General features: G+C 32.3%; 100 protein-coding genes, 1 tRNA gene and 1 other RNA gene (2 of these 102 running past the window's edge). 62 read left to right on the top strand and 40 right to left on the bottom strand.

The window, feature by feature from the left end; all coding sequences use genetic code 11:
* The 5 genes from FH779_RS16665 to FH779_RS16645 form a co-directional block, all read left to right on the top strand.
* Window positions 1-225, top strand: the final stretch of a protein-coding gene (locus FH779_RS16665; protein WP_180905501.1) for a TonB-dependent receptor domain-containing protein. The gene continues 2,595 nt to the left of window position 1, outside the view; only the last 225 of its 2,820 coding nucleotides appear in the window; its start codon lies beyond the left edge, outside the window; its stop codon occupies window positions 223-225.
* 36 nt (window positions 226-261) lie between these two features.
* Complete coding sequence (locus tag FH779_RS16660; RefSeq protein ID WP_180905500.1) at window positions 262-1,428, top strand: hypothetical protein; 1,167 nt, start codon at window positions 262-264, stop codon at window positions 1,426-1,428.
* A gap of 196 nt (window positions 1,429-1,624) precedes the next feature.
* Window positions 1,625-1,951: an iron-sulfur cluster assembly protein gene (locus FH779_RS16655; protein ID WP_038336809.1), complete on the top strand. Its 327-nt coding sequence runs from the start codon at window positions 1,625-1,627 to the stop codon at window positions 1,949-1,951.
* 58 nt (window positions 1,952-2,009) lie between these two features.
* Entirely contained in the window at window positions 2,010-2,981 is a 972-nt protein-coding gene (locus FH779_RS16650; protein WP_180905499.1) for an SPFH domain-containing protein, read from the top strand.
* A 12-nt stretch (window positions 2,982-2,993) separates the two neighbouring features.
* The gene (locus FH779_RS16645; protein WP_180905498.1) at window positions 2,994-3,521 is read left to right on the top strand and encodes a hypothetical protein; all 528 of its coding nucleotides are present in this window, start codon (window positions 2,994-2,996) and stop codon (window positions 3,519-3,521) included.
* Between the two features lie 66 nt (window positions 3,522-3,587).
* Here the strand turns inward: FH779_RS16645 and metG are convergent, their stop codons facing one another.
* A complete protein-coding gene (gene metG / locus FH779_RS16640; RefSeq protein ID WP_180905497.1) occupies window positions 3,588-5,624 on the bottom strand; it encodes a methionine--tRNA ligase in 2,037 nt (678 codons plus the stop codon).
* A gap of 95 nt (window positions 5,625-5,719) precedes the next feature.
* Here metG and FH779_RS16635 point away from each other — a divergent pair, with 95 nt between their 5' ends.
* Window positions 5,720-6,244 carry a GNAT family N-acetyltransferase gene (locus FH779_RS16635; protein ID WP_180905496.1) on the top strand — a complete coding sequence of 175 codons (525 nt, stop codon included), beginning with the start codon at window positions 5,720-5,722 and terminating at the stop codon, window positions 6,242-6,244.
* A 14-nt stretch (window positions 6,245-6,258) separates the two neighbouring features.
* A complete protein-coding gene (locus FH779_RS16630; RefSeq protein WP_180905495.1) occupies window positions 6,259-6,480 on the top strand; it encodes a hypothetical protein in 222 nt (73 codons plus the stop codon).
* 54 nt (window positions 6,481-6,534) lie between these two features.
* On the opposite strand, the gene FH779_RS16625 is transcribed toward FH779_RS16630, so the two are convergent.
* From FH779_RS16625 to FH779_RS16610, 4 genes are all read right to left on the bottom strand, one after another.
* On the bottom strand, window positions 6,535-8,871 hold the full coding sequence (locus tag FH779_RS16625; protein ID WP_180905494.1) for a penicillin-binding protein 1A: 2,337 nt from the start codon (window positions 8,869-8,871) through the stop codon (window positions 6,535-6,537).
* Between the two features lie 6 nt (window positions 8,872-8,877).
* The gene (locus tag FH779_RS16620) at window positions 8,878-9,339 is read right to left on the bottom strand and encodes a gliding motility lipoprotein GldH (protein WP_084106949.1); all 462 of its coding nucleotides are present in this window, start codon (window positions 9,337-9,339) and stop codon (window positions 8,878-8,880) included.
* The gene (locus FH779_RS16615) at window positions 9,323-10,996 is read right to left on the bottom strand and encodes a PSP1 domain-containing protein (protein WP_180905493.1); all 1,674 of its coding nucleotides are present in this window, start codon (window positions 10,994-10,996) and stop codon (window positions 9,323-9,325) included. Before FH779_RS16615 ends, FH779_RS16620 begins: the two co-directional genes overlap by 17 nt.
* An 86-nt stretch (window positions 10,997-11,082) precedes the next feature.
* Window positions 11,083-11,952, bottom strand: a complete 870-nt coding sequence (locus FH779_RS16610; protein WP_180905492.1) for an MBL fold metallo-hydrolase — start codon at window positions 11,950-11,952, stop codon at window positions 11,083-11,085.
* Between the two features lie 118 nt (window positions 11,953-12,070).
* Between FH779_RS16610 and gltX the strand changes: the two genes are divergently transcribed.
* Window positions 12,071-13,579, top strand: a complete 1,509-nt coding sequence (gene gltX, locus FH779_RS16605; protein WP_180905491.1) for a glutamate--tRNA ligase — start codon at window positions 12,071-12,073, stop codon at window positions 13,577-13,579.
* 53 nt (window positions 13,580-13,632) lie between these two features.
* On the opposite strand, the gene FH779_RS16600 is transcribed toward gltX, so the two are convergent.
* Both FH779_RS16600 and FH779_RS16595 read right to left on the bottom strand, forming a co-directional pair.
* Window positions 13,633-14,004 (bottom strand): DUF779 domain-containing protein, encoded by a 372-nt coding sequence (locus FH779_RS16600; RefSeq protein ID WP_180905490.1) that lies wholly within the window; start codon window positions 14,002-14,004, stop codon window positions 13,633-13,635.
* A 28-nt stretch (window positions 14,005-14,032) separates the two neighbouring features.
* A complete protein-coding gene (locus FH779_RS16595) occupies window positions 14,033-15,538 on the bottom strand; it encodes an aldehyde dehydrogenase family protein (RefSeq protein ID WP_180905489.1) in 1,506 nt (501 codons plus the stop codon).
* 141 nt (window positions 15,539-15,679) lie between these two features.
* On the opposite strand from FH779_RS16595, the gene ssrA reads away from it, so the two are divergent.
* The 7 genes from ssrA (at window position 15,680) to FH779_RS16560 (ending at window position 22,052) form a co-directional block, all read left to right on the top strand.
* Window positions 15,680-16,077: a transfer-messenger RNA gene (gene ssrA, locus FH779_RS16590) on the top strand.
* A gap of 192 nt (window positions 16,078-16,269) precedes the next feature.
* The gene (locus FH779_RS16585) at window positions 16,270-17,484 is read left to right on the top strand and encodes a site-specific integrase (RefSeq protein WP_180905488.1); all 1,215 of its coding nucleotides are present in this window, start codon (window positions 16,270-16,272) and stop codon (window positions 17,482-17,484) included.
* A 197-nt stretch (window positions 17,485-17,681) separates the two neighbouring features.
* A complete protein-coding gene (locus FH779_RS16580; protein WP_180905487.1) occupies window positions 17,682-18,449 on the top strand; it encodes a hypothetical protein in 768 nt (255 codons plus the stop codon).
* Between the two features lie 99 nt (window positions 18,450-18,548).
* A complete protein-coding gene (locus FH779_RS16575; protein ID WP_180905486.1) occupies window positions 18,549-18,866 on the top strand; it encodes a hypothetical protein in 318 nt (105 codons plus the stop codon).
* Window positions 18,790-19,935 (top strand): DUF3987 domain-containing protein, encoded by a 1,146-nt coding sequence (locus FH779_RS16570; protein ID WP_180905485.1) that lies wholly within the window; start codon window positions 18,790-18,792, stop codon window positions 19,933-19,935. Before FH779_RS16575 ends, FH779_RS16570 begins: the two co-directional genes overlap by 77 nt.
* 329 nt (window positions 19,936-20,264) lie before the next feature.
* Window positions 20,265-21,446: a hypothetical protein gene (locus FH779_RS16565; RefSeq protein ID WP_180905484.1), complete on the top strand. Its 1,182-nt coding sequence runs from the start codon at window positions 20,265-20,267 to the stop codon at window positions 21,444-21,446.
* A gap of 21 nt (window positions 21,447-21,467) precedes the next feature.
* On the top strand, window positions 21,468-22,052 hold the full coding sequence (locus FH779_RS16560; protein ID WP_180905483.1) for a hypothetical protein: 585 nt from the start codon (window positions 21,468-21,470) through the stop codon (window positions 22,050-22,052).
* A gap of 461 nt (window positions 22,053-22,513) precedes the next feature.
* Here FH779_RS16560 and FH779_RS16555 read toward each other — a convergent pair whose 3' ends face one another.
* The 3 genes from FH779_RS16555 to FH779_RS16545 form a co-directional block, all read right to left on the bottom strand.
* Entirely contained in the window at window positions 22,514-23,557 is a 1,044-nt protein-coding gene (locus FH779_RS16555) for a hypothetical protein (protein ID WP_180905482.1), read from the bottom strand.
* A 122-nt stretch (window positions 23,558-23,679) separates the two neighbouring features.
* Window positions 23,680-24,381, bottom strand: coding sequence for a PDDEXK family nuclease (locus FH779_RS16550; protein ID WP_180905481.1), 702 nt, complete (start codon window positions 24,379-24,381; stop codon window positions 23,680-23,682).
* 524 nt (window positions 24,382-24,905) lie between these two features.
* The gene (locus FH779_RS16545) at window positions 24,906-25,856 is read right to left on the bottom strand and encodes a hypothetical protein (protein WP_180905480.1); all 951 of its coding nucleotides are present in this window, start codon (window positions 25,854-25,856) and stop codon (window positions 24,906-24,908) included.
* A gap of 371 nt (window positions 25,857-26,227) precedes the next feature.
* Between FH779_RS16545 and FH779_RS16540 the strand changes: the two genes are divergently transcribed.
* Entirely contained in the window at window positions 26,228-26,632 is a 405-nt protein-coding gene (locus FH779_RS16540) for a JAB domain-containing protein (protein WP_244957982.1), read from the top strand.
* A gap of 178 nt (window positions 26,633-26,810) precedes the next feature.
* Here the strand turns inward: FH779_RS16540 and FH779_RS16535 are convergent, their stop codons facing one another.
* Window positions 26,811-27,650 (bottom strand): HAEPLYID family protein, encoded by an 840-nt coding sequence (locus FH779_RS16535; protein WP_115002244.1) that lies wholly within the window; start codon window positions 27,648-27,650, stop codon window positions 26,811-26,813.
* A gap of 186 nt (window positions 27,651-27,836) precedes the next feature.
* Here FH779_RS16535 and FH779_RS16530 point away from each other — a divergent pair, with 186 nt between their 5' ends.
* Window positions 27,837-28,538 carry a hypothetical protein gene (locus FH779_RS16530; RefSeq protein ID WP_038336268.1) on the top strand — a complete coding sequence of 234 codons (702 nt, stop codon included), beginning with the start codon at window positions 27,837-27,839 and terminating at the stop codon, window positions 28,536-28,538.
* A 71-nt stretch (window positions 28,539-28,609) separates the two neighbouring features.
* On the opposite strand, the gene FH779_RS16525 is transcribed toward FH779_RS16530, so the two are convergent.
* Both FH779_RS16525 and FH779_RS16520 read right to left on the bottom strand, forming a co-directional pair.
* Window positions 28,610-28,840, bottom strand: a complete 231-nt coding sequence (locus FH779_RS16525) for a ferredoxin (RefSeq protein ID WP_038336269.1) — start codon at window positions 28,838-28,840, stop codon at window positions 28,610-28,612.
* Window positions 28,841-28,853: 13 nt separating this feature from the next.
* Window positions 28,854-30,146 (bottom strand): peptidase U32 family protein, encoded by a 1,293-nt coding sequence (locus FH779_RS16520; protein ID WP_038336270.1) that lies wholly within the window; start codon window positions 30,144-30,146, stop codon window positions 28,854-28,856.
* 154 nt (window positions 30,147-30,300) lie between these two features.
* Between FH779_RS16520 and FH779_RS16515 the strand changes: the two genes are divergently transcribed.
* Entirely contained in the window at window positions 30,301-31,074 is a 774-nt protein-coding gene (locus FH779_RS16515; protein WP_115002246.1) for a TrmH family RNA methyltransferase, read from the top strand.
* Window positions 31,075-31,125: 51 nt separating this feature from the next.
* On the opposite strand, the gene FH779_RS16510 is transcribed toward FH779_RS16515, so the two are convergent.
* The 4 genes from FH779_RS16510 to FH779_RS16495 all read right to left on the bottom strand — a co-directional run bounded on the left by FH779_RS16510 (window position 31,126) and on the right by FH779_RS16495 (window position 37,582).
* Complete coding sequence (locus FH779_RS16510; RefSeq protein ID WP_180905478.1) at window positions 31,126-33,519, bottom strand: GumC family protein; 2,394 nt, start codon at window positions 33,517-33,519, stop codon at window positions 31,126-31,128.
* Window positions 33,520-33,521: 2 nt separating this feature from the next.
* Window positions 33,522-34,283 (bottom strand): polysaccharide biosynthesis/export family protein, encoded by a 762-nt coding sequence (locus FH779_RS16505; protein WP_180905477.1) that lies wholly within the window; start codon window positions 34,281-34,283, stop codon window positions 33,522-33,524.
* Entirely contained in the window at window positions 34,273-36,213 is a 1,941-nt protein-coding gene (locus FH779_RS16500) for a polysaccharide biosynthesis protein (RefSeq protein WP_221627922.1), read from the bottom strand. Before FH779_RS16500 ends, FH779_RS16505 begins: the two co-directional genes overlap by 11 nt.
* 106 nt (window positions 36,214-36,319) lie before the next feature.
* Window positions 36,320-37,582 (bottom strand): OmpA family protein, encoded by a 1,263-nt coding sequence (locus FH779_RS16495; RefSeq protein ID WP_180905476.1) that lies wholly within the window; start codon window positions 37,580-37,582, stop codon window positions 36,320-36,322.
* A gap of 222 nt (window positions 37,583-37,804) precedes the next feature.
* Here FH779_RS16495 and FH779_RS16490 point away from each other — a divergent pair, with 222 nt between their 5' ends.
* The 4 genes from FH779_RS16490 (at window position 37,805) to FH779_RS16475 (ending at window position 40,502) form a co-directional block, all read left to right on the top strand.
* Window positions 37,805-38,740 (top strand): ribose-phosphate pyrophosphokinase, encoded by a 936-nt coding sequence (locus tag FH779_RS16490; RefSeq protein WP_038336277.1) that lies wholly within the window; start codon window positions 37,805-37,807, stop codon window positions 38,738-38,740.
* A 45-nt stretch (window positions 38,741-38,785) separates the two neighbouring features.
* Window positions 38,786-39,370 carry a 50S ribosomal protein L25/general stress protein Ctc gene (locus tag FH779_RS16485; RefSeq protein ID WP_038336278.1) on the top strand — a complete coding sequence of 195 codons (585 nt, stop codon included), beginning with the start codon at window positions 38,786-38,788 and terminating at the stop codon, window positions 39,368-39,370.
* A 139-nt stretch (window positions 39,371-39,509) separates the two neighbouring features.
* Window positions 39,510-39,944, top strand: coding sequence for an RrF2 family transcriptional regulator (locus FH779_RS16480; protein WP_038336279.1), 435 nt, complete (start codon window positions 39,510-39,512; stop codon window positions 39,942-39,944).
* A gap of 60 nt (window positions 39,945-40,004) precedes the next feature.
* Window positions 40,005-40,502, top strand: coding sequence for a hemerythrin domain-containing protein (locus tag FH779_RS16475; RefSeq protein WP_115002254.1), 498 nt, complete (start codon window positions 40,005-40,007; stop codon window positions 40,500-40,502).
* Window positions 40,503-40,592: 90 nt separating this feature from the next.
* Here FH779_RS16475 and FH779_RS16470 read toward each other — a convergent pair whose 3' ends face one another.
* Genes FH779_RS16470 through FH779_RS16455 form a run of 4 tightly spaced genes read right to left on the bottom strand, consistent with a single transcriptional unit; the run spans window position 40,593 to window position 45,251 of the window.
* Window positions 40,593-41,084 carry a hypothetical protein gene (locus FH779_RS16470; protein WP_115002256.1) on the bottom strand — a complete coding sequence of 164 codons (492 nt, stop codon included), beginning with the start codon at window positions 41,082-41,084 and terminating at the stop codon, window positions 40,593-40,595.
* Window positions 41,085-41,087: 3 nt separating this feature from the next.
* On the bottom strand, window positions 41,088-42,146 hold the full coding sequence (locus FH779_RS16465; RefSeq protein ID WP_115002258.1) for a glutaminyl-peptide cyclotransferase: 1,059 nt from the start codon (window positions 42,144-42,146) through the stop codon (window positions 41,088-41,090).
* A 54-nt stretch (window positions 42,147-42,200) separates the two neighbouring features.
* Entirely contained in the window at window positions 42,201-42,749 is a 549-nt protein-coding gene (ruvC, locus tag FH779_RS16460) for a crossover junction endodeoxyribonuclease RuvC (RefSeq protein ID WP_038336282.1), read from the bottom strand.
* Window positions 42,750-42,779: 30 nt separating this feature from the next.
* Complete coding sequence (locus FH779_RS16455; protein ID WP_244957981.1) at window positions 42,780-45,251, bottom strand: phosphoenolpyruvate carboxylase; 2,472 nt, start codon at window positions 45,249-45,251, stop codon at window positions 42,780-42,782.
* 215 nt (window positions 45,252-45,466) lie between these two features.
* Here FH779_RS16455 and FH779_RS16450 point away from each other — a divergent pair, with 215 nt between their 5' ends.
* A complete protein-coding gene (locus tag FH779_RS16450; RefSeq protein ID WP_180905474.1) occupies window positions 45,467-46,177 on the top strand; it encodes a hypothetical protein in 711 nt (236 codons plus the stop codon).
* Window positions 46,178-46,199: 22 nt separating this feature from the next.
* Window positions 46,200-49,868, top strand: coding sequence for a hypothetical protein (locus FH779_RS16445; RefSeq protein WP_180905473.1), 3,669 nt, complete (start codon window positions 46,200-46,202; stop codon window positions 49,866-49,868).
* Window positions 49,869-49,905: 37 nt separating this feature from the next.
* Here FH779_RS16445 and FH779_RS16440 read toward each other — a convergent pair whose 3' ends face one another.
* A complete protein-coding gene (locus tag FH779_RS16440; RefSeq protein WP_180905472.1) occupies window positions 49,906-51,417 on the bottom strand; it encodes a GH3 auxin-responsive promoter family protein in 1,512 nt (503 codons plus the stop codon).
* Window positions 51,418-51,469: 52 nt separating this feature from the next.
* Here FH779_RS16440 and FH779_RS16435 point away from each other — a divergent pair, with 52 nt between their 5' ends.
* The 5 genes from FH779_RS16435 (at window position 51,470) to thrC (ending at window position 57,809) form a co-directional block, all read left to right on the top strand.
* Window positions 51,470-52,261, top strand: coding sequence for a DUF2797 domain-containing protein (locus tag FH779_RS16435; RefSeq protein ID WP_180905471.1), 792 nt, complete (start codon window positions 51,470-51,472; stop codon window positions 52,259-52,261).
* A 151-nt stretch (window positions 52,262-52,412) separates the two neighbouring features.
* Entirely contained in the window at window positions 52,413-52,841 is a 429-nt protein-coding gene (locus FH779_RS16430; RefSeq protein ID WP_180905470.1) for a hypothetical protein, read from the top strand.
* A 217-nt stretch (window positions 52,842-53,058) separates the two neighbouring features.
* Entirely contained in the window at window positions 53,059-55,512 is a 2,454-nt protein-coding gene (gene thrA / locus FH779_RS16425) for a bifunctional aspartate kinase/homoserine dehydrogenase I (protein WP_180905469.1), read from the top strand.
* Between the two features lie 3 nt (window positions 55,513-55,515).
* Entirely contained in the window at window positions 55,516-56,499 is a 984-nt protein-coding gene (locus FH779_RS16420) for a homoserine kinase (RefSeq protein ID WP_180905468.1), read from the top strand.
* Window positions 56,500-56,501: 2 nt separating this feature from the next.
* Window positions 56,502-57,809 carry a threonine synthase gene (thrC, locus tag FH779_RS16415; protein ID WP_180905467.1) on the top strand — a complete coding sequence of 436 codons (1,308 nt, stop codon included), beginning with the start codon at window positions 56,502-56,504 and terminating at the stop codon, window positions 57,807-57,809.
* A gap of 73 nt (window positions 57,810-57,882) precedes the next feature.
* Here the strand turns inward: thrC and ilvA are convergent, their stop codons facing one another.
* The 5 genes from ilvA to ilvD all read right to left on the bottom strand — a co-directional run bounded on the left by ilvA (window position 57,883) and on the right by ilvD (window position 64,901).
* Window positions 57,883-59,166, bottom strand: coding sequence for a threonine ammonia-lyase IlvA (gene ilvA / locus FH779_RS16410; RefSeq protein WP_180905466.1), 1,284 nt, complete (start codon window positions 59,164-59,166; stop codon window positions 57,883-57,885).
* A gap of 225 nt (window positions 59,167-59,391) precedes the next feature.
* Window positions 59,392-60,873 carry a ketol-acid reductoisomerase gene (ilvC, locus tag FH779_RS16405; RefSeq protein ID WP_180905465.1) on the bottom strand — a complete coding sequence of 494 codons (1,482 nt, stop codon included), beginning with the start codon at window positions 60,871-60,873 and terminating at the stop codon, window positions 59,392-59,394.
* Between the two features lie 43 nt (window positions 60,874-60,916).
* Entirely contained in the window at window positions 60,917-61,510 is a 594-nt protein-coding gene (gene ilvN / locus FH779_RS16400) for an acetolactate synthase small subunit (protein ID WP_180905464.1), read from the bottom strand.
* A gap of 6 nt (window positions 61,511-61,516) precedes the next feature.
* Window positions 61,517-63,277 (bottom strand): biosynthetic-type acetolactate synthase large subunit, encoded by a 1,761-nt coding sequence (gene ilvB, locus FH779_RS16395; protein WP_180905463.1) that lies wholly within the window; start codon window positions 63,275-63,277, stop codon window positions 61,517-61,519.
* Window positions 63,210-64,901, bottom strand: coding sequence for a dihydroxy-acid dehydratase (gene ilvD, locus FH779_RS16390; RefSeq protein WP_180905462.1), 1,692 nt, complete (start codon window positions 64,899-64,901; stop codon window positions 63,210-63,212). Before ilvD ends, ilvB begins: the two co-directional genes overlap by 68 nt.
* Window positions 64,902-65,383: 482 nt before the next feature.
* On the opposite strand from ilvD, the gene mfd reads away from it, so the two are divergent.
* From mfd to FH779_RS16280, 22 genes are all read left to right on the top strand, one after another.
* Window positions 65,384-68,752 carry a transcription-repair coupling factor gene (mfd, locus tag FH779_RS16385; protein ID WP_180905461.1) on the top strand — a complete coding sequence of 1,123 codons (3,369 nt, stop codon included), beginning with the start codon at window positions 65,384-65,386 and terminating at the stop codon, window positions 68,750-68,752.
* Window positions 68,753-68,979: 227 nt separating this feature from the next.
* Window positions 68,980-69,345 carry an NADH-quinone oxidoreductase subunit A gene (locus FH779_RS16380; protein WP_038333379.1) on the top strand — a complete coding sequence of 122 codons (366 nt, stop codon included), beginning with the start codon at window positions 68,980-68,982 and terminating at the stop codon, window positions 69,343-69,345.
* A 29-nt stretch (window positions 69,346-69,374) separates the two neighbouring features.
* Entirely contained in the window at window positions 69,375-69,947 is a 573-nt protein-coding gene (locus FH779_RS16375) for an NADH-quinone oxidoreductase subunit B (RefSeq protein ID WP_038333376.1), read from the top strand.
* 9 nt (window positions 69,948-69,956) lie between these two features.
* Window positions 69,957-70,496: an NADH-quinone oxidoreductase subunit C gene (locus FH779_RS16370; RefSeq protein WP_180905460.1), complete on the top strand. Its 540-nt coding sequence runs from the start codon at window positions 69,957-69,959 to the stop codon at window positions 70,494-70,496.
* A 2-nt stretch (window positions 70,497-70,498) separates the two neighbouring features.
* Window positions 70,499-71,740, top strand: a complete 1,242-nt coding sequence (locus FH779_RS16365) for an NADH-quinone oxidoreductase subunit D (protein ID WP_038333370.1) — start codon at window positions 70,499-70,501, stop codon at window positions 71,738-71,740.
* Window positions 71,741-71,755: 15 nt separating this feature from the next.
* Entirely contained in the window at window positions 71,756-72,247 is a 492-nt protein-coding gene (locus FH779_RS16360) for an NADH-quinone oxidoreductase subunit NuoE family protein (protein ID WP_038333366.1), read from the top strand.
* Window positions 72,247-73,605: an NADH-quinone oxidoreductase subunit NuoF gene (nuoF, locus tag FH779_RS16355; protein WP_180905459.1), complete on the top strand. Its 1,359-nt coding sequence runs from the start codon at window positions 72,247-72,249 to the stop codon at window positions 73,603-73,605. Before FH779_RS16360 ends, nuoF begins: the two co-directional genes overlap by 1 nt.
* Window positions 73,606-73,612: 7 nt before the next feature.
* The gene (locus FH779_RS16350) at window positions 73,613-74,695 is read left to right on the top strand and encodes a 2Fe-2S iron-sulfur cluster-binding protein (protein ID WP_038333449.1); all 1,083 of its coding nucleotides are present in this window, start codon (window positions 73,613-73,615) and stop codon (window positions 74,693-74,695) included.
* A gap of 24 nt (window positions 74,696-74,719) precedes the next feature.
* Window positions 74,720-75,769: an NADH-quinone oxidoreductase subunit NuoH gene (gene nuoH / locus FH779_RS16345; protein ID WP_038333358.1), complete on the top strand. Its 1,050-nt coding sequence runs from the start codon at window positions 74,720-74,722 to the stop codon at window positions 75,767-75,769.
* Between the two features lie 22 nt (window positions 75,770-75,791).
* On the top strand, window positions 75,792-76,292 hold the full coding sequence (nuoI, locus tag FH779_RS16340; RefSeq protein ID WP_038333352.1) for an NADH-quinone oxidoreductase subunit NuoI: 501 nt from the start codon (window positions 75,792-75,794) through the stop codon (window positions 76,290-76,292).
* Entirely contained in the window at window positions 76,292-76,810 is a 519-nt protein-coding gene (locus FH779_RS16335) for an NADH-quinone oxidoreductase subunit J family protein (protein WP_180905458.1), read from the top strand. The genes nuoI and FH779_RS16335 overlap by 1 nt, the downstream gene beginning before the upstream one ends.
* A gap of 16 nt (window positions 76,811-76,826) precedes the next feature.
* A complete protein-coding gene (nuoK, locus tag FH779_RS16330; RefSeq protein ID WP_026357457.1) occupies window positions 76,827-77,153 on the top strand; it encodes an NADH-quinone oxidoreductase subunit NuoK in 327 nt (108 codons plus the stop codon).
* A 2-nt stretch (window positions 77,154-77,155) separates the two neighbouring features.
* Entirely contained in the window at window positions 77,156-79,048 is a 1,893-nt protein-coding gene (gene nuoL, locus FH779_RS16325) for an NADH-quinone oxidoreductase subunit L (protein WP_180905457.1), read from the top strand.
* Between the two features lie 7 nt (window positions 79,049-79,055).
* Window positions 79,056-80,474: a complex I subunit 4 family protein gene (locus tag FH779_RS16320; protein ID WP_038333343.1), complete on the top strand. Its 1,419-nt coding sequence runs from the start codon at window positions 79,056-79,058 to the stop codon at window positions 80,472-80,474.
* A gap of 20 nt (window positions 80,475-80,494) precedes the next feature.
* Window positions 80,495-81,883, top strand: coding sequence for an NADH-quinone oxidoreductase subunit N (locus FH779_RS16315; protein ID WP_180905456.1), 1,389 nt, complete (start codon window positions 80,495-80,497; stop codon window positions 81,881-81,883).
* A 113-nt stretch (window positions 81,884-81,996) separates the two neighbouring features.
* Complete coding sequence (locus tag FH779_RS16310; protein WP_180905455.1) at window positions 81,997-82,596, top strand: hypothetical protein; 600 nt, start codon at window positions 81,997-81,999, stop codon at window positions 82,594-82,596.
* A 79-nt stretch (window positions 82,597-82,675) separates the two neighbouring features.
* The gene (locus tag FH779_RS16305; protein WP_180905454.1) at window positions 82,676-84,529 is read left to right on the top strand and encodes a M1 family metallopeptidase; all 1,854 of its coding nucleotides are present in this window, start codon (window positions 82,676-82,678) and stop codon (window positions 84,527-84,529) included.
* Complete coding sequence (locus tag FH779_RS16300) at window positions 84,529-85,302, top strand: type III pantothenate kinase (protein WP_180905453.1); 774 nt, start codon at window positions 84,529-84,531, stop codon at window positions 85,300-85,302. The genes FH779_RS16305 and FH779_RS16300 overlap by 1 nt, the downstream gene beginning before the upstream one ends.
* A 144-nt stretch (window positions 85,303-85,446) precedes the next feature.
* Entirely contained in the window at window positions 85,447-86,022 is a 576-nt protein-coding gene (locus FH779_RS16295) for an RNA polymerase sigma factor (RefSeq protein WP_180905452.1), read from the top strand.
* The gene (locus FH779_RS16290) at window positions 86,006-86,668 is read left to right on the top strand and encodes a hypothetical protein (protein ID WP_115002304.1); all 663 of its coding nucleotides are present in this window, start codon (window positions 86,006-86,008) and stop codon (window positions 86,666-86,668) included. Before FH779_RS16295 ends, FH779_RS16290 begins: the two co-directional genes overlap by 17 nt.
* Before the next feature lie 29 nt (window positions 86,669-86,697).
* Window positions 86,698-87,738 (top strand): PorT family protein, encoded by a 1,041-nt coding sequence (locus FH779_RS16285; RefSeq protein WP_115002306.1) that lies wholly within the window; start codon window positions 86,698-86,700, stop codon window positions 87,736-87,738.
* Between the two features lie 154 nt (window positions 87,739-87,892).
* The gene (locus FH779_RS16280) at window positions 87,893-88,342 is read left to right on the top strand and encodes a hypothetical protein (RefSeq protein ID WP_147280029.1); all 450 of its coding nucleotides are present in this window, start codon (window positions 87,893-87,895) and stop codon (window positions 88,340-88,342) included.
* Window positions 88,343-88,376: 34 nt separating this feature from the next.
* Here FH779_RS16280 and FH779_RS16275 read toward each other — a convergent pair whose 3' ends face one another.
* Genes FH779_RS16275 through FH779_RS16260 form a run of 4 tightly spaced genes read right to left on the bottom strand, consistent with a single transcriptional unit; the run spans window position 88,377 to window position 90,939 of the window.
* Window positions 88,377-88,664: a hypothetical protein gene (locus FH779_RS16275; protein ID WP_125348911.1), complete on the bottom strand. Its 288-nt coding sequence runs from the start codon at window positions 88,662-88,664 to the stop codon at window positions 88,377-88,379.
* Entirely contained in the window at window positions 88,665-89,162 is a 498-nt protein-coding gene (locus tag FH779_RS16270; RefSeq protein ID WP_180905451.1) for a YkgJ family cysteine cluster protein, read from the bottom strand. It lies immediately after the preceding gene.
* Window positions 89,144-89,575: a pyrimidine dimer DNA glycosylase/endonuclease V gene (locus tag FH779_RS16265; RefSeq protein WP_180905450.1), complete on the bottom strand. Its 432-nt coding sequence runs from the start codon at window positions 89,573-89,575 to the stop codon at window positions 89,144-89,146. The genes FH779_RS16270 and FH779_RS16265 overlap by 19 nt, the downstream gene beginning before the upstream one ends.
* An 8-nt stretch (window positions 89,576-89,583) precedes the next feature.
* Window positions 89,584-90,939, bottom strand: coding sequence for a hydroxymethylglutaryl-CoA reductase (locus FH779_RS16260; protein ID WP_180905449.1), 1,356 nt, complete (start codon window positions 90,937-90,939; stop codon window positions 89,584-89,586).
* 177 nt (window positions 90,940-91,116) lie between these two features.
* On the opposite strand from FH779_RS16260, the gene FH779_RS16255 reads away from it, so the two are divergent.
* From FH779_RS16255 to FH779_RS16240, 4 genes are all read left to right on the top strand, one after another.
* On the top strand, window positions 91,117-93,276 hold the full coding sequence (locus FH779_RS16255) for a S9 family peptidase (protein WP_180905448.1): 2,160 nt from the start codon (window positions 91,117-91,119) through the stop codon (window positions 93,274-93,276).
* Between the two features lie 171 nt (window positions 93,277-93,447).
* Window positions 93,448-94,932, top strand: a complete 1,485-nt coding sequence (locus FH779_RS16250) for a peptide MFS transporter (RefSeq protein ID WP_180905447.1) — start codon at window positions 93,448-93,450, stop codon at window positions 94,930-94,932.
* Window positions 94,933-94,961: 29 nt separating this feature from the next.
* Entirely contained in the window at window positions 94,962-97,046 is a 2,085-nt protein-coding gene (locus FH779_RS16245; protein ID WP_180905446.1) for a peptide MFS transporter, read from the top strand.
* 15 nt (window positions 97,047-97,061) lie between these two features.
* Window positions 97,062-97,505: a thioredoxin family protein gene (locus tag FH779_RS16240; protein ID WP_125348917.1), complete on the top strand. Its 444-nt coding sequence runs from the start codon at window positions 97,062-97,064 to the stop codon at window positions 97,503-97,505.
* Here the strand turns inward: FH779_RS16240 and FH779_RS16235 are convergent.
* Window positions 97,495-99,459 carry a ComEC/Rec2 family competence protein gene (locus FH779_RS16235; protein WP_180905445.1) on the bottom strand — a complete coding sequence of 655 codons (1,965 nt, stop codon included), beginning with the start codon at window positions 99,457-99,459 and terminating at the stop codon, window positions 97,495-97,497. The two genes, FH779_RS16240 and FH779_RS16235, sit on opposite strands and share 11 nt — an antisense overlap.
* 77 nt (window positions 99,460-99,536) lie before the next feature.
* On the opposite strand from FH779_RS16235, the gene FH779_RS16230 reads away from it, so the two are divergent.
* Window positions 99,537-99,974: a DUF2141 domain-containing protein gene (locus FH779_RS16230; RefSeq protein ID WP_244957980.1), complete on the top strand. Its 438-nt coding sequence runs from the start codon at window positions 99,537-99,539 to the stop codon at window positions 99,972-99,974.
* Window positions 99,975-99,989: 15 nt separating this feature from the next.
* On the opposite strand, the gene FH779_RS16225 is transcribed toward FH779_RS16230, so the two are convergent.
* The 4 genes from FH779_RS16225 to lpxB form a co-directional block, all read right to left on the bottom strand.
* Complete coding sequence (locus FH779_RS16225) at window positions 99,990-101,348, bottom strand: outer membrane beta-barrel protein (RefSeq protein WP_180905444.1); 1,359 nt, start codon at window positions 101,346-101,348, stop codon at window positions 99,990-99,992.
* Window positions 101,335-101,892, bottom strand: a complete 558-nt coding sequence (locus FH779_RS16220) for an RNA polymerase sigma factor (RefSeq protein WP_038333274.1) — start codon at window positions 101,890-101,892, stop codon at window positions 101,335-101,337. The genes FH779_RS16225 and FH779_RS16220 overlap by 14 nt, the downstream gene beginning before the upstream one ends.
* A 13-nt stretch (window positions 101,893-101,905) precedes the next feature.
* Window positions 101,906-102,346 carry a hypothetical protein gene (locus FH779_RS16215; protein ID WP_180905443.1) on the bottom strand — a complete coding sequence of 147 codons (441 nt, stop codon included), beginning with the start codon at window positions 102,344-102,346 and terminating at the stop codon, window positions 101,906-101,908.
* A 246-nt stretch (window positions 102,347-102,592) separates the two neighbouring features.
* On the bottom strand, window positions 102,593-103,705 hold the full coding sequence (lpxB, locus tag FH779_RS16210) for a lipid-A-disaccharide synthase (RefSeq protein WP_180905442.1): 1,113 nt from the start codon (window positions 103,703-103,705) through the stop codon (window positions 102,593-102,595).
* Window positions 103,706-103,805: 100 nt separating this feature from the next.
* Between lpxB and FH779_RS16205 the strand changes: the two genes are divergently transcribed.
* Window positions 103,806-104,315: a DUF2480 family protein gene (locus FH779_RS16205; RefSeq protein ID WP_038333255.1), complete on the top strand. Its 510-nt coding sequence runs from the start codon at window positions 103,806-103,808 to the stop codon at window positions 104,313-104,315.
* Between the two features lie 55 nt (window positions 104,316-104,370).
* On the opposite strand, the gene clpB is transcribed toward FH779_RS16205, so the two are convergent.
* The 3 genes from clpB to epsC form a co-directional block, all read right to left on the bottom strand.
* Window positions 104,371-106,983 carry an ATP-dependent chaperone ClpB gene (clpB, locus tag FH779_RS16200; protein ID WP_180905441.1) on the bottom strand — a complete coding sequence of 871 codons (2,613 nt, stop codon included), beginning with the start codon at window positions 106,981-106,983 and terminating at the stop codon, window positions 104,371-104,373.
* A gap of 157 nt (window positions 106,984-107,140) precedes the next feature.
* The gene (gene cysK / locus FH779_RS16195) at window positions 107,141-108,049 is read right to left on the bottom strand and encodes a cysteine synthase A (protein WP_038333247.1); all 909 of its coding nucleotides are present in this window, start codon (window positions 108,047-108,049) and stop codon (window positions 107,141-107,143) included.
* Between the two features lie 12 nt (window positions 108,050-108,061).
* Window positions 108,062-108,835: a serine O-acetyltransferase EpsC gene (gene epsC, locus FH779_RS16190; RefSeq protein ID WP_125348924.1), complete on the bottom strand. Its 774-nt coding sequence runs from the start codon at window positions 108,833-108,835 to the stop codon at window positions 108,062-108,064.
* A 332-nt stretch (window positions 108,836-109,167) separates the two neighbouring features.
* Between epsC and FH779_RS16185 the strand changes: the two genes are divergently transcribed.
* Together FH779_RS16185 and FH779_RS16180 are read left to right on the top strand one after the other, a co-directional pair.
* Window positions 109,168-109,593 (top strand): DUF2147 domain-containing protein, encoded by a 426-nt coding sequence (locus tag FH779_RS16185; RefSeq protein WP_038333244.1) that lies wholly within the window; start codon window positions 109,168-109,170, stop codon window positions 109,591-109,593.
* A gap of 149 nt (window positions 109,594-109,742) precedes the next feature.
* Complete coding sequence (locus tag FH779_RS16180) at window positions 109,743-111,575, top strand: ABC transporter ATP-binding protein (protein ID WP_180905440.1); 1,833 nt, start codon at window positions 109,743-109,745, stop codon at window positions 111,573-111,575.
* 134 nt (window positions 111,576-111,709) lie between these two features.
* On the opposite strand, the gene FH779_RS16175 is transcribed toward FH779_RS16180, so the two are convergent.
* A tRNA-Phe gene (locus FH779_RS16175) sits at window positions 111,710-111,782 on the bottom strand.
* A 247-nt stretch (window positions 111,783-112,029) separates the two neighbouring features.
* Here FH779_RS16175 and FH779_RS16170 point away from each other — a divergent pair.
* From FH779_RS16170 to FH779_RS16160, 3 genes are all read left to right on the top strand, one after another.
* Entirely contained in the window at window positions 112,030-113,313 is a 1,284-nt protein-coding gene (locus FH779_RS16170; protein ID WP_221627921.1) for an OmpP1/FadL family transporter, read from the top strand.
* 2 nt (window positions 113,314-113,315) lie between these two features.
* The gene (lptC, locus tag FH779_RS16165; protein ID WP_180905439.1) at window positions 113,316-113,915 is read left to right on the top strand and encodes an LPS export ABC transporter periplasmic protein LptC; all 600 of its coding nucleotides are present in this window, start codon (window positions 113,316-113,318) and stop codon (window positions 113,913-113,915) included.
* Between the two features lie 114 nt (window positions 113,916-114,029).
* On the top strand, window positions 114,030-115,343 hold the 5' portion of the coding sequence (locus FH779_RS16160; RefSeq protein ID WP_180905438.1) for a SurA N-terminal domain-containing protein. It continues 846 nt past the right edge of the window; the window shows 1,314 of its 2,160 coding nt (coding positions 1-1,314); it begins with the start codon at window positions 114,030-114,032; the stop codon falls past the right edge of the window.

Genomic DNA, 115,343 nt, shown 5'->3' with positions numbered 1-115,343 from the left:
GCGCTTGGAACTGAAACAAGAGGAAATCAAGTAGATAAAGGATTTGGCACATTAGATTTCATTTTACGTTCAAAATTGAATAAAAATATTGGAATCAATTTCTCTGCTAAAAACTTATTAAACCCTACAATAGACCGTGTACAAGAGAATTTGAATGGAGATGTAAAAACATTAAGTTATAAAAAAGGAATGAACTTCGGTTTATCTGTTAACTATCAATTTTAAAAACAAAATAAAACAAACAAAATAAAACATTTAATTATGAAAAAATCAATTTTAAAACTATTTTTAGTAGGTGCATTTTCTACATTAGCATTAACAAGCTGTAGTAATAACGACGATAATGGAGTAGAAGAAACAAATCCTTCTGGCTTTGTTGCGAATCCTGCTGATTTTAAAGGTCAGTTGAAAAGTGGAGATAAAATTACATTAGATGCATCTAAAACATATTATCTAACAGGAGCTTTACAAGTAAATGAAGGAGCAACACTTACAATTCCTGCTGGAACTAAAATTATTGCCAATGGAGGTACTTCATCATACATAGCTGTAGCACAAGGAGGACAAATATTCTCTAACGGAACTTCCTCTAAACCTGTTGTATTTACATCAGAAAAAGGAACTCCAGGATCTTGGGGAGGGATTGTTTTATGTGGTAAAGCACCAATCAACAAAGCAAAATCAGCAACAGCAGAAGTTTCTGAGTTAACATATGGTGGTGATGTAGCAACAGATAATTCTGGTACAATCACATATACTCGTATCGAGTATGCAGGTGCAATTTTTAATAACAAAAAAGAATTTAATGGACTTTCTTTATTTGGTGTTGGTAATGGAACTAAAATAGAATATGTTCAATTATATGCAGGTTCTGATGATGGAATCGAATTTTTTGGTGGAACTGTTAATACAAAATATATCGTATCAAATGAAAACGAAGATGATCAATTTGACTGGACAGAAGGTTGGGTTGGTACAAACGAATATTGGTACGGAAAAGAAGGTCGTAACAAAGGAAATAGAGGTATAGAGGCTGATAATAATGATAGTAACAATAATTTAACACCATTCTCAAATCCAATTATTAAGAATGTAACTTTAATTGGTTTAGGTAAAGATTATGTAGGAGAAGGTGAAAATCAAGCGATTAAATTACGTCAAGGAACAAAAGGACAATTAGAAAATTTTGTTTTAGCAAACTGGGCAAAAGGTATCGATATTGAGCATGATGTTACTTTAGGTTGGACTTCAAAAGATTTATTAGTTAAAAATGTTCAATTTATTAATGTTAATACAGAATCAAGTGGAAAAACTTCTGCAGGTGCTGCTGTGGATGTAACCAAATTCTATTCAAAAGCTAACAATACTGGAGCTGGAAATGGTGTAGACACACCAACTTGGGCAAAAGGATGGACAGTAGGTCTATAATTAAATCCATATAAAGAAAAAACTTTTCTTATAAAAAAGTTCTTCGTGTTTGTAAATCGCTTTTTTGGGTTCTCCAAAGAAGCGATTTTCTTCTATTATAACTATTTTATTTTAAGTCATTAAAAATAGTTATTTAGAAAAATTCCACGTAAGCTAAACTATTCGTACATTTGCAGAACAATAACAGTTGATAACAATGGCATTAACAGAACAACAATTAGATTCGATTGGTGAAAAATTGGTTGAAAAATTCAAAACAGTTTACGATCCAGAGATTCCAGTTGATATATATGAATTGGGATTGGTTTACGATGCACAGGTGAATGCAGATGGTGAAGTAAAAGTTACCATGACCCTTACATCTCCAAACTGTCCCGTGGCTGAAAGTTTACCTCTAGAAGTAGAACAGCGCGTTGAAGAGATAGAATATGTAACGAAATGTTACGTAGAAATTACGTTCGATCCTCCTTGGGATAGAGATATGATGAGCGAAGAAGCAAAATTCGAATTAGGAATGTTATAACTTAACATTCCTAATTTTTTTTGTATCTTAATCCAACAAATTCAAAACACTAAAACTTATGGGATATTTAGGCGTGATCGTTTTTCTTGGAATTATTTTCCTTTTTTTATTCGTCTTTACAGTAAAACAACAAACGGCGGTTGTAATCGAGCGTTTCGGGAAATTTAATAGTATTCGTAATCCAGGATTACAATTCAAAATTCCGATTGTAGACAGAATTGCTGGAAAAATGTCTCTTAAAATTCAACAATTAGACGTTGTTGTCGAAACGAAGACAAAAGATGATGTATTTGTTCGATTGAAAGTTTCTGTTCAATATCAAGTCATCAAAACTCAAGTTTATGATGCATTTTACAAATTAGATAATCCTTATACGCAAATAACTTCTTTCGTTTTTGACGTTGTCCGAGCTGAAGTTCCAAAACTTCGTTTAGATGATGTTTTCGAGAAGAAAGATGATATTGCGGTTGCTGTAAAAAGTGAATTGCAGGAAGCAATGAATTCATATGGTTACGAAATTGTCAAAACTTTGGTAACCGATATTGATCCAGATGAGCAAGTAAAGCATGCGATGAATCGTATTAATGCAGCTGAACGTGAAAAATTAGCAGCGCAATATGAAGGTGATGCTGCACGTATTTTGATTGTAGAAAAAGCAAGAGCCGAAGCAGAATCGAAGCGTTTGCAAGGACAAGGTATTGCGGATCAACGTCGTGAAATTGCAAAAGGTTTATTGGAATCTGTAGATGTTTTGAATGGAGCAGGAATTACGTCACAAGAAGCTTCTGCGCTAATTGTGGTGACGCAACATTATGATACATTGCAAGCGATTGGAGAAAAATCTGGAAGTAAATTAGTTTTGTTGCCAAATTCACCAACTGCCGCTTCGGAAATGCTGAATACAATGGTTACTTCGTTTACCGCAGCACATGAACTGAATGAGCATCAAATAACAAAAGAAGACAATCCAACTCAACGAAAAAATAAACCAAATCAAGGCGATTCATTTACTTTTCCAGAGCATCCTTAGAAAATTTTTTTAATGATAATTATCGATTTAAATAATCAAGTCGTAAGAATTAACGATTTTAATACGAATTATATCACTTTAAATTTTGAGAATATTAATTATCGTTTTGATTTTCTTGGTAAAAAGGAAGCTTTCTTAAAAGAAAAAAATGAATGTAAGTTATTGTTGTTTTCTGATCATCCATTATTAATTGATTACAATGAAAGTTTTTTAGAAATTTTCTTAAATTCAAAACCACAAAACATAGATTTTTTTCTAGAAAATATAGAGAGGATTATTCATAATAGAGTTCTAGGCTTTCGAAAATTAAAAGATTATTTAAACAAATCAAATTTAGATTTTGAAACTTTTTTAAAGAATATAAATGAAGGAAATGGAAAATTTCTGAATGCTCCATTTTCAATAATTAATGAGATAGAGAAATTTTTTATTGAAAATAACATCAAATTTAAAACTTTTGGAGAGCCGAAAAAGTTTGAAAATCAGCTATTAATTTTAGATAATCAATATGTTATTGCAACTGAATTTAAATTAAAATAAAAACAAAAGCCACTTCATCGAAGTGGCTTTTTATACTTAGTACATTTTACTTTTTATAATAAAAAACTATCCAACCTGAACACCGTTTGGCGTTTCTTCTTCTGGATTTACAAACGTTAATTTTCCGTCTGCTTTATCAGCGAATAATAACATTCCGTTCGATTCGATTCCACGAATTTTACGAGGCGCTAAATTTGCTAAAACCATTGCTTGTTTTCCAACGATTTCTTCTAACGTAAAATGTTCTGCAATACCAGAAACAATTGTGCGAACGTCCATTCCTGTATCCACTTTTAGTTCGAATAATTTGTCTGCTTTTTCAACTTTCTTCGCTTCTAAAATAGTTCCGATACGGATATCCATTTTTTGGAAATCGTCAAAAGAAATCAATTCTTTTTGAGGTTCTGCGTTTGGATTTGTCATATTATTTTTGACTTTACTTTCGTTTAATTTATTGATTTGTGCTTCGATTGCTTCGTCTTCAATTTTCGCAAAGATTAGTTCAGATTGACCTAATTGATGTCCAGCTTTTACAAATTCGTCTGTTGATTCTAAATCATCCCAACTCATTTTTTCTACATTCATCATAGCCAACATTTTTTCAGAAGCGAATGGAATAAATGGTTCTCCCAATTGTCCTAATGCCACAGCAATTTGCGTCGCAGCATACATAATTCCTTTTACAGCTTCTGGATCATCACCTTTTTTCCAAGGTTCTTGCGCTTGTAAAAATTGATTTCCAAGACGGGCTAAATTCATATATTCTGTCAACGCAGCACGGAATTCATATTTCTCTAAATGATCACCAATGCGCTTTGCAAAATATTTGATTTCAGTTAATTCTTCAAATTCAATTGTTTTTGCAGGAACAATTCCTTCGTAATATTTGTGAGAAAGCACCATTACACGGTTAATAAAGTTTCCTAAAATTCCAACTAATTCAGAATTATTCTTCGTTTGGAAATCTTTCCACGTAAAGTTATTGTCTTTATTTTCAGGCATATTTGCCGTCAACACATAACGCAATGTATCTTGTTGATTCGGGAAATCTTCTAAATATTCGTGTGCCCAAACTGCCCAATTACGAGAAGTTGAGATTTTATCATCTTCTAAATTCAAGAATTCATTTGCAGGAACATTGTCTGGCATAATGTAATCGCCATGCGCTTTCATCATTGTTGGGAAAATGATACAGTGGAAAACGATATTGTCCTTTCCGATGAAATGAACCAATTTCGTTTCTTCATTTTGCCAATAATCTTTCCAGTTTTTACCGTTTTTCTCTGCCCATTCTTGCGTGAAAGAAATATAACCAATTGGCGCATCGAACCAAACATACATTACTTTTCCTTCAGCTCCATCAACAGGAACAGGAATTCCCCAGTTCAAATCGCGTGTCATTGCACGAGGTTTTAAACCATCATCTAACCAAGATTTTACTTGACCATAAACACTCGATTTCCAATCATTTTTGTGACCTTCTAAAATCCACTTTGATAAGAAATCTTGATATTGATCCAATGGTAAATACCAGTTTTTTGTTTCTTTTCTGATTGGAGTATTTCCAGATAAAGCAGAACGAGGATTAATCAATTCTTCTGGGCTTAATGTAGAGCCACATTTTTCACATTGATCGCCGTAAGCATCAGGATTACCACATTTCGGACATTCACCACGAATGTATCGATCCGCTAAAAATTCGTGCGCATCTTCATCGTAAAATTGTTCCGTAACATCTTCTGTAAACTTGTTGTTATCATACAACGTTTTGAAGAAATCTTGAGCAACTTCTCTGTGTTTATCTGATGTTGTACGAGAATAAATATCGAACGTCACACCAAAATTAGCCAATGTATTTTTGATGTTTTCGTGGTAACGATCAACAATGTCTTGAGGCGTAACGCCTTCTTTTTTGGCACGAATTGTAATTGGAATACCATGTTCGTCAGAACCTCCAATAAATGCTACATCTTTTCCTTTTCTTCGTAAAAAACGCGCATAAATATCAGAAGGAACGTAAACACCTGCCATGTGACCAATGTGCAATGGTCCGTTAGCATAAGGTAAAGCCGCTGTAATTGTATATCTTTTTGGTTGACTCATTTGCTTAAAATCTATAAGCTACAAAGATACGATTTGTTGTTTGTTTTGTTAAAACCTTTTTCTAATTTTATAAGGTTAATCAATTGATAGTTGGAATGTTTGTTAGAAAAGAGGAGGAAAAAGATTATAATCAGGTTTTTGAATTGATTGAAAAAGCTTTTGAAAATGAAGAATATAGTGATCATCGTGAACAATTTTTAGTTGAACGATTACGAAATTCTGATGGTTTTGTTCCTGATTTGTCTATTGTTTTTGAAATGAACGGACTTATTGTTGGTTACGTATTATTGACAAAGATTAAAATTAATCATTCTAATTCTTCGTATGATTCTTTAGCGCTTGCGCCAGTAGCGGTTCTGCCTAATTATCAAGGAAATGGAATTGGTGGCCATTTAATAGAATTTGCGCATAAGAAAGCGAGAGAATTAGGTTTTGAATCGATTATTTTATTAGGACATCCAACTTATTATCCTAAATTTGGTTACAGAAAAGCATCTGATTTTGATATTAAGTTACCTTTTGATGTTCCAGTTGAAAATTGTATGGCAATTGAGTTGGTGGAAGATGCGCTGAAAAATGTAAATGGAATGGTAGAATATCCGAAAGAATTCTATCAATAATTAAAATATTTCCTATGGAAGAAAAAGCTGTTGTAACTCCAGATGAGGTGGTAACGGATACAATTACGAACTTATTTACGTATGCTAATTATTTTTTGGTTGCAGCGCTTGTAGTGTTGTTAACGTATATGACGATTCGAGATTTTAAGAAAAAACAACGTGAAAAGAAATTGGCACAAGAACGTGAAGCATACAACAATCAGTTTGATAACGAAGAGGAAAAAGCAGAATTATAAATCATAAAAATAGCCACTCAATTTTGAGTGGCTATTTTGTTTATATCAATTTAATTATTGACCTTCTTCATCAGGAACTTCATAGTTTTCACCTACGCTTTCACTACCACTTCCTTCGATAATTGGACCTGGATCATACATTTCATCATATTGATGGAATCCGTATGTATTCGAACAATCCCAGTGTTTTTCAATGTCCTTAGGTTTGTCAAATTTATCTCCAGCTGTTACGCCAAATTTTCCTCCTTCTTTGTAAACTCCTTGCATATAATAAGCCCAAATAGGTAAAGCTGTATTGGCTCCTTGTCCTGTGGCTGTACTTGCAAAGTGAGCAAATCGATCTTCTGCACCAACCCAAACTCCAGTAACTAAATTTGGTGTTAATCCCATAAACCAACCATCAGAGTTTTCGTTTGTTGTACCTGTTTTACCAGCAACTTCTGCTGTGATGTTATATCTATTTCTAAGACGCGAACCAGAACCTCTTTCTACAACACCTTTCATCAAATCAATCATAGTGTACGCTACGTTTTCATTAACAACTTCTCGTGTTTGAGGTGTATAATCTTTGATAACTTTTCCTTGCTTATCTTCTATTCTTAAGATTAATTGCGGTTTAATGTAAATACCACCATTTGCAAAAGCACTCATCGCACCAACCATTTCATACAATGATAAATCGGCAGAACCTAATGCAATTGTAGGGTCTTTTACGATTGGAGATTCAACTCCAAGGTCACGAGCCATTTGAATTACAGGTTCTGTACCTGTTTGCATAATCAAACGAGCAGCGACAATATTTGTTGAATAAGCTAATGCAGTTCTTAAATCTTGAGATCCACCATATTTACCATTAGCATTTCGAGGAGACCAATTCCCTGGAATTCTCTCATTAGAAACAGTATGACAAGGTGTTAATCCTAATTGATTAATCGCTGTTGCATAAACAAACGGTTTGAAAGTAGAACCTACTTGACGACGCGCTTGTTTTACGTGGTCAAATTTGAAATAATTCCAATCGATTCCTCCAACCCAAGCTTTGATTGTTCCATCTTTTGGATCCATTGACATCAAACCAGCTTGTAAAATATGTTTGTGATATTCGATTGAATCCATCAATGTTTTCCCTTTTTTGTACTGAATTCCGTTCCATGTAAAGAACTGAACAGAGTCGCGAGGTGTATTGAAAACAGTTTCGATTTCAGCTTCAGATTTTCCTTCGGCTTTCATCTTTTTGTACAAATCTGTACGAGCCATTGCTTGCTTAAAGATTTGCGTTCTTTTTGCAGCAGAAATATTATAAAATGGAGCTAAACTACGTCCACGTTGCTCTCCAAAGAATTGATCTTGTAAAACTTTTAATTGTTTTTTAACCGCTTCTTCAGCTAAATTCTGCATTCTTGAGTCTAACGTTACATAAATTTTTAAACCATCTTTTTCAAGGTTATAAGATTTTCCTGTTTCTTTCTCATAATCAACCATCCATTGTTGAATTTCCTTTCTCAAAGCAGATTTGAAATATGCTGAATGTGATTCATCATGTTTCATAATATCTTGCTTATCTGTAACCAAAGGCGCATTTTGCGCAGCTTCTCCTTCAGCTTGAGAAATCTTGTTGTATTTCATCATTTGCTTTAAGACAAGATTTCTTTGCTTTTTAGAAACTTCAGGATATTTTACAGGATTATACGCTACCGGATTTTGAAACATCGAAACTAATGTTGCTGATTCATCTAAATTTAATTCTTTCGTTGTTTTGTTGAAATAAACTTTAGAAGCAGATTCAATTCCTTTTGCATTATAAATAAAGTCGAACTTATTGAAATACATTGCAATAATTTCTTCTTTTGTGTACAATTTTTCTAACTGAACAGAAGTTACCCATTCTTTTAATTTCTGTAAAACACGTTTTACTTTATTAGAAGAAGGATCTTTTGTGTACAATTGTTTTGCTAACTGCTGTGTAATAGTAGAACCACCTCCAGATTCTCCTCCAGAAGTAATTGCACGAGCTGCTGCTTTAATGTCTACACCTGAGTGATCAAAGAAACGAACATCCTCTTTTGCTAACAATGCGTCAACCAAATGTGGTGGTAAATCTTTGTAATCGACTGGTGTTCTGCGTTCTGCTTCGAAACGATCTAACAAAACACCATCAGAAGAAATAATTTCTGATGAAACATAAATATCAGGATTTTCTAAATCACGTACATTGGGAATTTCACCTAACCATCCGTTAGATGTCGCCCAAAAGATTCCGAAAATTCCTAATACGGCACAAAAAAACAGTACCCAAATGGTAACGATTATTTTTTTGGCTAATGAAAAGCTATTGAACTTCTTTTTTGCTTTAGAAGTTGCGCTTGTTTTAGGATTTTTATTGTTTTCCATTCTGTATTATTCAGCTTTATCAACAATCAAACTAATGTCTTCGATTCCTTTCAAATTCTTTGTTCGCATACCTTGCCAAACTTTTAGTTGATAGCGACCAGAGTCTTTTATTGGTAAATTTTCGCGATAAACCAACATCATTTCTTTTGTTGTCATTCCTTTACCAATCCAGCTTCCATCAGGATTTGCAATGTAATACTGTAAGGTATCAATCATTTCATTTCCTTTAGGATCGATGAATTTCGTGAACAAATATAAGTTACTATATTCATACGACGTATTATTTCTTAACACAAATCCAATGTTAACAGCCGAAGGTTTAGGATCTTTTACATCAAACGTAAAGGTTTGAGGCTGATTACTCTTCCATTCGTCTTTCACATCTTTTGTGTCTTGATAATAATGTTTAGCCTCGCAACTAAACAATAAAAAGACTAAAATAAAAAGCAAACTACTGTTGCGTATCATCTGGTTTTGGCCCACGATTAAATCTTTTTTTATTTCGATTCTTCGATTTATTTGGATTCGGTTGAGAATTATTTGCTTTATTCTCGTCCTTAGTTTTCGGTTTTTGCTCAGCATTTTGATTATTTTGCTGAGGTTGTTTTTTTGGTTGTTGAGTTGACTGATTAGCCTGATTTGTTTGATTATTTTGTTGGCTATTATTGCTCGGATTATTTGGTTTTCGCTTTTGTTGATTGCGATTGCGATTATTTCCTTGCGGCTTTTGCTGATCAGTATTTGGTTGAGCTTGTTGCTCTTTCGCCTGAGTTGGCTGTTGCTTCTCTTTTGGCTGATTTTGTTGTTGCTGATTCTGATTAGGATTCGAATTTTTGTTCGGTCTATTTTGATTATTCTTTTTAGACTGATTTGGATTCTTTCCCTGTTTATTTTCAGGACGATTTACTTTTTCTTTCGCTTCGTTAGGCTGTTTTTGTTTTGCCTTCTGAGGTTTCAGATTATTAGCATTCGCCGCAACTTTTTCGTTTCCAGAATTTTGATTATTCTTAATTCTTTTACGTTTTTTATTCTGTTTCTCTTTACGTTCAAAACGTTCTAAAGAATCTTCACCAATTACATCTGTAAAATCTGGTTTCGATTCTTCTACATTTTTAGCTAAATCTTCTAAAGGTTCAGTTTTTTGACCTTTTGCAGTAATTGCTAAAAACTCTTGAATATCGTCTACCGAAAATTTGTACCAAACAATCCCTCCTTTATCATAAGCAAACCACATTTCTTTCTTGAAAACGTCTATTTTAACACAATGTGCCCAACCTTTTTCAGTCTCGAAACGGCTTTCCATTGACGGAAAACTATTTAATGCATCTAAATAAGAATCTAATTCAAAATTTAAACAACATTTTAATTTACCACATTGTCCAGCTAACTTTTGCGAGTTAATTGACAATTGTTGATAACGTGCCGCAGCAGTACTCACAGAGCGGAAATCTGTTAACCAAGTTGAACAACATAATTCGCGTCCACAAGATCCAATTCCTCCAACTTTTGCTGCTTCTTGACGATATCCGATTTGTTTCATCTCAATTCTTACGCCAAATTTACCTGCGTATTCTTTGATTAATTGACGGAAATCGACACGTCCTTCTGCTGTATAATAAAATGTAACTTTCGCTCCATCTCCTTGGTACTCAACATCACAAATTTTCATTTCCAAATTAAGGTTTTTCGCCATAATTCGAGAATCAACCATTGTTTGTTTTTCTCTATCACGAAACTCTACCCAAGTTTCTATATCTTTTTGATTCGCTTTGCGATAAACCTTCTTGACATCTTCCGTAGTCCACGAAAGATTCTTCTTTTTCATCTGGATTCTAACAAGCTCACCCGTAAGTGTAACAACCCCAATATCATGACCGGGTGTTCCTTCAACAGCGATTACATCGCCAATATTTAGAGATATGTTGTTTTCGTTTTTATAATAAAACTTTCGATCGTTTTTGAAACGAACTTCCACAAAATTGAACTTTTCTTGTCCATTTGGAAGTTGCATATTCGATAACCAATCAAAAACTGATAATTTTCCACAACCATCAGTGCCACAAGCACCATTATTGTTACATCCTTTCGGAAGGCCATTAGAAGTTCCACAAGATCCACATCCCATGCTTCTATAATTTTTTTAAATGACAACACAAAGGTATGAAAATATTTTTCTGAATTTGTGAAATCATTTCGGTTATGAAATTGATTTTAAATTGAATCAAAAACTTCTGAAAATGAATAGGTTTTATCTAATCTAACCCCTTTTTCTGTTAATTTTAACGTAGCTAATTCGTTGACATGGTCATGTTCAAAAAACAAAATATATTCATTTTCGACTGCTTTTTGTAAAAACGTTCCTTTTTCTTCAACTGTTATTAAAGGTCGTGTATCAAACCCAATTACATAAATTAATGGAATATGCCCTACAGTTGGGATTAAATCTGCGATATAAACTATTTTTTTGCTTTTATATGTAATGATTGGTAACATTTGCTTTTCGGTATGTCCATCCACAAATAAAATATCAAAACCAAGTGGAGAATTTTCTAAAATAGATCCATTTTGAGGCAAATCAATCAAATTAAGTTGTCCACTTTCTTGTAGAGGTAAAATATTTTCTTTCAGGAAAGACGCTTTTTCACGTGGATTTGGATTTACTGCCCAATCCCAATGATTCGCATTCGACCAAAATTTTGCGTTTTTGAATGAAGCTTCTAAATAATCTTTCTCTTTGTTGTATTGAATTGCGCCACCACAATGATCAAAATGTAAATGCGTCAAGAAAACATCTGTAATATCATCGCGATGAAATCCATGTTTGGCTAGAGAATTATCCAAAGTAGCATCGCCCCACAAATAATAAAACCCAAAGAATTTTGCATCTTGTTTAGTTCCGATTCCGGTATCAATTAATATTAATCGTTCGCCATCTTCGATTAATAGACATCTCATTGCAAGATCGATTAAATTTCTATCATCAGCAGGATTGGTTTTATTCCAAATCGATTTTGGTACAATACCGAACATTGCGCCGCCATCTAATTTAAAATTTCCTGTTTCTATTGAATATAATTTCATTTTTATGTGGTTTTATTTTGTTGAATTTTGCTTTCACGAAGATAAAAAATAGAATATTATTTAAAATAAATATCTATTATAGAATTGAACGACTTAAATTTGCAAAAATTTTGATACAATGGCAAAAGAAGTTCGTGTAAGATTTGCGCCAAGTCCAACAGGTGCGTTACACATCGGAGGAGTCCGTACTGCGTTATACAATTATCTTTTCGCAAAACATAATAACGGAAAATTCTTATTAAGAATAGAGGATACAGACCAAACACGTTATGTGGAAGGTGCTGAACAATATATTATCGATTCGTTGAAATGGTTAGGCTTAACTCCTGATGAAGGTGTTGGTTTTGGTGGAGACTTAGGTTCTTACCGTCAATCAGAGCGTAAAGAAATCTACAAACAATATGTAGACGAATTATTAGCTTCAGGAAATGCATATTATGCGTTTGATACGGCAGAAGAATTAGACGCTGCACGTGCAAAAGCAGAAGAAAATAAAGAAACATTTATTTATAACTGGTCGACAAGAGGAAATTTGAAAAACTCTTTATCGTTGACGGAAGATGAAACAAAAGCTTTAATTGAGAATGGAACACCTTATGTGATTCGTTTCAAAATTGATGATTCGCGTACAGTTTTATTGGATGATATGATTCGTGGAAAAATCACGATTGATGCAGCAACTTTAGATGATAAAGTTTTGTTTAAATCTGATGGAATGCCAACGTATCACTTAGCTAATATTGTGGACGATCATTTGATGGGAATTTCTCACGTAATTCGTGGAGAAGAATGGTTACCATCAATGGCTTTACACGAATTATTGTATGATGCATTTGGTTGGGAAGCGCCTCGTTTCGCACATTTACCATTAATCTTGAAACCAGAAGGAAAAGGAAAATTAAGCAAACGTGATGGAGACAAACACGGATTTCCAGTTTTCCCAATGGAATGGAAAACAGAAGAAGGAATTGCAAAAGGATACAAACAAGAAGGTTATTTTCCAGATGCAGTGTTGAATATGTTAGCTTTATTGGGGTGGAATTCTGGAACTGATCAAGAGATTTTTACAATGGAAGAATTGATTCAATTATTTTCATTAGAAAAAGTTTCGAAATCAGGTGCACGTTTTTCTCCAGAAAAAGCAACTTGGTTTAATCACCAATATTTACAACAAAAATCTGTTGAAGAATTATTGCCATCTTTCGAAGAAGTTTTAAAAGAAAACGGAATCGAACCGAATCCAGTTTTAGATGCAAAAGTGGTTGAATTGTTAAAAGAAAGAGCAAACTTTGTAAAAGATATTTTCGAGCAAGGTCAATTCTTTTATATAGCTCCTTCTACTTACGACGAAAAAGCAGCTAAAAAAGCATGGAAAGATGATTCGAAAGAGATTTTAGGAAAATTTGTTGAAGTTTTAAATTCATCAGAATTTACTTCAGAAATTTTACACGATGCAATGGCAGAATTTGTTACAGCTCAAGAAATTGGATTTGGAAAAATCGGAATGCCTTTACGTCTTAGTTTAGTTGGTGCGTTACAAGGACCAGATGTTCCTGTGATTATGGCAATTTTAGGAAAAGAGGAAACGATTGCACGTATCAACAAAGCGATTGAAGTTTTAGGATAAAATTATTTCTATCATAAATAAAAAAGCCATTTGCATTGCAAATGGCTTTTCTGTTATAAATTGATTTTAACTTCGTCTAATTGATTAAGTTCTTCTTGAGAGAATATTCGATAATTGACTTTAAATGTTTTGCCAAGCGGAACTTCTAACGAAAAACCTCCTGCGCCAATCGCATCAATTACATCTAATTCGAAATGTGCATGTTTCCAATATTCGAACAGATCTTTGTCAATCCAAAATTCAACTCCATCAATTTCTCCAATGCAAACATCTTTGTATCGAAGGTAAAATTCTCCTTTTCTGAAACATTGTGGTTGCGTTCCTTCACAGCAACCTCCCGCTTGATAAAGCATTAAATCGCCATGTTTTGCTTTTAATTCATTCAATAAATTAATTGCTTTTTCTGTTGCATCAACACGTTTCATTTTTTGAGATTTTTAATTAATTATTGATTTAGAAGAAACCTAATTTCTTTTTGCTATAAGAAACTAACATATTTTTAGTTTGACGATAATGGTCTAACATCATTTTGTGGTTCTCACGTCCGATTCCAGATTGTTTATAACCTCCGAAAGGCGCTCCAGCAGGATAACTATGATATTGATTAACCCAAACACGACCAGCCTGAATAGCGCGTGGAACTTGATACAATTGATGTGCATCACGCGTCCAAACTCCAGCTCCTAAACCATAAATTGTATCATTAGCAAGTTCAATCGCTTCTGCTTCATCTTTGAAAGTTGTTACAGCTAATACAGGTCCAAAAATCTCTTCTTGGAAAATACGCATCTTGTTATTTCCTTTAAATAATGTTGGTTTGATGTAATAACCATTTTCGATATCTCCTTGTAAATGATTAGCATCTCCACCAGTTAAAACTTCTGCACCTTCTTCTTTTCCTAATTTAATATAACTTAAAATTTTGTCATATTGAATTTGAGAAGCTTGCGCACCAATCATTGTTTCAGGATCAAGAGGATTTCCTGCTTTAATCATATTTACACGCTCTACAACTCGTGCAATAAACTTATCATAAATAGATTCTTGAATCAATAATCGAGAAGGACATGTACAAATTTCACCTTGATTAAGTGCAAATAATACTGCACCTTCAATTGCTTTGTCTAAGAAATCATCATCATGATCCATTACAGATTCGAAGAATACATTTGGCGATTTTCCACCTAATTCTAACGTAACTGGAATAATATTTTCTGTTGCATATTGCATCACGAAACGCCCTGTAGCTGTAGATCCTGTAAATGCAGCTTTCGATACTTTAGGATTTGTCACCAATGCGCGACCTAATTCTCCACCGAAACCATTTACAATGTTAACAACTCCTGGAGGTAATAAATCTCCAATTAATTCGAATAAATATAAAATCGAGATAGGAGTAGATTCAGCAGGTTTTAAAACCACACAGTTTCCAGCAGCCAAAGCAGGAGCTAATTTCCAAACCGCCATCAAAATTGGGAAGTTCCAAGGAATAATTTGCGCAACAACACCAATTGGCTCGTGGATAATAATTGAAACTGTATCTTTATCTAATTCGTTGATAGAACCTTCCTCAGCACGAATTACCGAAGCAAAATATCTGAAATGATCGATTGCCAAAGGAATATCAGCATTCAACGTTTCACGAACTGGTTTTCCATTATCGTAAGTTTCTACAGCCGCAACATTTTGTAGATTTTCTTCGATTCGATCTGCAATTTTATTCAAAATAATGCTTCGTTGCGTTGGCGAAGTTTGACTCCAACTTTTGAAAGCTTCGTGAGCAGCATCTACCGCCTTTACTAAGTCTTCTTCTGAAGAATGCGCAGCTTTTGTAAAAACTTTTCCAGTAAGTGGCGTTACAACATCAAAGTATTTTCCATTTGTAGGTGGCGTAAATTGACCATTGATGTAATTGTCATAATGATCTTTGAATGTAGGTACATTAACTAAGTTTCCCATTTTATTAAAATTTTTTGTGAATTAAATTTTTTCTAATTTATTCAAATTTGTTCAATAATTATGTTTAGAAAAAGTTAATTCTATTTGGTATAAAATTTGTACATTTGGCATCCGTCAATTATTTATTGACAATTTATTTATGGGGCTGACTGGTTTTGACAGCAAGGCCAATGGGTAAGTAAGCATGCAGTGATAGGTTGTGTACTCACTTTAATCAGGCACTTCAACTTTTTAACTGGCAACGAAGAGTACGCTTTAGCTGCATAATTCTGAATTTTAGTAAGAATACGCCACGTCTATACTAGGTATAGAAGCTGAATGTCCCTCAAAAGCCTTGACTTACGGCGTTTGATACAGGGACACGGGAAAGTAAGAATAGAAACCTTAGTGCATCGGATAGGTTTCGAGATTTTAGATGATAAGCGGATGACAGAGTGTTTATTCTCAGGATTTCGTCGAAAATTAATAATAAACTAAGCATGTAGAAAGCTTATTTGTTGCTTGTTTGGACGCGGGTTCGAATCCCGCCAGCTCCACACAAACAACTTTTATAAACACTAAAAGTTATTAAACCCTCTAAAATAGAGGGTTTTTTTGTGTCCATACTTTTTGGAATTATATAAAAATCGGTGAAAAATCGCTATTTCATCCCCTAATTCATCCCCTAATTCATCCCCTCGTATATCAGCTTGAATCCCTCTCATAGAAAGGAATTTTAAAAAAAATGATATATGATAAAGACAACATTTGTATTGAAAGAGCCAAAGAGTAGCTCAGAAACGATTATTTATTTGGTCATGCGTTGGGATGGTCTACAGATGAAAATCTCAACCAAACAGAAGGTTAATCCGAAGTTTTGGAATAAAGACAGGTTGAAGGTCAAGGAAACCATTTCAGAAAAGAATCATCAACATATAAACAAAGAATTGGTTGAAATTGAAAAAGTGGCTTATAAGATGTTTAACAGTTTTACAGATACTTTCAAAAGAAAACCAAATTCGGAAGAGTTAAAGAATTTGATTGAACAAGAATATTTTCAGAATAATCCAATGTTTAAGAAAGTCGATAAGAAAACAATTTTAGATTATTTTGATGACTACATTGAGACTATAAAATCTACAACAGCTCATACCACAGTTCAAAAGTATAAACAAGCCAAAGAAAACTTCAAAGATTTTCAGAAGGATAAGAAGCGTATTTATAATACTGAGATGATTGATTTGAAGTTTAGAAATGAATATGTAGAGTATTTAATCGAGACTAAGAAGTATGCTCCGACTACTGTTTATCGTAAAATGAAATTTTTGAGAACTGTTTTATATTTTATTGAGAATTTAGGTATCAAGGTTAATCCATTTTTGCATAATAGTAGATTTTTAACAAAGGATATTGAAGTAGATAACATTGCTTTGAGTGAAAATGAAATAGATGAAATGGAAAGATTAAACTTATCTAATAACAAAAGATTGGAACAAGTAAGAGACTTATTTTTAGTTGCATGTTATACAGGTCAACGATTTTCAGACCTCAACAAGATAAATCAATCAAACATTATTGATGATGAATATATAGCAATACGACAGCAGAAAACAAATGAGCAATTAACTCTTCCATTGTTGAAGGTTGTAAAAACAATTCTTGTAAAGTATAGTTACAAACTTCCGAAGATTTCTAATGTCAAGTTCAATGAGTACATCAAAGATGTTGCTAAACTATGCGAAACACTCAATAAGCAGTACAACGGTGACAATAAAAAAGTGAGATGGCAGATGATAAGTAGCCATACAGCAAGAAGAACGTTTGTAACGCTTAATTATGGAAAAGGAGTTGATTTAGATACGTTGAAACTTGGTACAGGACACAAACAAACTAAAACCCTACAAACATATATTAAGATGAATGATAAGCAGAAAGCAGATTTGTTGAGGTCGAAACTTGAACCATAAGGTGTCCTACAACAGCAAAAGTTATTGATATTAAGAAACTTGTAAACTTGTAATTTTTGTAAGAAGCTACTATGGTAGATTACAGGCTCAGGAGATAAAGAAGAGGTTTTATATAGTAAAACAGTCTTGAGCCTTTCTATAATAATATTTAAACTACTATTTTTACAATAATACAAAAGTTACAAAAAATACATAATATGGAAAAACCAACTGTTTATAATTTTCAAATTGTTACTGAAGAAGGTTATACAGATTTAGAAAGAGAGAATTTATCTAGGAAAGTTCGTTTTAATAAAAGCTATAGTAAAGGTTTCTTACATAATTTAGAATTCCCTTTTAAGGAATTTAGAATCTCTAAAAAAGCAGAATTTTTGCTTGATGATTTGTTTAAATCATATGATTTAGTTGAGCTAAAAGGTAAGTTTTTACAATTAGGGATTCAATACCAATATAATTTTATAAAAAAGTATAACACTATTAGTACTGAAGAAGAGAAAAAGATGCTTCAAGAATTTATTGACGTTCAATCAGAATTGAAACGAATCAAAAATATCCTTAATGATGATATTAATTCTACAGAAGATCTTGTAAAAATTGTTTTTACTCCAAAATTAGCATCCCAAGAAGCTGTTAGAATTACTAATTTTTTCGCATTACTTTCAATAACTCAGAATTTAAAAGAATTATTAACCGATGAATATATCGAATCCTATATGACAAAAGTAGAAATTGATAAAGTAACTCATATAATTCTAAAACATAGACTCTATTCAGAAGTTGAAAAATTGCTCTCTGAAGTAGATGAAAAAATAAAATTTATTGTAATTTTTTGTCACATCTTCCAAATTCCATGTGTTAAAGGTGTTTTTTCAAATTGTAATTTAAACGAAACTACTCTTTCTTCATTCTATAACAAAAGATATTATGATGCTGTAACAAAGGCTATGAGTGGAGAGTCAAAGTAGAAATAATTAAAAAATTAGTCTCCGTTCAATTCTTCAGCTTTCGCTCTAAACTTGCAATGAAGAAAGAATGAATTTTCTTCACTAAAAAAAATTAGTAATATGTTAAAAGAAAATTTAGAGAACGTAGAGTTCGTAAGAAATCCATTCTTAAATGGAAATTTCAGCAAGTTAGAGATAGATTCTAACGTTGATTTGAAGGCAATTTTGAAAGAAGAAGTAGAAATTTCACAGGGAGAGTTAGAGGGTTCACAAGAAAAGGAGGAAATAACAACAGAGGAGGTTACATTTGAAATACCTGATGATGGAAAATTTCCACAGGAGGTGTTTGACTTGGCTCCTGATGTTAAAACCTTTATTAGAAACCTTTACAGGGCGAGAGAAGGATATCGTTCTCCTCTCAAGTTTAACACATCTTAGTGCAATTTTCCCAAAAGTATTTGGCTATTATAGAGATGAGTTGTTCTTTCCAAATCTCTACTTATTTGTTATTGGGCAAGCAGCTACAGGTAAATCGAAGTTATCGATTGGAGAGAAAATTATTCAAAAAGTAAAAGAAGAAATTCTAACAAAAAATTCTAACTTCTTTATTCCAGCGAATAGCAGTAGTGCAAAATTACAAGAAAAATTGTCAAATTCGTTCTCGGATGGGAGTTATATCCATGACAACGAAGCTGATACTTTATCTTTTGTATTAAAGAAGGAGTGGGGGGACTATTCAGAGATATTACGTAAAGCATTCCAACACGAACGCATAAGTATTTCTCGTAAATCTTATCCAGAAATTATATGTGATACTCCGAAGTTAACGGTGGCTATTTCAGGAACAGGAGAACAAGTAAAACCATTGATACAATCAAGAGAAAATGGGTTGTTCAGCAGAATCATGTTCTACACCTATTCAGAAAGATCAAAATGGAATGATGGGTCATACGTGGGTAATCGTAGGCAAGAAATTCATATTCTGAACGATTACTTATTCAAGGTGTACGAGGTTGTTAATTCTTTAGAGCGTGAATTTTATTTAAACGAGGAACAACTCTCAGATTTTAATAATTTCTTTGAAGGTTATTTTAATGCAGTACAAGACATTGATGAAAATCTAGTAGATATTGTGTTGCGACAAGCAATAATGATGTATCGTTTGTTGATGATTTATACTGTTTTGGAGAATACCGAAGAATTTTCTGATGAAATGGATAGATTTGAATGTTCTGACAGAGCTATTGATTTTATAAAAGTTATTCTGCCTTACTTACTAAGAAATTCTTTAGATACGGCTAGTTTATATGATAAATCAATTGATTTGAAGGAATCTGAGTCTGAAATTTTACAATTGCTACCTCAAAATTTTAAAAGAGGAGAAGCGGTGAAAATTGTTGTTGAGAAGCTTTCGGTTAGTATTAAGACTGTAGATAATGCATTAAAAAGGTTATTAAATAAAAAGGCATTGACTAAAATTGGTGCCACTTATTCAATAGTTAATTAGAAAATAAGGAGGTTTTTTACCTCCTTATTTTTTACAAATAAAAAAAACAACATGGGTTAGAAAAGCAAATTTTGTTTTATATTTGTCTCAATAACATATCGTAAAACTAACGTGAAGCGTTAACTAATATTCTACTGTAGGAATCTGGTAAATTCAAAATTAAGATGTAGAATGAGTTGATTCTCGCGTCCTTATAATATAGGGGCGTGGGTTTCGCTTATTTATATCTTAAGGCTTACCAGAGCCCCTACAATTAAATAAGAGTCCGAGCCTACGCCTTCTTTTCTAATCAAAATCATCTATTTAGGCTCATTAGATACCACATTTATATGAGTGAAGTTTTATTAATTATTTCTGGTTTAATTTATTCTATTTGCTTTGGAATATTCATGATTTCTTGGGCTCAAAAGGATTTATACTATACTAATTCAGTATTTTCTTACATTCCTTTTATTTCAGGCATTATCCTTCCTGTTGTTTCTTATTCAATAGTATTGGAATGGAATTGGGTTATAATATTTTTAATTCATATAGGTTTTTTATTTTTTCTAGCTAAGCGACTTACAGATGAATATTTAGTTAGGTTTGCGAGTGGGAAAGGTCTTGGATACGATTATATTTTATCTTTTATTATAGCTACATTTTTCATGTCTTTTGGGCTATTTACTAAGTATGATTTAGGAGTAGGAGAAATTATTATGGCTTCTTTGGCTATATTAGGATTCATCTCCATAACTATTATTGCAGGTGGAAATAAAGAAGTATCAAAAATAGGTGTACCAAATACAGAATATAAAGGAGAAAAAATCATTAGAAGATATAATGACTTAATTTGTTATTTGGATGGTATTTTTGATTTAAAAATTATTGAAAACTTACCAGATTTAGTAAAAATAATATCTATTTCAGAAAACAATTTTGAAAAAATTGAAATTATTATTTGTATAAAGGATGAAATGTTAATAATTATTTATGATTCTAAAAATGAATATTATGGGAATAGACATTTTATAAGAAAGTATAGTTTAAATCAAAACCAATTTAGTATTTATAAAGATATAGCAAAGCTAATCATAAATAATGATATTAAAATCAATATTCAACACTCAGAAGACCCTCTAAAGAATTTTCTAAAAACTGATCTACAACATCATATTCAAACAATAATTCTAGGAATAAACCTATTTGCTTTTGGAGGTAAAGCCAGACTTGTTCATATAAATGAAAATGAATTTAATTTGAATTCAGAAGGGAAATATTTTGCTAATATTAAATTTATTAATAATGATTTAATTGTTCATTGGACATTTATTTTTAATGGTGAAGTTTATGATTTTGATATTTCTCTTGGGAATGTTTTAGCTTTAGATGAAGAACAGCTATTAACACAATTTTCTTATTTATTTATTATGACGAAAGAACAATTTTTTAAAATTATCGATGAAGCTGATGACGGATCTGCTTATGGAATCTCTGTCATCGAAGATGCGGCTGAAAGAGATTTTTTGTAAAACATAATTATATATTTTAACATGAGAACAATACAAATAGCAAGCAAATTGGCAAAAATTTGGTTTTATATTTTATTAATTTTAGGTAACCTTTTTATTATTTTCTCAGTACTTAAAGGTATTGTTGAGACGAATGAAAAATATAATACTCCAAGAATTATTTTTAATAGTGAAAATGATTTATCCTCTATTGTTGTAGATCCAAATAACGATATTAGCCCTCTTGTTTTAGAGGATATGTATATAAGACAAAGAGCTTTCGAAATGAAATATAATAGAAAGTTAAAAGTCGATGAGTATAACGAATTTGATGAGAATGGAAAAAAGGGAGAAATTTTAGGAGCAGTTACAGGAGCAGTAATGATGATTTTAGCTTATTCAATACCTATTTATTTATTATTTATTTCACTAATGCGAAACAATAAACGATATTTAGATTATCTAAATGGAAATAATGTTGAAAAATATTCTAAAAATAGAACTTGGGTAATGGTTTGTACGGTTATAATAACAGTATTATTCATTTTTCCTACCTTCGGATTGATACTATCTTTAACTATATCACAATTTATGTCTCTGTCTAAACAGAAAAGTATTATAGTATAAATATAAACCTCAGCTAATTTTTAGCTGAGGTTTTTTGTATTTGTAAAAATTGTAAACTTTGTAACTCTGTAATAGTTAATCAATATATCTTCTATTTATATGTAAGCACAGGAGGGTTAAAAAAGGTAACGTAAAATATAATTAACTAAAAATCAAAATACATATATAAAATAATAAACTTACAAGGTTTACAATGTTACAAAAAGTACAAAAACTGCAAATTCAACAGATATCTCTTTTACATCTCCTGAGCTTGAAAGCTATCTTGAAACTTAAATAGAAACAGCGGACAAAATCTATATTAACATAACTTGTTGTTATAGTCGCCTACGGGCTATCGGGGACAAGCCCACTATAACCAAATTATGTTAAATATATTTTGAGAGAAAAAGTACTAGATACTTTTATTATATTATGACAACTTCGGAATTTTTTCCAAGTAGGTACTAATTGTAGATCTTTTATTTTTTTCTTTTTAGAAATACATCATTGACTTTTAGAAGTTGTTTGTGTAAAATTTCGGATATCGCTAATGGTTTTAAAAATGTTTTATCAATATACTTTTTAAAACTCTGGATTTCATACTCATAAATTTCGGCTTTAATTTCTGTCATAGATTCGGAAATAGTTAGTATTTTAAAATATTCAACCCATTTCTTTTCAATAACTTCATCTTCGTATTCAGCAAGAATAGAGCATCCTTTTGATATATTTCCAAACGCCCAAGTAAGGAAATTTAAACAATTAAAAAGTCTTAGATAATTTTTGAAACTATAATCAATTGTATCTAATGCATGTATTAAATTATGACGATTAAAATCGTCTGTTATTGAATCAGAAATTCTAGTATCAAGGTAAAGATTGTTATTTAAGTATTCATTTAGTTGATTAATCCAAAGAGTGAAGTATTCTTTGTGCTTTTTTAATAATTGTTTTTTTTGGTTTATGTCTAAAGATGTATTGCGATATTTTAATTCTTGGCTACCTTCAGAATAGTAATATTCCCTTAAGTTGACATAATCATTTGTCATTTCATTAAATGTCTTTGCACTTAAGTCTGACATTTTGATAATTGTTTTAGCTTTATCACCTCGCTTAGAAATTAAATAATTTCTAAGTGAACCTTCAATTACTGGTAATAATAAATTGATAGCACCAGAAAAATCTTTTTGAAGACAAAGAATAACTGACTCTTCAATTTGAACTTTAAAATCTTTTAAAAAAGGTCTTTTTTTGTAATAACCTTCTATCATCACTATAGTGTCAGTTAAAGTTAGAAACTTTTTGGCATAATACTCAAATATTTTCTCTTCAGCTATTTCTTTTTCATGTTCATTAATAATCTTTTCAAAATTTTCAATTACAATACCTTGGTTGTAAGGATGTATAAATAACCAATTATAATCACGTAGTTTTGAATTTAAATTATTTATTCGTTTAATGACTTCAATTTCTTCGTTGATATGTTTTATTTCTTTTTGGAAATAGTACTTGGATGAATCCATTTAAATAGTTTAAGATACCTTTCTATATAACAATTGACTTTTCTAAAACTAATTTAATTTAAAATTTTAGATAGAAAATTTTGTTAATAGAATGTTAGTTTTATAATTTGAATATTTATAATTTATTTTTTAGTTGTTTTGAAACAATTTATATCTTCAATATTAATTTCGGGATATTTCTGTTTGATTAATAAAACTAATTCATCTACACTAAATTTTTTTTCAATCATAATTTCAATTAACTCTTTAATGTTTTTAAGAGGAAAATTTATAGAATATAATACATATTTAAACCAAAATATATCAAAATCAAATTTAGTATCCTTGCGTTTAACAGTAATAGTTGATTGGATATTTTCACCGTTATCACTAGTGTATGAATAATTAATAAGTTTCTTTATTCTATCATTAACAATTTCTTTTTTAGGAAGTTTACTAGAATATTCTGAGTTAAAAAAAATTGGTTCAAAATTGTAAATTAAATATATTAAAGAATTAATATTATTAAAAATATCTTTTCCACTAATTCTATAAATTGTATCTGCTTCTTGATGGAATAATATTAATGTATCACGCCATTCATCATACCAATCATTTATTTCTTTAGTGTGATATTCTACACCATCGCACTCGATAATAATATTTCTATTATTGTTTTTTAGGAATATATCTGCTCTAAAGTTTCCACTTAAGGTTTTTATTGGATGCTGAAGTATTAATTCAGTCTCACTAGATAAATATTTACAAAAATGATTAAGAAAAAATTCTTCAATGGGTGATTCAATTTTATTTAAATCAAAATCAATATTATTTTCTTCTTTCATAAAATGAAATTTAATTTTCTTTATCAATTAAAATATAAATTCGATTAAGAATCATGAATAATGTTAATATAAAATGTATTAAAAGTGATATACAAATAAAATTAAATATTGTATTAAAAATACAAAAACAAAAAAAGTTTTTAATAGTTATATCAAAAGCAAAAATTACTAGAAATATTATAAGAAACAATGCAATTATGATATTGTAAGAAATATTAGTATGGATCTCATTAGCAAATATGAATTTTAATGATTTTTCATCTGTGATCTTATTCTTAATCTTATCAAGAGATGAATGTATAATAGCTAAAAGATTAAATAAAAATCCTGCAAGAATTGACAATGCCGTAATAAGATTACCAACTTGTTTTTTAATTGATACATCAAAAAAGTAAATTAATGAAAATGAAATAACAATAGGTGCTATAATAAATATTATTATGTCTCTCCATGAAACACCTTTAGAATTGAGACTGTAAAGAGTTTTATAATGAGCTGTAATAATTTTTCCTATGTTAATTCTGCTAAACATTTTTAGGTTTAATTTCTATTATATCATTTATTATTTCTTCTGCATTTTGTATTAAAGATTCTGTTGTTGGAACATCATCTTTAAAATCAATATTATTAGTAACATCAATATCAGGCTGTACTCTATGTTGATTTTTTATATAAAATGTTTTCTGTTTACCATTTAACTCAAGTTGAAATTCGAGATCAGTGAAGTTATCATCTAAACCATCTATTTCTACAGTTTCATTTTTTTCTTTTAAGCTTAGTTTATGGATTATATTTTTCCATTTTTCAGGTAAAGAATTCCCACTTGAAAATGAAGACTTAAAAGTTCCTTTTGTTGTTTTATAATTTTCATCATTATTTAAAAAATCTTCTAAGTTATCAGGAATTTTATTTCTTACTAACTCAACCTTTTTAAGTTTTCCATTTAACATCATATTTTCATATACTGAGCTATGTAAAATATTATTTAATCTTAGATTATTTTGTGTATAACCTTCTTTAGCGAGGAAGCCATTTAAAGCGGGTACTAATTTCGTCTTGATTCCAAACTGTGTTTTTCTTTGTAAAATTAAATATCCTTGTGTTTTACCTGAAGGAATCTTAAAGTAAAAAAAAACATCTCTATAAGATGCATGATCGTTTTTATCAACGTCCATAAGAACAGTATTTGTCGCAATTTCTTTTACTTTATATCGTTCACCTGTTATTCCACTTGAAAAGTAACCATAGCAAATTCTTTTGCTATCATTAAAAATTGCAGGTTCATCCAAAGTTAAAAATATTGTTTTTTTACCTGATCGATCTTTTAATTGATTAACATTTTTATGGATATATTTTAGAAAATTTTTTAAAACAACATAAAAATCATCTACTGTATTAAACTGATTTAAAATTGCATCTTCTCTTTTGAATTTTATTCTAACTGAATATGAGGCTAATAGAATTTTTTCATTCATTATATAAACTATTAATTTGTAATTCTATAAATATAACATTTTTCTTAAAATGACTTATTGTTTATGTAGATTAATAGTTTTACAAACCTTACAATTTCTACAAAAATTTTTTATAAAATTTTCGAACACGTAAACTACCCTCGAATAACCCCCGCCTATTTTTGGGAGATTTGGAATCCCCCTCACCACTTTTTAAGAAAGTGGTTTTTTCTGGTGGATTTATTCATCCTCCTGTGATTCTAAATTAATGTTTAACAAACGTAGAGGTAAACAAACTAGCTTGTTTTTGATACTAAATCATCAACAAAATTTATCTCTACTCTAAAATCTTATAGCCAAAAATGAAGGTGTCAGAAATTAAAATCTCATATATGAATGAAGTAGATGAGAAAATCAAAGTAATGGGAAGTAGTGAAGTTTATCAAGTTCTTAAAGCGAATTGGGATTTGGATACAATTGAACTTCAAGAAGAGTTCAAAATATTATTACTAAATCAAGGGAATCAAGTTTTAGGAATTAAAAGCATGTTTAAAGGTGGAATAAATACTTGTAGCATTGATGTAAGGTTGATTATGGGAATGGCATTAAAAGCTAACGCATCTGCTCTTGTAATAACTCACAACCACCCAAGTGGAAACCTAAATGCGAGTGAATCAGATAAACGAATAACTTCTAAAATCAAAGAGTGTTGCGAGTTATTTGATATTCGATTGTTAGACCATATTATTATGGCTAAAAATTCATACCTTAGTTTTGCAGACGAGGGAATTCTTTGATTTTAATAAAATATACGAGTAGGGTTGAAAATGATAATTAGTGGAAATCATCCCCGATTTCATCCCCTTTAGAAGGTTTTTAGAGCTAAGATGTTGATATGTAATACATATCCTTAATCCCGCCAGCTCCACAAACCTCCTTTAAAAAGTTTTAAAGGAGGTTTTTTTATTAAGAAAACTAAGGTTCCCAAATAATACGTGTCATCACATCAAGGTTGGTTCCGGTATGTTTGGTGATAGGAACTCCAGTAACCAAACCAATCATTAAATTGTGTTGAATAGCCAATCTAATTTGAGGTCTTAAAGTATAATGAAATCCATCGCGATCAATATCCATATTATTTTCAAGTCCAATAAAGTTTTTCGAATTTGGTAAAACATACATCATACTTGCGTTTATAGTTGCTCCAACATCTACTTTTTGCTCTTTATAATGATGTTCAAAAACAGGACCTATATAGATTAACGTGTTGAAATTTTTAAAATTCTTTGCTCCAATAAAAACAGGATTCATTTTCATACCGGTAAATACAGAACCTTGATGTCCTAATTCTTTAAAATTATTAAACTCAAATTCATGAACATAAGCTACAGCCAAAGATATTTTTCGTTTTTCATTTACCAAAAAAGTATATTGAGTTGCTAATTTTAAACCTTCAATTTTATTGTTCAGAACATAAATAGAGCCATCGTTATTATCGCTTTTGTGATTAAAAGAAAAAGGTACTTCAACCTCCAATCCCAAACGATCTGCAACAGCCCATTCATACTCAATAAAACCATTATATTCATTATATCCTTTTTTCGAGGCAACTCCAAATCCTACATTTATCTCAGCTTCTCCTTTTCGTGCGCCCAAATCACGCATCAAATCTGTATAGAGAGGTTCTGCATGTTCAACTTTAGGTTTTAATGTTTTTTGTTGAGGTTGAATGGTGATAATTGAATCATTTTTCGTCTGAGCTATCGTAGTAATTGTTAAGAAAGTGCTTGTAATTATTGTTAAGAAAAATTTCATTTGTTTATTATTTTGAGACAAAGGACAAAGAAGATTTAGGAAGAAATTAGGAATTGAAGTTTTACCCCTTTAAAAATCTAACCTATTAAATTTTGAAGTTTTTTGATACTTATCATTTTAAGAATAATAAAAACTATCTTATCTTAGTCGATGAATTAACACCACATTTAAGACAATCAAACAATTATGAGTTCCTACGAATATTATAACTTTCCGATACAGTTGATAAACGGTTTTTTAGATGATTCTAAAAAAGTTTTGATTGATATTTCACATTATTGTATTTATAGAGTTTTTATAGATAATTTCGAGAAATATTCGGGTTCTTTTACAGGTTATCAGAAGGCTTGTGATGATTTTGGAATCGAATTTAAAAATGTTGCAGCAGCTTATCAAAATGGTAAAGATTTGTATGAAGCAACAATAGATAAAAGTCCGATGGTTGGAATGACTTCTGAAATGTATTGGGATTATATGACCAATGAAAAATCTGAATTTGAGAAGGTTTTATTGCTTGGAGATCTTGCTTTTAAAAGCATTTTAGGTGCAAAATCATATATAAAATTGGATAATAAATATTGGTTTAGCCGAATGAATGGTTCTGTAAAATCAATTGTGAAAGAAGAAATTTCTCCAAAACTTCAACGTTATTTGAACGAATATCAAACCAAAAAAATTAAGAATCAATTAATTGCTGGTTGGGGATTAGCGTCGTATTCAAGATATAATCGCGGGTTTTATGTGAGTTATAAAATGACTTTGGATGATTTGGCTTATCATGCAGAAAAGATTAGAAAATCTACCCAAGATAAAAAGATCAAAAATGATGTAAAATCTGCTCACGAAAAAGCATTAGAGAGATTGGAAAAGGAAGGAAAAATGAATTAAGATTTATTTTTTACATAAAGCAAAAGTCCATCAAAATTTTGATGGACTTTTTATATAGCTAATGTTTTAATCTATATTTCTTTTACTGTAATAATATTTACAGGGCAAGCTTTGGCAGCACGTTCGCAATTATCTGCGATAGAATGATCAGGATCTTTCAACGTATGGAAACCTTTTTTATCAATCGCTTTTAATAAAACAGATTTACCATCTTTTTTTGACATTCTGAATCGTTCTGGTGCTAACTCATAACAATAGTTGCATCCGATGCATTTATCGCGTTGTAACGTAATAATGACCATTGATAACTATTTTTTAATGAGAATAAGCGCCTTCTTCAACACTATTTTGTTGTGTTCCTGGCTCTTCTACTTTTACTAATTTGTATAATTTATCAGAAGGACGAATTCTAAATTCCATCGGAATTGTAATCGAATCACCTTTTTTAGCTGTATCAGATTTTACATCTTCCACCATCATTTCTGTAACCACCATTTCTTTGGCTCCAGTTGTTGGTCCTGTTACTAAAATCAAATCACCAACTTTCAAATCATACGCATCAATTACAAATTGACCAATGCTTGGTTTTGGGAAGAAATGAACTCCTTTTCCGATGTAAACTTTTTTCTGAGTTGCCATAGAACCTGGAACAGCAGACCATTCTCCTAATTTTTGACCTAAATAATATCCAGACCAAAAACCACGATTATAAACAGTTTGCAATAATCCCATCCAGTAATCCACTTTTTCTTTCGAATATGTTTTATCCGCAATAGAATCAATCGCTTCTCTATAAGCACGAATCACAGTTGCAACGTATTCTGGAGCACGTCCGCGACCTTCAATTTTCAATACTTTTACACCTGCATCAACCACTTCATCCAAAAATTCCATTGTACAAAGGTCTTTTGGCGACATCATGTATTCGTTATCTAATTCGATTTCGAAACCAGATTCTTGGTCGATTACGGTATATTTTTTACGACAGTTTTGTTTACAAGCTCCACGATTTGCAGAAGAATTGTGAGAATGTAAGCTCAAGTAACATTTACCTGAAACAGCCATACACAATGCTCCATGACCGAAAATTTCGATTTCAACTAAATTTCCACTTGGTCCACGAACATCATCTTTAATAATTTGTTCACAAATCTTTTTCACTTGTTTCAAACTCAATTCACGCGACAATACCATTGTATCAGCAAACATTGCATAGAATTTTACTGTTTCGATATTCGTAACGTTAATTTGTGTCGAAATATGAATCTCAATCCCAATTTGTCTTGCATAGGCAATAACCGATTGATCCATCGCAATAACAGCCGTAATATTAGCTTCTTTTGCTCTGTCCAATAAGTTTTTGATTAAAGATAAATCGTGATCGTATATAATTGTATTTAAAGTAAGGTAAGAACGCACACCTTTTTCCTCACAACGTTTTACGATTTCTGGTAAATCGTCCATTGTAAAGTTTATTGATGCTCTCGCACGCATATTCAACTGCTCAACTCCGAAATATACAGAATCAGCTCCATTATCTAAAGCCGCTTGTAACGATTCGAAATTCCCAGCAGGAGCCATCAACTCCATTTTTCCATCTTTGGTCATACGAAAATTCTGATTTTAAGGTGCAAAGGTACAAAAAATATAAGTTTATACTGAATATAAATTAAATATGATTGAAAATGAGTTTTTTAACTGATAAAAAATGTTAAATGAAAATTCTATATTTTTTTGACTGAAAAAGAATTAATTTTGCAAAATGTTAATAGAAAGTCTTCAAAATCCAAGGATTAAAAACTTGCTGAAATTGCAAGAAAAATCAAGAGAACGTAAAAATCAAGGTTTATTTATTGTGGAAGGAACACAAGAAAATGAATTAGCTGTAAAAGGTTGTTACGAAGCGGTTGAAATTTATATTTGCGAAGATATTTATAACAAATCAATAGATTTTGGACAAGTAAAAGTATTTACAATTACCAAACAAGTTTTTGAGAAGCTTGCGTATAGAAAATCGACAGGTGGAATTATTGGTGTCTATAAAACGAAATCTTCGACATTGACAGATTTACAATTGCCAGAAAATGCATTGGTTGTTGTTTTGGAAGCGGTAGAAAAGCCTGGAAATCTTGGTGCAGTTTTACGAACAGGAGATGGAGCAAAAGTAGATGCTGTAATTGTTTGTGATGAAACAGTTGATTTTTTCAATCCGAATGTGATTCGTTCTTCGGTTGGAACATTGTTTACTAATCAAATTGCATCGGCGAGTAAAGAGGCTGTTTTAGAGTTTTTAAAATCTCATTCAATTCAAGTTGTTTCCACATTTTTGAGAGATGAAACGAAAAATTTATACGAAACTGATTTTACAAAATCATCTGCCATTATTTTAGGAACAGAAGCAACAGGGCTTTCTGATTTTTGGGCTGATCATTCAGATTCGTTGATTAAAATTCCGATGTTAGGTTTTGTAGATTCGCTAAATGTGAGTAACGCAGCAGCGATTTGTGTTTACGAAGCTGTGAGGCAAAGACAATAAGATAGATTATAATAAAAATAAAAGCCACTTCTTTCGAAGTGGCTTTTATTTTTATTTTTTACCGAATAGTTTACTAAAGAAAGAGTTTCCTTTATTATGATTTTCACCATATCCGTACCCATATCCGTACCCATATCCGTATCCTTTTGTAAAGTCAACATCGTTAACAACCATTGCCATGTTTTTAAGACGGTTATCTTGATATAATTCTTTAGGAATAGCCAACATTCGTTTGTCTAAATAATTAGCACGAACAACGTACATTGTAATATCTGCACTGTCAGAAATTAATAAAGTATCAGTAACTAAACTAACAGGCGCAGTATCTATTAATACATAATCATAGTTTGCTTTTCCATATTTGACAATATCATCAAAACGTCCGTTCATCAATAGCTCTGATGGATTCGGAGCTACTTGTCCAGAATAAATAACATCAAATTTGTAATCAGCAGGATTTTTGATGATGATATCACTAATATTAATATCATTTGAAATCAAATATTCTGTAACACCATATTTGTGTCTGTATTGATCAGTAATTCCTAAATAATCTAAAACTTTAGGACTTCTAATATCTGCTCCAATTAATAAAACAGATTTACCTGACATTGTTAATATTTGAGCTAAATTAGTTGATATAAATGTTTTACCTTCTCCGCTTGTAGTAGAAGTTATATAGATAGACTGAGGATCTGTTGAATTTTTAAGTAAAAAATTCATGTTTGTTCTAAGAATTCTAAAAGCTTCAGCAACACTAGAATTATCATTTTGCTCGATAATAGAAATATCACTTTTAGGTACTTGTCCAGCAATTGGAGCTCCAACTGCATCTTCAACATCCTCTTTAGAGTTTACATTATTATTCAATAATTTATAAATATATATACATATAAATGGAATAACTAATCCTAGAATTAGAGCTCCTAATAGTATAATACTTTTCTTAGGTGAAACGGGAATCTTAGAATCATAAGCATAGTCAATAACTTTTATATTATCTGGTGTAGCAGCTGCTTTTATTTCGTTCTCTTCACGTTTTTGTAATAAGAATAAATATAAAGCTTCAACAATTTGCTGTTGACGAGAAATATCTCTAAAACCACGTTCTTGACTTGGTACTTTTTGAATTCTGCTCGCAATTTGATTTTGTTTAGATTGAACAGAATTTAACATTGTTTGAGTGTTATTTCTATATAATCTCAAACTATTCTTCAAGTTTCTTTTTACATCATTAATTTGCTCTTGTAATTTGATCGCGTTAGGGTGATCTTTTGTTACAGATTTTAACATATCTTCTTTAGCGAGAACTAATTCATTGTATGAAGATATTTCTGCTGAGATAGATTTATCTTCTAATCCAATATTAGAAGGTAGTAAATCAGTCTTAGAAGAATTTAGAGCAGAGTTCATATAGTCAACTAATTGTAGTTGAGTAGATGATTCTAAAAGTTTCTTTTCGTTATCTGCGGCACTTTCTAAAAAGATATTCGCTTCTGAAGTAACATCTGTAATATTATTTTGAACTTTATAACGTTCAAGATTTTTATCAACTCCACGTAAATCGTTTGTAACAATTTGTAGGCGATCATCAATAAATTTAGAGGTAGCTTCTGTTAATTTATGATTATCACTTACTAAATCTTCATTATAAGTTGTAATAAGATCATTTATTAACTTCTTAGATATATCTGGAACAGGACCAACCAAAGAAAAATTAATAATTTTTGAACTCTTCTCAGTATTTGGAGAAATACTCAATGAGTTTTGATATGCATTAACAATTCTATCAATAGAATTTACATTAATTTGATATTCAAAACCAATATGTTTTCCTAAGTTTCCATTTGGACTAATTATAAAACTTCCAAAGTCTTCTGTAATCTTTTGTCCAAAAGAATATTCTTTTATAACACTTGTTTTTTTATTTTCAAGTTTAAATTTAGTGTTCGATAATATACTTACAATAAAACTATTATTGTCTAAGCTTTCATTGGCTTTATCGTTTTCATTTAATAAAATGAATTTTATGGGAGATTTTTCTTGTTGTAATTGAATTTCTGCAACACGACCAACACTAAAATATTGTATATTAAAGTTGTTTTTTTGAATTACTTTAGTTAATAATCTTCTCGATTTTAAAACATCAATTTGATCACCAACTTCAGCGCTTCCTCCAGAACCACCTCCAAGCATAGCTTGATCCATTAAACCAGCTAATTCTCCTGTTGAAGATTCTTTTTCGTTCAATAATATTTTAGCTGAAACTTGATATTGTTTTTGTGTATATTTAACATATAAAAAGGCTATAATTAAAGAAATAATGACTCCAAAAACAAACCATTTCCAATAGTATAAATATTGCTCTAAAATTTGCCTGATATTAATAGTTTCTTCAGACTCATCGAAGTATTGGTCTTCTACTTTGTTTTTATTTTTACTCATTTTTATTTAGAAATAACAGCAATTACAGATATTATAACACCAGCAACAGATATCCATAAAGAATAGTTTGGTGTAAATTTAGATGATGAAATTTTTGCATTATTTGGTTCTACATAAACAACATCATTTTGTGCTAAATAGTAAACAGGGGAGTTTAGTATTTCTTTAGATGTTAAATCGACATTATAGGTTTGTTTTTGTCCATTTTGTTCACGGATAACCATAATATTTTTTCTTACACCATTAATTGTTAAATCTCCTGCCATTCCTAATGCATCAAGTATACTTACTCTTTCATTTGGAATTGTAAAATTACCAGGTCTAACAACTTCACCTAAAACAGTGATTCTGAAATTTGTGAAATTTATATTAACACCAGGATTTACAATGTACTTTGATATCTTAGATTTTAATTCGTTTTCAGCTTCTGCTCTAGTTAATCCTCCAACTTTTACATTACCTATTAAAGGATAGTTAATATAACCATTTTCGTCAACAGTATACACTTTTGCATAAGGATTATTTTGCATTCCAGAATTTACTTGATAAACACTTTGTTGATTAAAAGGTTCTGTAGCTTTTATATCAGCAGCGCTGACACTAATAGCTAATATGTCAGAAGATTGAATTTTAGGGATATACTGTTCGAAATTTGTAGTAGACTGTTGGTCTCCACTTAAATAAACTAATTCCTTTTTTGATGCACAAGATGATATTGTGAGTACAACTATTACAAATAGTATATTAAAAATTTTATTTTTCATAAATTAAGTTATCAAGTTTTTCAAATTCGGAGTTTTGAGATTTAAATTCAGGTACAATCTCTTTTATTTTAGCTACTAAATGCATGACTTGCTCATGTTTTTCTATCGTTGAAGACATTAAACATAGTTCTTCAATCAACTTTTTATTATCTTGACATTTTGAAGTATTTACTTTAGCAATCATTATTTTTTCATGATGTGTTTTAACTGTATTTTCATCATTGGCCAATAATTCTTCATAAATTTTTTCGCCTGGGCGTAAACCTACAATTTTTATATCAATTTCCTCAGGATATTTAAATCCACTAAGTCTAATCATTCTTTTTGCAAGATCAATAATTTTCATTGACTCACCCATATCAAATACAAAAATCTCGCCACCTTTTCCCATTATTGCTGCTTCAAGCACTAACTGACACGCTTCTGGTATTGTCATAAAAAAACGTGTAATATCAGGATGAGTTACTGTTAAGGGACCACCATTTTCCAATTGTCTTTTAAAAAGAGGAATTACAGAGCCATTAGACCCTAGTACATTACCAAATCGGGTAACAATGTAGTTTGTTTTAGAAACTGCATTAGTACAATTTACATAGATTTCTGCTACGCGTTTAGTTGCGCCCATTACGTTTGTAGGATTTACTGCTTTATCAGTAGAAACCATTACAAATTTTTCTGCGCCAAATTCATTTGCAAAATCAGCAATTATTTTTGTTCCATAAATATTTGTGTTGATTGCCTCATAAGGAAATTTTTCCATCAACGGAACATGTTTATATGCAGCTGCATGAAAAATAATTTGCGGATGATATTTATCAAAGAGGCTTAACATCCTTTTTCGATCTCTTACACTCGAAACGATATAATCTATTCTATTTTGTTTTTCTTCAGAAATTTCATTTTTTAAAGACTGTTGAACATCATATAGAGCCGATTCTGCCTGATCAATCAAAATTAGTTGAGCAAAGTCCATCATAGCAAGTTGCCTTGAAATTTCACTTCCTATAGAACCTGCAGCACCAGTAACAAGTATTACCTTACCTTGTACATTTTCATTAATAATAGGGTTTTTCAACTTAATTGATTCACGCCCTAATAAATCTTCAATTTTTAATTGTTTGATTTGAGCAGGCTTGTATGTACCATCAATCCAATTAGAAATAGGAGGAATTATTTTAATATTAACATTTAAATCTTCTAAAGATTTAGAAAGGTTTAATAACTCATTAGTTTTAATATTTTGAATAGAAATAATGATTTCTGAAATATCATTTCGTTCAATGAATTTATCATCAACATCATTTATAGAATAAATTTTAGCGCCATCGATAAACGTTCCAATTTTAGAAGGTTTGTCATCAATAAAACCTACTACTTTATAGTTAAATTGAGTATCGTTTTGTAAAATATCTCGAGTGATTAATCCTGAATCTCCAGCTCCGTAAATCAATGTTTTTTGTTGAGCTTTATTTTTAGAAAAAAAATAATCGTAAATCCATTTATAATATAATCTGGCAATAACCATTATTACTGTTGAAATAAATAAATGGACAAAGATAACAGAGTAAGACATTCTGAAAACATATGAAACAGGAGTGTTCTCCGAAAGATTAGATTCAATGAATTGTCTATAGATAAAAGAGATGAAGAAAAGAATCAGAAAAGCTGTTGTATTTGAAACAAAAACATTTTCAGCATCTTTTAACCCCGTTTTTTTTACAATTCCCTTATATGTTTTGAAGTATAGGAAACATAGAGTATATGCTGCTACAACAAATGGTAATTTAAATAATAATTTTTCTAAACTAAAAGAATTTAGAAAACTATTAAGTATAAAATTGGTTATTACATAGCTAAAGAAAACTATAAGTATGTCTAGCACTAATACTACCCATCTAGGAGCATTAAAGTGTTGGTTAAAAGGATTCAATATTTTAGTAATTTAAGTGGTGATAAAGATAATAAAAAAATCAGGAATAGAGACTCCAAAAAATGGAAAAATCTATCCCTGATTAATATCTTAAATTAAGAGAGAATTATTTTACTCTGAAAACAACTCTTCTTGCTAATTGATGAGAAGAAACTTGAGAATTTTTGAATTCTTTATCTTCACCTTCACCAACTGTAGTTAATTGAGAAGCATTTGCTCCTTGACTAACTAAAATAGCTTTTACATTTTCTGCTCTTCTACGAGATAAATTTTTGTTGTAAGAATCACTTCCAACTGGGTCAGCGTAACCTAAAATGTCAATTTGAGCATTTGGCTTAGCTTTTAAGTACTCAGATACAAATTTGATACCTCCAACTGATTGTTGGTATGGTTTATCAGAATTGTAATCAAAGTAAACGTTGATAATACCAGAGTTAATCATTTGCTCTAAGAAATCAGCATCATTAACGATAGTTGTATTTCCTCCTGCATTTTGTTTAATGTATTCTTCAATATTATCTGGAATTCCGTTTCCATTGTGGTCAATTGTAACACCGTGAGTGTCAACAACAGCGCCTGGAGCTGAATCTGGCTCTTGATCTAAGTAATCAGCAACACCATCACCATCAGTATCTTTTAACATTTGTTCGATGTTAGAAATACGATCTTCTAAGTCAGAACGAGTTGGTTCGTAAACCCAGTCAGCATGTTTTTGGTTTTTACCTAAGTAGAAAGTTAAACCTAAGGTAGCATTCCAAATTTCACCTCCAAATCCAGAACCTGAAATTTCAGAATTTCCATCAAAAGCTACGTTTTGACGAATATTTCTTACATAAGAAACGTCTCCTGTTAATACAACACGATCTGTTAATCTTAACTGAGGAGTTAAACCAACCATAACATTTACCATGTTATCATTGTCATCGAAAACTTTACCATCAGCACCTTTTGTTGCGTCATTATTCATCCAAGAATAACCTGCACCACCATGCGCTAATAAACCAATTCTATTTGTCCATGTTTCAAAATTCATGATTCGTCCTAAGTTCGCAACCCCTTGTAAATCTACACGGTAATAATTAGAACGGAAACGAGCTACATCTTCACCTTCTTTGATACGATCATATCCACCGTCTAATTTTAAACCAAACTTATTGTTGAACATGTAACGAACTCCAAAATCAGCATGATAGAAACTTGGCGTTTCAGAATAGTAACCAGGAGTGAAAGCTTTACGTGCTTTTACAGCACCTCCATTGGCCTCGATAGACCATTTGTTGTAATCGTTGTTAACTGTCTCAGTAGTTTCTTGCGCTTGAGCAAAAATTCCTAATCCAATTACACTTAATAGGTATGAAATCTTTTTCATGAGGATATATTTAATTACAAAATTATATAAATACTTAAAAACGAATCAATAAAAAACTGTTAAAAACGCCTATTACTAACGAAAATCATATAATTCTCTTGTTGATTAGTTTAATGAGTTAAAAAGAACTTCAATAATTGTGCCGAAATTAATTTTTAGTTTTCTTATATCATTTTCAAATCATTTAAATTATTTTTGCACAAATATTTCCCAAAACAAACAATGGAACAATCAGCATTTCTTTTTTCAACCAGAGGATCATTAGAATTAGCACAAAAAATTGCCGATCAATATGGTCAAGAACTTGGTAAATCTAAAATTGTAGAGTTTAGCGATGGCGAATTTGTGCCAGCTTTTGAACAACCAATTCGCGGTGCTCGCGTTTTCTTAATTGGTTCAACAATGCAACCAACAGACAATTTAATGGAATTACTTTTAATGTGTGATGCTGCAAAACGCGCATCTGCTAAAAGTATTACAGTTGTTATTCCTTATTTTGGTTTTGCTCGTCAAGATCGTAAGGATGCACCACGTGTGCCAATTGGAGCAAAATTAGTTGCAAAAATGTTAATGACAGCTGGAGCAACTCGTGTAATGACTATGGATTTACACGCTGATCAAATACAAGGATTTTTTGAAGTTCCTGTTGATCATTTATTCGCTTCAACAATTTTTGTTGAGTATATCAAAGGTTTAGGTTTAGATAATATTTGTATCGCTTCTCCAGACATGGGTGGTGCTAAACGTGCAAATACATATGCTAAATACCTTAATGCAGATATCGTAATTTGTCACAAAGAACGTAAAGTTGCAAACCAAGTTGATAGCATGATGTTAATCGGTGAGGTAGAAGGTAAAAATGTTATTTTAGTAGATGATATGATTGATACAGCGGGTACACTTGCTAAAGCTGCTGAATTGATTATGGAAAAAGGAGCAAAATCTGTTCGTGCAATTGCAACGCACGGAGTTTTATCTGGACCAGCTTATGAGCGTCTTGATAACTCTTTGTTAACGGAAATTGCTATAACTGATAGTATTCCATTAAAAAATACTTCCGTATCTAAAATAAAAGTATTATCTTGCGCTCCGCTTTTTGCTGATGTTATGCATTTAGTACATAGCAATAAATCTATTAGCCAACGTTTTGTTATCTAATGATTTAACTTAAATTTAAATTATTTTTATTATATACATATTATTATGAAGTCAATTACAATTCAAGGTGTAAAAAGAGAAGACTTAGGTAAAGTGGCTACACGTAACCTACGTAATGCTGAACAAGTACCTTGTGTGGTTTACGGTTCTGGAGAGCCTATCCACTTTTCAGCTGATGAAAAAGCATTCAAATCATTAGTTTACACTCCAGATGCTCATACAGCAACTATCGAGTTAGCTGATGGAGCTAAAATTCAAGCAATTTTACAAGACATCCAATTTCACCCAGTAACGGATAAAATCTTACACGTAGATTTTTACCAATTAAACGAGGACAAACCAGTAACTATGGAAGTTCCAGTTCGTTTAGTAGGACGTGCTCGTGGTTTAGTAGCTGGTGGGGTTTTACGTTTCAACATGCGTAAATTAAAAGTTCGTGCTATTCCAGCAAACTTACCAGACGAAATCGAAATCGATATCACTCCAATGAGAATTGGTCACAAAATGTATGTAGAAACATTGAAAAATGATAACTACACATTCGCTCATCCAGATAACGCAGTAGTAGTAGCTATTCGTACTTCTCGTAACGCTGTTAAGGATGCTGATCAAGACGAAGACGAGGATTAAGAAATTTTCTTTTCAGATAACATTAAACCACTCAATTTTGAGTGGTTTTTTTATTTTTAAAAATTTAATAAGATAAATTTGTCCGAATTAAAATTAGTTGTATATTTGCTTCATAATTTATAATGAATAAAAGAAATTAATGTTTTCTAAAGCGTGCGAATATGGAATTAAGGCTTGTGTGTTTATTGCACAAGAATCTGTAGAAGGAAAGAGAGTCAATTTAAAACAAATTGCAAATTCGATTAATTCTCCAGAAGCTTATACAGCCAAAATTCTTCAACAATTAGTTAAAGCAAATGTGATTTCATCTGTCAAAGGAAAAATGGGAGGTTTCCAAATGGATGCAGCGCATTTAGAAGATATCAAATTAGTGAATATCATCAAAGCGATTGATGGAGATGGTCTTTATCACAGTTGCATTTTAGGTTTAGTAGAATGCGATGCTAACAAACCTTGTGCTTTACATAGCCGTGTTTTTGCAATTCGTAATGATTTGCGAGGAATGCTAGAAAAGACATCGATGTTTAATTTGATTGATGATCTTGAGAAAGGAATAGCTTTTCTTAAGCATTAAAAAAATTTGATTAAAAATAAGATAAAAATATCCGATTATCCGAATTAAAAAATTACAACAATGAACCTATTAATAGAACTTCCTCAAACAACTGCTTCTCATATGAGTTATACTGTAACAGTAAATCTAAATGAAGCGTGCGAAAGACATCATAAGACATTATTTTTTTGTTGGAATATTCGTGCTGGAATAGACAATGGAGTGGATATTCAACGAATTGTTGATTATGTAAATTGGTATGGGGAAAAAGTGTTATTCAAAAAATTTGAGATAGAAGAGAATTACTTGTTTTCGCTTTTGGATGAAGATCATTACTTGGTAAAAAGAGCATTGAAAGAGCATAGACGTTTGAGACGCTTGTTCAAAATAGATGCAAAAAATCCGATGAAAAGTTTGATTTATATCGAAGAAGAATTGGATTTGCATATCAGATTTGAGGAGAAACAGATGTTTTCTGAATTTGAGAAAAATGCAACACAAAAAAAGTTAAAAGTAATTAAAGAACAATTTAATTCACTTTTAACTAACACAGATTGGAAAGATCAATTTTGGTTATAGATCTCTCATAACTAAAAATTTTTACTTATAATTTTTTAGATGATTTTTGAAAAGAAAAGCTCGATTTTGCAGGTCGAGCTTTTTGCTTTTTTATAAGTTTTCGAAAAATTTCTCTGGATCTTCAAGAAATTTAAATCCATTAGATTGATGAATGTTTTCTATAAATAATTCTTTTTTAGCTTCAAAAAAATCATATTTAACATTCATAAATTTTAGATGATATTCTTTCGCGATATCGATTAATAAATCAACTGATTGTATAACATTAATTTCATTTCTTAAATCGAATCTGAAGTTGAAAAAATTAATATTGTCATTTTCATCAAAAGCTATAGAAGAATCATTATCATAAAAGTTTGAAGTATCTCCTTTCCAATAAAGAAAATTATCACTTGTACTTTTATAATCTGTAATAAATTTATCAATCTTTAATTCAATTTCATTTTTATTGATAAAGGTTTCTTCCCAAAAACATTCGGTACTTTTTAAGTAATTAGAATCCTCTTGTTTGATGAATTCTAGATACTTTTTATCGAAATTAATCAATGGAACTAAGAAGACGTTATATTGCCAAATAGCCATATTTTACTTCTTAATCTTAATTTCAAAGATTTTATCCCAGTTTTTACCTGTTAATAACATATTTCCGTTGTCTTTGAAAGCGATTCCATTCAATTCTTGTGCTTGTGGATTTCCTTGTTTTCCTTTCAATTCAGCGAAATTAAACTCAGCTTTTACAGCGCCAGTTTGCGGATCAATTACCACAATATTACTGTTATCTGCATGTCCAGATTTTAAGTAAACATTTGCATAAATTAAACCATCGTGAAACTCAATTTCATTCAAATAACTATACGGTTGTGTGTTATCAAAAGCTTGTACAGTTCTTAAATAATTAAAGTTTTCGTCGAAGAAATGAATTCGTTGAGAACCTTCTGTTACAGCTAATTCTTTACCGATTGTTGTAATTCCCCAACCTTCGATAATTTGTGCTGGCATATCAAATTTCTGAACTTGATTAAAGTTTAAATCATATTTATAAATCACACGATCTTGCCATGTTAATTGATAAATAAAACCATTCAGTTCTGTAATTCCTTCTCCAAAAACATCGTCTTTAATTTGGTATAATTTTGTAGGCTCAGTTGCACCCAATTTATATTCAATCAAACGCGTTTTTCCTCCACGAAGTCCAGTTCCTTCGAAAATATTTCCGTTTTTGAAATAAAAACCTTGCGTAAAATAATCAGGATTATGTGGATAAGTTCCTACAATTTCATAATTCCATTGTGCAGCCGGCTCATTTGCATAAACCACAAACGTAAAATCGCGCGAATTTGTTTCTTCTTCTCCTTTGAAAAATTTCAAATTAACCGTATGATTTCCTAATCCAATTGTTTTTCCGTCAATCGTAAAATCAGCAGGAACTTCTTGTCCATCCACCGAAACTACAACTTTCGTAATTCCATCCAAATTAGTTAATGGAATATCGATTTTGTCGCCAATTTTGTATTTATTTTGTTCAATTTTCGAAACAATTTCAGTGATTGCAGTATTGTTTTTTCCTGTCGAATCTTTACAAGAAAATAACACTGAAGAGAAAACTGTTGCACAAACTGAGGCAGCGATTAAATATTTTTTCATTTGATGTGTTTTATGTTTTATGAATTAGGTTGCTAATTCTACTACAAATATATTTTATTTTGTTCGATTCGGATTATTTTTTACAAAGGCATCCCAACTCGAATAAGAACTTGACGTTCCAGTTGTTTTACCCGAATTTAGATAATGACAAACCGCAACGGCAAGACCATCTGTGGCATCCAAACGTTTCGGAATTTCTTTCAATCCAAGTAAATGCTGTAACATTCCCGCAACTTGTTCTTTCGAGGCATTTCCGTTTCCGGTAATCGCCATCTTAATTTTTTTTGGCGCATATTCTACCACAGGCATATCGCGATGCAGGCAAGCGGCAATACAAACGCCTTGCGCACGTCCAAGTTTTAACATAGACTGAACATTAACGCCAAAAAACTGCGCTTCAATGGCTAATTCATCAGGATGATATTGATCAATAATGGCTAAAGTTTTTTCGAAAATCTTTTTCAATTTTGTTTGTTGATTCGGAAGTTTATGCAACAACAATTCGTCTAAAGTAATCAACTTTATTTTGTTGTTTTTGACTTCAATCAAACCAAAACCCATCACCATTGTTCCAGGATCAATCCCTAAAATAATCTTTTCCATCGTTGCGAAGGTATTAAGATATTCTGAAAATTAAGCCGAATTTCGACTCGCATTAATATTTCCGAATAACGAACGCATTACAATTTGCTCATAGACTGATTTGAATTCACTTTCATGATGAATTTTGTTCAACGCAAATTGTTGAATCGTTAATAATGGTAACACAATTTTTTCGCGCATTTGTACCGAAGATTTGTTCAATGGTTCATCTTGCATCAATTCTGTGTAACCCGAAATTTCTAAACACAATGCTTTTGATAATTCAAATTCATCGTGCAAAATATTCCAAAATTCACCATATTCAGGATCATCTTTCATATAAGAAGTTAATGGAAAATAAGTTTTTTCCATCGACATCATACTATTTTGAATCAACGTTTTGAAGAAGCTCGAATTTTTGAATAAATCTTTTACATCCTCTAAATGACCTTGTTTTTTCAATTCATTTATAGCCGTTCCAACACCAAAATATCCTGGAACATTTTGTTTTAATTGACTCCAAGAACCCACAAATGGAATAGCGCGCAAATCATCGAACTCTAATTTTTTATCACCACCTCGTTTACTCGGACGGCTTCCGATATTCGTTTTTCCATAATAGTTAAGCGTACTCATATTTTCTAAATAAGGTAAAAATGAAGGATGCGCTTTCAAATCTTCGTATTTCTGATAACTAATTGTGGCTAATTTATCAATCAATGTGCGTTCATCAGGCGAAATCTGACTTGTACTTGTCGAGAAAACATCCGAAATAATACCAGCCGTGTACAATTGTTCAAAATTATATTTTGCCTGCGGCATTGTTCCATAATTCGACGTAATTGTTTGCCCTTGAATTGTAATTTGAATTTCGTGATTTGCAATTGTTTTCCCTTGAGAAGCGTAAAACTCGTGCGTTTTTCCTCCTCCACGTGCAGGAGGTCCACCACGACCATCAAAGAAAATAACTTCGATTTGATTTTTATCCGAAACATTCGAAAGGATTTCTTTGGTACGATAAATTTCCCAATTCGCTTTGATGTAACCGCCATCTTTTGTTCCGTCCGAAAATCCTAACATAATTGATTGACGTTGTTTTCTACGTTCTAAATGTTGTGCATAAATAGGTAAATTATACAATTTATTCATCGTATTTTCAGCACCATCTAAACCTCTAATCGTCTCGAAAAGTGGCATAATATCAAACTTAATTTCGTCATCTTTGTAACCACAAAATTTGAATAAAGCGTAAACATTTAAAACATCGAAAATGGTTTCAGAATTTGAAATAATGTATCGGTTAACACCTAATTCGCCATTTCGTTGCTGAATTGTTTTTAATTGATAAACATTTTTGATCGTATCAATCACAATATCATCTTCAAAATCTTCAGGCTTAGCAGTAAATGAAGGATTTGTTAACAATTCGATTTGTTCTGCTTCGCTTAAATCTTTCAGATTAATTCCAGTATATTTTTCAACAATTTGGTTAATTACTTTTTGATGAACACGCGAATCTTGACGAATATCCAAAGAAGCAAAATGCAATCCGAAAATATCAACACGTGTGATAAAATCGTCCAGAATATCTAAGAAAACACCATTGTGTTGTTCAATCAAAATTGTACGAATCGTTTGTAAGCGCGTTTTGATTTCATCAATTGTAATTGTTCCATTTTCATTGAACATATTTTCGTAAATCAAATTACTCAACGCTTTTAAAGGCTCTGTAACATGTTTGAACGTTAATCGTCTTTGAACAATTTTTAGATGATTGTAATAATTTTTTAAGATACTTGTTCGCAATAAACTTGCTACTTTCCACGTAATTTCTGCTGTAACGAAAGGATTTCCATCGCGATCACCTCCAGGCCAAAAACCTAATTGAATGACAGGAGATTTTAGTGGTTGACTTTCTGTAAAAAACAATTGATTGATTTCGTTATACAATCGTCCAATTGTCTGATAATACACATTTCGTAAATAATAAATAATCGAAACTGCTTCATCGTAAGGTGTCGGTTTTTCTTCGTTGATGAAAGGTGTTTTTCCTAATTGTTGCAACAATAAATCAATTTTACTTACCGAATCTTGTTGAATAGCATCGCGTAAATCCTGAATAATTTGTTGAACATTTGTTGGATAAAATTGTGTTGGATGTGCTGTAAAAACAACTCTTGTCACAAAATCTTCAATTCTCGTTTTTACTTGCTCCATTTTACCTTGCGCTTGCGCAATATGGTAAATGCTTTCCAAACTTCCTTTTTCATTTTCGGAATGTAATGACGGAAATGCAGCATCTTCGATACTATCAAACAAAACAACTTGTCGCTCGATGTATTGTATCATTCGAAACATCAAATCGATTTGCTCTTGTTCGGTTTTTAAATCAGTGTATTTCTCAAAAAAATTGTTGATGATTTCATTTGGCGATTTACCTTCAGGTAAACCTTTTTGACTTTCATCGTACAAAAACGGGATCAATGATCCGATATTTTGCATTTTTTCGTAGGGCAGACTCATAAAGAGACTGTTGTAAATTTGAAACTTATTTTCCACAATTTGGTGGAACTTAAGTTCAGATAAATTCGTACTTCGCATTAATAGGTATTTTTTCTCTTAAGAGTAAATTTAAACTTTAATAATGATTTAATGAGTATAATTAATGGTATAAATTAGTTATCAGTAGCTTATTGATAATTAAAACAATACCTTTGCGCAAAATTTCCAAAAAATTTATGAAAATCAATTTATTATTAGCAATTTCATTTTGTTTTATGAACATTTTGTTAGCACAAGTAGGTATAGGTACATCTAATCCAAATGCAACACTTGATGTAGCTATCGATGCAAATTACAAAAGTGGAGATAAAGCAGGTGTAGCTTTTCCAATGATGAGTGGAAATCAAATAGAGGCGATGTCTACAACAGATCTAAAAGCAGGAACACTTGTTTATGCAAATGCTATTTCGACGAATACAACTCCTGATATTGATGCATTAGGATTATGGTATTGGTCTGGTGATATGACAAAAAAGTGGGAACCGTTAAATTTAGGATATAAAAAAGTTGTTTCTTATTTCTATGCACCTTCTATTGCTTTGCCAACTGATATAGCAGGAGTTTCAACCGATTCGTCTTCTACAATTTGGTATGATAGTGCTACTTCTATGTTTAATGTAAAGTTGTTCGAAATTTATAAAAGTCAATTTGATTTATCAGGAAATGTTAGTGGAGTTAAAAAAAGTGCATTAAAAAGTCCTTCTGCAACTAGTATTCCAGTCTTAAACAAAACAGATTTAGAATACTTTGTAACGTATTTTGATAATCAAGTCTTTGATCCATCTAAAATTACTTTGGACGATAATGGGGTTTTAAAATATTCTATTTTATCTAACCCAATGGTGACGGAAAATACATTTATGAATATTGTATTTAAAGTAAAATAATCCTATTTCTAAAGCTATTTCTATGAAGAAAATTTTAAGTTTTCTAGCATTTCTATGCGCTATTTTTACTTTCGCGGCTGATTATTATTGGGTTGGAGGAAGCGGAAATTGGACAGATATTAACCATTGGCGAACAACTTCTGGAGGAGTATCTTTACCGTCTGTAGTTCCAGGACCAACGGATAATGTTTTTTTTGATATTAATTCAGGTTTTTCAGCTTCAAGTAAAACGGTAACGATAGACAATATAGTGAATTGTCATAATATAACCTTTTCTGCGAGTACAATCGTTCCAATTTTAACACAAATCGGTACTCAAACTTTAAATATTTATGGTTCGAGTGAGTGGCAAGTAGGAATGGGAATGATTAATGTTTCAAAAATTTATTATCGTCACACAGGCGAGGCGAAGACGATAAAAAGTAATGGAACAATTACAGGGTCAACAAATTCGATTGTTGTTTTTGAAGAAAGAACTTCAATAAGTTTATTAGATGATTTTCAAGTAGGTTACGAATTATACCATAATGCTGGCACGTGGATCACGAACAGTCATCAAATAAAGATAGACGGACGTTTCTATGCAAACCAAGGAAATACACCAAGAACCATAGAATTTGGAAGTTCTAAAATTTATTTAACAACTTCTACTCCTTATTTTCATACAAACTTTGCTGCTACAACAATTAATGCTGGGACTTCTCATATTTATTTTACAGGAAAAGTAACATCTAATACCTATGGCTTAACAGCTTATCAAGGACAGAATTTTTACAATGTTACTTTTGAAGAACAAGCAAATATAAATTTATCAGGTTCGGCAAATTTTAATCAGGTTGAGTTTAAGGGCAATGGAAGTATTTCGGGGAATAACACATTTAAAGCTTTGATTTTTGCACCTACAAAAAATTATATTATTGAAGCTAATAAAAAACAAACGATTACCAATTTATTTTCTGTGAACACTCCAGTCTGCGAAGGATGGTCTAATATATCATCTAATAGCTACGGAACAACAACTGAAATAGTTGGAGCTTCTGATGTAAGTATAATTGTTTCTGGTACTATTCTGAAAAACATTACAGCATCGGGAGGAGCTAATTTTATTGCTAATAATTCAATTGGAGAAGGTATAAATACTGGTTGGACAATTCCTTCAACTGTAGGGCAAGATTTATATTGGGTTGGTGGTTCTGGTAATTGGAACGATAGAACACATTGGTCCAAAACCTCAGGTGGTACTGGCGGTTACTGTTCTCCTGGTCCTAATGATAATACATTTGTTGATAGAGGATCAGGATTTACGTTAAACGATAAAACAATCATTTTAGATAAAACGTCTTATACTCACAATATTTCTTTTGTTGATAGTTCTAATCCACCAACGTTAACAGAAAGCGGATCCCAAACGTTAAATATTTACGGTTCAAGTGAATGGCAAGAAGGAATGGGAACGATTAATTTGTCAAATATTTATTACCGTCATACAGGAGAGGCGAAAACCATAAAAAGTAATGGTGTAAAACTAGGCTCAGCTAGTTCTAGTATTTATTTTGAAGAAGAAAATTCGATTAGTTTGCTAGACGATTTTATTGTAAATTATGAACTTTATCATCAGGCAGGAGTATGGACAACTAACAATCATCAAGTTACTATTAATGGTCGATTTTATGCAATATATGGTTCAAAACCTAAGGTAATAAACATGGGCAGCTCAAACTTCTATTTACCCTACACCGTTCCATATTTTCAAACAAACTCAAGCTTAACCACGATTAATGCAGGAACATCACATATACACTTTACAAATACAACAAGCAATAGTTATGGACTTATAGCAGGTGAAAATCAACGATATTATAATGTAAGCTTTGATAATTCTTCATCGGCTGGATCGATAAGCGCACAAACAGGGACAGCATATTTTAATCAGGTTGAATTTAAAGGGAATGGAACAATCAATGGGAACAATCATTTTTATAACTTAATTTTAGCTCCAACTAAAAACTACAGTTTTCCTGCTGGGGCAACCCAAACTATAACCAATTTATTATCAGCTTCAACACCACAATGTGGAGGCTGGTTAACAATTAATTCTAGCAAATCAGGAAGCTTGGCAAAAATTGAGGCTGCATCTAATGTCACTGTTAATGTATCTGGTGTTATTATGCAAGATATATCGGGTAATGGAGGTGCTGCGTTTATTGCGCAAAATTCAATTGATAATGGTAATAACAATCCTGGATGGCAGTTTCCTAAGATAGCTGGTCAGGAGCTTTATTGGGTTGGTGGATCTGGTAATTGGAATGATAAAATGCATTGGTCACAGAGTAGCAATGGTATGGGAGGTTATTGTGTTCCTGGTCCATCAGATAATACGATTTTTAACCAAGGTTCTGGTTTTACATCTGCAAACAAGACTATAACTGTAGACAATACTTCTTACACTCGAAATATTACATTCTCCGGAAGTGCAGTTCCTCCAATATTAACACAAACTGGCTCTCAGACTATCAATATCTATGGATCTAGTGAGTGGCAGAACGGAATGGGAACAATTAATCTCAATAAAATTTTCTATCGTCATACAGGAGAGGCTAAAACAATAAAAAGTAATGATGTGATATCTGGAAGTAGCGCTGTTACTATTTATTTTGAAGAAGAAAATACGATAAGCTTATTAGATAACTATAAAATAGGATATGAGTTGTACCATCAAGCAGGTACATGGATTACCAACAATAATGATGTAATAATTTATGGACGATTTTATGCTAATTCAGATACTAAACCAAGAACAATAAGTATGGGTTCATCAAATTTTTATTTACCAAACAACTCTCCGTACTTTCATACAAATTCTGCTTATGTTACGATAAATGCGGGGACTTCTCAACTAATTTTTACAGGAAGTACAACAGCAAGTTATGGTTTGTCAACTTATGACGGTCAGCGGTTCAATAATGTGGTTTTTGAAAGTAGAGCAAATGCCAGCATTAATTCGACAAACGGAACAACAAGCTTTAACGCTGTTACCTTTAGAGGTAGTGGAAGTATAAAGGGAATTAATAACATTAAAAATCTAGAATTTTCTTCTGGTAAAAGTTATACTCTAGATGCTTCAAAAACTCAAACAGTAGAAAATTTAATTTTAGGAGGAACGCCTTGCGAGGTCACATTTCTGCAAAGTAGCATCATAGGAACAAGAGCTAATTTGAATATTACAGGTTCGGCAACTAACTTTAATTTTGGTAATCTAAAAGATATCAATGCATCTGGTCAATTGTTACATTTTGGTGAGCAAAGTACAATCGCGAATCAGAACAATAACAATATAACCTATGATCCATATAATCCTGGTGCTTTTGAAGGGTTAGGAGCAGATTGGATTGATCACAAAATTGATGGTTCTAATCCATTAACTTATATTTTATCAACTAGTAAATTCTATGGAAATAGTTATACAACATACAAATGGTATAAAATTGAAGGATTGAATAGTAGTGCAACTAGTGTTATTAGTACAGATAAAGAAATCGATATCCGAAAATTTGGCTACGGAACCTATGAAGTCAAAGTTGATTATTCAAATGGAAATACAATTACATGTAGCGTAAATGATAATATTTTATTGAAAGGATTACTGAAAAAAGTTTTAGTCAATCCAAGTATTCGAATTCGAATAAGATAGAACAAAAAAAGAGAATCATATTGATTCTCTTTTTTTGTTATGATCGATTATTTAATTCAATTAATGGTTCAATAAATTCGCGTGTGTTTGCTAGCCTCGGAACTTTATTTTGTCCACCTAACTTACCACGAGAAGCCATCCATTCGATGAATAATTTTTTGCGAGCTTTGTGTACAATTGGGCGATTAAGTGTCATATTATTGTAACGTTTTGCTTCGTAATCTGAATTAACTTCTTGCAAACCTTTGTCTAAACAATCAATAAATTGCTCAAAATTTTCAGGTTCTTTATCAAATTCGATTACCCATTCATGCGCGCCTTTTTCTTTCCCTTGCATAAAAATTGGACCAGCACTATATTCAGAAACAATTGAATTTGTTTGCATACAAGCACGTTTCAAAGCTTCTTCTGCATTTTCTATCATCAATTCTTCGCCAAATGCATTGATATAATGTTTTGTTCGTCCAGAAACAACAATTCGATGAGGATTTGTAGATGTAAAGCGAACCGTATCACCAATAATATAGCGCCACAAACCTCCATTTGTTGTAATTACCATGGCGTAATTTTTACCAACTTCAACTTCTCCAATTGTTAAAAACCGTTGAGTTTCTGAACCAAATTCTTCCATTGGAATAAATTCGTAAAAGATTCCGTTGTCTAATAATAACAATAAATCTTTGCTGAGCAATTGATCCTGAATACCAAAAAAACCTTCAGAAGCATTATATAATTCGAAATAATTTAATTTTTTTTGAGTGATTAAATTATAGTTTTCTGCATAAGGTTTGAAGCTGATTCCACCATGAAAAAACACTTCGAGATTTGGCCATAATTCGTCCAAATAATTCTTTCCAGTTTCGGCTAATAATTTGTTCAATACAACCAGCATCCATGAAGGAACACCAGTTAAAGAACCAACATCTTCATTTTTTGTTGCATTGATAATCGCATTCATCTTCACATTCCAATCAGACATTAAAGAAATCTCACGATTCGGAATATTTTTCATCTCAGCATAAAAAGGTAAATTATCAATCAAAATAGCTGATAAATCACCAAAACGCGTATCATATTTTTGATAAAGTTCACTACTTCCGCCAATTCTTAGGTTTTTGTGCATGAAAATATCCGTTTCGGGATAAGCATTTAAGTACAACGCAAACATTGTTTTTCCTGCTGCGTAATGGCAATCTTCTAAGGATTCATTACTAATCGGAATAAACTTACTTTTCGCATTTGTTGTTCCAGAAGATTTTGCAAACCACTTTATTTTTCCATGCCAAGTGACATCTTTTTCACCTTTTCTCGCTAATTCAATATAAGGTTGAAAATCCTCGTAATGCACCGCAGGAACTTGTTCTTGAAATTTCTGTGTCGTTTTGATTTCATCAAAATGAAATTCTTTTCCGTAAATAGTCGATTTGGCTTTTTTGATATTCTCAAATAACACACGTTCTTGCGTACCAACTGGATTTTTAATGCTTTCCTCGATGACATTCATTCGGCTACGCATCATAATTTCCATAATCTTATTGACTATTCCCATCCGCTAAAAGTTTTGTAGATTTACACAAAATTAATTAAACTTTTTTAGCAAGATGCAGTTTGAAGGACAAATTCGTAAAATGACAACTGAAAATGGAACGCCAATCAATTATTATTGGAATTTCAAAGATGATTTTATCGTTATGAATCAATTGTTAGGAAAAAAAATCAAGATTAACTTTGATCATTACGAATGTTTAAACTGTCACGAGGACAAAGAGATTTATCAGATGGGATATTGTAAAAATTGTTTTTTTACAGTTCCAGAAGCTAATCCAAGTATCATCAATCCAGAACTTTCAACAGCACATTTGGGAATTGTACAACGTGATTTAGAGTTTGAAACGAAATTCGAATTACAACCGCATATTGTGTATTTGGCAAATTCGTCCGGAATTAAAGTTGGTGTAACACGTTTAACGCAAGTTCCGACACGTTGGATTGATCAAGGAGCTTCTGAAGCTATTATTATTGCCCGAACAGATAATCGTTATGAAGCTGGAATGATAGAGGTTTCGTTGAAAAATGTTATTGCAGATAAAACGAATTGGCAAAGAATGTTGAAAAATGATGTGCCAGAAATTAATTTATTCGAAAAGTATCACGAAATCAGAAATGAAGTGAATCCAGATTTTCAACAATTTTTGGTTGATGAACCAGACGTTTGGAAGTTAGAATATCCAGTTTTATCTTATCCAGAAAAAGTAAAATCATTAAACCTAAAAAAGACACATGAAATAGAAGGTGTTTTGAAAGGGATAAAAGGTCAATACTTAATTTTTGAAGATAATACAGTTTTTAATGTTCGTGGTCACGAAGGCTTTTACGTCAATTTTGAAGTATAAAAATCATTTTAAAAAGAAATATATTAAAAGTCGATTCTATTATAGAATCGACTTTTTAATTGTATCTAATTGATTTTAATAAAAATACTTGTTTTTAAATTTAATTATCACTAAATTAGTTATAATCAATTAACACAAAAAAATTGGAATTATGAAAGCAAGTGCATTACTTATCGTTGGAGGAATTTTAGCTTTAACAGCATGTAATAAAAAATCAGATTTACCAGACTACAAAGTAAAAGAAGCAATTTTAGATGTTTATAAATATAGAGCGGATAAACCAGATTCTCTTTTCGCAAAAGTGGAAGGTGTAAATGTAGAAGATTTGAATGCAGTAACTAAACAGTATGGACCTGTAGATGTTTATAATTTCGAAAAAATGACGCCTCTTGAGGATGGAGACAAAACAGTTTACGAAGCTGTTTATAAGGTATCTTTTAAAGGAGCAGAAGGAACAGAAACATTTAAAGTAAAAAGAATAGATAAGTTAGATGGAATTGTTGTTGGTTATTCAAGCGATGTAAAACCTATAGTAACAACAACAGATTCGACAGCTGTAAAGAAAGATTCTGTGAAATAAAAATAAAAAAAATCAATAAATTATTGATGATTTATTAAAAAGTTTGTATATTCGTTATCAATAATGAAACAAAACGGATTAAATACAATTATTTCAATTACGACGACTTCTAGTGTTCACACTTAGAGGAGTCTTGTTATGTATTTAATTCTAAAAAAATAATGCAAAAGCATCTTCTCAAAAGAAAGATGCTTTTTTTATGATCAAAATTTAAATTATGAAAGTTTTAAAATTCGGAGGAACATCAGTCGGATCGGTAGAAAGTATCCGCGCGGTCGTAGAAATTGTTAAACAAGAAAGGCAACAAAATAACTCGATTATTTTGGTTGTGTCTGCTATTTCTGGTTTGACCAATTTATTAACCAAATTGTCCGAAGAAGCTTCATCAGGAAGTTTTGATGAAAATGATTTAAAACTTTTTCAAGAAAAACATTTCGAAATTGTAAAAGCTTTAATCGATGTGCCGAATCAAAATCCGATTTTAACAAAATTAAAATTGTTGATGAATGAGTTGGAAGCATTATTAGAAGGGGTGGAAATTCTGAAAGAATTAAGCCCTCAAACAAAAGATTTGATTTTGAGTTTCGGCGAAAGATGTAGTGCTTTATTAATAGCAAAAGTAATGCAAGAGCATGTTGGAAATTCATTGGCGATTAATGCATCAGATTATATTTTGACTGATCATAATTTTGGTCAAGCGAATGTTATCGAGGAAAAATCGTTTCAGAATATTCAACAATTAGCAAAAGATTATTCGGATAAATTATTAGTTGTAACAGGGTTTATTGCTGCTAATGAAGAAGGACGAGTGACAACTTTGGGAAGAGGAGGTTCTGATTACACTGCGGCTTTGATTGGTGCGGCTTTACATGCAGAACAAATTGAAATTTGGACAGATGTAAATGGAATGATGACGGCGGATCCTCGTTTTGTGAACAAAGCTTTTTCGTTAGAAAATTTATCGTATACAGAAGCGATGGAATTGTCGTATTTCGGTGCGAAAGTGATTTATCCGCCAACAATGGCTCCAGCTTTTAAACTTCGAATTCCGATTTTAATTAAAAACACATTTCAACCGGATTTTGAGGGAACAAAAATTCAGTTCGATTCGCAACCAACAGATTATCCAATTAAAGGAATTTCGTCGATCAAAGATATTGCATTAGTCAATATAAAAGGAAGCGGCTTGGTTGGCAAATTGGGCTTTAGTGGAAAACTTTTTTCACTTTTAGCGCAACATCATATCAACATTGTGTTGATTACGCAATCTTCGTCAGAGCATAGTATCACGCTTGCCATTCATCATAATGAAGTCGAAAAAGCAAAGCAATTAATTGAAGAAGAGTTTTGTTTGGAAATTGCAGCAAAATGGTTGGAACCAATTGAAATTGAAGAAAATCTCGGAATTATTGCAATTGTTGGAGAAAACATGAAGAAAATGGTTGGTGTTTCGGGCAAGTTATTTTATGCATTAGGACGAAATGGAATCAATGTCAGAGCGATTGCGCAAGGTTCTTCGGAGTATAATATTTCGGTTGTGATTAACGAAAATGATTTGTCAAAAGCTTTAAATGCGGTACATGATGCGTTTTTTAATCATTTGAAAAAAACAATTCATGTTTTCAATGTTGGAGTAGGAAATATTGGGTCGACATTTTTAAATCAATTAGAAAAACAGAAAGATTTTTTAGCAAAAAATAATGATATCGAAATAAAATTGGTTGGATTATCAAATTCAAAAAAAATGATGTTTGATGAAAACGGAATTAATTTATCGAATTGGAAAAATGAATTAGAAAATTCTTCTTCTCCAGCTGATTTGAATGAATTTATCCAAAAAATGAAACAGTATAATTTACCAAATTGTGTTTTTGTAGATAATACTGCGAGTTCTGATTTGCCAAATTATTACAAACAAATTTTTGAAAGCAGTATTTCGGTTGTGACATGTAATAAAATTGCGAATTCATCTTCTTATCAAGAGTATAAAAAATTGAAAGAAACTGCTCGAAAATATGGTATTGATTTTCTTTACGAAACAAATGTTGGAGCAGGTTTACCAATTATTAGCGTGTTGAAAGATTTAAGAATGAGTGGAGATCAAATCTTAAAAATTGAAGCAATTTTATCAGGAACAATTTCGTATATATTTAATCATTTTAAAGGTGAAAATACATTTGCCGAAATTGTAAAAAAAGCGCAAGAATTAGGTTATACAGAACCAGATCCTCGCGATGATTTGAGTGGAATAGATTTTATGCGAAAAATGTTGATTCTTGCTCGTGACAATGGTTACGAAATTGAAGCGGGAGATGTAAAAATCGATTCTATTTTGCCTAAATCTTGTTTAGAAGCTGCAACTGTAGAAGATTTTTATCAAGAATTAGTCAACGAAAATGATTATTTCGAAAAGATAAAACATCAAGCAGATGAGGAGCAGAAAGTGATTCGTTACATCGGGATTTTAGAAGATGGAAAAATATCAATTTCGTTAGAATTGGTGGATAATCAACATCCGTTTTATGCCTTGTCTGGAAGCGATAATATTATTTCTTTTACAACAGCGCGTTACAAGGAACGTCCTTTGGTTGTGAAAGGACCTGGAGCTGGTGCAGAAGTTACAGCAGCTGGCGTTTTTGCAGATTTAGTTAATATAAGTTCAATACGATAAAAGATGAATCAAATAATCGAAAATAAATATAAGCTTGATCAAGCGAAGTTTTTAGATAAAGTACATGTTTTTGCTCCTGCAACAGTTGCCAATATGATCTGTGGATATGATATTTTGGGCTTTGCGGTGGATTATCCAGGTGATGAGGTAATCATGAAAAAGACAGAAAAGTTAGGAATCGAAATTCTGACAATTACAGGTGACGAGGGTAAATTGCCTTTGGATGCGATGAAAAATACAGTTTCTCATTCGGCATGGAAATTATTTTGTGATTTAGGTCTACAAGATTCTTTTGGATTATCGATAGAATTACACAAAAAAATGCCAATTGGAAGTGGTTTAGGTTCAAGCGCGGCGAGCACAGTTTCTGGACTTTTTGCATTGAATGAATTATTAGGAAAACCACTTTCTAAAAATGAGCTTTTGCCTTATTGTATGGAAGGCGAACGATTGGCTTGTGGCGCTGCTCATGCGGATAATGTTGCGCCATCGTTGTTTGGAGGAATTACGTTGATTCCTTCTTATGAGCCGATTTTGGTGCGTTCTTTACCTGTTCCTGAAAATTTATATGTCACACTGATTTACTCAAAAGTAGAAGTGCCAACAAAGGATGCGCGCAAATTAATTAAAGATAAAGTGCAATTGAGTAAAGCAATAAAGCAATGGGGAAATATTGCAAGTTTGGTTGCAGCGCTTTATGAGAATGATTACGAAGAGATTGGTCGTTCGATGCAAGATGATATTATCGAACCAAATCGTTCTTTATTGATTCCATATTTTAATGAAATGAAAAGTATTTCGCTCGAAAATAATGCATTAACATTCGGTATTTCTGGTTCTGGACCAACAGTTATGGCGTTATCTAAAAGTAAATTGGGTGCAGAAAATATCGAACAAAAACTAAATGATTTTTTGACGATAAAAGAAATTGAACATTTATCATTTGTTTCTAAAATCAATCAACAAGGACCTTACATAAAACACTAAAAATGAAATTATATAGTACAAATAATCATAAGAACAGAGTTGATTTTAAACAAGCGGTTTTCCAATCTTTGCCAGAAGATAAAGGATTGTATATGCCTTTGTCGTTGGAAAAATTAGATGAAAATTGGTTGAATTCTATTGAAAATTATTCATTTCAAGAGATTGCGAAAAAGGTGACAAATCACTTATTAAAAGATGATTTTTCTGAAGAAACGATTAATAATTTAATTGATGATGTAATTAATTTTCCTGCGCCTTTGGTGTTTTTAGAAGATGATTTAGCTATTTTGGAATTATTTCACGGACCTTCTTTTGCTTTTAAAGATTTTGGAGCAAGATTTATGAGTCGCGTGATGGCACATTATTCAAAAAAAGATAATCAATTGTTAGATGTTTTGGTCGCAACTTCTGGCGATACAGGAGGCGCTGTAGCACTTGGCTTTCTGGGAGTAGAAGGAACGAGAGTAACGATTTTGTATCCAAAAGGAAAAGTGTCGCTGATACAAGAATTGCAATTAACGGCGAATGGAAAAAATATTCGTGCCATAGAAATCGACGGAACTTTTGATGATTGTCAAGCATTGGTCAAGCGAGCTTTTTTAGACAAAGATTTAATGAAAAATCTAAACTTAACCTCAGCAAATTCAATTAATATTGCTCGCTTAATTCCGCAATCTTTCTATTATTTCGAGGCATTTGCCCAAGCAAAAAGAAAAGGTTTTGAGAAAGTTTCTTTTGTTGTTCCGAGTGGAAATTTCGGGAATATTACAGCAGGTATTTTGGCTTCAAAATTAGGATTGGAAGTAGAACAATTTGTTGCGGCTACAAATGCGAATGATACTGTTCCATTATTTTTAAAAACCGAAAATTATCTACCCAAACCTTCTGTACAAACGTTTTCGAATGCGATGGATGTTGGAAATCCGAGCAATTGGGTTCGTGTGATGGAATTTTTCGAGCAAGATATGGAGCAATTAAAATCAAAAATGGTTTCAAAAGCTTTTTCAGATATTGAAACGACAAATGCAATTGTTAAAATTAATCAAGAATATGATTACATTGCTTGTCCGCATACGTCGATTGCGTGGTTGGCAGCGAAGGAATACCAAGCGAAAAAGCAAGATGAAAAAGAGTTAGTGGTATTTTTATCGACAGCGCATCCGTGTAAATTTCCTGAAGTTTTTCCGAAAGAAATACGAGATAAAATTGTCTATCCAAAAGAAGTCGAAGAATTGAAATCGAAACAATCGAATAAAGTTAAAATGAACAATAATTTTGATGAGTTAAAAAATTGGTTGTTGAATAATTAATAAATTAAAAAGCAAAGTTTCTAACTAAATAGAAGCTTTGCTTTTTTTGAATAGTATATTAATGATGGAAAAATTATCCAATCATTAACGAAAAGAGTGTGTTGTCTGTGTTAAGATATTGATAGTCGAAATGATGATTTTCTAATCTAAAAATTAAACCATCTAAATCTTCTTTTTTGTCTAATTCAATGCCAACTACTGCTGGACCTGTTTCTTTGTTATTTTTTTGCGTGTATTGGAAATAGGTGATGTCATCATTTTCACCCAAAACTTCGTTCACTAATTCTTTTAAAGCGCCAGCACGTTGAGGAAAATTGATAATGAAATAATGTTTCAAACCTTCATATTGCAAACTTCTTTCTTTTATTTCTTCCATTCGCGTAATGTCGTTGTTGCTTCCACTAAGCACGCAAACCACATTTTTTCCTTTGATTTCTTCCTTGAAAAAATCTAAAGCCGAAACACTCAAAGCGCCTGCTGGTTCTACAACAATTGCGTCTTCATTGTACAAACGCAAAATGCTCGAACAAACTTTTCCTTCTGGAACAGCACAAGTTGTTTCTAAACCTTCTGCACAGATTTTGTAGGTTTTTTCACCTGCTTTTTTTACAGCTGCGCCATCTACAAAAGGGTCAATCTTCGCTAATGCAACAGATTGTTTTTGTTTGATAGCTTCTGCCATACTTGCTGCGCCACTCGGTTCTACGCCAATAATTTTGGTGTTTGGACTAAGTGTTTTCATCACAGAAATAACGCCAGATGCTAAACCTCCACCGCCAATTGGCACGAAAATATAATCGATTGGTTGATTGCATTGATTCAAAATTTCTAAAGCAACAGTTCCTTGTCCTGCGATTACTTTTTCGTCATCAAAAGGATGAATAAATGTAATATTTCCTTCTTGGGATAATTGATGTGCAAAAGCCGATGCATCATCAAATGTATCACCATGTAAAATGATTTCGATTTGATCTTTCCCAAACCATTTTACTTGTTTTATTTTTTGTTGAGGTGTCGTAGTAGGCATTACAATTTTACCTTTAATGTTTAATTGTTGACACGAATATGCGACACCTTGTGCGTGATTTCCTGCACTTGCGCAGATCACACCATTATTTTTTTCTTGTTCTGATAACTGAACGATTTTATTATAAGCACCACGCAATTTGTACGAACGGACGACTTGTAAATCTTCTCGTTTTAGATAGACATTCGCTTCAAATTGACGACTTAAATTTTCATTGAAATCGAAAGGAGTGTTTTTGGCAACTCCTTTCAAATTCATTTGTGCTAAGTTTACTTCGTCAAGCGAAACGCCTAAGGTCTCAGTTTTTTCATTTCTAAGTCCATTTGCCATAATTCACTGTTTGTTAGTTATTTTATGCATTTTGCATTTTGATAATTTTAGCAATAAAACCGTCAGTTCGAGTGGAATTCTGGAAGAATTTTGTATCGAGAACAAGGTTTTAGACGTTAAAATTCTATTCTCGATACAATTTTTATTCAGTTTGTACTGAACTAAAAATCACTCGAATTGACGAATTTTAATTCAAAATGCATAAGAGGTTTATTTTAATATTTACTACGCCGTTTTTATCGTTTTCATAGCAGTCATAGCTTTACGAAGTTTTTTTCCTACAGTTTCGACAGGATGATTACGTAAAACATCATTTATGTGTACCAATGTCGCATTATCAACAGCATTGTCTTTTCCTTCGTTGTAATTTTTCCCAACAACATCTACGTTTACTTTTGTCATGAAATCTTTTAACAAAGGTTTACAAGCCTGATCGAAAAGATAACAACCATATTCTGCTGTATCAGAAATCACTCGATTCATTTCGAATAATTTTTTACGAGCAATTGTATTTGCAATCAATGGAGTTTCGTGTAATGATTCGTAGTAAGCAGATTCAGGTTTAATTCCAGCTTCTACCATAGTTTCGAAAGCTAATTCAACTCCAGCACGAACAAAAGCAACCATTAAGGTATAGTTATCAAAATATTCTTGTTCTGTAATATTTGCGTCGCCTGCAGGTGTTTTTTCAAAAGCAGTTTCACCAGTTTCAGCTCTCCATTTTAATAAGTTTTTATCATCATTCGCCCAATCTTCCATCATTGTTTTACTAAATTCACCCGAAATAATATCATCTTGATGTTTTTGGAATAATGGACGCATAATGTCTTTTAATTCTTCTGATAATTCAAAAGCTTTCACTTTAGCAGGATTACTTAATCTATCCATCATACCGCTAACTCCGCCATGTTTTAAGGCTTCAGTAATGACTTCCACACCATATTGAACTAATTTTGAAGCGTAACCAGCATCAATTCCATTTTCAACCATTTTATCGAAAGAAAGAATAGAACCTGTTTGTAAAAGACCGCATAAAATGGTTTGTTCTCCCATCAAATCAGATTTTACTTCTGCCACAAAAGAAGATTTTAAAACTCCTGCTCTGTGTCCACCAGTTCCTGCACAATATGCTTTTGCTTGGTCAAGTCCTTTTCCTTCGGGATCATTTTCTGGGTGAACGGCAATTAATGTTGGAACTCCAAATCCTCTTAAATATTCTGCTCGAACTTCCGAACCAGGACATTTTGGAGCAACCATGATTACCGTAATATCTTTACGAATTTGAACACCTTCTTCTACGATATTGAATCCATGAGAGTATAAAAGTGTAGCACCTTCTTTTATAAGAGGTTGAATAGTGTTAACTACTTGCGTGTGTTGTTTGTCTGGCGTTAAATTTGCCACAACATCAGCATTTGGGATTAATTCCTCGAAAGTTCCTACTGTGAAATTATGACTTGTTGCATTTTTCCAAGAATCTCTTTGTTGTTCAATGGCTTCTTTGCGTAACGCGTACGAAACGTCTAAACCACTGTCGCGTAGATTTAATCCTTGGTTTAATCCTTGGGCACCGCAACCTACAATCACAATTTTTTTACCTTTTAATGCTTCTGTATCTTTTGCGAATTCTGAGTTATTTAGAAATTCTGCTTGCCCTAGTTGATATAATTGATCTCTTAATGATAGAGAATTAAAGTAATTAGTCATTTTTGTATTTTTTAATAAAATTTATTTGTTGAATTGTTCGTCTTTACATTGTGAAAACTGAGGTTCCTTCGTTTAGGAATTCATTTTCGATTACTTCTTTTGATGGCTCGTCTTTCTCGAATTGTAATAATTTTTCATGAAAACCAGCACTCGCTTTGATAATCGCTATTCTGGCTCCTCGAACAAATTCTATTAAGCCATATTTAGTTAATTCTTGTGTTAGATTATCAATTTCCTCACGATGACCAGCTGTTTCAAAAACTGTATAATCATTGCGAATCACAACTGTATTTGCACCATATTGACGCAATAAACGTTCTACGTATGCCTTTTCTGCAATAATATTCGTTGGCACTTTGTATAAAGCTTGTTCTTGCCAGATTAATTCATCATTATTATTGAAATAAGCTTTAAGAACATCGATTTGTTTTTCAATTTGCATGCAAAGTTTTCGAACGACTTCTTCAGATTCTTCAATAACAATTGTAAATCTGTGTACATTTTCTATTTCTGATGGAGAAGTGCTTAAACTTTCAATATTAATTTTTCGTCGAGTAAAAATTCCTGCAACTCTTCCTAAAATTCCTATGGAATTTTCTGTATATAACGTAATTGTATATTCTTGTTTTGAGTCCATAATAATTTATTTTAATCTAATTTCAGAAACACTTGTACCTTGTTCTACCATAGGAAATACATTATTTTCTTTTCCTACCATAACTTCTAAAAGATATGAACCATCATGTTCTAACATTTCTTTTAATGCATTTTTCAAGTCATTTCTCGCCTCTATTTTTTGACCTTCTATTTGATACGCTTTTGCAAGCGCAACAAAATCTGGACTTGTAATATCTACGAAAGAATAGCGTTTGTCGTTGAATAATTCTTGCCATTGACGAACCATTCCAAGGAAGCTATTGTTTAGAATTAACATTTTTACTTTAGCTCCGAATTGCATAATCGTTCCCATTTCTTGTAACGTCATCTGGAAACCACCATCTCCACAAACCATGACAATGTCTTTTTCAGGTGCTCCGTACCATGCTCCAATTGCAGCAGGTAAACCAAATCCCATCGTTCCTAATCCACCAGATGTAACCAAAAGCTTAGAATCTTTGAATTTCGCATAACGACAAGCTGCCATTTGATGTTGCCCAACGTCTGTCACAATTACTGCTTCTCCGTTTGTTAACTCATTTAATGTATTAATAACCTCAGCCATAGACATCACATCAGTTGTTGGGTGGAATTCTTTATCAATAACTTCTGTACGTTCTTCTTTTTCGAGATCTCTAAATTCTTTTAACCATTGAGAGTGATCATTAGGATCAATTAAATTTGTTAATAACGGAAGTGTTTTTTTACAATCTCCCCAAACTGGCACTGCAACTTTTACATTTTTACCAATTTCTGCAGGATCAATATCAAGATGAATGACTTTCGCTTGTTTTGCATATTTGTCTAAACGTCCGGTTACGCGGTCATCAAACCTCATCCCAATAGCAATTAATATATCGCAATCATTTGTTTTGACATTCGGAGAATAATTTCCATGCATTCCTAATAAACCAACATATTGTGGATGATCTGTATCCAAAGAACTTAATCCCATTAAAGTTGTAGCCACTGGAATTCCAGATTTTTCTAAGAAATCTTTTAATTCTTGCTCTGCTTTTCCAAGCAGAATTCCTTGACCAATAATCGCAAATGGTTTTTTTGCTTGATTAATAAGTTCAGCAGCAGCTTTTACATATTCAGTTCTTATTTCTGGTTCTGGTCTATAACTGCGAACATGAGTGCATTTCTCATATTTTTTCTTTTCGATAAGCTGTATTTGAGCATTTTTTGTAATGTCAATCAATACAGGTCCTGGTCGTCCAGAACGCGCGATATGAAAAGCTTTTGCTAAAACATCATTGATTTCTTCCGCATCAGTAATTTGATAATTCCATTTCGTGATGGGATTAGTAATGTTGATAACATCAGTTTCTTGAAAAGCATCCGTTCCTAAAAGAGAAGCGAAAACTTGTCCTGTGATACATACGATAGGATTACTATCAATCATGGCATCAGCAATTCCGGTTACTAAATTCGTTGCGCCTGGCCCACTCGTAGCAAAAGCTACACCTACTTTTCCTGAAGTTCTTGCATAACCTTGCGCAGCATGAATACCACCTTGTTCATGACGAACTAAAATGTGTTCTAATTTATCTTTGTAATCATACAAAGCATCATAAATAGGCATAATTGCGCCACCAGGGTATCCGAAAACTGTTGTCACTCCTTCGGATAATAAAGCATTAATAATTGCTTGTGAACCTGAAATTTGAGTTGGTTTATTGGTCAGTAAGACATCCTTCTGAAGCGTTTCCGACTTGCTTTGCGTATTTGTATAAGACTCCATTTTTTACTTTTAATGCGGGTTGTTTCCAGTTATTTTTTCGATTTTCTAATGTTTTTTCATCAACCAAAAGATTCAATTCATTCTTGTTGATGTCAATTTCGATGAGGTCATCATTTTCGACTAATGCGATTGGACCTCCTTCAAAAGCTTCTGGTGTGATGTGACCGACGACAAATCCGTGTGTTCCGCCACTAAATCGTCCATCAGTAATTAAAGCGACTTTATCTCCCAATCCAGCGCCGATAATGGCAGAGGTTGGTTTCAACATTTCTGGCATTCCAGGACCTCCTTTTGGTCCTTCGTTTCGGATGACGATAACACTTCCAGCTTTGATTTGTAAATCTTCAATTGCTTTCAGAACTTCAACTTCGCTATTAAAAACTTGTGCTTTTCCTTTGAAATAGAAACCTTCTTTTCCAGATATTTTTGACACTGATCCGCCTGGAGCAAGGTTTCCGTAAAGCATTTGTAAGTGTCCAGTTTCTTTTATGGGATTAGATAATGGACGAATAATATTTTGCTTAGAGAAATCTAAATCAGGAACTGATGCTAAATTTTCTGCTAATGTTTTTCCAGTAACCGTTAAACAGCTTCCATCGATTAATCCTTCTTGTAACATATATTTTAAAACAGCAGGAACTCCTCCAACTTTACTCAAATGTTCCATCAAGTATTTTCCACTAGGTTTTAAGTCTGCTATTACTGGTGTTTTATCGTTTATTGCTTGTATATCGTCTAATGATAATTCGATGTTCATTGTAGCCGCAATTGCTAATAAGTGCAAAACAGCATTTGTACTTCCGCCTAAAAAAACAATCGTTTTGATGGCATTTTCTAAAGAATTCTTCGTGATGATATCACTTGGTTTAATATCTTTTTCTAATAAAATTCTTAGGTAATGCGCCGAAGTAGTACATTCGTTTTTCTTTTCTTGACTAAGAGCAGGATAAGATGAAGAATAAGGTAAACTCATTCCCATAGCTTCAATCGCCGCTGCCATCGTGTTTGCTGTGTACATTCCGCCGCAAGCGCCCGGACCAGGACATGCATTTTGAATGATTCCACAAAAATCTTTGTCATCAAGATTTCCGTTTAATTTTTTACCTAATGCTTCAAATGCAGAGACAATGTTTAATTCCTCTTCTTTGTAATGTCCAGGAGCAATTGTTCCACCATAAATCATGATTGAAGGACGATTCAAACGTCCCATTGCCATAATCGATCCAGGCATGTTTTTATCACAACCTGGTATTGTGATTACGCCATCGTAAAAGTGGCCTGCACAAACAGTTTCGATCGAATCTGCGATGATTTCTCTACTTACCAAAGAGTAGCGCATTCCAGAAGTTCCGTTGGTAATTCCATCGCTAATTCCGATAGTATTGAACTTCAATCCGATTAGGTTTTCGGCTTTCATTCCGTCTTGTACCAACTGCGCAAATTGATTCAGGTGCATATTGCAAGTATTTCCATCGTATCCCATACTTGCAATTCCGATTAGTGGTTTTTTTAGGTCTTCGTTAGTTAGGCCAATCCCATGTAACATCGCTTGTGACGCGGGTAAAGTGTCATCTTGCGTTACGGTTCGGCTGTGTTTGTTTAGTGCTTCGTTGTTGTTTTTCATCACTGTTTATTTGACATTTGTTTGTATTAAAAACATAAAAAAAGCCACCTTGAATAAAGGTGGCTCATAAAAAATCGTTCAAAAAATTCGTCATAAAACCACCTTTCCTAATCGTAAGACCAAGACTAAAATAATAATGATAATAATGACGAAATTGTTTTGCATAATATTGTTTAATTAATTTTTCTCCATAAAAAAAGCCACCTCGTTAAGAAGTGGCTTTAATTGTTATTTTGTACGTACACAACTAATTACCACTCCTTGGAATAAGAATGACTAAAATAATCAAGTTGATAATGTTGTGAACTAATTTCATTTTCTTTTTTTGATAAATCAAAGCTAGGATTAATTTTTTTAACTTAGCTCAACTTTTTTTATAAATTTTCCGAAAAATTTTCATTAATTAAAAATTCGCATTTTAACATTGCTTTTTTTGAAGATTGTTTAAAAATAAGTTTATAAAATTTTATATTTGCAAAACTTTGGAACAGAAAACTATTCACAACGTTTTTAGCTTATACGATTCTTCAGATTTCGTACAGAAGCTTATTGTCAATTTTAAAAATAATCCACAGCATAAAGTCAATATCAAAGGTTTTTTAGGTTCAGGATTGAGTATTTTAACGGGTCATTTATATGATCGTGTTGCGCGACCAACGATTCTAATTTTTGATGACAAAGAAGAAGCGGCTTATGTGTTGAATGATTTGGAAACTTTGTTTGATAAAGAACAAATTCTATTTTTCCCGTCATCTTACAAGCGTCCTTACGAAATTGAGGAAGTAAATAATGCGAATGTTGTCATCAGAACAGAGGTTTTAAATGTGTTATCGCATTCGAAACGACCAAAAATTGTGGTGACGTACGCAGAAGCCTTGTCTGAAAAAGTGGTAACAAAAAAAGCGCTTTCTACGAATACGCTTAAAGTAAAGGTTGGGAATGATTTGGGGATTGATTTCTTAACGGAAGTTTTATCCTCTTATAATTTTCATCGTGTTGATTTTGTTTCTGAGCCGGGAGAATTCTCGATTCGTGGAGGAATTATAGATGTTTTTTCGTTTTCGAATGAACACCCTTATCGAATTTCGTTGTTTGGAGATGAAGTTGAAACCATCAGAACGTTTGATATCGAGAATCAATTGTCTATTGCAACGACCAAAGAAATTACGATTATTCCGAATCTTGAAAGTAAATCGATTAATGAAAAGCGAGAGAGTTTTTTAGAATATATTTCGAAGGATAGTTTAATTATCGCCAAAAATATTTCTGTTTTAGCAAAACAAATTACCAAGAATTTTGAACAAGCTGAAAATGCTTTTGCTGAATTAAAAGGAGAAATTAAACAAGCAGAACCGAATCAATTATTTTTGAATAAAAATGCTTTTCTTCAACAAATTTCATCTTTTGGAGTGATTGAATGTTCGATGAAATCTTATTTTGAAACAGTTGAAGAAATAGAATCACCATTCAAACCTCAACCAAGTTTTAACAAACAATTCGAATTACTAATTGATGATTTGAATGAACACAAAAACGAAGGTTTCAAAAATGCACTGATTTGCTCCAATGAAAATCAAATCAAACGTTTTGAAGAAATTTTTGATGATATTGGAAAAGAAGTTTCTTACATTCCAGTTTTGGGTTCTATTTATCAAGGTTTCATTGATGAAGAAATCAAATTAACATGTTATACCGATCATCAGATTTTTGGACGTTATCATAAATTCAATCTTCGAAATTCATTTTCCAAAAAAGAAGCGATTACGCTAAAGGAAATCAATTCGTTGCAAGTTGGAGATTTTGTGACGCATATCGATTACGGAATTGGAAAATTTGCTGGTTTGGTAAGATTGAATAATAATGGCGTAACGCAAGAATCAATCAAATTGATTTATCAAAATAATGATATTCTGTACGTTAATATTCATTCGTTGCATAAAATTGCGAAGTTTAGAGGAAAAGATGGCGCTGAGCCAAAAATCTCGAAACTTGGTTCACCAGCTTGGAAAAATTTAAAGAATAAAACCAAAGCTAAAGTAAAAGAAATTGCCTTCGATTTGATTAAATTATATGCGAAACGTCGTGCTAGAAAAGGCTTCGCGTATTCTCCTGATACATATTTACAAAATGAGTTGGAAGCTTCTTTTATTTATGAAGATACGCCCGATCAGTACAAAGCGACGCAAGATGTGAAAGCTGATATGGAATCTGAACGCCCTATGGATCGCCTGGTTTGTGGTGATGTAGGTTTCGGGAAAACGGAAGTCGCGATTCGTGCGGCGATGAAAGCTGCAGTAGATGGAAAGCAAGTTGCTGTTTTGGTTCCAACAACGATTTTGGCTTTTCAACATTTCAAAACATTTTCAGAGCGTTTACGAGATTTGCCTGTGAAAGTAGCTTATCTCAATCGATTTGTAACAGGAGCAAAGAAAAAGGCCGTTTTAGATGGTTTAAAATCTGGTCAAGTTGATATTGTGATTGGGACGCATCAATTGGTTAATCCAAAAATTGAGTACAAAGATTTGGGATTATTAATTGTGGATGAAGAGCATAAATTTGGTGTTGGTGTAAAAGATAAATTGAAAACACTTCGCGAAAATATTGATACATTAACCTTGACAGCGACGCCAATTCCGCGTACACTTCAATTTTCGTTGATGGCTGCTCGAGATTTGTCGGTTATCAAAACTCCTCCACCAAATAGACAACCTGTCGATACACAATTGGTTGGTTTCAATGAAGAGATTTTCCGTGATGCGATTATGTACGAAATGCAACGTGGTGGACAAGTTTATATCATTCACAATCGTGTGCAATCGTTGAAAGATATTGCAGGAATGGTGCAACGATTAGTTCCTGATGCGCGTGTGGCGATTGGTCATGGACAGATGGATGGGAAAGAATTAGAGGCTGTTTTGCTCGATTTTATTGATGGTCGATATGATGTTTTTGTGTCAACAACAATTATCGAATCTGGTTTGGATGTTCCGAATGCGAATACGATTTTAATTAATGATGCGCAGAATTTTGGTTTGGCGGATTTGCATCAAATGCGTGGGCGTGTTGGTCGTAGTAACCGCAAAGCGTTCTGTTATTTGGTTGCGCCGCCACTTTCGGTTTTAACGGACGAAGCGCGTAAACGTTTGCAAGCAATTGAGCAGTTTTCTGATTTAGGATCAGGATTTAATATTGCCATGAAAGATTTAGAAATTCGTGGAGCGGGAAATCTTTTAGGTGCGGAGCAAACAGGATTTATGATGGATATCGGTTTCGAAACGTATCAAAAAATCTTGAATGAAGCGATTGAAGAATTGAAAGAAACAGATTTCAAAGATTTGTTCGAAGATCAAAAATCGGGAGAAGTAAAATCCTATGTTTCGGATGTACAGATTGATTCGGATTTACAAATTATGTTCCCAGATGAATACATTGAAAGTTCGGAAGAACGTTTGTTGTTATACAAAGAATTAGCTGATATCGAAACTGAAACAGATTTACAAACGTTTAAAAATAATTTGATTGACCGCTTCGGAAAATTACCAATTGAAGCCGAAAATTTATTGGAATCAATTCAATTGAAATGGATCAGTAAAAAATTAGGTTTCGAACGCTTGGTGATGAAAAATGGAATTTTGTTGGCTTATTTTATTAATAAACCACAAAGCGAATTTTATCAGTCAGAAGAATTTAGATTAATTTTAAATTACGTTCAAAATAACCCTAAAAACATCAGTTTTAAGGAAAAATCACCCAAAAAAGGAGAAGAGTATCCAACATTGTTAGTACGATTTGAACATATTAAAACTGTGCATGAAGCACTGCAAAATCTACAAAATTTATTAATTCATTAACTTTTTTAAGTTTTAATTAGTAATCTAATAAAATACATAGGGAGAATTGACCAAGTTGTTAGTTCTCCTTTTTTTATTCAATCATCAAACTTCCGATATAGATAAATAATATATAATTTATCATATAAAGAACTATAACTAGCTGAAAACTAATTTACATAAATAATATGATATTTTATTATTATTTTTATCGATAAAATATTAGTTGGAAAAATAGTAAAGTAGTTATGGAAACAGCATCAAGTTATATTCCTATTCTCATCCTTTTTGTGGTTGCTTTTGCGTTTGTAGCGGGTACTATCGTTGCGACACATTTGCTTGGGCCGTCCAGAAAAACAGACGAAAAATTAGAGAATTTCGAGTCTGGGATTGAGAAAGTAGGAAATGCAAGACAGCCATTTGCAATTAAATACTTCCTAGTAGCCATTTTATTCGTGTTATTCGACGTAGAGGTGATCTTCTTTTATCCGTATGCAGCGAATTTTAAAGAATTAGGTTGGGAAGGTTTTGCAGCAGTTGTAACATTCGTTGGATTATTCTTTGTGATGTACTTGTATGTACGCAAAAAAGGAGCTCTTAATTGGGAAAAATAGAGCGATTAAAATTCTAAAATAATAGTATAATGATTCATAATAAAAGACCAGTAACACACAATACCAATGTGAAGATTGTAGAGTCTCCAGGTGGTTTTGAAGGTGAAGGTTTTATGGCGATGCAACTATCAAAAGTGGTTGGATTAGCGCGTAAAAACTCTATTTGGCCTTTACCATTTGCGACAAGTTGTTGTGGAATCGAGTTTATGGCGACTATGGGTTCGACATACGATTTGGCACGTTTTGGATCTGAACGTTTGGCTTTTACGCCTCGTCAGTGCGATTTGTTGATGGTAATGGGTACAATTTCTAAAAAAATGGCGCCAGTTCTGAAGCAAGTTTACATTCAAATGGCAGAACCTCGTTGGGTAATTGCTGTTGGAGCTTGTGCAAGTTCGGGAGGAATTTTTGATACATATTCGGTTTTACAAGGAATTGATGAAGTAATTCCAGTCGACGTTTATGTGCCAGGTTGTCCGCCTCGTCCAGAAGCAATTATTGATGGTGTAATGCGTATTCAGGAGTTAGTAGAGAGCGAAAGTGTTCGTCGTAGAAGTAGCGAAGAATATCAACAACTTTTAGCAAGTTATGGAATTAAATAAGTTGAAATAATGGACAATTCATTTATAAAAGACCGTTTGGTTCAGAAGTTTCAAGAAAATATATACGGATACGAAGAGCATTTCGGTGTATTGACTTTATACGCTAACAAAGATTTCAATCTAAAGATTTTACAATATTTATATGATGATGAGCAATTGTCTTTCAAATTTTTGAAGGATTTAACAGCCATTCATTATCCTAATAATGTTGGAGAAGAATTGGTTGTAACCTATTTAGTTTATAATCTATACGAAGGAGTTGAAGTTCGATTAAAATTTGTTTTGCCAATCGAGAAACCTTCGATTTTTACAGCAACTAAATTATTCGAAACAGCTAACTGGTTAGAGCGCGAAGCGTATGATTTCTATGGAGTTGATTTTGTAGGACATCCAAATTTAATTCGTGTCATGAATGTCCCAGAAATGGATTATCATCCATTACGCAAAGAGTTTCCATTAGAGGATCAAACGCGTAAAGACAAAGACGACGATATGTTTGGTCGTGGTGGTGATTTCAATTATGGAGGTTTTAATGTAAAAGCAAATTAACCATGGGAAAAGAGAAAACTAAAAAATTAAAGCATCTTGATCTTCCAGATGGTTCGTTAGAAAAAAGCACAATTACCTTAAACTTAGGGCCTACGCATCCTGCAACACATGGGGTATTTCAAAATATTTTAGAGATTGATGGTGAAATCATCAAATCTGCGGTTCCTACAGTTGGGTATATTCACCGCGCTTTTGAGAAAATTGCTGAACGCAAACCTTTGTACCAAATTACACCTTTGACAGACCGTTTGAATTATTGTTCGGCTCCGTTAAATAACTTAGGTTGGCACATGACAGTTGAGAAATTCGTTGGAATTGAAGTTCCAAAACGTGTTTCTTATTTGCGTGTTATCATTATGGAATTGGCTCGTATGGCAGATCATATCGTATGTAATTCGATTATGGGTGTTGATACAGGAGCATTTACAGGATTCCTTTATATGATGAAATATCGTGAGTTGATTTATGAGATTTACGAAGAAATTTGTGGTTCTCGTTTAACAACAAATATTGGTCGTATCGGAGGTTTCGAACGTGATTTTTCTGAAGTTGCATGGACAAAAATCCATCGTTTCGTGAGAGAGTTTCCAGATGTCTTAACAGAGTTTGAAAACTTATTTTTACGTAACCGTATTTTTATGGATCGTACACAAGGAGTTGGAGGAATTTCGGCTGAGCGTGCATTAAATTATGGTTTCACAGGACCAAATTTACGTGCGGCTGGTGTAGATTATGATGTTCGTGTAGCGAAACCATATTCTCGTTACGAAGAATTCGAATTCGATATTCCAGTTGGTACAACGGGGGATTGTTACGATAGATTCTTAGTTCGTGGTCAAGAAATGTGGCAAAGTTTAAGCATCATCAAACAAGCAATTGCAAAGATTGATGCATTAGAAGGAGAAGAAGCTACGCAATATCATGCCGATGCTCCAGACTTCTATTTACCACTAAAGAAAGATGTTTACACAAAAATGGAAGCGTTAATCTATCACTTCAAAATTATTATGGGAGAGGTAGATATGCCAAAAGGAGAAATTTATAATTCAATAGAAGCTGCAAATGGCGAGTTGGGTTATTATTTTGTTTCTGATGGTGGACGTTCGCCATACCGTTTACATTTCCGTAGACCTTGTTTCATTTATTATCAAGCTTATCCAGAATTGATCGAAGGATCAATGATTTCAGATGCCATTATTACAATGAGTAGTTTGAATTTGATCGCTGGAGAATTAGATGCTTAATAAAAATTATTAAAAATGGCAATTCAATTTTCAGAAGAGACACAACAAAAAGTAGATAAAATCATTGCACGTTATCCAGAGGATAAAAAACAAAGTGCATTGATTCCTTTGCTTCATGTGGCACAAGCTGAGTTTGGTGGTTGGTTAGACACACCTCATTTAGATTATGTTGCAGAAGTATTGAATATTTTACCAGTAGAAGTTTACGAAGTAGCTTCATTTTATTCGATGTTTAACTTAAATCCTGTAGGGAAATTTGTGTTAGAAGTTTGTCAAACAGGACCTTGTATGTTAAGAGGTTCGGACAAAATTATCGAGCACATCAAAACAAAATTAAATATCGAAGCTGGTGGAACTTCGGCAGATGGTTTATTTACATTAAAACCAGCCGAATGTTTAGGAGCATGTGGTTACGCGCCAATGTTACAGTTAGGAAAAACGTATCGTGAGAATTTAACGATCGAGAAAGTAGACGAATTAATCGAGGAATTGAAAAAATTAGCATAATGGGACAAAAATTACTGTTAAAAAATATTGATGTTCCAGGTATTCGTCATTACCAAGCTTACCGCGAAAATGGTGGTTATGCAAATGCTGAGAAAGCATTTAAAATGACAACGGATGAAATCTTAGAAGAAGTAAAAACTTCTGGTTTAAGAGGTCGTGGTGGAGCAGGTTTCCCAACTGGAATGAAATGGAGCTTTTTGGCAAAGCCAGAAGGTGTTCCAAGACACTTAGTGGTAAACGCAGACGAATCAGAACCAGGAACGTTCAAAGACCGTTTCTTGATGGAATATATTCCTCATTTATTAATTGAAGGAGTTTTGATTTCATCATTCTGTTTAGGATCTAATACATCATTTATTTATATCCGTGGAGAATATGCGTGGGTTGCAGAAATTTTAGAAGAAGCAATCGACGAAGCAAAAACTGCAGGTTGGTTAGGTAAAAACATCCAAGGAACTGGATTCGATTGCGAAATTTATGTTCAACGTGGAGGTGGAGCTTATATCTGTGGTGAGGAAACGGCATTGTTAGAATCTTTAGAAGGTAAACGTGGAAATCCACGTCTAAAACCACCTTTCCCAGCTGTTAAAGGTTTATGGGGAAGACCAACAGTTGTAAATAATGTAGAAACTATTGCTGCAATTGTTCCAATTATTGAGATTGGAGGAGAAGCATATTCTAAAATTGGAGTTGGGCGTTCTACAGGAACAAAATTAATTTCAGCTTGTGGTAATATTAATAAACCAGGCGTTTATGAAATTGATATGACCATTACGGTTGAAGAATTTATTTATTCAGATGAATATTGTGGAGGAATTCCAAATGGAAAACGTCTTAAAGCATGTATTCCTGGAGGAAGCTCTGTGCCAATTGTTCCAGCAAACTTATTGTTAAAAACTGCTGAAGGTAAACCTCGTTATATGAATTACGAAAGTTTATCAGAAGGAGGTTTCCAAACAGGAACAATGATGGGGTCTGGAGGATTTATCGTGTTAGACGAAGATCAAGACGTTGTTTATCATACCTATACATTAGCTCGTTTCTATCGTCACGAATCGTGTGGACAATGTTCACCATGTCGCGAAGGAACTGGTTGGATGGAGAAAATCTTGAAAAGAATCGATGAAGGAAAAGGAAAAATGTCTGATATCGAATTGTTATGGGATGTACAACGTAAAATCGAAGGAAATACAATTTGTCCATTAGGAGATGCAGCGGCTTGGCCAGTTGCAGCGGCAATTCGTCACTTCCGTGATGAGTTCGAATGGCATATTAATAATCCAGAAGAATGTTTGACGCGTAATTTTGGTTTAGCACATTATGCTGATCCAATCGAAATTAAAGAAACCGCAAATTAATACGAAGATGGCAGAAGAAACACCATTATTTAAAGTTACCATCGATAACGAAACGATTGAAGTACCTGCGGGAACAACGATCCTTCAAGCCGCTCGTATGATTGGTAAAGAAGTAGCACCTCCAGCGATGTGTTACTACGGTAAATTAGAAAATACAGGAGGAAACTGTAGAACGTGTTTGGTAGAAGTATCAAAAGGTAGTGAAGCAGATCCTCGTCCAATGCCAAAATTGGTTCCGTCTTGTCGTACAACAGTTATGGACGGAATGGTTGTAGGCAATAAAACATCTGAGCGTACAGTTGAGGCACGTAAAGGGATTGTTGAATTATTATTAATCAATCACCCTTTAGATTGTCCAGTATGTGATCAGGCAGGAGAATGTAAATTACAAGATTTAAGTTACGAGCACGGAGCAGAAGCAACGCGTTACGAATTTGATCGTCGTACATTCCCAAAAGAAGATTTAGGTCCAAATATTCAGTTGAACATGAACCGATGCATTTTATGTTATCGTTGTGTAAAAACTGCGGATCAAATCACAGGTTGTCGTGAGCATGGTGTAATGAATCGTGGAGATCACGCTGAAATTTCAACTCATATCAACAAAAGTTTAGATAATGAATTCATCGGAAATATTATTGATGTTTGTCCAGTTGGAGCTTTAACAGATAAAACGTTCCGTTTCAAAAACCGTGTTTGGTTCTTGAAACCAGTTGATGCTCATCGCGATTGTCCTACTTGTTCAGGTAAAGCACAAGTGTGGTTCCGTGGAAATGAAGTTTTCCGTGTAACAGCTCGCAAAGATGAATTTAACGAAGTAAAAGATTGGATTTGTAACACATGTCGTTTCGATAAAAAAGATATCAACGATTGGACGTTAGAAAAACCATCAGAAATTTCTAAAGATTCTGTTGTTCGTCAAGGTCATTACTTTGAGAATAAAGTGGAGCCAAAAGAAACACTTCCGAAAGTGATCAAACGCGATCCAAAAATTTTATTAGATATTCACTCGGTTTCTGAAGTAAATGAACCAAATCGTGATTTATCAAAAATTGATGGACCAGCAACAAGTAAAGATTTTAAAGATTAATCATTCGTAAATAAAATTAACAAAATGACAGAAGAATTTATTGCTGATGCATTAGAAAAGTTAGCTTTAGTAGGCGTAATGATTGGTTTTGCATTAGTTGTTGCCATGTATTCTACTTGGGCTGAGCGTAAAGTTGCAGCATTCTTACAAGATCGTATCGGACCAAACCGTGCAGGTATTTTTGGTTTATTACAACCGCTTGCCGATGGTTTAAAATTATTCTCGAAAGAGGAAATTACACCAAAAGATTCGAATAAATTTTTATTCATCTTAGGTCCATCTTTGGCAATGATTGTAGCTTGTATGACAGGTGCAGTTATTCCATGGTCGACAGCTTTCGAGATTGGAGATCGTGTAGTTGTTCCTCAAATTGCAGATGTTAACATCGGATTTTTATACATTTTAGGTGTATTAAGTTTAGGTGTTTATGGAATTATGATTGGTGCTTGGGCATCGAACAACAAATACTCTTTAATGGGAGGTTTGCGTGCAGCTTCGCAGATTATTTCGTACGAATTACCGATGGGAATAGTGTTAATCACAATTTTGATGATGACAGGTTCTTTAAAATTGAGTGATATTGTACATTATCAACAAGAGCATGCGTGGTTTATCTTATTACAACCATTAGGATTTATTATTTTCTTGGTTTGTTCGTTCGCAGAAACTAACCGTACTCCGTTCGATTTACCAGAAGCAGAAAATGAGTTAATTGGAGGTTATCACTCAGAATATTCTTCGATGAAGATGGGATTCTTCTTATTCGCAGAATACATCAACATGTTTATCAGTTCTGTAGTAATTTCTACCTTATATTTTGGTGGATACGATATCCCATTTGTAGACGATGCAACATTAGTAAACTCTATCGGAGTGAATGGAACGGCAATTCTTAATTTCCTTTCATTATTCGGTAAAGCTTGTTTCTTCATCTTCTTCTATATGTGGGTGCGTTGGACGATTCCTCGTTTCAGATATGACCAATTAATGGATTTAGGTTGGAAAAAATTATTGCCTTTAGCATTAATCAATATGTTAATTACAGGCTTAGTGATTTTATTATTAAACAAGTAGAATCATCAAAATCATTAAAAGTATGAAACCAATTACAAATAGAGTAAAACAAGTAGAACGTAAACCCCTTACTTTTTGGGAAAGTATCTATTTGATTTCTATCGCAAAAGGGTTGATGATTACATTGAAGCATTTCTTTTCGAAGAAAGCAACAATTAGTTATCCAGAAAAACAAAGACCGTTTAGTCCTGTATTTAGAGGATTACACGTTTTGAATAGAGACGAAGAAGATCGTGAAAATTGTACGGCTTGTGGACTTTGTGCTTTGGCTTGTCCAGCAGAAGCAATTACAATGGAAGCAGCAGAAAGACTTCCTGGTGAAGAAAATCTTTACCGCGAAGAAAAATATGCAGCGAAATATGAAATTAACATGTTACGTTGTATTTTCTGTGGATTCTGTGAAGAAGCTTGTCCAAAAGATGCTGTTTATTTATCGCAAACAGTTCCACCAGCAAGTTTCAAACGTCAAAACTTTATCTATTCGAAAGAAGATTTATTAATCCCGAAAAAAGCTACAAATTAATGGAATTACCTATCATTTTATTCTATGTTTTGTCGAGCTTAACGGTGTTAAGTGCGCTACTAATGGTGTTCAGTAAGAATCCTGTACATTCCATTTTATATTTAATCGTAACATTCTTCTGCATCAGCGGACATTATGTATTGCTAAACGCACAGTTTTTGGCAATTGTAAACGTCATTGTCTATGCCGGAGCAATTATGGTATTGTTCTTATTCGTGGTGATGTTGATGAACTTGAATAGTGAAAAGAAATCATTTGGTCGACCAGCAAAAATATTAGCAGCGAGTTTAATCTCTTTATTATTTATTGCCTTGACAATTAGTATTTTCTCACAAAATCAAGCTTCTGCAAACACAGCTGTAGAAATGGGAACAGGTGATTTAGGATTGATTCACAATTTAGGATCATTGTTGTATTCAGAATATGTTTTACCATTCGAGTTGAGCAGTATTTTGTTTATTTCTGCAATGATTGGAGCGGTGATGTTATCGAAAAAGGACGAAGAATTATTGGATTAAATATAAAAAGTAAAAGATGTTACCAATCAGTTATTATATTACTTTATCATTAATCCTATTCGGAATAGGAATGGCTGGCGTAATGATTCGTCGTAACGCAATTGTCATTTTTATGTGTATAGAATTGATGTTAAATTCTGTGAATTTGTTGTTAGTAGCGTTCTCAAAAATGCACTATCACGCAAATCCAGCATTAGAAAAAGGAACAGATGCACAACTTTTAGTATTCTTTATTATGGTTGTGGCTGCGGCTGAGGTTGCTGTAGGATTATCAGTGATAATTTTATTGTTCCGCAAAGTATACTCGGTAGATATTAATGTGTTAAATCGTTTAAAAGGTTAAGAATGGAGCAGTATATATGGTTAATTCCTTTGATTCCATTCATCGGATTTTTAATTAACGGTTTAGGACGAAATGTACTTTCTAAAAGCTTAGTGACTTTCATTGGAAGTGGAGCAGTTTTGGCAAGTTTCATTTTATCAATCATGGTTTTTATGTCAGTTCCATCAGGAGCAGATGCACAACCATTAATTTTTAAGGCATTTGATATTATCAATATTCCAACTTTACAAGTTCCGTTTGCATTTCAAATTGATGCATTAACGAGTTTGTTCTTGTTAATTATTACAGGAGTTGGATTTTTAATTCACGTGTATAGCTCGGCTTACATGAGCGAAGACAAAGGATTTGCAAAATTCTTTTCTTACCTAAATTTATTCATCTTCTTCATGTTGATTCTTGTTATGGGAAACAATTTTGTAATGATGTTTATTGGATGGGAAGGAGTAGGATTATGTTCATTCTTGTTAATTGGTTTTTGGTTTACAAATCCAGAATATATCAAAGCAGCGAAGAAAGCCTTCATCATGAACCGTATCGGAGATGTTGGATTTTTATTGGCGATGTTTTGGATTTTCAAAGAATTTGGAACGTTAGAATATGTAAAAGTATTCAGCCAATTAGCAATTGATTCATCTGCATTTACAGGTTTTGTATTAACAGGAATCACATTATTGTTATTCTTAGCAGCAACGGGTAAATCGGCTCAATTACCATTGTTCACTTGGTTACCAGATGCGATGGCAGGACCAACGCCAGTTTCAGCACTTATTCACGCTGCAACAATGGTAACGGCAGGTATTTTTATGATTACACGTTGCAACGAATTATTTTCGGCAGCACCGATCACATTACAAGTTATTCAGTACGTAGGAATTGCAACAGCTTTTGTTACTGCAACTATTGCAATGCGCCAAAACGATATCAAAAAAGTATTGGCTTATTCTACAGTTTCTCAATTAGGATTAATGTTCGCAGCAATTGGTTCTGGAGCGTATATCGCAGCAGTTTTCCACGTAATGACGCACGCATTTTTCAAAGCATTATTATTCTTAGGAGCAGGTTCTGTGATTCACGGAATGCACCACGAGCAAGATATGCGCAAAATGGGGGGATTGAAGAAATACATGAAAATTACACATATCACTTTCTTGATTGGATGTTTGGCAATCGCTGGTATTCCAGGATTATCAGGTTTCTTCTCGAAAGACGAAATGTTATTAGGAATGTTTGTTTCTAATCCAGTTGTTTACGGAATCGGATTTATCGTTTCTGTGATGACAGCATTCTACATGTTCCGTTTATACGCGATGACTTTCTTAGGAGATTTAAGAGATAAAGATGCTCATCCGCACGAAAGTCCAGCAGCAATGACAATTCCATTAATCATCTTAGCAGTTCTTTCTGTTTTTGCAGGTTATGTAGGAATTCCAGCGTTGTTTATGCAAGACGGACACAAACTTCAAACTTTCTTAAGTGGAGTTGTATCAATCGGAGAAGCTCATCATGTTTCTCATGCAACAGAATGGATGATGATGGGAGCTTTATTACTTTGTGTGCTTGGCGCAATTTATTATGCCATCAAGAAATACACAAATCATGTAGATGGTGAAGCAACTGGAATTGCAAAATTCTTTGAGGATAAATGGTACATCGACGAATTATACGACAATGCAATTGTAAAACCATTGTTCGAGTTAGGTGATGTCTTGAAAAAATATGTAGAAAAAGCAGGAATTGCAGCTTTTGTTTTAGGAGTTGGAACTGTTTCTGGTCGCGCATCAAAAAATGTACGTCAGCTACAAAACGGAAATGTAGGATTCTATATTATGCTAATGGTTGTTGGAATCGTGGCAGGTATCGCAATCTTTTTTATGGGGTATTTAATTTCAAAATAGGTTAGTAATGCTTTTATCTTTATTTATCATTTTACCATTAATAGTAGGAGTTTTTATGCTATTAATGCAAGGTCAAAAACCACAAAGATGGTTAGGAGCATTCGTTGGTGGAGCGTTGTTGGCGTTGTACTTGTTTATCACTTGCAAAGGAGGAAACAACGAGTTAACGTTTCAAACACAATGGTTCAATTTCAACAGCGTTAAAACTTATTTCGCGTTAAATGCTCAAGGTTTGGGAGGATTAATGATTTTATTAACTAACCTTACTTACTTAGCTCTTTTTGTTTATTTATCAACAACAAAACAAAAATATAGCAATACATTCTATGGGTTATTGCTAATCACTTTAGCAGGATTAAACGGAGTTTTCTTAGCAGAAGATTTAATTTTATTCTATTTCTTCTGGGAAGTTGTTTTAATTCCAGTTTATTTCTTAATCGGATTATTCGGAATTGGAAAAGACAAAATTCGCGCAAATATGACATTCTTCTTATACACGATTTTAGGATCGATGTTTATGTTAGGAGGAATTATTTACATCGGATTTTTCTTACAACCAGCATCATTTTTATTAACAGATGTTGTACAAGTTACAGGACCGCATTATTCAACAAATACAGCGTTGGCATTGTTATTCTTAATCGCTTTTGTGATTAAAATTCCAATCTTTCCATTTCACACATGGCAACCAACCATCTACAAAACATCTCCAACTCCATTAACAGTTGTACTTTCAGCTTTGATGGCGAAAATGGGATTATTTGCAGTGGTTACTTGGTATTTGGGAATGTTCCCAACAATTTCAGAATTGTTCAAATACATTACGTATATCGCAATTTTCGGATTAGTTTACGCTTCGTTAATCGCATTGAGTGCAAAAAATGTAAAGAAGATTATTGCATATAGCTCGATTGCTCACTTGGCTTTAATCTTCGTTTCAATATTTTCAGAATTAGCAAATGGTGTAACAGGAGCTTATTTTCAAATGTTTTCACATGGTTTAGTTGTTTTAGGATTATGGTTATGTGTTGATATTATGGAAAGAAAATATGATTTGACAGATATCAAATCGATTGGTGGTTTAGCGAAAGTTGATCCAACATTATCTATCTTATTCATGATATTCGGTTTAGCAAACGTAGCATTACCATTGACAAGTTCATTCATCGGAGAGTTTATGATGCTTTCAGCATTGTTTACACACAATCCAGTTTTATGTGTTGTGGCTTGTTTAGGTGTTATTTTATCTGCCGTTTATACGTTGAGATTATCAAGCGCATTATTGTTTGGAGAAGTAAAAAACATCAAACAAAAAGATGCTCAAAAAGGAGGTTTTGGACCAATTGCAGTTTTATCAGTAATCGCAATCATAGTGATTATTTTAGGAGTTTATCCAACACCAATTTTTAATTTATTAGCACATTAATCATTTTTGAATAAATAGATATGAATACGATTATTTTATCAGCACTTTCAGGTATTATTTTGATGTTTAGTGGATTCTACATCAAAAATAATCGTGCCTTAAATATACTTTCTGTTGTTCTGTTTTTCGGAATGATTGTAGGAGGAATTTTCGATTTGAAAGGTTGCTCAATGTTCGCAGGAAAATTCGATAATATGATTGGACAGTCGCTTTACGGCGTTTCGTTCTTTATCGCATTGGCGGGATTGGCAATTTTTTACTTATTGTTGAACAAAGATTCGTTTGGAAAAGTAGGAAAACATGTGGCAGAATATTATGCCTTAATTTTCTTCTCTTTTACAGGAATCGCCGTTTTAGCACAATTCCACAACTTAGTAATTATGTTCTTAGGAATCGAATTAATGTCAATTCCAATGTACATTATTGCAGGAACAAACAAAGAAAGTCTTAGAAGTACAGAAGCTTCTGTAAAATATTTCTTGATGGGAGCTTTCTCAACAGGGATTTTGATGTTGGGTGTAACATTTTTGTATGGCGCAACAGGAACTTTTATGGTTGATCAATTGGTGAACTATAACAAAGATTTCGAAACAATTTATTACGCAGGATGGTGTTTAATCATCTTTGCATTTTGTTTCAAAGTTTCTGCAGCTCCTTTCCATGCATGGACACCAGACGTTTACGACGGAACACCAACTGTGTTTACATCGTTTATGTCGACAATCATCAAAGGAGGATCATTTTTAGGATTTATTTTAGTCTTAAAATCATTCCCAACAAATGTAGAATATGCCGAATATTACCGTTTATTATTTGCGTCAATCATCATTTTGACGTTATTTATCGGAAACTTCGGAGCAATTTCTCAAAAATCTGTCAAACGTTTGATGGCTTATTCATCAATCGCGCAAGCAGGTTTCATGTTATTTGTTTTGTTTAACATCAATTCATCATCTAAAGAGGCTTTGATGTTCTATACGATTGCTTATTCGGTTGCGAATTTCATTATTTTCTATACGATTGATCAATTCAAAAATCCAAAATTTGAAAGTTTCATTGGTTTAGGAAAAGCAAATCCAGTTCTGGCTGCAGCGATGACAATTTCTTTGATTTCGTTAGCAGGTATTCCATTAACAGGAGGTTTCTTCGCTAAATTTATGGCATTAAGTATTGGAGGAACAAACGATAAAAACCTATTTTTGATTGTAATTGCATTGGTTATGGCAGTTTTGAGTATGTATTATTACTTCAAAATCATCAACTATATGTATTTCAAAAAAGGAAAAAACAAATTAAAAACACAAGACGGATTAACGAATTTCCTTTTAATCATTGGAATGGTTATCTTAATTGTGATGGGAATTTTTCCAGGAATATTATCTTCATTTTTGCAAACGCCAATGTGGTAATTGTAGAATGATTATTATATAGTTTTTTATTATTTATTATTTAAAAGCTCGTGTCAAGTACTTGACACGAGCTTTTTTAGTATATTAACATTCTAAAATGTTCAACTAATTTTATGAAGATAACTTTATCGATTATAGTATTTTGTTTGCATTCAATATTATTCTCTCAACAAATTGAAGAATTAAATCGAATATTGAAAATTGATTCATTGAAATTGCATGAAAATGAAATTAGAATTTATAAAAAATACGCTACATCGACAGGTTTAGAAATGTTTCGTCTTTATAATGTTAAAGATGATTATTGGAAAGCAGAACTGTATCAAACAAAAGCAGGAACAATTGATAATGTAACTAAAATTAGAATTGTTAAAGAGAAATTAAACTCTTTGAGTAATCTTGAATTAATTTGGTTTAAAATTTTAGATACAGATATTTTATACTTGCCAGATTTTGATAAAATAAGCTATAAGCTAAAAAATAAATCAAATCAATATTCTATAGAAGAAGGAAGTATCGTAAACACGAAAAAGAAAACATCGATTCTTGATGGAGTAAGTTATTACATTTTGATTAATAGTAACAATAAAAAAAATACGATTCATTATTATAATCCAGAGAACTATCTCGAATATTATCCAAATGTTGATGAATTAATATCGATAAAAGAATTATTAGATTTGATAAGATTAGAGTTTGGTTGTTTAAAGTAATCAAAAGCTTGAAACAAAACTGACTTGTTTCAAGCTTTTTCGTATTTTTGAGAGATTAAAGTTTAATGATTAGTTAGAAATGAGAAAATTTACTTTACTAATTTGCCTTTGTTTGGTACAATTTGCTTTTGCGCAACGCAAAGGATATTGGCAACAAAAGGTAGATTATAAGATTGATGTTGATATGAAAGAAAAAGCATATCAATACGATGGAAAAATGCAATTGAAATACACGAACAATTCAGGACAAAGCCTGAATAAAGTTTATTTTCATTTGTATTTTAATGCTTTTCAACCAGGAAGTATGATGGATAATCGTTTGCAAAACATTCCAGATCCTGATAAACGAATGGCAACGAATGTCGGAACAAAAGAAAATCCAAAATATGTTAGCCGTATTTCTGAATTAAAACCAGATCAAATCGGTTATCAAAAAGTGACTTCTCTTAAGCAAGACGGTAAAGCCGTTTCGTATAAAGTTGATGGAACAATCTTAGAAGTTACTTTAGCAAAACCAATTGCAGAAGGACAAACTTCTACTTTCGATATGATTTGGAATGCGCAAGTTCCTGAACAAATTCGTCGTTCTGGACGTAATTCGAAAGATGGTGTAGAATTTTCTATGGCGCAATGGTATCCAAAAATGGCAGAATTCGATCCTGAAGGTTGGCATTTAGATGAATATGTTGGTCGCGAATTTTTTGCTCCTTTTGGTAATTTTGATGTTACAATCAACATCGATAAAGATTATGTTGTGGGAGCTTCGGGAGAATTACAAAATCCAAACAATGTAAAAGGTTATGTGAAAAATCCTACAATCAAAGCAAAAAATGGTAAAGTAGCTTGGAATTTCAAAGCTGAAAATATTCACGATTTTGTTTGGGCTGCAGATAAAGAATTTATTGTGGAGCACGAAAAATCTAAACATGGCGTAGATGTTTATTTAGTTTACCAAGATAATGATAAATCTTCTGCGTGGAGACAAGCGATGCCTTATGCATTAGGTTTCTTCGATTATAATTCTGAACATTTTGGTGAATATCCTTGGAAAACATATTCAATTATTCAAGGTGGTGACGGTGGTATGGAATATGGTACTGCAACTTTAATTGCTGGAGGAAGTAATTTAAATAGCTTAATCGGAACTATTTTCCACGAAGCAGCTCACTCTTGGTACCAACAATTATTTGGTATCAATGAAACATACAACGAGTGGTTCGACGAAGGTTTTACATCGTATGTAGAGCAAATGGCGCACCTTAATGTTGTAGATAAATTAAAAGTAATGCCTTCAAATCCAAATCCAGATGCCTACAAAGGATATATTAATTTAGCACTTTCTGGTAAAGAAGAACCTGCAAGTTTATTAGCAGACTATTATAATACAAATTATGCATACTCTTTAGAAGCGTATTACAAAGGTCAAGTTTTAGCAATTCAATTGGGATATATTATTGGAAATGATAATTTAAACAAAACATTCCTAGAATTCTATAAACAATGGAAATTCAAACATCCATCAGGGAATGATTTCAAACGTGTAGCAGAAGAAGTTTCTGGAATTAATCTTAAATGGTATTTCAACTTATTTATCAATACAACACGCAAAATTGATTACGCTGTAGAAGCTGTAAACGGAAATACAATTACAATCGCTAATAAATCTGATTTTGCAATGCCGATTGATTTATTGGTTGAATATACAGATGGTTCGAAAGAATTATTTTACATTCCTTTACGTGAAATGCGTGGAGAAAAACCAGCAGAAAATTTAGTGGAATATCAAGGTGCAAAAAGAACAATTTTAGAAGATTGGTTCTGGACAAAACCTACATATGACGTTAAAGTTTCAAAAGAAGTTAAACAAGTTACCATCGATCCAACAAAACGTTTGGCAGATGTAAATGATAAAAATAATGTATTTACAAAATAATGTTATTAGCAGTAAATATTGGAAATACTAATCTTCGTTTCGCGGTTTTCAAAAGTGAAACGGAGATTATTACATGGACAATCAATTCAAAACCTTATCGTACCGAATACGAATTTTTTGCAAAATTCTCGAACATGTACGAGCCTTTCGGAATTGAGAAAGACGATATTACAGATATTGTGATTGGTTCGGTTGTGCCACCACTTACAGCAAGCGTTAAGATTGCTTTACAAAAGATTCACAAGTTCAAACCAATGGTTGTGGATCGTAATACGCCATCTGCAATCAAGCATAAGTCAAACCAAATGGGAACAGATTTATATGCGAATGCGGTAGCTGCACATTATCAAAATTATCAAGGTAAAAAAATTATCATTGATTTTGGAACTGCGCTAACTTTTTTAGGGATTGACGAATCGGCAAATGTCGGTGGAGTAGTGATTGCTCCCGGAATTATTACTGCCTTAAATTCGTTGGTAGGAGAAACAGCTCAATTACCAACAGTAGAACTGAAAGCACCTAAAACTGTTTTGGGATCTGATACAGAATCTTGTATGCAATCAGGAATGGTTTATGGTTTTTTGAGTATGGTCGAAGGAATGATCGATCGTATCAATGCCGAAGAAGGAGAACAATGTTATGTGATTTCGACAGGTGGAGTTGGCGGCGTTTACAAATCGTTGACAGATAAAATTGATATTGATGATCGTTTACACACGATAAAAGGTCTTAAAATATTATACGAATTGAATAAAGATTCGTTTCAGAAATAATTTATTTTAGATAAATATGATTAAAAAGCTCGCTAATTGCGAGCTTTTTTCGTTCTATATCAAATCATTTCAAAAAAAATGTTTAATTTTCTGTAACCTTTTTACAAACCTTGAGTCTATTAAGTAAGAAAGCAATTAACACACGTGAAATTATTTGTACTAAATCGAAAAAGTAAAGAAGAAATTTTAGTCGAACGACTAAAAAAGAACGATGCTTTGGCGCAAAAAGAACTCTACGAACAAAGCTCCAAAAAGATGCTGAGCGTTTGTAGAAGCTACATCGAAGACATGCATTATGCAGAAGATTGTATGATTAATGGTTTTTGTAAAGTCTTTAATCATATCGAGAAATTTCAAAATAAAGGAAGTTTCGAAGGTTGGATGCGTCGAATTATGGTCAACGAATGTTTAACTTTTTTACGTGCAAATAAAACATTGATTTATGTTGATGATGTAAGAGTTTCTAATTATGATGAAGCGGATGAAGAAGTAGAGGAAACGTGGTTAAATTTTAATGTGCAAGACATGTTAGATCAACTTTCAGAACCTTATCGATTGGTGTTTAATCTTCATATTCTCGAAGATTATTCGCATCAAGAAATTTCAGAAATGCTGAATATTTCGGTTTCGACCAGCAAAACGCAATTGTTTCGAGCAAAGGCAAAACTGAAAGAAATTGTTCTAAGTAAAAAGAAAATGACAAATGAAAAACAACGATAAAATATCAAACTATATAAAAGACGATTTAGAAAATCGTGAATTGAATCCTTCTCATGATGCGTGGGACAGAATTCAAGCTCGTATGGATGTCGCTCCATCACCACAAAAATCAAATTTTAAATGGTGGTTGTCTGCTGCGGTTGTGGCGTTATTTACGGTTTCTACATCAATTTATTTATTCTCGAATCAATCGAAAGATGATCAACCAAAAGAATTTGTAAATCATCAGGAACAAAATAATCCGCAACAAATTCAATCAGACTCTAATACAGTTCATTCTTCAGAATCGATTTTAGCGAATAATGAAAAGATTGATTCTTCTAAAAAAGAAGTTGAAATTCAGACACAAGAAGAGAAGAAACCAATTCAACATGGTAAAGTTCAAGTGGCAATAAACGAAGAATCTCAACAAGTTGAAATGGCTTTTCCAACGAAGAAAGAAGCTATTGTAGAGAAGAAAGAAGATTTAAAATCAGAAGCTCAACCAAAGAAAAATATTGCAGCTAACACAACATTAGATTCTGTAAAAGTGAACAAAAAGAATAAGAATTTTGTAGATCCAAATATGTTGTTGTATTCGATCGAAAATAAAGAAAATCTAAAGGAGTCAAACCAATCGCGCGTGGTTTCTATCGGCTTCAAATAAAACATTAATATCCCTAAATTAGCAAGATTATGATAAAAAAACTTATCGTAGCAGGATTATTATGCTTATCAGCTACATCACTATATGCTCAAAAATTTACATTTGATTTGAATGATAAAAATGAAGAAAAAATCAGTCCAATTGTAAAAGATCGCATCAGCGAATTTACGTTAGTGATTCGTCAAATTGTTCAGGAAGAAAAATCTGCAATGGAAAAGAAAATTGCGGCAGTTGACAAAGAATTAACAGAAGGAAAACTGAATGCTTCTGAGGCTACAGCGAAGAAAGAAGCGATTGCGAGCGTGTATTCGGGAACGATAAATGATCGTATTCAGGAGGTAAATTTCAATTTAGATGATATCATCAAACAACAAGTTGCATTTTCGATTATGAACGGCGAAGATCCAATTACGCCAAAAACGAAACAAGATGTGACGAAACGTTACCGAATTGCGAATCAAATTAATGGTTATGCTTCTTTTGGATACATGGCGTTTACAGGAAAAAAAGATGAGGAATTGAACAAACACGAGAAGTTTTCGAGCAACATTACAGTAGGTTTAATGTACGAAAGACAATTATCGTTAACAAGTCCTGTTAACTTTTTGGCAGGAGGATTATTTTCGTGGAGAACGTATCGCATCGACGATGATATGCGCTTTAATCGTGATGAAAATGGAAATGTTGGCTTGGTAAAAAGTGATAAATCGTTAGATAAATCGAAATTGCGTTCGGCCTATTTTATGGTTCCGGTTGGATTTAAATACAACTTTTCGAAAGTCAAAAATATTACCGATGATTTTGCATATCGTCCGCAAGGAAAACACTATATCGCAGCGTATATGTATGGAGGAACGTTGTTATCATCGAATAATATTTACAAAGGAGATGGTGTTCGCAACAAAGAACGTGGAAATTATAATGTGAATAATTTTATCTACGGAGCTGAAATAACAATTGGTTTAGGATTGATTGATGTTTTTGTAAGAAAAGATTTGAACAATTATTTTAAAGATAACACATTTGATAATCGTAAAATGATTCAGTTTGGCATAAATCTTGGATTATAACAATTATCTCAATCATAGTTTTAGTATTGAAATTTTATAACATAACATTTTTTTTAATATAATGAACCTCAGATTTATCTGAGGTTTCTTATTTGTAGAAAAATTTTCTAAACCTGTTCAAAAAAATTGTAAATTAGTACAAATCCAATGAGAGATGGTAAAATCTAAACTTAGTTGGCAAACACTTCTTCTCGTCATCATTTTTCTATTATTAATGATGGTTAACTTCACGTTTGTCAAAGCTTTTTGGTTTGGAGGAAATTTTTGGATAGACGAACCTTTTTTACGCATTGGCGTTTTCATGATTTCTTTACTTGCATCGATGTCTATTTTATACGATTTAACGTTTAATTTGACCTTATTTACGTTAAAAGAAGAAACGTTCGAAATCAGAACAATTTTCAAAAAAGATGAAATTCCATATCGAGCAATTTATTATTTGTACGAAGAAGAAGACATTTTTCGCTTGAATCGCAATCAAATTCTAACTATTCAAACCAAAAAATCAAAGTTCAGATTACGAAGTTTTTTTGATTCAAATTATGATCAAGTAAAAACTAAACTAACCGAAAAAGCAGAACAATACGTTAATTTATTAGCTTAATGATATTAAAAAAACGTCGCTCATAGACGACGTTTTAATTATTACTATTATTTTTTAAGTAAATCAAAATGTTTTGAATCAGCACTAAAATTGCAAGCGACGTAAAAAACATAAAGCCAACATAAATGGCAACTTGTTTGTCTTGACCAATTTTTATGAAGATAAAATAAGCCAAAAGCGTTCCCATGATTTGCATCAAAACGGCGCGCCAAGCAATTTTTTTTACAACAGTAGCATCTTTGGTTCTAAATCCAGCAATTCCTTGATAAATTGTCGGAAATATCAACATAATAAATGCGATTATTTTTAGAGGTGTTTCCATTTATACTTTTATTTCTTTCTGCATTTGTTCCACAACTTCGTAGGTTGCAGGACAAATTAGCGTGTTTTTTAGGGTAAGATGATTAATTTGATAAAACTTTTTGCGATCTGTATGCGGATATTCACGGCAAGCTTTTGGGCGATCTTCGTAAACCAAACAATAATTTTCACTATCCAAAAACGGACAAGGAACTTGCTGCAAAACGTAGTCGTTATCCTCATCAATTCGTAAATATTTATCAATAAATTGACTTGGTTTGATACGAAAAACATGCGCTAAACGCTCAATATCTTTTTGTGTAAAAAGCGGACCAGTTGTTTTGCAACAATTCGCACAAGAAAGACAATCGATGCGACTGAAAACATCTTCATGAATTTCTTCCATTTTTTGATCCAAGTTTTTAGGTGGTTTTTTCTTCAACTTCTCCAAAAACTTTTTGTGTTCGCGTTGTTTTTCTTTTGCTTTCGCAAAATATTCTTCTAAGAAATGATCTCCCATTTTTCTATTTCTCCTTCTTTTACTTCGAAAATCTCAGCGCAATCAACCATTTTGAGGTTTTCAACTTGTTTGAATCGCTCAGGATCTCTTTGTTCTAACTTCTTTAATAAATGGTTGAATTCATATTGCATTTGACCTATTGTGACGTCAATTTTAATCTTTTTGAAATCAAAATCAATTTTATTTCGGTCAAAGTTATAGCCTCGTCTTGTGGCTTCGTCCCAAACTTCTGCTAAATATTGATTAATCGCTTCAAGCGGTTTTTCGACAGCTTTGAAGCGAATTAATTGCGGATGATTTTTATAACCTTTTGTATTGCCTTCCAAAACATTTTTTGCCAAAAGCGTTTCGCGCCATAGTGCTACAATTCCTTTTGCATCGAGATATTTCGGATGAACAGACCAAATTCGCATTTGTTAGATTATTTATCTTTTTTGATGTCTTCTACATTTTCTACACCACGTAATCTGCAAAACTCTTCGATGACATTGTGATGAGAAACCGTTTTATCTTTAAAATAATTGACAAAATATTTCTTTTCTTCTTCTGTTGCTTCCAATTGATTCAAGATATTCATCAAGTGCATTTTCATGTGACCTTTCTGAATTCCAGTTGTAACCAAAGAACGCAACGCACCAAAGTTTTGCGCTAATCCAGCAACAGCAACAAACCCCATCAATTCTTTAGCATTTGGTTTTCCAAGAATTCCCATCGCTAATTTTACTAAAGGATGCAAAGCTGTCAATCCACCAATTGTTCCAAGAGCAGTTGGTAAATCAATCCAAAAACGGAAAATTCCATCTTTTACTTCGCAATGTGTTAATGAAGAATATTGACCATCTTTTGCGGCATATGTATGCGCACAAGCCTCTACAGCACGGAAATCGTTACCTGTTGCAATCACAACCGCATCAATTCCGTTCATAATTCCTTTGTTATGCGTTGTTGCGCGATAAGGCTCTATTTCTGCAATTCGAACCGCACGAGAAAACTTCTCGACAAATTCTTCTGAGGTTACATTCCCTTCTGCTAATTGCTCAACAGGACAAGAAACTTCTGCACGAACAATACAATCTGGCGTATAATTCGATAAAATACACATCACGATTTGAACTGAATCTTTTTCATCATCTGTAAAAGTAGAATCAGCTTCGATTTCGTTTCGTAATGTTTTGGCAAATTGCTCTAAACATGAATTGATGAAGTTTGCACCCATCGAATCCATTGTTTCGAAAGAAGCTTTTATTTGATAATAGTTTTCTAAATCAGCTGTTTTATCAATTAATTCCAAAGCCAAAATACCACCACCGCGCGCACGCATGTTTTTTGTGATATCATTTGTCGTTTTGATTAATTGATTTTTAATCGTCGTTTCAAATGCATTTTGCAACTTTTCTTTGTCACCTTCGTACATAAAATGCACGTGACCTAATTTTGTTGTTGATAAAATAGTTGTTTTGAAACCTCCACGTGTTTGCCAAAACTTGGCAGCTTTAGAAGCAGCAGCAACAACAGAAGACTCTTCAACCGCCATTGGAATAGCGTATAATTCGTCGTTGATTAAAAAGTTTGGCGCTAAACCAAACGGCATATAGAAATTAGAAACTGTATTTTCTGAAAATTCGTCGTGCAGTTTTTGTAAATCTGCATCATCATTCCAATATTGTTTCAATACTTTGATGGCAGATTCATCACCATTCAAATATTCATTGACAACCCATTCAATTTTTCCTTCTTTCGATAATTTCGAAAAACCTTCTACTACTTGATGCTTCATATTGGATACTTTTTTATAAGACAAAATTACAAACGTTTTGATTGATAGAATGTATAAAAATACTTAAAACTTTTTGTACATCTTCTATTTATGTTCATTATTCGGTTGAAAGGGGTTTTCTAAAAAATATAATTGTTTATATTTGATTGTTTGAACTCACATGATTAGAAAATTAATATGAAAAAATTTATTTTAAGTTTGGCTATCCTTGCGATGGGCGCTTATTCTTATGCACAACAAATAACCATTGAAGGGATATATGGCGGAAAATACCGCGAAAATTCTTTGTACGGTGTGAACTCATTGAACGATGGAGAAAATTATACTATTCTGACAAAAGACGGATTGGTAAAACGTTCGTATGAATCGACATTGAAAAAAGGTCAGACTTCTGATGTAGTTGTCGTTCCTGGAAAGTTTGAAGGTTATGAATTTAGTTCTGATGAGCGTTACGTTTTATTGCAAACTAATTCGCACCAAATTTATCGCCATTCGTTTACAGCAAAGTTTGAAGTGTATGATACACAAACAAAATCGAAAGTATTGTTATTTGATGGAAAAGGAATTCAAGAGCCTTTGTTTTCGCCAGATGCTTCTAAGGTAGCTTTTGCTTTTGAGAATAATTTATACATTCAAGACTTAAAATCGAACAAGGTAATTCAAGTTACAACGGATGGTAAAAAGAATAATATTATCAACGGGATCAACGATTGGGTTTATGAAGAAGAGTTTGGTTTCGTAAGAAATTTTGATTGGAATGCTGATGGAACGTCTTTGGCTTATGTTCGTTTTGACGAATCGAAAGTCAAAGAAATTAATATTCCGATTTACCACAATAATCTTTATCCACAAGAATTACGTTACAAATATCCAAAAGCAGGACAAGACAATTCGGAAGTTTCGTTACATGTTTTTGATACGAAGAATAACTCAACTGCAAATGTTAATTTAGGCGGAGTTCAGAATTATTACATTCCGAAAATTAAGTTCTCTACAAAAGCGAATTTATTAACGGTTGTAACGTCTAACCGTCATCAAAATAATGTAGATGTTTCGTTTTATGATATCAACACGAAAAAAGTAAATAAATTATTTACTGAAACAAATAAAGCGTGGATAGAAACGGATAATTTAACATTAGAATTTTTAGCAGATAATTCGTTCTTATGGACTTCTGAGCGCGATGGAAATAACCATATTTACCATTATGCAGATAGCGGAAAGCTAATTAACCAAGTGACGAAAGGAGATTGGGAGGTAACGAATTACTATGGGTATAATCCTGGTAATAAAACACTTTATTATCAATCAAACTCAAATAATGGAAAACGTATTTCGACAGAAAGACAAATTTCTTCGGTTAGTTTAGATGGTAAGAAAACAACAATGTTGACGAAAAATAATGGAACAAATTCGGCTGCTTTCAGTAAGAATTTTACGTATTTTATTAACACTTTTTCGAATACAACAACTCCAAAAACAATTAGTTTAGTAGAATCTAAATCTGGAAAAGATTTGGGTGTTATCGTTGACAATACTTCTTTAAAAGATAAATTGACTACAGATAATATTGGAACAAAAGAATTATTTGTGTTGAAAACTGCAGCAGGAAATGAATTGAATGCGTATGTAATCAAACCAAAAAACTTTGATCCAAACAAAAAATACCCAGTTTTGATGTATCAATATTCTGGACCAGGTTCTCAGAATGTAAACAATGCTTATTTCAACTCGAATGATTATTGGCACATGATGTTGGCGCAAGAAGGTTACATCGTTTTTTGTGTTGACGGTCGTGGAACGGGATACAAAGGAGAAGCTTTCAAGAAACAAACATATTTACAATTAGGAAAATATGAGGTAGAAGATCAAATTGCTGCGGCAAAAGAGATTGGTAACTTACCTTATGTGGACAAATCTCGTATCGGAATTTGGGGTTGGTCTTACGGAGGATTCATGGCTTCGAATGTATTATTCAAAGGGAATGATGTGTTCAAAGCGGCAATTGCTGTTGCTCCTGTAACAAACTGGCGTTATTATGATTCTGTTTATACAGAACGTTTTATGCGTACACCAGAAGAAAATGCAGCTGGTTATGATGACAATTCACCAATTAATTATGCAAACGAGTTGAAAGGTAATTTCTTATTAATTTCTGGTTCTGCTGATGATAATGTACATCCACAAAACACATTCGAATTATCGGAAGCGTTGGTACAAGCGAACAAAGATTTTGATATGGCAATTTATACCGATAAAGATCACGGGATTTATGGTGGAAACACGCGTATTCAGCTTTACCGTAAAATGACAAACTTTATCAAGAAGAATTTGTAAGAAAAAAGCTGTATTTATTAGAATACGCCAATGAATAAGATGAAACATTATTCAAATTGACAAAAATCATACATTAAACAAAAAAAACCTCTGCATTGTCGGAGGTTTTTTTTATTTTCGTTGATTGCTAATAAAATCTAAATGATATATTAGCGCTTAGTTAAAGAAATTATGAGTCAAAAATTAACTTTAGAGCAAATTCAAAACTTTGAAGGGAAATACCCAAAACAGCTTTGGCATTTGTTTATGGTAGAAATGTGGGAGCGTTTCTGCTTCTATGGAATGAGAGGAGTTCTTGCCATTTTTATGGTAGATATGTTGGGATTAACGGATGCAGAATCAAATTTAAAATATGGAGCAATCCAAGCTTTTGTTTACGCATTTACTTTTATCGGAGGTATTTTTGCAGATAGAATCTTAGGGTTCAAAAAATCATTAGTCTTCGGAGGGTTGGTAATGGTTGCAGGAAACTTATTAATTGCAACAGATCCTCATCAATTTTTCTATTACGGAATTACATTAAGTATTATTGGAACAGGTTTTTTCAAACCAAATATTTCTTCGATGGTTGGAGAACTGTACAAAGCAGATGATCCAAGACGTGATGCCGGATTCGGTTTATTTTATTCAGGGATTAACATAGGTGCATTTTTAGGAGGTATAGTTTGTGTTTATTTAGGTAAACAAGTTGGTTGGAATTATGCTTTCTTAGCAGCTGGTATCGTAATGATAATTGGAGTTGTTTTATTCTTATTTATCCGTAACGAGTTAGGGCCAATCGGAGATTCTCCATTAGAAAAGATGGATCCTAAGAAAAGATTAATTAGAGAAGTCGCAGTATATGTAGGAGCATTGGTTTGTATTCCTTTAATTTTTATCATGATTCATAATACAGCATACACAGATATGTTTATGTTTACTGTAGGACCATTGGCTATTATTTATTATTTAATTCAATTATATAAAATACCAAGTTCTAAAGAAAAAAGTAAGTTTATTGCTGCTTTTATCATGATTACGTTCTCTATTTTATTCTTTGCAATTTTTGAGCAAGCTGGAGGTTCTTTGGCATTGTTTGCAAACAAAAACTTACATTCAACTTTATTTAGCGTTCCATTAGATCCAAACATTGTAAATAATAGTGCAAACTCATTGTATGTTATTATTTTCTCACCTTTATTGGGATTAGTTTGGTTATGGATGGCGAAAAAGAAAATTGAGCCAAACACAGTTGTAAAATTTGGTTTAGCTTTCTTGATGTTAGCAGGGGCTTATTATATCTTCTATTCATTAAAATTCTTTGCTGACGAAAATGGATTATCATCATTAGAAATATTTGCATTAGCATATTTTGCAGTTACAATTGCAGAGTTGTGTTTATCACCAATTGGATTATCTATGGTAACAAAATTATCTCCAAAACACTTAGGAGGAATGATGATGGGATTATGGTTCTTAGCATCTGCTTACGGGCAATATTTAGCAGGTATTTTAGGAGCTGGAATGTCAGATCCTAGTCCAACAGCATCTTTAACAGATAAATTAATGGCTTACACAGATGGTTATCAACAATTGGCAATTTACTCTTTAGTTGCAGGTGTTATTGTCATCGTATTGTCTCCATTTATTCGCAAATTAATGCAAGACGTAAAATAACTTTTAAGATATACTTTTAACAAACAAACATGAGTTCAAAATCGGAAAATTTCTTTGATTCAAAAGTACTAGGACATCCGTCGGGATTGTTCGTGCTTTTCTTTACAGAGATGTGGGAGCGTTTTTCATTCTACGGAATGCGCGTTTTATTAATTCAGTTTTTAACAGCTGCAGTTATTGGGTTAAATCCAGGTTGGGAATGGTCTATAGAAAAAGCAACCGCTTTATATGGAACATACGCAATGTTACTTTACATTACGCCCATCTTTGGAGGGATTATTGCCGATAAATACATAGGTTATCGTTGGGCAGTTGTAATTGGTGCGATTATTATGACTCTTGGTCATGCATTTATGGCTTTTGATACACCTATCTTTTTATATTTAGGATTGGCGTGTTTGGTTATCGGAACAGGATTCTTTAAACCAAATATGACATCTATCTTATCAGAAATGTACAAAGACTTTCCTGAGAAAAAGGATGGTGCTTATACAATTTTCTACATGGGAGTTAACGCTGGTGCATTCTTCGGAATGATGTTGTGTGGATTCTTAGCAGAAAAAGTTGGATGGCACTGGGGATTCGGTTTAGCTGGAATCTTCATGTTATTGGGTACATTACAGTTCTGGTTAGCAAAACCATTATTTGGGCATATCGGTGAAGTTCCTTCAAAAACAGGAAATCAAATTACTGCTGATGATGATACACCAAAATATGAGCCAGGAGAAAAACCAAATCCTTTTACAGTTTTAGATCAAATCTTAATCGTTATTATGACGCTTTTAGGATTAGGCTATGCGTTCAATGATCCGTTAAATGCAATTGGTGGAATTAACTTATTCCCATTCTCTATCGGAGGTTTATCAGGACAAAATGTCGTTATTTTAGTAGCATTATTCTTGTTCTTCTTTGTGGTAATTCGTCGTTTGGCAAATTATACAAAAGTGGTTCGTGATCGTATGATTGCGGTAATTATTTTTGCTTTCTTCGTTATCTTCTTCTGGATGTCTTTCGAACAAGGAGCTACATCATTAGTAATCTTTGCGCGTGATAATACAGAACGTAACTTAATTGGAGGTGCTGCAATGGCATTCAACGTTTTCAATACATTATTAACAGTTGTTCCATTATTGTTCATCTCGTATGTATTGATTTTATTAGCAAAACAAACATTTAAAAAAGCGGCTTTATCTAATGTTGTTTTAGCGTTTACTTTCTTAGGAATTTGGGCTGCTGCAATTTGGATGTTAAACTATAACTGGACTTCTCACTCTTACGATGTTTCTTACCAAGCAATTGAAACGGCTAAATTAGACGACTCTGGTAAACAAGTGATGAACGAAGAAGGTCAACCTGTTTTTGATAAAACACCAGTTACGGCTTCTTATGTTGCAAATTCTACAGATAAAATTGTTACTGAAACAATTAATTTAGCTTCTCAAGACGCTTTAACAAAAGGTTCAGATATTAGCATTCACAAAGAAGGAGATAAATTTGTATTAGTTTCTCCAGAAAGTTTAGTGAAATTAGATACTGAATATAAAAATCAAAACAAACCATCTGAAGTTGTTCCTGCGAAAGTAGCAGAGATTAAAGATTCTCAAGTAGAAATTACCGTTTCTTGGTTCTCTACATTAAACTCTTTCTTCATCATTGCATTAGCTTCATTAGTTTCTCGTGTTTGGGATTCTAAATACAACCCATCAGCTTCTGTAAAATATGGTTTAGGATTAATCATTATGGCAATCGGATTCGGATTCTTAGCTTTCGGTTCTTACGGAATTTCAGAAGGCGTTCGCGTTTCTATCATCTGGTTAGTATTAGCTTATTTGTTCCATACATTGGGCGAGCTCTGTTTATCTCCAGTTGGACTTTCGTACGTATCAAAATTAGTTCCAGCACGTATGATTGCATTTATGTTCGGAATGTGGTACCTTGCAATTGCAATTGGTAACAAATTGGCAGCCATTTTAGGAGGTCAAATCGAAAATATTACAAAAGAATATTCGTTATCAACTTTCTTCTTAATTTTTACAATTGTACCAATTGTAGCAGGTTTAATCGTTATCGCATTAAATCCAGTTATGAAGAAATTGATGCACGGAGTTAAATAATAAAGATTGAAATTTATGAAATCAAGCTTAGCAATCGCTGCCCTAATTTTATCATCATTTCTTTTCGGACAAGAAATTAAATGGTTATCATTAGACGAAGCAACAAAGGAAATAAAAGCACATCCAGAAAAACCTGTATTGATTAATTTTTATACAACTTGGTGTGGATTCTGTAAGCGTTTGGACAAAGAAACTTTTACAGATAATAAAGTCGCAGATTATGTAAACAAAAATTATATTGCGGTAAAATTTGATGCAGAAACAAAGGATATGGTAAAATTTATGGGAATTCAGTATACATATATTGCGCCTGCTAAAGCGAATTATATGGCATATGCCTTTACAAACGGACAATTGAGTTATCCTGCAACTGTTTTGATGAACGGAAAAGGAGATATCAACAAAGTCGTTTTGGGTTATCGTAGTTCAACAGATTTCATAAACGATATCAAAATTTAATCGAGAAATAACCTTGTTGAGAGGTTTTCCATAAAACAGAATCAGAAGTTTCTTCAAGTTCTCTAACAATAGAAGGGTAGTTGCTGGCATCGGCAATTACCCTTTTTAATTTGTTATTATTTTCGAAAGGATAAAGCTTTGATTGATGAATTAACACATAGAAAGGAAGCGCTGAATCTTCTTCATTTAATAGGAGTTTAAATGACTTCGTTTCGATAGAATTTGGATGTTTGATAAAATGTTGATGTTTAAAGTCTGAATCATAAGAGTAGAAACTAACATCTTTAATTCGTTCGTGAATTTTATAAGGTTTAATCTTAAAATTATATGTTTTTTCATCCAAAGGATTTTCGCTTAAAATTGCTAAACTTCGTTGATTTCTTATTCCGATAATACTATTTTTATATTGATTAAAAACGATCAATTCATTCGAATGATTGAGTTGATAAACTTGATAATATCTTTCAAATTCAATTAGGAATAAAGAAATTAGACAAACAAATAATGCTAGTTTAGATTTTTTCAAGAATAATGGTTTCGACGCATATAAAATAACGCCAATCAAAATTGCGGTAAATAAACTGATGTAAACATCTTTTGCAATAAACTTGAAATTCGCTAACCAATAAATATATTGATTTGAATAATAGATAAAATGATTGAAAATCCACGTATAAATTGGAATATTAAGATCAAAAATGATGAGAAGAATACTAATTATACCACCACAAATCATCAAAAAAGAAGCAGGGATCAAGACTAAATTTCCAAATAAAAATAAACCCGAAAATTGATTAAAATACAAGACCGAAATTGGTAAAGTTCCTAGTTGTGCAGATAAACTTGTTTCAATCATAATCTTAATTTTCTTCAAGAAACTATTTTTAACCTTCCAATAATGCTCGAAAATTGGATTGAGCCAAACAATGAAAAAGACTGCTGAAAAACTCAATTGAAAACCAACATCAAACAAATAATTTGGTTGAAAAACTAGAATAATAAAGGCGGAAAGTGAAAGTGTATGAAAAATATTTTTCGGTCGATTGAGTAATTCGCTAATGTAATAAATGGTAATCATCAATGCAGAACGAAAAACTGGCGGTTCTAATTCGACATAAAATGCAAAAACCCAGATAAATATTAAGCTAATAATTATTCTAATTTTCCGACCATTTTTTAGCTTAATTAATGGTTGCAAAACGAATTGTAAAATCATGTAAATCATCATCACATGCAAACCAGAAATAGATAAAATATGTACAACTCCGGTCGCCACATAACTTTGATTAAGTTCTTGCGAAAGCTCGGTTCTATCACCCAAAAGCATAGACGAAATTATCGCTCTGCTTTCGAGTGAATAACCTTGTTCTGTTAGCTTTTCTCGAATCTTGACTTTAGATTTTGCAACCCAATTCCGAAAACCGTTTCCTTCTTTGTGAATAGAAATAATTTCATCTGTAAAGATTTGAGAATAAATTCTTTTTCTATTTAAAAAATGCTTATAATCAAATTGATATGGATTCAATGGTTCTTGAATTTCCCTTTTTTCTCCGAAAATGATGATTTCATCATTGGGATATAAAATTTGTTGTTGAGGTTTGATATGAAGTAAAATTTGCTCATTCGTTTCGATATCTTTTACAACATAATTGGTGTATTTTTCGGTTGAATTAGAACTATAAACGACTTTTAGCAAATGAATTTTCGAAACAGATTCGAAGTCAATTTTTGTATGGCGATTATAATTTTGATGAATATAGTAGCCTAAAATCATCGAAATGCCCAAAAAAGCGATGATATTTTGACGATTATTATTTTTTAACAAAGAGATAAAAAGTAGAATAATTAGTAAAAAAAATATAATTCGTAAATTTGTAGCAGGAATTAATAATTCAGATAAAATTATTCCGATTGAGAAACAAATTGTTAGGGTAAAAAAGAGATACTTTTTCATCCTAATAATTTATGATTTTATTTACAAATAGTAGGTTTTAATTATTTGTAAATGAATTAATTAAAAAAAATAGAGAAATGAAGAAGATTCTTATATTAGTTGTGTTGTTTTTTACGCAAATGGCAATGGCTCAAATCGATGTAAAACTATCAATCACAAACCTTAAGAAAATGAAAGGAAATTTGGCGATAGAGTTTTATAGAAATGTAGAAAATTATACAAAAGGTCAAAATGCATTCAAGAAATTGTACGTTCCAGTTGCTGATATAGACAAGTATGAAACGGTTTTTAAAGATATTGAACCAACATTTTATGCGGTAAAAGTTTTTTTGGATACGAACAATAACAAAAAGTTAGACAAAAGTTTTTTAGGCGTTCGTAAAGAACCTTATGGTTTTTCGAAAAACTTGGATCCTATTTTGCGCGAACCAACTTTTGAGGAAGCTAAAGTAGAAATGACCGAAGAAAATAACACAATTGTCATCAAATTAAACAATAACAAAGGCGAAGAATAATCTTCGTCTTTTTTGTTAAAATTTAATTGAAAAACCTAAATTCAATCCTAATAAAGATGGGTTTTTAGCATCAACATTTTTCAATGGATTTAGCATATATCTATAGTTTGGTTCAAGATTAATGCTCGATTTATTCGATAAATTATACTCCAATTTAACACCTGCATTCGCGCTATAACTCATATCATTCAAGTTGCTCGCTTCACCCAATTTATATTGAGATCTTGTGTTAACATCTTCCAAAGAAATTGTGTTTTTTGTGACCACATAATAACTTCCACCAGCAGTTGCTAAAAGATTGAATTTATCAAAACTTGCTAATTTGTATTCAACTTCTAACGGAATCTCGATATAATGCACTTTTTGCTCCATATTATTTGTTTCAGAAGACAACATTGTCATTACAGCATTTTGGTATGATTGGTGGGGAATAACTCTAATATTACTATGATAAGTAATGTTGTTGGCAGTTTTCGGATTGCTTGCAGAAAGCGCATAAACACCCATGTTGATGCCCGAATTAATATTTGTTGTATTTTGTTCTAACTCAACTTTCGCAACTCCAGAACGAACATTTATCTTATCATTTATACGTACAGAAATCTTTGCACCGTATGCAACAGTCAAATTATTTTTGATAGTATGATCGTTAAATTCATCCGCTAAAATAGATTTAGAATCTAACATTTTTGTTGGATTGATGTACGAAGAAACCGTCAAAAGTGGAGATTTCTGTTTGATTTCTATTTTCTCTTTTTCCTTCTTTTTTTCTTCTTCTTGAAGAACAAATTCTAATGGTTTTTCCTCTAAAATGTTAGGTTTAACTTCTTTCTCAGAAACTTCATTTTTTGGAGTATTTATAGAATTATTTTGTACAAAATTATCTTTTTGAGTTGAATTCGTTTGAGATAATTCTTGTGTTTTATCTTCTTTTTTATCCGGAATTATATTCGAAAATAAAGATGATTCTCCAATTATATTTTCAAAATACGAATTTGAGTGTTGAGTTGTTTTTTGATTTGATTCAGTCGAATTTTTTACAGAAGAAACAATCTTTTTATCAGAAGACCTTTCATTTGTATGTTCAATATTATTCCAATCTTTTTTGATAGATTCTTTAGAAGTCGATTTCGTTTTTACAACTTCATTAGTCGGAGTATGATTAACGTTAACCGCATCATTTTGATTAAAATAATAAATAGAAATTCCCGTAACTAAACACGCTGCTGTAGAACCAATCCAATAAAATAAAGGAATGATGCGTTTTTTCTTTTCTTTCTCGTCTAATTTCTCTTGAATATTTTTCCAAGCATCCAAAGGAGGAAGTTGTGGTTGCGAGAGTTTATCTTTAATATGTTGATCAAATTTGTTCATCTTCTGTGACAGTTTTTAATTGATTGAGTTTTTGTTTTAATAAATTTCGTGCTCTTGATAAGTTTGATTTTGAAGTTCCAACCGAAATGGTCAGCATTTCTGCAATTTCTTGGTGCGAATATTCTTCAAAAACGTAGAGGTTAAAAACTTGCCTATATTGTGGTGGAAGATTATGAACGGCTTCTAACAACTGTTGATAATCAAAATCTTCTTCAACTTCGTCGTCATCTTCCTGTGTGATAATGAGATTTTCGAAATCTTCAAAAGGTAAATTATTCTTCTTTTTTAGTTTTTCTAAATTAAGATTTACCATTATCCGTTTCATCCAACCTTCAAAAGATCCTTCGAATTTGAATTGATTTATTTTATTGAAGATATGAATAAAACCCTCTTGAAAAATATCTTGCGCATCTTCATAATTTTCGGCATAACGAAGACAGATCGAGAACAAAACAGGTGAAAACTCAACATAAATTTCTTCTTGAGCTTTTCTATTTTGTTCTTGACATTGCTTGATTAAAATTTCAAGAGAGTCACTATTCAAAACTTATTGGACTTTATTTTTCTTTGATATTTAACACAATTGAGTCATAAATTGGTTCAGTTGAATTTGGTTTATTTCCCGTCCAAAATCTTAATGTGTACTCACCAGCTTCTTTAGGTGTAAACTTCAAAGTTTTTGTTTCGTACGAAGTATTTTGCGTGCAGTTTCCATTACTTTGACTTGCATAAACACCAATGTTGTGTTTAAAAGTTGTACTTCCTTGTAAAGAGCTAAATTGAATAAAATTTTGACAAGAATTTGTTTTTTCGTACGTTACTCGAATATTTGTAGTTTTTCCTACTGGCTGAATAGAGTCTTCATGAACATTAATTGCCGTTGTTGCTAAAAAACCATAATTCATATAATCTGAGTCATCATTATTTAAACAACTAAATGTTGATAAACCTAAAATACCTACCAAAGCAAACATGCTTAATCTTTTCATTAATTTCATTGTATGAGTTTTAATCGTTATAAAAATAAGATATAGATTTTAGAAAAGGTTGCGTGAAAGAATAAGAAATTAATATATAGAATAAGAAAACCCCTTGAAAATCAAGAGGATTACTTTGTTAGAATAGGTGTAAACTTTAATTAAGTCAATCCTGAAACATTTTAATAATTAGATCTGAATGACATCTATAGCTTACAAGATTAAAAAAACAATAAAAGGTTGCGTCAAACTTTTACTTTTTTTTAATTATTTTTTTAAGTCCTCAGTAATTAGTGAAGCGGTTCTTTCTGAAGCGCCAATTCCACCAAGTTTATGATACAATTCTTCGTAGCTTTTCATGATTTTTTCACGTTTAGGAGAATTTAAAATTAAATCTAATTCTCGTTTGATATTTTCGTAAGTTAAATCATATTGAATTAACTCTTTCACTACTTCTTCGTCCATAATCAAGTTTACCAACGAAATAAAACGAATGTTTTTTACAACACGTTTTCCGATTTCGTACGAAATAGCATTTCCTTTGTAACAAACAACTTCTGGAACTTTCAGTAAAGCAGTTTCTAATGTTGCTGTTCCTGATGTAACCAAGGCTGCATGAGAAACTCGTAATAAATCATAGGTTCTATTCTCAACAATTTTCAAGTTGTTGCCTGCAATTTTTTTATAATTTTCGATTGGTTGAGATGGTGCACCAGCCACAACAAATTGATAATCGGGAAAATCTTTTTCCACTGAAAGCATCAAAGGTAATTTGACTTTAATTTCTTGAGTTCGGCTTCCAGGAAGTAAAGCAATAATTGGTCTTTCGTCTAAATTATGATCTTTTCTAAATTGTTGTTCATCAATTGGCGGAAGATTATTCAACGAATCTAATAATGGATTTCCAACAAAATTTACTTTGTAATCGTAACGTTGATAAAATTCTTCTTCGAACGGAAGAATCACAAACATTTTGTCGACAACTTTTTTGATTTTATGAACTCGACCAGTTTTCCAAGCCCAAATTTGTGGCGAAATATAATAGTAAACTTTAATTCCAAGACTTTTTACAAATTCAGCAATTCTGAGATTAAAACCAGGATAATCAACTAAAATAACTGCATCTGGCTGATAAGTTTCGATGTCTTTTTTAGCAACCGAAATATTTCCTAAAATCGTTCTCAAATTCATTACAACTTCAGCAAAACCCATAAACGCCAAATCTCTGTAATGTTTGACTAAAGTTCCGCCTTGCGTTTGCATCAAATCTCCTCCCCAAAATCTGAATTTAGCTTGTGGATCTTTTAATTTTAATTCTTTCATTAAGTTCGATGCGTGCAAATCGCCCGAAGCTTCACCTGCAATGATATAGTATTTCAATGGAAATCATTTTTCTTCTTACAAAGATAGGAGAAATCTATAAGTGGAGTAGATTTCAATGTTTTTTATTGCGTAAATTTACTCTTTCAAACAAAGAAAAATGTCAGACGAAATTATAAATAAAGTTGCCAATAGTAGTTTAGTAACAATTGATTTACAAGATTATTATCCTGATGGAGATCGTGTTGTTTTTGACTTGAAAGATTGGTTATATGAAGAATTGATTCTTAGAGAAAAGGATTTTAGAGAAAATCTGAAAAATCATGATTGGACACAATATCAAGATAAATATGTAGCGTTAACGTGTACTGCGGATGCGATTGTTCCGTCTTGGGCTTATTTGTTGGTCGCAACCTATTTGTCGCCAATCGCGAAACGAATTGTACATGGAAGTTTACAAGATTTGGATACGATTTTGTACACCGAAATTGTAGATCATTTGCCTTATGAAGATTATGTTGATGGAAAAATAATTGTGAAAGGTTGCTCGCACAAGCCAGTTCCCGATTCGGCTTATATTCAATTAATTGAACGTTTACAACCAATTGTAAGTTCGTTGATGTTTGGTGAAGCGTGTAGCACTGTTCCGCTTTATAAAAAGAAGAAATAAAAAAAATCCGCTCAATTGAGCGGATTTTTTACACATGAATAAAATCGGAATATACTTATTGATTAGTTCTGAAAACTAATTTATTATCTCCAGGTTTTTCTTCGAAATAATCGATTAAAACCGCATCATTATCATTTATTGTTCCTTTCAAAATTTCTTTCGAAAGTTCATTTAATACATCTTGTTGAATAACTCGTTTCAATGGTCTTGCTCCGAATTGAGGATCGTAGCCTTTTCTTGCTAAATAATCGACAGCTTCTGGCGTAATATCTAATGTAATATCGCGTTGTGCTAATTTCTTAGCAACTCCGCTTAAATAGATATTCACGATTCCGGAAATTTGGTTTTCGCTCAACGGACGGAACAAAATAATTTCATCAATACGATTCAAAAATTCTGGTCTAAAGTTTTGTTTCAATTCCTCAAAAACGACATCTTTTGTTTCATCATAAACTTGTGCCACATTATTTTCGTCAATGTTTGAGAATTTATCCAAAATCGTATGAGAACCAAAATTCGATGTCATAATGATAATCGTATTTTTAAAGTTAACCACACGACCTTTGTTGTCTGTCAAACGTCCGTCATCCAAAACTTGTAACAAAATATTGAAAACATCTGGATGTGCCTTCTCAATTTCGTCCAACAAAATAACTGAATAAGGACGGCGACGAACCGCTTCTGTTAACTGACCACCTTCGTCGTAACCAACGTAACCCGGAGGTGCCCCAACCAAGCGAGAAACTGCATGACGCTCCTGATATTCGGACATGTCGATACGAGTCATTGCATTTTCATCATCGAATAAGAACTCGGCTAAGGCTTTTGCCAACTCAGTTTTCCCAACACCAGTTGAACCTAAGAATAAGAACGAACCGATTGGTTTTCCTTCGTCACTAAGACCTGCACGAGAACGACGAATGGCATCAGAAACTGCTATAATTGCTTCTTCTTGACCTAAAACACGTTTGTGTAATTCGTTTTCTAAATTCAATAATTTTTCGCGATCAGATTGCATCATTTTCTGAGCCGGAACTCCTGTCCATTTCGATACAACTTCTGCAATATCATCCGCATCAACAAACTCTTTTACCAGTTTATTTTGTTTATTTTCTTCTAGATTATGTTCAGCTTCTTCTAAATTATTTTTTGCATTAACTAAATCTTCAAACTCTAATTTGGAAGCTTTTGCATAGTCGTAATCTCGTTTTGCACGCTCAATTTCGAATTTGATATTTTCGATAGATTTTCTTAAATCTTGAACTTCATCGGCACGATTTCTTTCCGCTTCCCATTTCGAATTCAATTGATTTCTTTCATCTTGAAGATTAGATAATTCTTCTTTTAAAAGATTCAATTTTTTCTCGTCATTTTCGCGTTTTATCGCTTCAATTTCGATTTCTAATTGAATAATTCTACGATCTAATTTATCTAAATCTTCTGGTTTAGAATTCATTTCCATTCTCAACTTAGAAGCTGCTTCGTCCATCAAATCGATGGCTTTATCTGGTAAAAAACGATCTGTAATATAACGTGTTGATAATTTTACAGCCGCAATAATTGCTTCGTCTTTAATTCCAATTTTATGGTGTTGCTCGTATTTATCTTTGATTCCACGCAAAATAGAAATAGCCGATTCTTCATCTGGTTCTTCTACCATTACTTTCTGGAAACGACGTTCTAAAGCTTTATCTTTTTCAAAATATTTTTGATATTCATTCAAAGTTGTAGCACCAATCGAACGTAATTCGCCACGAGCCAAAGCAGGTTTCAAGATATTTGCAGCATCCATTGCACCTTCTCCGCCGCCGCCAGCACCAACAAGCGTGTGAATCTCATCGATGAACAAAATTATTTCTCCATTCGAAGCGGTTACTTCTTTCACAACGGCTTTCAAACGCTCTTCGAACTCACCTTTGTATTTTGCACCAGCAACCAAAGCTCCCATGTCCAATGAAAAAATTTGTTTATTCAAAAGATTTTCAGGAACATCTCCATTGATGATACGATGTGCTAAACCTTCTGCTATAGCGGTTTTACCAACACCTGGTTCACCAATAAGGATTGGGTTATTTTTTGTACGACGTGATAGAATTTGTAAAACACGACGAATTTCTTCATCACGTCCAATTACAGGATCTAATTTTCCTTCTTTTGCTAAATCTGTTAAGTTTTTAGCGTATTTGTTTAATGAATTATATGTTCCTTCCGCGTTTTCAGAAGTTACTCTTTCTCCGTTTCTCAATTCTGTTACTAATTTTTTTGTGTTGTCGAATGTTACACCTCTATTTTTTAATAACTGACTTACAGGCGATACATTCTTGATTATACCTAATAATAAATGCTCTAAGGTGATAAAATCATCGTTCATCTCTTTTGCAATTTCTTGTGCAGATTGCAAAATTTGGTTAGATGAATTGGAAAGATGATTTCCTTGTTGACCTTCTATTTTTGGATATTTATTGATTTCTAAATCCAACTCAGGTTTCAACATATCCATTTTTACACCTTGTTTTTCTAAGATTAATGATAACACGTTTTCATCAACATCTATCATTCCACCTAAAATATGAGCTGGTTCTATTGCTTGATTTTTTTGTGCAACTGCAATTTGCTGCGCTGCTTGAATCGCTTCACGACCCTTTATTGTAAATTGATTAAAATCCATTGGTTTTTAGTTTTTTATATTGGTTTTGTTTGGTGTATTTCATCAAAAAAAATTCCAAAGTAGAAATAAAACCTAAAAACTGACTTTTTGACTTTGTTGAATAAAAAAAGGAGACATTTTGTCAATATCTCCTTTCGTTTAAAAATTTTTATAGTATTTAAAATAAACCTTCTACTGATAAATAGCGTTCGCCAGTATCGTAGTTGACAGTTAATATTTTCGTGTTTTTGTCTACTTCATTCAAAGTTTTAGCAACTGCAGCCAATGAAGCACCTGTAGAAATTCCGACAAATATACCTTCTACTTTAGCCACTTTTTTTGCAAATTCAAATGCTTCTTCTTTTGTAATCTGAGTAGAAGAATCAACGATTGAAGTATCTAAATTAGTAGGAATAAATCCTGCTCCAATTCCTTGAATCGCGTGTGGACCAGGATTTCCTCCTGAAATGACAGGAGAATCTGTTGGTTCTACAGCGATAACTTTTGTTGAAGAGTTAACTTCTTTTAATGCTTTTCCAATTCCAGAAAGATGTCCGCCTGTTCCAACTCCTGTAATTAAATAATCAACTCCTTGTGGAAAATCTTCAAGGATTTCTTTTGCTGTTGTATTGTAATGGACTGTCGGATTCGAATTATTCTCAAATTGTTGCGGAACCCAAGCGCCTTCTATTGTTTCGGCTAATTCTTGTGCTTTTGCAATAGCGCCTTTCATTCCTAATTCTTTTGGAGTTAAAACAAATTCAGCACCATAAGCTTCCATAATTTTACGACGTTCAATTGACATCGATTCTGGCATTGTGATAATCATTTTGTAACCTTTTACAGCCGCAACAAATGATAAGCCAATTCCTGTATTACCCGAAGTAGGTTCTATAATTGTTCCTCCAGGTTTTAAAATTCCAGCTTTTTCAGCATCTTCAATCATTGCCAAAGCAATACGATCTTTTATTGATCCACCCGGATTTTGTTTTTCTACTTTAATATAAACGTTATGGTTAGGAAATAATTTATTCAGTTTAATAATTGGTGTATTTCCTATGGTTTCTAATACATTATTGTAAATCATTGTTGTAAGGTTTTAGATGATATAATTGATATGTTGTTCTTTTTTTTGTTTTTTTATTTGTGGTTGATTCTCTTGATAGACAACAGAATCTTCTTCTATACTTTCTGTAATCCAAACATTTCCGCCGACTACAGAATTTTTTCCAATAATTGTTGTTCCTCCCAAAATAGTTGCTCCAGCATAAATTGTGACATTATTTTCTATTGTTGGATGACGTTTTTTATTAGCCAAATTCTTCGAAACATAAAACGCTCCTAATGTTACGCCTTGGTAAATTTTCACATTATCACCAATCAATGTTGTTTCTCCAATGACAATTCCTGTACCATGATCGATATAAAAGTTTTTTCCAATTGAAGCACCAGGATGAATATCAATTCCAGTTTTAGAATGTGCATATTCGGAAAAAAAACGAGGAAGAATAGGCGTATTTAAATTGTAGAGAATATGTGCTAAACGATGAATTGCAATTGCAAAAAAACCAGGATAGGCTAAAATGATTTCAATTTCCGATTTAGATGCAGGATCATTTGCATAAAAAACAAAAATTAGTTCCTCTAATTCTTGTCTAAGTTGTGCAAATTGTTCAAAAAAATATAAACTAATTTGATTCGATTTCTCCTCAGGAACAATTTTTAACAAAATAGAATTGAATTGATTGAGTAAATCTTCTTTCTTGTACAAAGGATTTGGTTGTTGAAAAATCTCATCATAAATAATGGATTCTATCAAAGGTTCTACTTCTTGTTTTCTAAATGGTAAACTGTATTTCGTAAGCTGATTCATTCTTCAATCTATAAACTCTATAAAAATAGTAGACAAATGTATTCATTTTTTTATTCTTGAAGAAGAAATTGTCATAAAAATGACAAAAACCATAAAAATGCCTTCGTTTTTATTATTGCTATGTAAGCATAATAATACACTATTTTGACTTTTATGAATAAAATTTATAATTATTTGTTTAAAAATATTTATTGAATTAAATGATTGATAATTAATGTTATAAATGAATTTTTATGTTTAAAAGAGATTATTTTTATAAAAAATAAAGCGTAGTGTTTTATTTACACTAAAAAATAGTTATTTTAGTGAAATAAATTTTAAAGGATAAAAATATGAAAAAATCAATTTTATTCGGATTATTCTTTATGTTGACATCTTTAATGTATGCGCAATCACCAATAGGAACTTGGAAAACAATTGATGATGAGACAAAACAGGCGAAGTCTTACGTAGAGATTTTCGAGAAAGATGGAAAACTTTATGGTAAAGTCACTAAGATTTTAACGAAAGGAAAAGAAGATGCAAAATGTACAGATTGTTCAGGAGCATTAAAAAATAAACCAATTTTAGGAATGCAAATTCTTTCTGGTCTTAAAAAAGATGGAAAAGAATGGAATGGTGGAAAAATCATTGATCCTAATAGTGGAAAGGAATACAAAGCAAAAATGTCTCTTAACGGAAATGATAAATTAGACGTAAGAGGTTTTATCGGGATTTCTCTTGTAGGAAGAACGCAAACTTGGCAACGAGTTAAATAAAAATCAAAACAAAAACGAAAAGGTTACTCTGAGTAATCAAACCCACAAAATTTTACTCTATAATGACTATTTCTAAAAGAATAGTCATTATTTTTTTTACGTAAATTTGTAACTTCAAAACTAAGGTTTTGATTTTCTAAAATACATCAATGAGTTTAACTAAAAGAGCGTTCTCGTACGCAAAACCATATAGAACTTCGTTTGTTACAGCGATTATATTCAATTTACTCTATGCACTTTTCAATGTAATTGCATTGGCTTTTATGATGCCAATTTTGAGTGTTTTGTTTGGTGAAAAATCACCTGGAGTTATCGCAAAACCTATTTATTCTGGTGATTTGGGTAATCTGAAACAATTTTTTTCAGATTATTCAGCTTATTATATGAATGAGCTTTCTCAAACTCAAGGACCAGTTTATGTGTTAGCGATTTCGTGTGTGATATTTATTATTGCATTTTTATTTCGAAATATTTTCAGTTTTCTTTCAGAAACTTGTTTGGTAGACTTACGTTCGGGTGTGACACGTGATTTACGTGTTGATATTCATAACAAAATTATTGATTTGCCAGTTGCTTATTTTACTGAAAAACGAAAAGGAGATATGATTAATCGTATTTCAAGCGATGTAAACGAAGTAGAATCTAACATCTTAAATTCAATTGTAGAGATTGTTCGTTCGCCAATTATGATTATTGTTTTCGTTGTAGTATTATTTACAGTTAGCTATCAATTAACAATTTTCGCTATTTTGGTTTTTCCGATTATGGGAACAATTATTTCGTTGATTGGAAAAAGTCTGAAAAAAGCTGCTGCTCATGCGCAAGACGAATTATCTAACATTATTACTTATGTAGACGAGACACTTTCTTCGCTTAAGATTATCAAAATTTTTAACGCAGAAGATCAAGTAAAAGGTCGTTTTGATGAATCGATTAATCGTTATCGTAAATATCTTCAAAAAGTAATGAAAAAACGTGCTTTGGCTTCACCAACAAGTGAATTTTTAGGTGCTGTTACAATTGGATTAATTGTTTTTTTTGGTGGTAAATTATCGTTAGAAGGAAATGGTTTAACAGGGTCACAATTTATTTTTTATATCGCAACATTTTATACATTATTAGATCCGATTAAACGTTTTTCGAAAGCATTATCAGATGTACAAAAAGGAGAAGTTTCTGCAAAGAGAATTTTTGAAGTTTTGGATGCTGATGTTTCGATAAAAGATGTTCCAGATGCTAAAGGAATTGATGCGTTTGAAGATAAAATTGAGTTTAGAAATGTCACATTTGCTTATGGAAAACATAATGTGATCGAGAATTTTAATTTAACAATTAATAAAGGAGAAACCGTTGCTTTAGTTGGGCAATCTGGTTCTGGAAAATCGACTTTGGCGAATTTAATTACTCGTTTTTGGGATGTGAAATCAGGTCAAATTTTGATTGATGGAATTGATATCAAACATATAAAATTAAATGATTATCGCTTGTTATTTGGTTTGGTTACGCAAGATTCTATTTTGTTTAATGATACAATTTTTAATAATATTTCATTAGGTGATAAATCTCCAAATTTGGAAAAAGTAGAATATGCTGCGCAAATTGCAAATGCGGAAGAGTTTATTGTAAAAATGCCAGAAAAATATCAAGAGTCAGTAGGAGAGGGAGGTAGCAAGCTTTCTGGTGGACAAAAACAACGTTTAAGTATTGCGCGTGCGGTTTATAAAAATCCACCGATTATGGTTTTGGATGAAGCAACTTCTGCTTTGGATACGAAATCTGAAAAATTGGTACAAGTTGCTTTGAATAATATGATGCAAAATCGTACTTCTTTGGTTATTGCGCACCGTTTATCAACAATTCAGAATGCGGATAAAATTGTAGTAATGGAAGCAGGTAAAATTATTGAACAAGGAAATCATCATTCACTTATCGAGAAAAAAGGCGTTTACGCTAATTTGGTAAATATGCAGAATTTTGAATAAATCTTAACTTTATATAATTAAAAAATCCGCTTATTAAGCGGATTTTTTAGTTAAAAATATTTTTTTAAGATATTATTAACATTTAAATATTAAAACAAAAAAAACCTCAATCATTTGATTGAGGTTTTAAGCAGTGGTGCCTCCAGGAATCGAACCAGGGACACAAGGATTTTCAGTCCTTTGCTCTACCAACTGAGCTAAGGCACCGCCTTAATTGTGATGCAAATATAGAGCGAAAATCCGTTCTACCAAACATTATTTAAAATATTTTTTAGATGAAAAAGCTATCTTGTTCATTTACCGAGAAATAAATTTTAAAATATTTTTATCTTTGCAAAAAAAGAGCGGTTTTAATATTTTAATAGAGATTTAACAACTCATTTTTGCAATCTAATTTTTACAATTCGCAACAAATCATCATATTTGCGTCTTAGAATTCTATTATACATTCATAATGAAGTGGATTATTTGTAGTTTATCACTATTTAGCGTGGTAACAATAAAAGCTCAGTCAATATCAGTTTCACCTTATTCGGCATACGGAGTAGGGGAGCAATTGTTTGATAATAATACTGAACAAGCTGGTATGGGCGGTATCTCAACGGTTCCTACGAATCCTTTTGGACAAAGTGCGAACTTCTCGAATCCGGCAGCAAACCGAAACTTGCGTATGACAACTTTCAATGCAAGTGGAAGTGGAACTAATTATAATTTCAAATCTGGAACAGATAAGGAAAACGCTGGTCGTTTCAATGTTTCTAATATCTCATTGGCTTTTCCAGTTGGTGAAAAAGGAAGTTTTGGAGTTGGTTTTCAACCTTACACAGCGTTGGGATATGATATTTTGAATACTTCTGAGAAAAATAATATCAAACAAACTGTACAAATGAAAGGTGATGGAGGGTTAAATAGTCTTCATGCTTTTTATTCAAGAAATCTTTCAAAAGAATTTTCTTTAGGTTTGCGTGTTAATTATCTTTTCGGAGAGTTGCAACGTAACGAAATTTTAGCTGTAGATGGAGCAAGTTTAGCTGTAGATTACAGCGATAAATCGAACTATCGTGGTGCTCAATTTACTTTAGGATCTATGTATACAAAGAAAATTGGAAAAAATAACAATTTAAACATTGGAGCTACTTATACATTAGGAACTAAGTTAAGAACTGATGTTACAGATCTTACAACTTCTTATACATATATTGGAACTACACAATCTTCTGTAGACACAATTTCTATTATTAGAATTGATAATGGAAAAACTAAGATTCCACAACAATTTACTTTAGGAGCATCTTATTCTAAAGATAATACGTGGTCGTTAGCTATAGAAGCAAAATATAATAATTGGAAAGATTTCTCTCAACCATTAGAAGGTCAAAACACAACAATGTCTTCTGCGGTAGATTACAAAAATAATGTACGTTTTGCTGTTGGAGGATATTGGATTCCAGATTATAACAGTTACAAAAGTTATTTTAATCGTGTAACGTACCGTGCTGGTATGTATTATCAATCAGCTCAATACTCTATTCACGGAACAGATATTGACGCTTATGGAGCAACTTTAGGTTTTGGATTTCCAATCGGAAAACAAAATGATGGTTCTATGATGAATATTTCGTTAGAGTACGGACAAAAAGGAAAAACAGCAAACAACTTAATTAAAGAAAATTATTTCGGAGTTAAAGTTGGATTTGATATTAACGATATTTGGTTTAGAAAAAGAGTTATTGACTAATTTTGGACAAACAAAAATTGTATAAAAAAGCAAACGAAAAAGTTTTAATTAAACCAACTCTTGTATTTGGTCTGATTAGCGTTTTCGTTTTGCTTTTTTCTTGTAAAAAAGAACTTCCTCCTATCAGTAAAAAGAAGGTAGAATTCCCAACACGCACACTTATCAATGCAAATATTATTAACAAAGATTCGGGAAGAATTTCTGGTAATTTGCGTTCGCCACTAATCGAAGAATATACAACGGTAGATTCTCCTTACACGATTTTTAGAAAAGGTTTAAACCTTGATTTTTATCAAAAAGGAAGCGTAAAACCAGGTTATTTTCAAGCAGATTGGGCAAAGTTGAGTGATGTAACGGGATTGTACGAAGGTAGAGGAAACGTAATTATCGTAAATGAGAAAGGTGATTCGTTGAAAAGCGAACAATTATTTTGGAATAAAAAAAATAAAACAGTTTATACATCGAAAGAAGTTTACTTAATTAGCAAGGAAGGCGATTCGTTAACAGCGAAAAACGGTTTGCAAGCTACTGACGATTTAGAAACCTATACTTTATTCAATAATCAAGGATTTAAGTATGTTGATGATAATCAAAAATTCTAAAGAGCGTTAAAAAAATTAACAAAAAAGCGCATACTTGTCGCTTCTTCTATTTTATTATTCAATGTATTGTCGTATTTTCGCCACCTATTATAGAAATAACATTAAAATAAAACAATGGCAGTTTTAGGAGAAATTCGTAAAAAAACTTGGCTGATCTTCGTGGTAATCGGAGTTGCAATGTTAGCTTTCGTTGCAGGAGATTTATTCGGAGAGAATTCAAAAATAAAACAATTATTTACTGGAGATCCGTCTGTAGTTGGTACAGTGAACGGAGAACCTATTGGTATTGCAGAATATCAGAGTGCGTACGATCAAACACAAAAGATGTACGAAAATCAAGGTCAAACTGCAACTCCAAATCAAATTGCTCAACAAACTTGGAACAGCTTAGTTAGTCAGAAAGTGTTGAAACAACATGCTGAAAAATTAGGTTTAAAAGTTTCTGATGATGAATTTTGGAGCTATACAGCTCAAAACTTCGGAATGGCGTCTGGTGCAGAAGCACAACAACAGATTGCGCAATTAGAAGCAAATGCGGCATCAAGTCCAGAGGCGCAACAACAATATAGAGGTTGGTTGCAAACTGCTGAACAAATAAAATTACAGATTTTATCTCAAAAATATTTTGGTTATGTAATGGCTGGTACAGCGGTTACAGGTAAAGAAGCGGATATTCAACAAGGATACAATATTTCGAATGCAAATATTCAGTATGCATTTGTAGATTACGCAACTTTGGCTAAAAAATTAAATGTAAAAGTAACAGACGAAGAAATTTCTGCTTACGAAGCGAAATATCCAAAATTGTTCAAAGCAGAAGGTCTAGTAAAATTAAGTTATACTTATTTCCCTGCTGGAGCTTCGACTGCTGATGACGCTGTTGCTTTAGCAAATATCAAAAAATATTTATCAACTCAAATTGTTCATGACGAAGTGAACAATGTTACAGATACAATTGCGGCGTTTGGTTCTGCAAAAAGTGATTCGGTTTATGTTACTCAAAATTCTGAGAAACCATTTATTCCAAATTATTTTACAAAAGCAGAATTAGAACAAGCTCAATTAGGGCCAGAAGCAACAAACTTCTTGAAAACTGCAACAGTTGGACAAATTGGTGGACCTTTCAAAATTGGAAATACATACCAATTATACAAGCTTTCGAAATCGAAAGAAGTAAAAGATTCTGTAAAATCTAGTCATATCTTAGTTTCTTACACAGGAAGCGCTGCTGGAAACGGAGTAAAACGTACAAAAGACGAAGCAAAAAAATTAGCTGAACAAATTTTAGCTGAAGTAAAAGCAAATCCAGCTTCTTTTGGAGAAGTTGCTTCAACAAAATCGGATGATAAATCATCTGCTGTACAAAAAGGAAGCATTGGTTGGGTTGGAAAAAACAATCAATTAGACCAAACTTATAACGGATTTATT

The organism is Empedobacter falsenii (assembly GCF_013488205.1).
Lineage (GTDB): Bacteria > Bacteroidota > Bacteroidia > Flavobacteriales > Weeksellaceae > Empedobacter > Empedobacter falsenii_C.
Note: the sequence above shows the minus strand (reverse complement) of the source record. Positions and strands in the feature narration are given on the sequence as shown.

Excerpts from the sequence above, each read along its gene's own strand:
- ilvB (WP_180905463.1), bottom strand. The coding sequence starts at position 63,277 with ATGGAGTCTTATACAAATACGCAAAGCAAGTCGGAAACGCTTCAGAAG.
- FH779_RS16505 (WP_180905477.1), bottom strand. The coding sequence starts at position 34,283 with ATGAAAAATAAAATTTTTAATATACTATTTGTAATAGTTGTACTCACA.
- FH779_RS16655 (WP_038336809.1), top strand. The coding sequence starts at position 1,625 with ATGGCATTAACAGAACAACAATTAGATTCGATTGGTGAAAAATTGGTT.
- FH779_RS16645 (WP_180905498.1), top strand. The coding sequence starts at position 2,994 with ATGATAATTATCGATTTAAATAATCAAGTCGTAAGAATTAACGATTTT.
- nuoK (WP_026357457.1), top strand. The coding sequence starts at position 76,827 with ATGTTACCAATCAGTTATTATATTACTTTATCATTAATCCTATTCGGA.
- FH779_RS16490 (WP_038336277.1), top strand. The coding sequence starts at position 37,805 with ATGGAACAATCAGCATTTCTTTTTTCAACCAGAGGATCATTAGAATTA.
- thrC (WP_180905467.1), top strand. The coding sequence starts at position 56,502 with ATGAAATTATATAGTACAAATAATCATAAGAACAGAGTTGATTTTAAA.
- FH779_RS16375 (WP_038333376.1), top strand. The coding sequence starts at position 69,375 with ATGATTCATAATAAAAGACCAGTAACACACAATACCAATGTGAAGATT.
- FH779_RS16310 (WP_180905455.1), top strand. The coding sequence starts at position 81,997 with ATGAAGATAACTTTATCGATTATAGTATTTTGTTTGCATTCAATATTA.
- nuoH (WP_038333358.1), top strand. The coding sequence starts at position 74,720 with ATGACAGAAGAATTTATTGCTGATGCATTAGAAAAGTTAGCTTTAGTA.
- FH779_RS16305 (WP_180905454.1), top strand. The coding sequence starts at position 82,676 with ATGAGAAAATTTACTTTACTAATTTGCCTTTGTTTGGTACAATTTGCT.
- FH779_RS16300 (WP_180905453.1), top strand. The coding sequence starts at position 84,529 with ATGTTATTAGCAGTAAATATTGGAAATACTAATCTTCGTTTCGCGGTT.
- ruvC (WP_038336282.1), bottom strand. The coding sequence starts at position 42,749 with ATGGAAAAGATTATTTTAGGGATTGATCCTGGAACAATGGTGATGGGT.
- FH779_RS16265 (WP_180905450.1), bottom strand. The coding sequence starts at position 89,575 with ATGCGAATTTGGTCTGTTCATCCGAAATATCTCGATGCAAAAGGAATT.
- FH779_RS16170 (WP_221627921.1), top strand. The coding sequence starts at position 112,030 with ATGAAGTGGATTATTTGTAGTTTATCACTATTTAGCGTGGTAACAATA.
- FH779_RS16290 (WP_115002304.1), top strand. The coding sequence starts at position 86,006 with ATGAAAAACAACGATAAAATATCAAACTATATAAAAGACGATTTAGAA.
- FH779_RS16650 (WP_180905499.1), top strand. The coding sequence starts at position 2,010 with ATGGGATATTTAGGCGTGATCGTTTTTCTTGGAATTATTTTCCTTTTT.
- FH779_RS16580 (WP_180905487.1), top strand. The coding sequence starts at position 17,682 with ATGGAAAAACCAACTGTTTATAATTTTCAAATTGTTACTGAAGAAGGT.
- clpB (WP_180905441.1), bottom strand. The coding sequence starts at position 106,983 with ATGGATTTTAATCAATTTACAATAAAGGGTCGTGAAGCGATTCAAGCA.
- FH779_RS16635 (WP_180905496.1), top strand. The coding sequence starts at position 5,720 with ATGTTTGTTAGAAAAGAGGAGGAAAAAGATTATAATCAGGTTTTTGAA.
- FH779_RS16545 (WP_180905480.1), bottom strand. The coding sequence starts at position 25,856 with ATGAATGAAAAAATTCTATTAGCCTCATATTCAGTTAGAATAAAATTC.
- ilvN (WP_180905464.1), bottom strand. The coding sequence starts at position 61,510 with ATGGACTCAAAACAAGAATATACAATTACGTTATATACAGAAAATTCC.
- FH779_RS16365 (WP_038333370.1), top strand. The coding sequence starts at position 70,499 with ATGGGAAAAGAGAAAACTAAAAAATTAAAGCATCTTGATCTTCCAGAT.
- FH779_RS16250 (WP_180905447.1), top strand. The coding sequence starts at position 93,448 with ATGAGTCAAAAATTAACTTTAGAGCAAATTCAAAACTTTGAAGGGAAA.
- FH779_RS16540 (WP_244957982.1), top strand. The coding sequence starts at position 26,228 with ATGAATGAAGTAGATGAGAAAATCAAAGTAATGGGAAGTAGTGAAGTT.
- FH779_RS16620 (WP_084106949.1), bottom strand. The coding sequence starts at position 9,339 with ATGATACGCAACAGTAGTTTGCTTTTTATTTTAGTCTTTTTATTGTTT.
- FH779_RS16245 (WP_180905446.1), top strand. The coding sequence starts at position 94,962 with ATGAGTTCAAAATCGGAAAATTTCTTTGATTCAAAAGTACTAGGACAT.
- epsC (WP_125348924.1), bottom strand. The coding sequence starts at position 108,835 with ATGAATCAGCTTACGAAATACAGTTTACCATTTAGAAAACAAGAAGTA.
- FH779_RS16225 (WP_180905444.1), bottom strand. The coding sequence starts at position 101,348 with ATGAACAAATTTGATCAACATATTAAAGATAAACTCTCGCAACCACAA.
- FH779_RS16555 (WP_180905482.1), bottom strand. The coding sequence starts at position 23,557 with ATGGATTCATCCAAGTACTATTTCCAAAAAGAAATAAAACATATCAAC.
- FH779_RS16560 (WP_180905483.1), top strand. The coding sequence starts at position 21,468 with ATGAGAACAATACAAATAGCAAGCAAATTGGCAAAAATTTGGTTTTAT.
- FH779_RS16270 (WP_180905451.1), bottom strand. The coding sequence starts at position 89,162 with ATGGGAGATCATTTCTTAGAAGAATATTTTGCGAAAGCAAAAGAAAAA.
- FH779_RS16440 (WP_180905472.1), bottom strand. The coding sequence starts at position 51,417 with ATGGGAATAGTCAATAAGATTATGGAAATTATGATGCGTAGCCGAATG.
- FH779_RS16335 (WP_180905458.1), top strand. The coding sequence starts at position 76,292 with ATGGAATTACCTATCATTTTATTCTATGTTTTGTCGAGCTTAACGGTG.
- FH779_RS16585 (WP_180905488.1), top strand. The coding sequence starts at position 16,270 with ATGATAAAGACAACATTTGTATTGAAAGAGCCAAAGAGTAGCTCAGAA.
- FH779_RS16450 (WP_180905474.1), top strand. The coding sequence starts at position 45,467 with ATGAAAATCAATTTATTATTAGCAATTTCATTTTGTTTTATGAACATT.
- FH779_RS16625 (WP_180905494.1), bottom strand. The coding sequence starts at position 8,871 with ATGGAAAACAATAAAAATCCTAAAACAAGCGCAACTTCTAAAGCAAAA.
- FH779_RS16260 (WP_180905449.1), bottom strand. The coding sequence starts at position 90,939 with ATGAAGCATCAAGTAGTAGAAGGTTTTTCGAAATTATCGAAAGAAGGA.
- FH779_RS16660 (WP_180905500.1), top strand. The coding sequence starts at position 262 with ATGAAAAAATCAATTTTAAAACTATTTTTAGTAGGTGCATTTTCTACA.
- FH779_RS16380 (WP_038333379.1), top strand. The coding sequence starts at position 68,980 with ATGGAAACAGCATCAAGTTATATTCCTATTCTCATCCTTTTTGTGGTT.
- metG (WP_180905497.1), bottom strand. The coding sequence starts at position 5,624 with ATGAGTCAACCAAAAAGATATACAATTACAGCGGCTTTACCTTATGCT.
- FH779_RS16575 (WP_180905486.1), top strand. The coding sequence starts at position 18,549 with ATGTTAAAAGAAAATTTAGAGAACGTAGAGTTCGTAAGAAATCCATTC.
- ilvC (WP_180905465.1), bottom strand. The coding sequence starts at position 60,873 with ATGACTAATTACTTTAATTCTCTATCATTAAGAGATCAATTATATCAA.
- FH779_RS16315 (WP_180905456.1), top strand. The coding sequence starts at position 80,495 with ATGAATACGATTATTTTATCAGCACTTTCAGGTATTATTTTGATGTTT.
- FH779_RS16180 (WP_180905440.1), top strand. The coding sequence starts at position 109,743 with ATGAGTTTAACTAAAAGAGCGTTCTCGTACGCAAAACCATATAGAACT.
- FH779_RS16485 (WP_038336278.1), top strand. The coding sequence starts at position 38,786 with ATGAAGTCAATTACAATTCAAGGTGTAAAAAGAGAAGACTTAGGTAAA.
- FH779_RS16535 (WP_115002244.1), bottom strand. The coding sequence starts at position 27,650 with ATGAAATTTTTCTTAACAATAATTACAAGCACTTTCTTAACAATTACT.
- FH779_RS16515 (WP_115002246.1), top strand. The coding sequence starts at position 30,301 with ATGTTAATAGAAAGTCTTCAAAATCCAAGGATTAAAAACTTGCTGAAA.
- FH779_RS16275 (WP_125348911.1), bottom strand. The coding sequence starts at position 88,664 with ATGGAAACACCTCTAAAAATAATCGCATTTATTATGTTGATATTTCCG.
- FH779_RS16205 (WP_038333255.1), top strand. The coding sequence starts at position 103,806 with ATGTCAGACGAAATTATAAATAAAGTTGCCAATAGTAGTTTAGTAACA.
- FH779_RS16370 (WP_180905460.1), top strand. The coding sequence starts at position 69,957 with ATGGACAATTCATTTATAAAAGACCGTTTGGTTCAGAAGTTTCAAGAA.
- FH779_RS16595 (WP_180905489.1), bottom strand. The coding sequence starts at position 15,538 with ATGGGAAACTTAGTTAATGTACCTACATTCAAAGATCATTATGACAAT.
- FH779_RS16495 (WP_180905476.1), bottom strand. The coding sequence starts at position 37,582 with ATGAAAAAGATTTCATACCTATTAAGTGTAATTGGATTAGGAATTTTT.
- FH779_RS16430 (WP_180905470.1), top strand. The coding sequence starts at position 52,413 with ATGAAAGCAAGTGCATTACTTATCGTTGGAGGAATTTTAGCTTTAACA.
- ilvA (WP_180905466.1), bottom strand. The coding sequence starts at position 59,166 with ATGGCAAATGGACTTAGAAATGAAAAAACTGAGACCTTAGGCGTTTCG.
- FH779_RS16320 (WP_038333343.1), top strand. The coding sequence starts at position 79,056 with ATGCTTTTATCTTTATTTATCATTTTACCATTAATAGTAGGAGTTTTT.
- FH779_RS16420 (WP_180905468.1), top strand. The coding sequence starts at position 55,516 with ATGAATCAAATAATCGAAAATAAATATAAGCTTGATCAAGCGAAGTTT.
- FH779_RS16520 (WP_038336270.1), bottom strand. The coding sequence starts at position 30,146 with ATGACCAAAGATGGAAAAATGGAGTTGATGGCTCCTGCTGGGAATTTC.
- cysK (WP_038333247.1), bottom strand. The coding sequence starts at position 108,049 with ATGATTTACAATAATGTATTAGAAACCATAGGAAATACACCAATTATT.
- FH779_RS16360 (WP_038333366.1), top strand. The coding sequence starts at position 71,756 with ATGGCAATTCAATTTTCAGAAGAGACACAACAAAAAGTAGATAAAATC.
- thrA (WP_180905469.1), top strand. The coding sequence starts at position 53,059 with ATGAAAGTTTTAAAATTCGGAGGAACATCAGTCGGATCGGTAGAAAGT.
- FH779_RS16235 (WP_180905445.1), bottom strand. The coding sequence starts at position 99,459 with ATGAAAAAGTATCTCTTTTTTACCCTAACAATTTGTTTCTCAATCGGA.
- FH779_RS16285 (WP_115002306.1), top strand. The coding sequence starts at position 86,698 with ATGATAAAAAAACTTATCGTAGCAGGATTATTATGCTTATCAGCTACA.
- nuoL (WP_180905457.1), top strand. The coding sequence starts at position 77,156 with ATGGAGCAGTATATATGGTTAATTCCTTTGATTCCATTCATCGGATTT.
- FH779_RS16470 (WP_115002256.1), bottom strand. The coding sequence starts at position 41,084 with ATGGCTATTTGGCAATATAACGTCTTCTTAGTTCCATTGATTAATTTC.
- FH779_RS16445 (WP_180905473.1), top strand. The coding sequence starts at position 46,200 with ATGAAGAAAATTTTAAGTTTTCTAGCATTTCTATGCGCTATTTTTACT.
- FH779_RS16615 (WP_180905493.1), bottom strand. The coding sequence starts at position 10,996 with ATGGGATGTGGATCTTGTGGAACTTCTAATGGCCTTCCGAAAGGATGT.
- ilvD (WP_180905462.1), bottom strand. The coding sequence starts at position 64,901 with ATGAAAAACAACAACGAAGCACTAAACAAACACAGCCGAACCGTAACG.
- FH779_RS16600 (WP_180905490.1), bottom strand. The coding sequence starts at position 14,004 with ATGAAACGTGTTGATGCAACAGAAAAAGCAATTAATTTATTGAATGAA.
- FH779_RS16230 (WP_244957980.1), top strand. The coding sequence starts at position 99,537 with ATGAAGAAGATTCTTATATTAGTTGTGTTGTTTTTTACGCAAATGGCA.
- FH779_RS16185 (WP_038333244.1), top strand. The coding sequence starts at position 109,168 with ATGAAAAAATCAATTTTATTCGGATTATTCTTTATGTTGACATCTTTA.
- FH779_RS16565 (WP_180905484.1), top strand. The coding sequence starts at position 20,265 with ATGAGTGAAGTTTTATTAATTATTTCTGGTTTAATTTATTCTATTTGC.
- nuoF (WP_180905459.1), top strand. The coding sequence starts at position 72,247 with ATGGGACAAAAATTACTGTTAAAAAATATTGATGTTCCAGGTATTCGT.
- FH779_RS16525 (WP_038336269.1), bottom strand. The coding sequence starts at position 28,840 with ATGGTCATTATTACGTTACAACGCGATAAATGCATCGGATGCAACTAT.
- FH779_RS16455 (WP_244957981.1), bottom strand. The coding sequence starts at position 45,251 with ATGAGTCTGCCCTACGAAAAAATGCAAAATATCGGATCATTGATCCCG.
- FH779_RS16480 (WP_038336279.1), top strand. The coding sequence starts at position 39,510 with ATGTTTTCTAAAGCGTGCGAATATGGAATTAAGGCTTGTGTGTTTATT.
- FH779_RS16280 (WP_147280029.1), top strand. The coding sequence starts at position 87,893 with ATGGTAAAATCTAAACTTAGTTGGCAAACACTTCTTCTCGTCATCATT.
- FH779_RS16435 (WP_180905471.1), top strand. The coding sequence starts at position 51,470 with ATGCAGTTTGAAGGACAAATTCGTAAAATGACAACTGAAAATGGAACG.
- FH779_RS16510 (WP_180905478.1), bottom strand. The coding sequence starts at position 33,519 with ATGAGTAAAAATAAAAACAAAGTAGAAGACCAATACTTCGATGAGTCT.
- FH779_RS16475 (WP_115002254.1), top strand. The coding sequence starts at position 40,005 with ATGAACCTATTAATAGAACTTCCTCAAACAACTGCTTCTCATATGAGT.
- FH779_RS16610 (WP_180905492.1), bottom strand. The coding sequence starts at position 11,952 with ATGAAATTATATTCAATAGAAACAGGAAATTTTAAATTAGATGGCGGC.
- nuoI (WP_038333352.1), top strand. The coding sequence starts at position 75,792 with ATGAAACCAATTACAAATAGAGTAAAACAAGTAGAACGTAAACCCCTT.
- FH779_RS16465 (WP_115002258.1), bottom strand. The coding sequence starts at position 42,146 with ATGAAAAAATATTTAATCGCTGCCTCAGTTTGTGCAACAGTTTTCTCT.
- FH779_RS16240 (WP_125348917.1), top strand. The coding sequence starts at position 97,062 with ATGAAATCAAGCTTAGCAATCGCTGCCCTAATTTTATCATCATTTCTT.
- FH779_RS16350 (WP_038333449.1), top strand. The coding sequence starts at position 73,613 with ATGGCAGAAGAAACACCATTATTTAAAGTTACCATCGATAACGAAACG.
- gltX (WP_180905491.1), top strand. The coding sequence starts at position 12,071 with ATGGCAAAAGAAGTTCGTGTAAGATTTGCGCCAAGTCCAACAGGTGCG.
- FH779_RS16570 (WP_180905485.1), top strand. The coding sequence starts at position 18,790 with ATGTTAAAACCTTTATTAGAAACCTTTACAGGGCGAGAGAAGGATATC.
- FH779_RS16550 (WP_180905481.1), bottom strand. The coding sequence starts at position 24,381 with ATGAAAGAAGAAAATAATATTGATTTTGATTTAAATAAAATTGAATCA.
- FH779_RS16530 (WP_038336268.1), top strand. The coding sequence starts at position 27,837 with ATGAGTTCCTACGAATATTATAACTTTCCGATACAGTTGATAAACGGT.
- FH779_RS16630 (WP_180905495.1), top strand. The coding sequence starts at position 6,259 with ATGGAAGAAAAAGCTGTTGTAACTCCAGATGAGGTGGTAACGGATACA.
- FH779_RS16255 (WP_180905448.1), top strand. The coding sequence starts at position 91,117 with ATGAAAAAATTTATTTTAAGTTTGGCTATCCTTGCGATGGGCGCTTAT.
- FH779_RS16215 (WP_180905443.1), bottom strand. The coding sequence starts at position 102,346 with ATGAAATTAATGAAAAGATTAAGCATGTTTGCTTTGGTAGGTATTTTA.